Annotated in this window: 100 protein-coding genes and 1 tRNA gene (2 of these 101 running past the window's edge); 61 read left to right on the top strand and 40 right to left on the bottom strand. The window is 40.6% G+C overall.

Annotated elements, in window-relative coordinates; all coding sequences use genetic code 11:
- Positions 1 to 195, bottom strand: the 5' end (the start) of a protein-coding gene (locus ACO6S2_RS08860; RefSeq protein WP_422362138.1) for a DUF2911 domain-containing protein. It extends 888 nt beyond the left edge of the window; the window shows 195 of its 1,083 coding nt (coding positions 1-195); its start codon is at positions 193 to 195; the stop codon falls past the left edge of the window.
- 205 nt (positions 196 to 400) lie between these two features.
- Here ACO6S2_RS08860 and ACO6S2_RS08865 point away from each other — a divergent pair, with 205 nt between their 5' ends.
- From ACO6S2_RS08865 to ACO6S2_RS08910, 10 genes are all read left to right on the top strand, one after another.
- Positions 401 to 1,456 carry a sensor histidine kinase gene (locus ACO6S2_RS08865; RefSeq protein WP_422362139.1) on the top strand — a complete coding sequence of 352 codons (1,056 nt, stop codon included), beginning with the start codon at positions 401 to 403 and terminating at the stop codon, positions 1,454 to 1,456.
- Positions 1,443 to 2,165, top strand: a complete 723-nt coding sequence (locus ACO6S2_RS08870; RefSeq protein WP_422362140.1) for a LytR/AlgR family response regulator transcription factor — start codon at positions 1,443 to 1,445, stop codon at positions 2,163 to 2,165. The genes ACO6S2_RS08865 and ACO6S2_RS08870 overlap by 14 nt, the downstream gene beginning before the upstream one ends.
- A gap of 36 nt (positions 2,166 to 2,201) precedes the next feature.
- Entirely contained in the window at positions 2,202 to 3,269 is a 1,068-nt protein-coding gene (locus ACO6S2_RS08875; RefSeq protein ID WP_422362141.1) for a DUF4421 family protein, read from the top strand.
- Between the two features lie 59 nt (positions 3,270 to 3,328).
- Positions 3,329 to 3,769 (top strand): IPExxxVDY family protein, encoded by a 441-nt coding sequence (locus ACO6S2_RS08880; protein WP_422362142.1) that lies wholly within the window; start codon positions 3,329 to 3,331, stop codon positions 3,767 to 3,769.
- Positions 3,770 to 3,785: 16 nt separating this feature from the next.
- Positions 3,786 to 5,207, top strand: a complete 1,422-nt coding sequence (gene pyk, locus ACO6S2_RS08885) for a pyruvate kinase (RefSeq protein WP_422362143.1) — start codon at positions 3,786 to 3,788, stop codon at positions 5,205 to 5,207.
- Positions 5,208 to 5,290: 83 nt separating this feature from the next.
- Positions 5,291 to 7,120 (top strand): hypothetical protein, encoded by a 1,830-nt coding sequence (locus ACO6S2_RS08890; protein WP_422362144.1) that lies wholly within the window; start codon positions 5,291 to 5,293, stop codon positions 7,118 to 7,120.
- Positions 7,104 to 8,399: a glutamate-1-semialdehyde 2,1-aminomutase gene (hemL, locus tag ACO6S2_RS08895; protein WP_422362145.1), complete on the top strand. Its 1,296-nt coding sequence runs from the start codon at positions 7,104 to 7,106 to the stop codon at positions 8,397 to 8,399. Before ACO6S2_RS08890 ends, hemL begins: the two co-directional genes overlap by 17 nt.
- The gene (priA, locus tag ACO6S2_RS08900; protein ID WP_422362146.1) at positions 8,400 to 10,925 is read left to right on the top strand and encodes a replication restart helicase PriA; all 2,526 of its coding nucleotides are present in this window, start codon (positions 8,400 to 8,402) and stop codon (positions 10,923 to 10,925) included.
- A gap of 190 nt (positions 10,926 to 11,115) precedes the next feature.
- The gene (locus ACO6S2_RS08905; RefSeq protein ID WP_422362147.1) at positions 11,116 to 15,321 is read left to right on the top strand and encodes a CHAT domain-containing protein; all 4,206 of its coding nucleotides are present in this window, start codon (positions 11,116 to 11,118) and stop codon (positions 15,319 to 15,321) included.
- A gap of 69 nt (positions 15,322 to 15,390) precedes the next feature.
- Positions 15,391 to 16,782: a M48 family metalloprotease gene (locus ACO6S2_RS08910; RefSeq protein WP_422362148.1), complete on the top strand. Its 1,392-nt coding sequence runs from the start codon at positions 15,391 to 15,393 to the stop codon at positions 16,780 to 16,782.
- Between the two features lie 62 nt (positions 16,783 to 16,844).
- Here ACO6S2_RS08910 and ACO6S2_RS08915 read toward each other — a convergent pair whose 3' ends face one another.
- Positions 16,845 to 17,381, bottom strand: a complete 537-nt coding sequence (locus ACO6S2_RS08915) for a hypothetical protein (RefSeq protein ID WP_422362149.1) — start codon at positions 17,379 to 17,381, stop codon at positions 16,845 to 16,847.
- Between the two features lie 76 nt (positions 17,382 to 17,457).
- Entirely contained in the window at positions 17,458 to 19,653 is a 2,196-nt protein-coding gene (gene katG / locus ACO6S2_RS08920; protein WP_422362150.1) for a catalase/peroxidase HPI, read from the bottom strand.
- Between the two features lie 103 nt (positions 19,654 to 19,756).
- Here katG and ACO6S2_RS08925 point away from each other — a divergent pair, with 103 nt between their 5' ends.
- Positions 19,757 to 20,686, top strand: a complete 930-nt coding sequence (locus ACO6S2_RS08925; RefSeq protein WP_422362151.1) for a LysR substrate-binding domain-containing protein — start codon at positions 19,757 to 19,759, stop codon at positions 20,684 to 20,686.
- A gap of 49 nt (positions 20,687 to 20,735) precedes the next feature.
- Entirely contained in the window at positions 20,736 to 21,053 is a 318-nt protein-coding gene (locus ACO6S2_RS08930) for a hypothetical protein (RefSeq protein WP_422362152.1), read from the top strand.
- A 26-nt stretch (positions 21,054 to 21,079) separates the two neighbouring features.
- Here ACO6S2_RS08930 and ACO6S2_RS08935 read toward each other — a convergent pair whose 3' ends face one another.
- From ACO6S2_RS08935 to queD, 7 genes are all read right to left on the bottom strand, one after another.
- Positions 21,080 to 21,976 (bottom strand): type IV pili methyl-accepting chemotaxis transducer N-terminal domain-containing protein, encoded by an 897-nt coding sequence (locus tag ACO6S2_RS08935; RefSeq protein ID WP_422362153.1) that lies wholly within the window; start codon positions 21,974 to 21,976, stop codon positions 21,080 to 21,082.
- Entirely contained in the window at positions 21,973 to 23,250 is a 1,278-nt protein-coding gene (locus ACO6S2_RS08940; protein WP_422362154.1) for an alginate export family protein, read from the bottom strand. Before ACO6S2_RS08940 ends, ACO6S2_RS08935 begins: the two co-directional genes overlap by 4 nt.
- Before the next feature lie 323 nt (positions 23,251 to 23,573).
- A complete protein-coding gene (locus ACO6S2_RS08945) occupies positions 23,574 to 25,067 on the bottom strand; it encodes an MFS transporter (protein WP_422362155.1) in 1,494 nt (497 codons plus the stop codon).
- A gap of 100 nt (positions 25,068 to 25,167) precedes the next feature.
- Entirely contained in the window at positions 25,168 to 25,875 is a 708-nt protein-coding gene (locus ACO6S2_RS08950; protein WP_422362156.1) for a Crp/Fnr family transcriptional regulator, read from the bottom strand.
- Positions 25,876 to 25,983: 108 nt separating this feature from the next.
- On the bottom strand, positions 25,984 to 26,223 hold the full coding sequence (locus ACO6S2_RS08955) for a ferredoxin (RefSeq protein WP_422362157.1): 240 nt from the start codon (positions 26,221 to 26,223) through the stop codon (positions 25,984 to 25,986).
- Position 26,224: 1 nt separating this feature from the next.
- Positions 26,225 to 27,466 carry a peptidase U32 family protein gene (locus ACO6S2_RS08960; RefSeq protein WP_422362158.1) on the bottom strand — a complete coding sequence of 414 codons (1,242 nt, stop codon included), beginning with the start codon at positions 27,464 to 27,466 and terminating at the stop codon, positions 26,225 to 26,227.
- 8 nt (positions 27,467 to 27,474) lie between these two features.
- The gene (gene queD / locus ACO6S2_RS08965; RefSeq protein WP_422362159.1) at positions 27,475 to 27,831 is read right to left on the bottom strand and encodes a 6-carboxytetrahydropterin synthase QueD; all 357 of its coding nucleotides are present in this window, start codon (positions 27,829 to 27,831) and stop codon (positions 27,475 to 27,477) included.
- Positions 27,832 to 28,058: 227 nt separating this feature from the next.
- On the opposite strand from queD, the gene ACO6S2_RS08970 reads away from it, so the two are divergent.
- Both ACO6S2_RS08970 and ACO6S2_RS08975 read left to right on the top strand, forming a co-directional pair.
- Entirely contained in the window at positions 28,059 to 28,535 is a 477-nt protein-coding gene (locus ACO6S2_RS08970) for a hypothetical protein (RefSeq protein ID WP_422362160.1), read from the top strand.
- 66 nt (positions 28,536 to 28,601) lie between these two features.
- Positions 28,602 to 29,321 (top strand): porin family protein, encoded by a 720-nt coding sequence (locus ACO6S2_RS08975; protein ID WP_422362161.1) that lies wholly within the window; start codon positions 28,602 to 28,604, stop codon positions 29,319 to 29,321.
- On the opposite strand, the gene ACO6S2_RS08980 is transcribed toward ACO6S2_RS08975, so the two are convergent.
- Complete coding sequence (locus tag ACO6S2_RS08980; RefSeq protein WP_422362162.1) at positions 29,299 to 30,204, bottom strand: LysR family transcriptional regulator; 906 nt, start codon at positions 30,202 to 30,204, stop codon at positions 29,299 to 29,301. The two genes, ACO6S2_RS08975 and ACO6S2_RS08980, sit on opposite strands and share 23 nt — an antisense overlap.
- Positions 30,205 to 30,316: 112 nt before the next feature.
- Between ACO6S2_RS08980 and ACO6S2_RS08985 the strand changes: the two genes are divergently transcribed.
- Together ACO6S2_RS08985 and ACO6S2_RS08990 are read left to right on the top strand one after the other, a co-directional pair.
- Entirely contained in the window at positions 30,317 to 31,066 is a 750-nt protein-coding gene (locus ACO6S2_RS08985) for an SDR family oxidoreductase (protein ID WP_422362163.1), read from the top strand.
- A gap of 238 nt (positions 31,067 to 31,304) precedes the next feature.
- Positions 31,305 to 31,859: a hypothetical protein gene (locus ACO6S2_RS08990; protein ID WP_422362164.1), complete on the top strand. Its 555-nt coding sequence runs from the start codon at positions 31,305 to 31,307 to the stop codon at positions 31,857 to 31,859.
- A 241-nt stretch (positions 31,860 to 32,100) separates the two neighbouring features.
- On the opposite strand, the gene ACO6S2_RS08995 is transcribed toward ACO6S2_RS08990, so the two are convergent.
- The 4 genes from ACO6S2_RS08995 to ACO6S2_RS09010 all read right to left on the bottom strand — a co-directional run bounded on the left by ACO6S2_RS08995 (position 32,101) and on the right by ACO6S2_RS09010 (position 37,515).
- Complete coding sequence (locus ACO6S2_RS08995; RefSeq protein WP_422362165.1) at positions 32,101 to 33,351, bottom strand: tetratricopeptide repeat protein; 1,251 nt, start codon at positions 33,349 to 33,351, stop codon at positions 32,101 to 32,103.
- A gap of 134 nt (positions 33,352 to 33,485) precedes the next feature.
- A complete protein-coding gene (locus ACO6S2_RS09000) occupies positions 33,486 to 34,238 on the bottom strand; it encodes a formylglycine-generating enzyme family protein (protein WP_422362166.1) in 753 nt (250 codons plus the stop codon).
- Positions 34,239 to 34,322: 84 nt separating this feature from the next.
- Positions 34,323 to 34,607 (bottom strand): DUF1801 domain-containing protein, encoded by a 285-nt coding sequence (locus tag ACO6S2_RS09005; RefSeq protein ID WP_422362167.1) that lies wholly within the window; start codon positions 34,605 to 34,607, stop codon positions 34,323 to 34,325.
- A 49-nt stretch (positions 34,608 to 34,656) separates the two neighbouring features.
- The gene (locus ACO6S2_RS09010) at positions 34,657 to 37,515 is read right to left on the bottom strand and encodes a PAS domain S-box protein (protein WP_422362168.1); all 2,859 of its coding nucleotides are present in this window, start codon (positions 37,513 to 37,515) and stop codon (positions 34,657 to 34,659) included.
- A 65-nt stretch (positions 37,516 to 37,580) separates the two neighbouring features.
- Here ACO6S2_RS09010 and ACO6S2_RS09015 point away from each other — a divergent pair, with 65 nt between their 5' ends.
- The gene (locus ACO6S2_RS09015) at positions 37,581 to 38,459 is read left to right on the top strand and encodes a DMT family transporter (RefSeq protein WP_422362169.1); all 879 of its coding nucleotides are present in this window, start codon (positions 37,581 to 37,583) and stop codon (positions 38,457 to 38,459) included.
- Between the two features lie 5 nt (positions 38,460 to 38,464).
- Here the strand turns inward: ACO6S2_RS09015 and ACO6S2_RS09020 are convergent, their stop codons facing one another.
- Together ACO6S2_RS09020 and ACO6S2_RS09025 are read right to left on the bottom strand one after the other, a co-directional pair.
- On the bottom strand, positions 38,465 to 39,199 hold the full coding sequence (locus tag ACO6S2_RS09020; protein WP_422362170.1) for a hypothetical protein: 735 nt from the start codon (positions 39,197 to 39,199) through the stop codon (positions 38,465 to 38,467).
- Between the two features lie 110 nt (positions 39,200 to 39,309).
- Complete coding sequence (locus ACO6S2_RS09025; protein ID WP_422362171.1) at positions 39,310 to 40,797, bottom strand: lipopolysaccharide biosynthesis protein; 1,488 nt, start codon at positions 40,795 to 40,797, stop codon at positions 39,310 to 39,312.
- Positions 40,798 to 40,906: 109 nt separating this feature from the next.
- On the opposite strand from ACO6S2_RS09025, the gene ACO6S2_RS09030 reads away from it, so the two are divergent.
- From ACO6S2_RS09030 to ACO6S2_RS09055, 6 genes are all read left to right on the top strand, one after another.
- Positions 40,907 to 42,604 (top strand): PHP domain-containing protein, encoded by a 1,698-nt coding sequence (locus tag ACO6S2_RS09030; RefSeq protein WP_422362172.1) that lies wholly within the window; start codon positions 40,907 to 40,909, stop codon positions 42,602 to 42,604.
- Positions 42,605 to 42,654: 50 nt separating this feature from the next.
- Positions 42,655 to 43,161: a SixA phosphatase family protein gene (locus ACO6S2_RS09035; protein WP_422362173.1), complete on the top strand. Its 507-nt coding sequence runs from the start codon at positions 42,655 to 42,657 to the stop codon at positions 43,159 to 43,161.
- Positions 43,162 to 43,270: 109 nt separating this feature from the next.
- Complete coding sequence (mgrA, locus tag ACO6S2_RS09040) at positions 43,271 to 44,263, top strand: L-glyceraldehyde 3-phosphate reductase (protein ID WP_422362174.1); 993 nt, start codon at positions 43,271 to 43,273, stop codon at positions 44,261 to 44,263.
- Positions 44,264 to 44,354: 91 nt separating this feature from the next.
- Positions 44,355 to 45,185, top strand: coding sequence for an alpha/beta fold hydrolase (locus tag ACO6S2_RS09045; protein ID WP_422362175.1), 831 nt, complete (start codon positions 44,355 to 44,357; stop codon positions 45,183 to 45,185).
- A gap of 3 nt (positions 45,186 to 45,188) precedes the next feature.
- The gene (locus ACO6S2_RS09050; protein ID WP_422362176.1) at positions 45,189 to 46,082 is read left to right on the top strand and encodes a 3-hydroxyacyl-CoA dehydrogenase; all 894 of its coding nucleotides are present in this window, start codon (positions 45,189 to 45,191) and stop codon (positions 46,080 to 46,082) included.
- A gap of 70 nt (positions 46,083 to 46,152) precedes the next feature.
- Positions 46,153 to 47,073: a transglutaminase domain-containing protein gene (locus ACO6S2_RS09055; protein ID WP_422362177.1), complete on the top strand. Its 921-nt coding sequence runs from the start codon at positions 46,153 to 46,155 to the stop codon at positions 47,071 to 47,073.
- A gap of 2 nt (positions 47,074 to 47,075) precedes the next feature.
- Here ACO6S2_RS09055 and ACO6S2_RS09060 read toward each other — a convergent pair whose 3' ends face one another.
- Together ACO6S2_RS09060 and ACO6S2_RS09065 are read right to left on the bottom strand one after the other, a co-directional pair.
- Positions 47,076 to 47,729, bottom strand: coding sequence for a TPM domain-containing protein (locus tag ACO6S2_RS09060; protein ID WP_422362178.1), 654 nt, complete (start codon positions 47,727 to 47,729; stop codon positions 47,076 to 47,078).
- 84 nt (positions 47,730 to 47,813) lie between these two features.
- Positions 47,814 to 48,695, bottom strand: coding sequence for a TPM domain-containing protein (locus tag ACO6S2_RS09065; RefSeq protein WP_422362179.1), 882 nt, complete (start codon positions 48,693 to 48,695; stop codon positions 47,814 to 47,816).
- A 42-nt stretch (positions 48,696 to 48,737) separates the two neighbouring features.
- Here ACO6S2_RS09065 and ACO6S2_RS09070 point away from each other — a divergent pair, with 42 nt between their 5' ends.
- The 3 genes from ACO6S2_RS09070 to ACO6S2_RS09080 all read left to right on the top strand — a co-directional run bounded on the left by ACO6S2_RS09070 (position 48,738) and on the right by ACO6S2_RS09080 (position 50,322).
- Positions 48,738 to 49,331 carry a LemA family protein gene (locus ACO6S2_RS09070; RefSeq protein ID WP_422362180.1) on the top strand — a complete coding sequence of 198 codons (594 nt, stop codon included), beginning with the start codon at positions 48,738 to 48,740 and terminating at the stop codon, positions 49,329 to 49,331.
- Positions 49,332 to 49,537: 206 nt separating this feature from the next.
- Positions 49,538 to 49,834, top strand: coding sequence for a thioredoxin (trxA, locus tag ACO6S2_RS09075; protein WP_422362181.1), 297 nt, complete (start codon positions 49,538 to 49,540; stop codon positions 49,832 to 49,834).
- Positions 49,831 to 50,322, top strand: coding sequence for a rhodanese-like domain-containing protein (locus ACO6S2_RS09080; RefSeq protein ID WP_422362182.1), 492 nt, complete (start codon positions 49,831 to 49,833; stop codon positions 50,320 to 50,322). The genes trxA and ACO6S2_RS09080 overlap by 4 nt, the downstream gene beginning before the upstream one ends.
- A gap of 88 nt (positions 50,323 to 50,410) precedes the next feature.
- Here ACO6S2_RS09080 and ACO6S2_RS09085 read toward each other — a convergent pair whose 3' ends face one another.
- From ACO6S2_RS09085 to ACO6S2_RS09095, 3 genes are all read right to left on the bottom strand, one after another.
- The gene (locus ACO6S2_RS09085) at positions 50,411 to 51,304 is read right to left on the bottom strand and encodes a hypothetical protein (RefSeq protein WP_422362183.1); all 894 of its coding nucleotides are present in this window, start codon (positions 51,302 to 51,304) and stop codon (positions 50,411 to 50,413) included.
- Positions 51,305 to 51,320: 16 nt separating this feature from the next.
- Positions 51,321 to 52,574, bottom strand: a complete 1,254-nt coding sequence (locus ACO6S2_RS09090) for a DcaP family trimeric outer membrane transporter (protein ID WP_422362184.1) — start codon at positions 52,572 to 52,574, stop codon at positions 51,321 to 51,323.
- 108 nt (positions 52,575 to 52,682) lie between these two features.
- Positions 52,683 to 54,239: a M20 family peptidase gene (locus ACO6S2_RS09095; protein ID WP_422362185.1), complete on the bottom strand. Its 1,557-nt coding sequence runs from the start codon at positions 54,237 to 54,239 to the stop codon at positions 52,683 to 52,685.
- Between the two features lie 282 nt (positions 54,240 to 54,521).
- Here ACO6S2_RS09095 and ACO6S2_RS09100 point away from each other — a divergent pair.
- Positions 54,522 to 54,593 (top strand) — tRNA-Arg (locus tag ACO6S2_RS09100).
- A gap of 7 nt (positions 54,594 to 54,600) precedes the next feature.
- Here ACO6S2_RS09100 and ACO6S2_RS09105 read toward each other — a convergent pair.
- Entirely contained in the window at positions 54,601 to 55,458 is an 858-nt protein-coding gene (locus ACO6S2_RS09105) for a helix-turn-helix domain-containing protein (protein ID WP_422362186.1), read from the bottom strand.
- Between the two features lie 261 nt (positions 55,459 to 55,719).
- On the opposite strand from ACO6S2_RS09105, the gene ACO6S2_RS09110 reads away from it, so the two are divergent.
- The 9 genes from ACO6S2_RS09110 (at position 55,720) to manA (ending at position 70,087) form a co-directional block, all read left to right on the top strand.
- Positions 55,720 to 58,815: a SusC/RagA family TonB-linked outer membrane protein gene (locus ACO6S2_RS09110; RefSeq protein ID WP_422362187.1), complete on the top strand. Its 3,096-nt coding sequence runs from the start codon at positions 55,720 to 55,722 to the stop codon at positions 58,813 to 58,815.
- 12 nt (positions 58,816 to 58,827) lie between these two features.
- Positions 58,828 to 60,330 (top strand): RagB/SusD family nutrient uptake outer membrane protein, encoded by a 1,503-nt coding sequence (locus ACO6S2_RS09115; RefSeq protein WP_422362188.1) that lies wholly within the window; start codon positions 58,828 to 58,830, stop codon positions 60,328 to 60,330.
- Positions 60,331 to 60,420: 90 nt separating this feature from the next.
- Positions 60,421 to 61,437 carry a hypothetical protein gene (locus tag ACO6S2_RS09120; protein WP_422362189.1) on the top strand — a complete coding sequence of 339 codons (1,017 nt, stop codon included), beginning with the start codon at positions 60,421 to 60,423 and terminating at the stop codon, positions 61,435 to 61,437.
- Positions 61,438 to 61,502: 65 nt separating this feature from the next.
- Positions 61,503 to 62,750: an MFS transporter gene (locus ACO6S2_RS09125; protein WP_422362190.1), complete on the top strand. Its 1,248-nt coding sequence runs from the start codon at positions 61,503 to 61,505 to the stop codon at positions 62,748 to 62,750.
- Positions 62,747 to 65,320, top strand: a complete 2,574-nt coding sequence (locus ACO6S2_RS09130) for a T9SS type A sorting domain-containing protein (protein WP_422362191.1) — start codon at positions 62,747 to 62,749, stop codon at positions 65,318 to 65,320. Before ACO6S2_RS09125 ends, ACO6S2_RS09130 begins: the two co-directional genes overlap by 4 nt.
- 237 nt (positions 65,321 to 65,557) lie before the next feature.
- On the top strand, positions 65,558 to 66,763 hold the full coding sequence (locus ACO6S2_RS09135; RefSeq protein ID WP_422362192.1) for an endo-1,3-alpha-glucanase family glycosylhydrolase: 1,206 nt from the start codon (positions 65,558 to 65,560) through the stop codon (positions 66,761 to 66,763).
- 259 nt (positions 66,764 to 67,022) lie between these two features.
- Positions 67,023 to 67,601: a sugar transferase gene (locus tag ACO6S2_RS09140; protein WP_422362193.1), complete on the top strand. Its 579-nt coding sequence runs from the start codon at positions 67,023 to 67,025 to the stop codon at positions 67,599 to 67,601.
- Positions 67,602 to 67,654: 53 nt separating this feature from the next.
- Positions 67,655 to 68,791 carry a DegT/DnrJ/EryC1/StrS family aminotransferase gene (locus tag ACO6S2_RS09145; protein WP_422362194.1) on the top strand — a complete coding sequence of 379 codons (1,137 nt, stop codon included), beginning with the start codon at positions 67,655 to 67,657 and terminating at the stop codon, positions 68,789 to 68,791.
- A 99-nt stretch (positions 68,792 to 68,890) separates the two neighbouring features.
- On the top strand, positions 68,891 to 70,087 hold the full coding sequence (manA, locus tag ACO6S2_RS09150; RefSeq protein ID WP_422362195.1) for a mannose-6-phosphate isomerase, class I: 1,197 nt from the start codon (positions 68,891 to 68,893) through the stop codon (positions 70,085 to 70,087).
- Between the two features lie 46 nt (positions 70,088 to 70,133).
- On the opposite strand, the gene ACO6S2_RS09155 is transcribed toward manA, so the two are convergent.
- The 4 genes from ACO6S2_RS09155 to ACO6S2_RS09170 all read right to left on the bottom strand — a co-directional run bounded on the left by ACO6S2_RS09155 (position 70,134) and on the right by ACO6S2_RS09170 (position 77,286).
- Entirely contained in the window at positions 70,134 to 73,364 is a 3,231-nt protein-coding gene (locus ACO6S2_RS09155; protein WP_422362196.1) for a M43 family zinc metalloprotease, read from the bottom strand.
- A 191-nt stretch (positions 73,365 to 73,555) separates the two neighbouring features.
- Entirely contained in the window at positions 73,556 to 74,815 is a 1,260-nt protein-coding gene (locus tag ACO6S2_RS09160; RefSeq protein WP_422362197.1) for a cation:proton antiporter, read from the bottom strand.
- A gap of 123 nt (positions 74,816 to 74,938) precedes the next feature.
- Positions 74,939 to 75,568: a response regulator gene (locus ACO6S2_RS09165; protein ID WP_422362198.1), complete on the bottom strand. Its 630-nt coding sequence runs from the start codon at positions 75,566 to 75,568 to the stop codon at positions 74,939 to 74,941.
- Positions 75,565 to 77,286 carry an ATP-binding protein gene (locus ACO6S2_RS09170; RefSeq protein ID WP_422362199.1) on the bottom strand — a complete coding sequence of 574 codons (1,722 nt, stop codon included), beginning with the start codon at positions 77,284 to 77,286 and terminating at the stop codon, positions 75,565 to 75,567. Before ACO6S2_RS09170 ends, ACO6S2_RS09165 begins: the two co-directional genes overlap by 4 nt.
- Before the next feature lie 127 nt (positions 77,287 to 77,413).
- Here ACO6S2_RS09170 and ACO6S2_RS09175 point away from each other — a divergent pair, with 127 nt between their 5' ends.
- Positions 77,414 to 77,941 (top strand): PH domain-containing protein, encoded by a 528-nt coding sequence (locus ACO6S2_RS09175; RefSeq protein ID WP_422362200.1) that lies wholly within the window; start codon positions 77,414 to 77,416, stop codon positions 77,939 to 77,941.
- Positions 77,942 to 78,028: 87 nt separating this feature from the next.
- On the top strand, positions 78,029 to 79,153 hold the full coding sequence (locus tag ACO6S2_RS09180; RefSeq protein WP_422362201.1) for a hypothetical protein: 1,125 nt from the start codon (positions 78,029 to 78,031) through the stop codon (positions 79,151 to 79,153).
- A 38-nt stretch (positions 79,154 to 79,191) separates the two neighbouring features.
- Here the strand turns inward: ACO6S2_RS09180 and ACO6S2_RS09185 are convergent, their stop codons facing one another.
- A complete protein-coding gene (locus tag ACO6S2_RS09185) occupies positions 79,192 to 81,351 on the bottom strand; it encodes a transglycosylase domain-containing protein (protein ID WP_422362202.1) in 2,160 nt (719 codons plus the stop codon).
- Between the two features lie 186 nt (positions 81,352 to 81,537).
- Here ACO6S2_RS09185 and ACO6S2_RS09190 point away from each other — a divergent pair, with 186 nt between their 5' ends.
- Positions 81,538 to 82,419: an arsenite methyltransferase gene (locus ACO6S2_RS09190; RefSeq protein ID WP_422362203.1), complete on the top strand. Its 882-nt coding sequence runs from the start codon at positions 81,538 to 81,540 to the stop codon at positions 82,417 to 82,419.
- Positions 82,420 to 82,898: 479 nt separating this feature from the next.
- Here the strand turns inward: ACO6S2_RS09190 and ACO6S2_RS09195 are convergent, their stop codons facing one another.
- Positions 82,899 to 85,187, bottom strand: coding sequence for an FdhF/YdeP family oxidoreductase (locus ACO6S2_RS09195; protein ID WP_422362204.1), 2,289 nt, complete (start codon positions 85,185 to 85,187; stop codon positions 82,899 to 82,901).
- A 96-nt stretch (positions 85,188 to 85,283) separates the two neighbouring features.
- On the opposite strand from ACO6S2_RS09195, the gene ACO6S2_RS09200 reads away from it, so the two are divergent.
- From ACO6S2_RS09200 to ACO6S2_RS09240, 9 genes are all read left to right on the top strand, one after another.
- On the top strand, positions 85,284 to 85,940 hold the full coding sequence (locus tag ACO6S2_RS09200) for a LysE family translocator (protein ID WP_422362205.1): 657 nt from the start codon (positions 85,284 to 85,286) through the stop codon (positions 85,938 to 85,940).
- 5 nt (positions 85,941 to 85,945) lie between these two features.
- Entirely contained in the window at positions 85,946 to 86,758 is an 813-nt protein-coding gene (locus tag ACO6S2_RS09205) for a hypothetical protein (RefSeq protein WP_422362206.1), read from the top strand.
- 73 nt (positions 86,759 to 86,831) lie between these two features.
- Positions 86,832 to 87,488 carry a hypothetical protein gene (locus tag ACO6S2_RS09210; RefSeq protein WP_422362207.1) on the top strand — a complete coding sequence of 219 codons (657 nt, stop codon included), beginning with the start codon at positions 86,832 to 86,834 and terminating at the stop codon, positions 87,486 to 87,488.
- Positions 87,485 to 88,330 (top strand): TolB family protein, encoded by an 846-nt coding sequence (locus tag ACO6S2_RS09215; RefSeq protein ID WP_422362208.1) that lies wholly within the window; start codon positions 87,485 to 87,487, stop codon positions 88,328 to 88,330. Before ACO6S2_RS09210 ends, ACO6S2_RS09215 begins: the two co-directional genes overlap by 4 nt.
- Positions 88,331 to 88,431: 101 nt before the next feature.
- A complete protein-coding gene (locus tag ACO6S2_RS09220) occupies positions 88,432 to 88,665 on the top strand; it encodes a thioredoxin family protein (RefSeq protein WP_422362209.1) in 234 nt (77 codons plus the stop codon).
- Positions 88,666 to 88,711: 46 nt separating this feature from the next.
- The gene (locus ACO6S2_RS09225; RefSeq protein ID WP_422362210.1) at positions 88,712 to 89,440 is read left to right on the top strand and encodes a hypothetical protein; all 729 of its coding nucleotides are present in this window, start codon (positions 88,712 to 88,714) and stop codon (positions 89,438 to 89,440) included.
- Entirely contained in the window at positions 89,440 to 89,703 is a 264-nt protein-coding gene (locus ACO6S2_RS09230) for a DUF2024 family protein (RefSeq protein WP_422362211.1), read from the top strand. The genes ACO6S2_RS09225 and ACO6S2_RS09230 overlap by 1 nt, the downstream gene beginning before the upstream one ends.
- 70 nt (positions 89,704 to 89,773) lie before the next feature.
- Positions 89,774 to 90,382, top strand: coding sequence for a MarR family winged helix-turn-helix transcriptional regulator (locus ACO6S2_RS09235; RefSeq protein WP_422362212.1), 609 nt, complete (start codon positions 89,774 to 89,776; stop codon positions 90,380 to 90,382).
- 3 nt (positions 90,383 to 90,385) lie between these two features.
- Positions 90,386 to 90,952 carry a pentapeptide repeat-containing protein gene (locus ACO6S2_RS09240; protein WP_422362213.1) on the top strand — a complete coding sequence of 189 codons (567 nt, stop codon included), beginning with the start codon at positions 90,386 to 90,388 and terminating at the stop codon, positions 90,950 to 90,952.
- On the opposite strand, the gene ACO6S2_RS09245 is transcribed toward ACO6S2_RS09240, so the two are convergent.
- The 3 genes from ACO6S2_RS09245 to ACO6S2_RS09255 all read right to left on the bottom strand — a co-directional run bounded on the left by ACO6S2_RS09245 (position 90,949) and on the right by ACO6S2_RS09255 (position 93,218).
- Positions 90,949 to 91,605, bottom strand: a complete 657-nt coding sequence (locus tag ACO6S2_RS09245) for a DUF4159 domain-containing protein (RefSeq protein ID WP_422362214.1) — start codon at positions 91,603 to 91,605, stop codon at positions 90,949 to 90,951. The two genes, ACO6S2_RS09240 and ACO6S2_RS09245, sit on opposite strands and share 4 nt — an antisense overlap.
- Positions 91,606 to 91,614: 9 nt before the next feature.
- A complete protein-coding gene (locus ACO6S2_RS09250; protein ID WP_422362215.1) occupies positions 91,615 to 92,517 on the bottom strand; it encodes a DUF6089 family protein in 903 nt (300 codons plus the stop codon).
- An 86-nt stretch (positions 92,518 to 92,603) separates the two neighbouring features.
- Complete coding sequence (locus ACO6S2_RS09255) at positions 92,604 to 93,218, bottom strand: class I SAM-dependent methyltransferase (RefSeq protein WP_422362216.1); 615 nt, start codon at positions 93,216 to 93,218, stop codon at positions 92,604 to 92,606.
- Between the two features lie 141 nt (positions 93,219 to 93,359).
- Here ACO6S2_RS09255 and ACO6S2_RS09260 point away from each other — a divergent pair, with 141 nt between their 5' ends.
- Positions 93,360 to 95,975 (top strand): hypothetical protein, encoded by a 2,616-nt coding sequence (locus ACO6S2_RS09260; RefSeq protein WP_422362217.1) that lies wholly within the window; start codon positions 93,360 to 93,362, stop codon positions 95,973 to 95,975.
- On the opposite strand, the gene ACO6S2_RS09265 is transcribed toward ACO6S2_RS09260, so the two are convergent.
- Positions 95,972 to 97,315: a serine hydrolase domain-containing protein gene (locus ACO6S2_RS09265; protein ID WP_422362218.1), complete on the bottom strand. Its 1,344-nt coding sequence runs from the start codon at positions 97,313 to 97,315 to the stop codon at positions 95,972 to 95,974. The genes ACO6S2_RS09260 and ACO6S2_RS09265 overlap by 4 nt on opposite strands.
- A gap of 148 nt (positions 97,316 to 97,463) precedes the next feature.
- Here ACO6S2_RS09265 and ACO6S2_RS09270 point away from each other — a divergent pair, with 148 nt between their 5' ends.
- Both ACO6S2_RS09270 and ACO6S2_RS09275 read left to right on the top strand, forming a co-directional pair.
- Positions 97,464 to 98,105 carry a sulfotransferase domain-containing protein gene (locus ACO6S2_RS09270; protein WP_422362219.1) on the top strand — a complete coding sequence of 214 codons (642 nt, stop codon included), beginning with the start codon at positions 97,464 to 97,466 and terminating at the stop codon, positions 98,103 to 98,105.
- Positions 98,106 to 98,190: 85 nt separating this feature from the next.
- On the top strand, positions 98,191 to 99,075 hold the full coding sequence (locus ACO6S2_RS09275) for an MBL fold metallo-hydrolase (protein WP_422362220.1): 885 nt from the start codon (positions 98,191 to 98,193) through the stop codon (positions 99,073 to 99,075).
- On the opposite strand, the gene ACO6S2_RS09280 is transcribed toward ACO6S2_RS09275, so the two are convergent.
- Positions 99,063 to 99,305 carry a hypothetical protein gene (locus ACO6S2_RS09280; RefSeq protein ID WP_422362221.1) on the bottom strand — a complete coding sequence of 81 codons (243 nt, stop codon included), beginning with the start codon at positions 99,303 to 99,305 and terminating at the stop codon, positions 99,063 to 99,065. The genes ACO6S2_RS09275 and ACO6S2_RS09280 overlap by 13 nt on opposite strands.
- 91 nt (positions 99,306 to 99,396) lie before the next feature.
- On the opposite strand from ACO6S2_RS09280, the gene ACO6S2_RS09285 reads away from it, so the two are divergent.
- Complete coding sequence (locus tag ACO6S2_RS09285; RefSeq protein ID WP_422362222.1) at positions 99,397 to 99,990, top strand: HAD family hydrolase; 594 nt, start codon at positions 99,397 to 99,399, stop codon at positions 99,988 to 99,990.
- Between the two features lie 4 nt (positions 99,991 to 99,994).
- Here ACO6S2_RS09285 and ACO6S2_RS09290 read toward each other — a convergent pair whose 3' ends face one another.
- Positions 99,995 to 100,240, bottom strand: coding sequence for a hypothetical protein (locus ACO6S2_RS09290; RefSeq protein WP_422362223.1), 246 nt, complete (start codon positions 100,238 to 100,240; stop codon positions 99,995 to 99,997).
- 260 nt (positions 100,241 to 100,500) lie between these two features.
- Between ACO6S2_RS09290 and ACO6S2_RS09295 the strand changes: the two genes are divergently transcribed.
- Together ACO6S2_RS09295 and ACO6S2_RS09300 are read left to right on the top strand one after the other, a co-directional pair.
- On the top strand, positions 100,501 to 102,147 hold the full coding sequence (locus ACO6S2_RS09295; RefSeq protein WP_422362224.1) for a dipeptidyl-peptidase 3 family protein: 1,647 nt from the start codon (positions 100,501 to 100,503) through the stop codon (positions 102,145 to 102,147).
- Positions 102,148 to 102,227: 80 nt separating this feature from the next.
- Positions 102,228 to 103,109, top strand: coding sequence for an alpha/beta fold hydrolase (locus tag ACO6S2_RS09300; protein ID WP_422362225.1), 882 nt, complete (start codon positions 102,228 to 102,230; stop codon positions 103,107 to 103,109).
- Positions 103,110 to 103,455: 346 nt separating this feature from the next.
- On the opposite strand, the gene ACO6S2_RS09305 is transcribed toward ACO6S2_RS09300, so the two are convergent.
- The 5 genes from ACO6S2_RS09305 to ACO6S2_RS09325 form a co-directional block, all read right to left on the bottom strand.
- Positions 103,456 to 104,733, bottom strand: coding sequence for an MFS transporter (locus tag ACO6S2_RS09305; RefSeq protein ID WP_422362226.1), 1,278 nt, complete (start codon positions 104,731 to 104,733; stop codon positions 103,456 to 103,458).
- A gap of 44 nt (positions 104,734 to 104,777) precedes the next feature.
- Entirely contained in the window at positions 104,778 to 106,535 is a 1,758-nt protein-coding gene (locus ACO6S2_RS09310) for an arylsulfatase (RefSeq protein WP_422362227.1), read from the bottom strand.
- Between the two features lie 153 nt (positions 106,536 to 106,688).
- Positions 106,689 to 107,081: a hypothetical protein gene (locus ACO6S2_RS09315; RefSeq protein WP_422362228.1), complete on the bottom strand. Its 393-nt coding sequence runs from the start codon at positions 107,079 to 107,081 to the stop codon at positions 106,689 to 106,691.
- A gap of 1 nt (position 107,082) precedes the next feature.
- Complete coding sequence (locus tag ACO6S2_RS09320; RefSeq protein WP_422362229.1) at positions 107,083 to 108,576, bottom strand: helix-turn-helix domain-containing protein; 1,494 nt, start codon at positions 108,574 to 108,576, stop codon at positions 107,083 to 107,085.
- 74 nt (positions 108,577 to 108,650) lie between these two features.
- Positions 108,651 to 109,364 carry a hypothetical protein gene (locus tag ACO6S2_RS09325; RefSeq protein WP_422362230.1) on the bottom strand — a complete coding sequence of 238 codons (714 nt, stop codon included), beginning with the start codon at positions 109,362 to 109,364 and terminating at the stop codon, positions 108,651 to 108,653.
- Positions 109,365 to 109,456: 92 nt separating this feature from the next.
- Between ACO6S2_RS09325 and ACO6S2_RS09330 the strand changes: the two genes are divergently transcribed.
- The 7 genes from ACO6S2_RS09330 to ACO6S2_RS09360 form a co-directional block, all read left to right on the top strand.
- Entirely contained in the window at positions 109,457 to 110,113 is a 657-nt protein-coding gene (locus ACO6S2_RS09330; protein WP_422362231.1) for an NUDIX hydrolase, read from the top strand.
- Entirely contained in the window at positions 110,110 to 111,360 is a 1,251-nt protein-coding gene (locus ACO6S2_RS09335) for a DUF819 domain-containing protein (protein WP_422362232.1), read from the top strand. Before ACO6S2_RS09330 ends, ACO6S2_RS09335 begins: the two co-directional genes overlap by 4 nt.
- 96 nt (positions 111,361 to 111,456) lie before the next feature.
- Positions 111,457 to 112,206 carry a hypothetical protein gene (locus ACO6S2_RS09340; protein WP_422362233.1) on the top strand — a complete coding sequence of 250 codons (750 nt, stop codon included), beginning with the start codon at positions 111,457 to 111,459 and terminating at the stop codon, positions 112,204 to 112,206.
- Between the two features lie 3 nt (positions 112,207 to 112,209).
- Positions 112,210 to 112,749, top strand: coding sequence for a YceI family protein (locus ACO6S2_RS09345; protein WP_422362234.1), 540 nt, complete (start codon positions 112,210 to 112,212; stop codon positions 112,747 to 112,749).
- 4 nt (positions 112,750 to 112,753) lie between these two features.
- On the top strand, positions 112,754 to 113,626 hold the full coding sequence (locus ACO6S2_RS09350; protein ID WP_422362235.1) for a DUF5777 family beta-barrel protein: 873 nt from the start codon (positions 112,754 to 112,756) through the stop codon (positions 113,624 to 113,626).
- A gap of 76 nt (positions 113,627 to 113,702) precedes the next feature.
- A complete protein-coding gene (locus ACO6S2_RS09355) occupies positions 113,703 to 114,725 on the top strand; it encodes a zinc-binding dehydrogenase (protein WP_422362236.1) in 1,023 nt (340 codons plus the stop codon).
- A protein-coding gene (locus tag ACO6S2_RS09360; RefSeq protein ID WP_422362237.1) for a type III pantothenate kinase crosses the window boundary here: on the top strand, positions 114,722 to 115,343 show its 5' portion. The gene runs 140 nt beyond the window's last position; only the first 622 of its 762 coding nucleotides appear in the window; it begins with the start codon at positions 114,722 to 114,724; its stop codon lies off the right edge, out of view. Before ACO6S2_RS09355 ends, ACO6S2_RS09360 begins: the two co-directional genes overlap by 4 nt.

The following is a 115,343-nucleotide window of genomic DNA, read 5'->3' on the forward strand; positions in this document are numbered from 1 at the left end:
CATGGGAACGACCCCATTCCATATGTCACGTCCTTTTACAGCAGGTGTGTAATAGTTGATGGTTATGTCGGTTACGCCCAGACGCTGAGTTTCTGACACTTTGGGACTTGCCTGAGGCATATCTAATGAATGGTACTGCCCAAATGATAGTGTTGCAATCCCTAGCATTAAGCTGGATAATATAAGTTTCTTCATGATTTTGAGTTTTTAATACCAAAGTAAAGTTTGTTTTGATCCAAAAGTGGCCTTGCGATACAATCGTCAGATTGGGCAAGAAGAGATACACTTTTATGTCTGGCAATGGAGTTGGTAGCAATGAATGGTGCGTTTGTCCTAATAGATTAGTTTTTCAGGTGAGAAGGTGAAGGTGGGCAATGCTTGTGACCTAAATTCTTCATCTTTGCCTATAGAATCTATGCAAGAATTTAAGAAAGAATGGGCCTGGCATGTATTGTTTTGGTTAGGTTATTTACTGATCAAAATATTCATTGTAGAGTTTTTTAGAGAAGACTTTGGTGTAGTGCTGTTGGTAGAACTGATCAGTTTGCCGCTCAAAATGTTTCTGGTTTATGTTTTGATCTTTTTGCTTATTCCAAGGTATTTGCTCAATAAGCACTATTTAGAGTTTGCGGCTTGGTTGGTGATTTTGGTAGTCTTCGCTGCTTTTGCTCGCAGAGTTATGGATATCTATATCACCTACCCGATTAGTATGCTTTACTTTGATAAAGCTGATTTTTGGGATTTAGGCACTGCATTTCGAAATCTTGTATTTGTTTACCCTGTAGTAGGTTTGGGTACAGCCATTTACCTAATGTCGCATTGGATTAAGGATTACCAAATGCGTACACAGTTGCAGCAAGAAAAACTCCAGGCAGAACTAAAGTATCTAAAGGCGCAGGTTCATCCACATTTTCTATTTAACACCATCAATAATATTTATTCTTTGTCATTGGATCAGTCGCCAAAAACTTCCCAGGCCCTATTGGAGTTGTCAGATCTGCTGAGCTACATGCTATATGAATGCAATGTGGACAGAATCTCTCTAAAGAAAGAAATCGAACTCATTGAAAATTATATCAACTTAGAAAGACTACGTTATAGCGATCGATTGGAACTTCAGTTTAAAGTAAAGGGCGATTTGGATACGGTGAAGGTAGCTCCATTGATTCTGCTTCCATTTGTGGATAATTGCTTTAAGCATGGAGCAGGGGATAGTATTGCTGAATGTTTTGTCCATTTCAATCTAAAAGTTGAAAATCAAAAAATGCTTTTAGAATTAAGAAACAGTGTTGCCGAAGTTTCGGCAGATCCAGGTGGAAAATCTGGAATAGGTTTATCCAATGTGAAAAAGAGATTGGAGAGGGAATATCCCGGGCAATATCAACTGAGTATCAATCAAACTGATGAAACCTTTGAGGTGAAACTGACTATTGATTTAGAAGATGAAAAAGCTTAATTGTATCATAGTAGATGACGAGCCGCTTGCGGCCAAAGTTCTGGAGAAATATGTTCAGCGGCTAGACCATCTGAGTTTGGTTGGTACAGCAGAAAATGCGGTGCAGGCATTCAACCTGATAAATACCGAACGAGTCGATTTGATGTTTTTGGATATAAAAATGCCGCAAATTACTGGTATTGATTTTATGAAATCGCTCAACAACCCTCCGGCAGTTATTTTCACCACAGCGTATCGTGATTTTGCCCTAGAAGGTTTTGAAATGTCAGCAATCGATTACTTACTCAAACCCATTTCATTTGAAAGATTCATGAAGGCGATAGGGAAGATGAGTAATTCTAGTAACAACGAACTAATAACGATCAACGAAATCAGTAGCCAAGCTATAACAAGAGATTACATTTTTGTTCGTGAGGACAAACGGATGAAGAAGGTGATGTTGATAGATATCTTGTTTATAGAAAGTATCAAGGACTATGTTAAGATCATTACCCTAAATGGAACCGTATTGACCTATCTGAAAATGAATTATCTGGAGGAAAATCTACCGGACAACCAATTTGTCAGAGTTCACAAATCGTTTATTGTACGCATAGAAGCTATTCAAGGCTACTCAGCTACCGAGGCCGAAGTAGGAGATGTTGTTATTCCCATTGGCAGACACTACAAACAGAAAGTACATGAGGTTTTGAACGATTTAATTCTCTAATAGTCGAAGCTTAACTTTTTTTGAATATTTTAGATTATGAAATATTTGATGCTGTTAGGCCTTCTGACTTTGGTGCATGTGCTTCGTGCCCAATCAGATATTGAAGATAAGTACGAGCATAAGCAGGACACCAATTATATCGCATCTTATACTTCAGAATTGGATTTAACTACACGTTTTTACAATTCAGTAAAATTTTCAAGATATGTGCTTAGGGACAGCAGATACGAGGAGCGCCTTAGGTATGCTTCGAATGAAAATTTGATCATTGGTGTCGGAGTTAGCTATCGAAGAGCGACATTCAATCTGGGACTCAATTTCCCTTTTGTAAATAGCTGGGATGAAAAGGATAAAGGTAAAACCAAATATTTGGATGCGCAGATCCATTACTATTTAGACAAATTTGTTTTTGATGCTTGGTTGAGTACCTACAAAGGCTATTATTTGACCAATCCACACGAAACAACGACTCAAGATGAAATGGATTCTTCTTTTCCTATTCGACCAGAGATTAGAAATACCAACTTTAGTTTTAATCTCGTCAGAATTTTTAACAGTGAAAAGTTCTCCTTTCGGTCCGCATTTGCACAAGACGAATGGCAGAAAAAAAGTGCGGGATCATTTTTGTTGGGAATGGAATACAACATGATGTTTTCCAAAGGAGATAGCTCATTTATACCATTCAATACAAAAGAAACGGATTTTTTTGACGGATATGAGATCAATAAAAACGCAATCGTCAATTTGGGCGTAAGCGGGGGCTACGGACATACCTTTGTTGTAGCTCAGCATTTTTATTTTTCAATAGTTGCTACAGTTGCATTTGGAGGTTCGTTCACCGCCTTGGAATCATATGATGATACACAGGAGGATATTGATGGTTTGACATTTAATGTTAATTACTCCACAAAAGTTGGACTAGGTTATAATAGTGAGACATTTCAAGTAGGTCTGGCTACTGTGCAAACTTTTATGACAAACCATACGCCGTTGGATCACTCTAAAATCACAGAAAACCCGGGAAACGTACGAATAAACTTAATCAAGCGATTTGTACTGAATAAGCCAATTAGGCTACCTATTCTTAATAAAATACTGGATTAGTGCTAATAGTTGCAATGAAAGTTTGAATTCATTGAAAATGTTGTCAATTTTGACCTTCAATGAGCCGATCAGTGAAGAAGCTAAAACTAAAAGCAGATTATAGCTATGATTTTCATCTGATAGGTATCATTTCTCAATCCAAAGACTATACAGTTTCGTGGGCTATCAACAAAGCGCTAGGCATTGGATTGAGTAAAGAGTCAGATCTTGAAGTGGATTTGAAAAATGCTGAAAAATTAATTGTTTCAAACTTCGTTTTTGAAAATGACTTTCGGCGTTTTACTCTTCTGGCTAACAAGGTTTTGACTGAGACTGCAATGACCCAAAAACTATTTGTTCCGTCTCTGGGAACTTTTGATTTTTTACTGAAGATAGAAGAGTTTGAAGAAACCTCCGATTTGGAAATGCTCTTCTCAGCGCTTAGACGGTCTGAAAAGATCGATTCTATCGTGAAGTTGGATGTGAATAAAATCAAGGAAAAAGAGAGTTTTTTATTCTAAACAAACACACATATTGATGCAATCGAAACGGGCGAAAATCATTGCCACACTGGGTCCGGCAAGTGAGGAAAAGGAAGTTATCATACAATTGATTGAGGCTGGGGCGGATGTCTTTCGACTCAATTTCTCTCATGGTACACATGATGATCACTTACAAAGGATCAACATGATCAATGAAATTAACGAGGAGTTAGGAACTAATATTTGTACGCTACAAGATCTTCAGGGGCCGAAGATCAGAATTGGGCAAATGGAAAATGGAGAAGCTGAGATTGTACCTGGGCAGCAGTTAATCATTAGTACCGAAGATGTGATGGGTACTAGCGACAAGGTGAGTACTACCTATAAACCATTAGCAACTGATGTTGTACCAGGAGATTTGATTTTAGTAGACGATGGAAAGTTGCAGCTTAAAGTGACTTCTTCAGATGGCAAGGACGTGAAGACTGAAGTAGTACATGGCGGTATGTTGAAGTCTAGGAAAGGTATTAACCTGCCAAACACAGCAATTTCTGCACCCTCATTAACTGAAAAGGATCGCGAGGATTTAGAATTTGGTTTGCAGCATGACGTACAATGGGTGGCACTCTCTTTTGTAAGAAATGCCAAAGACATTCATGAATTAAGAGATATTATCGACGCTAGGGGCAAGCAAACTAAAATTATTGCCAAGATAGAGAAGCCTGAGGCAGTGGCAGACATAGACGAAATTATCGAGGCGACGGATGCCATTATGGTGGCAAGAGGAGATTTGGGTGTTGAGGTGTTGATGGAAGACGTACCGATGATTCAGAAAAGAATTACCAGTAAGTGTAACAAACTTGGTAAACCAGTCATAATCGCTACTCAGATGCTGGAGAGCATGATAGACAATCCAAGGCCAACTAGGGCAGAGGCCAACGATGTGGCCAATTCTATTTTAGATGGTGCCGATACGGTCATGCTATCTGCCGAGTCGGCTTCAGGAAGTTTTCCTGTTGAATCCGTTCAGGCGATGGCCAATTGTATTTCTGCAGTGGAAGAAAGAGCCAGCGTCGTTTTTAATAAGTTTTGGGAAGATAATCAAAGCGCAACCGCTAAAAACGATATGCTTGTCAAGTCTGCCTGTCAGCTCAGTAAGTCTGTTGGAGCCAAGGCAATTATCGGTATGACCAAGTCAGGATATACCGCCTTCAGTTTAGCGAAAAACAGGCCAGAAGCTGATATTTATATATTCACCAGCGACAAGCATTTGCTCAAAACTGTCAATTTGATCTGGGGAGTAAAAGGCTTTTACTATGACAAGCAGAAGCCAATTGATGAAACATTCGACGAGGTACTGGAGATATTGAAAGGCAAGGGTTTGGTTGAAGCAGGTGATGTGTATATCAATACTGCTTCGATGCCACTGCACTGGCAAGAAAGAACTAATATGATGAAACTGGATGTGGTAAAATAATTACCACATTCATAGATTCAGATACCCAAATTTTATAGTTTTAAGCCCTCATTTATTGATTTCTTTTATCAAATAAAACCGGCTTGTTACGACTATTAAAATTCGCCCTATTTTGTCCGTTAATTGTGCTTCTTGCTTCGCAAGCAAAGGCTCAGGATGATCAGTCAGATTTCTTAAAGGCAAAGCAATATTTCTCAGAGGAGAATTACACGTTTGCTATGGATTATTTCCGCCGATTGGCGGGCAACAATCAAACGCATGCCTTCAAAGATTATGCAGCTTATTATTATGGGTTGTCTGCCTATCGCAATGGAGATACCACAAATGCCAAGGCCATGTGGCTGCAGATGGACGAGCGCAACAATGATTGGAAACAAATCAAAGAGGTTCGTCATTTTCTAGCAGAGATTTATTTTGCTGAAAAGAATTACGAGCGAGGTGCATATTTTGCGAAAAAATCAGGTTTGGATGATTCCAAAGCTTTGATGAAGGAAAACTTGGTCGAAGTCGATAGTTTGCCGATCCTTCAACAATTAACTGAACAGTTTCCAGATGACGAAATCATAGCGAAAGTAACTGCTGGCAAAATCAATGATCAGCAGATGTCAGATAGAGACTTTCAATTACTCAATAGGCTAGTTAACCAATTTGATTTGGATAAGTCAACTTATGGTTTGCCGGAAATAGGTGAGAGCGAGATGAAAGAGTCCTACAATGTCGCAGTTTTGCTTCCATTCATGTTTGAAGATCTGAGCTACACCGCACGAATTGAAAGGAATAAATTTGTAATGGAATTGTATGCTGGTATGTTGATGGCTACAGACTCATTGAACTTGGAGGACAAATACCTGAACGTTTTTCCTTACGATACCAAACGAAACACAGAAATCACTGAAGCCATATTTGATCAACCAGAGATGCAATCCATGGATTTGATTGTCGGGCCGCTTTTTCCAGGACCCTCTAAAGTGGCTAATAATTTTAGTTTTGAGAACCAGATCAATATGATCAATCCACTCATTTCTAATTCTGAATCCATTCAAAACAATCCATTTGCATTCTTGTTTAAAGCAGACACTGAGACTCAGGCTTTGGTTGCTGCTCAGTTAGCTATTGATAGCCTGACGAACAAGTATGCGATGATATTTTATGAGAACAATGAAAGGGACTCATTGAGCGCTTATACTTATAGTCAACGCATCCAGGAAGCTGGATTTGAAGTGTTGATCAACGCTGCAGTAGTGGATACTACAGTACGTCAGGCTTATGACTTACTAACCGAAAAATATGAGGTGGGTTATTCGGAAGATCAGGTAGATTCTGTTACGGCCATGATTTTGCCAGGTGAAGAGCGATTCATTAAAGAAAGAAAATCTAGCATTACTAAAGACAGTATAGAGTACTACGAAGAATTTTTCACGTTGGCGCCAGACAGTATAGGGCATATCTATGTGGCTTCATCCAAAGCTTTGTTCGCTTCAAATTTTATTAGTGCATTGTCAATTCGTGCAGATAGTACGGTTCTCATTGGACGTGGTAATTGGAAGGAGTTTCCTACGCTAACTTTGGAAGAAATGGAAAGGTTGGGTATTTATTTTATAGATCCAGAATATGTGGACTTGAGCAACCCAACTTTTAAGAATTTCCGAAAGTCATATTTGAAGAGCTATAAAACCGAACCATCTTTCAATGCCATCATTGGCTACGAGATGATGTATTATGTGGGCAACATGCTGAAAGAATATGGGCACTATTTTCAAAAAGGAAACCCTGATGTCGGATTTGTAAAAGGGCAGTTGCTTCAGGGAACTGAGTTCAATTTCAGAAATAGTAATCAATACGTGCCTATTACGATATTATCAGATTCAAAACAAAAAGTAGTTAATCCAAAGAGTAATGGACAAAACCAATAGTCTCAGAAGTTTTAAGTTAGCACAGAGCCATATACCAGGTGGAGTAAATTCTCCAGTACGGGCATTTAAGGCCGTGGGAGGAGAGCCTATTTTTATGAAGTCTGCTAAAGGTGCTTATATGCACGATGTAGATGGGAATAAATACATTGATCTGATTAACTCTTGGGGACCTATGATCCTAGGGCACGGAAAACAGCAGATTGAACGTGCAGTAATTGACGCAGTGAAAAAATCCCTTTCCTTTGGTACACCTACGACTTCGGAAATTGAAATGGCTGATTTAATAGCCAATATGATGCCTAGCATTGAGAAGGTGAGAATGGTGAATTCAGGCACCGAAGCGACTATGTCTGCGATAAGATTAGCCCGGGGATTTACTAAAAGAGATAAGATTATAAAATTTGAGGGCTGCTATCATGGACATGGCGATTCATTCTTGATAGCAGCAGGAAGTGGAGCCGCAACTATGGGCGAACCCGACAGCCCTGGAGTAACTAAAGGAACAGCTCAAGATACCATTACTGTGCCTTTCAATGATTTGGAAAAGGTGCAAGAAGTGGTGATGGAAAATCCCAATCAAATTGCAGCGATTATACTCGAACCAATTGGTGGAAATATGGGGTGTGTGCCACCCGTTACTGGATATTTAGAAGGGTTGAGAACACTTTGCGACGAAAATGATATTGTACTCATTTTCGATGAGGTGATGACGGGATTCAGAATATCCAAAGCAGGCGCACAGCAATATTATGGGGTAAAACCAGATTTGACTACCCTCGGAAAAATCATTGGAGGAGGGATGCCGGTTGGAGCTTACGGTGGAAGAGCAGATATCATGAGTATGGTGTCTCCAAGTGGGCCGGTTTATCAGGCAGGTACACTCTCTGGAAATCCAGTAGCCATGGCCGCTGGATTGGCGATGTTAAAGTATTTAAATGAAAATACTGAAATCTACACGCGTTTAGAAACCATGACTGAATACATCGTGCAGGGAATTAAATTGAATGTATTGAAGTTAGGATTGAAATACACAGTGAATTCGGTGGGATCGATGTTCAGTCTGTTTTTTACAGATGAAAAGGTGATCGATTTCGAAGGTGCAAAAAAGTCTGATCTCAATATGTTCGGTAAGTACTTTAATTCGATGTTGGAAAAAGGCATTTATCTGGCGCCTTCTCAATTCGAAACTTTGTTTGTGTCATCGGCTATTGATGAGATAGAAGCAGATTTGATTATTCAGGCCAACTACGATTCTTTGAAGGAGATTCACAAGCGGTAATTGTCTCAGTTAGAACTAAATAGTGAGCTTGACGAAAATTTCGAAGAACGAATCACCTACTTCGCAGATGTGATTCTGCCTATTCCTCTTCCAGGAACCTACACTTACCGTATTCCCAAAAACCTTGAAGAGCATATTGAGCGAGGCAGTCGGGTAGTCGTTCAGTTTGGCAAGAAGAAAATACTAACTGGTGTAGTTAAAGAGGTACATCAGACTGTTCCAAAGGTCTGTGAAGCTAAATATGTCTTAGATAGTTTGGATCACGCACCTGTGGTGAATTCATATCAACTGGATTTTTTTGCATGGTTGGCACAATACTACATGTGTACCATTGGTGAAGTACTCAATGCAGCCATGCCAAGTGGACTTAAGCTTACTAGCGAGTCTTTAATTCAACTTAACCCGGAGTCGGATGTTTTTCGACCTGAAGTGGAGTATTCAGAAAAGGAATTAACGATTTTAAACGCCCTCAGGGGTAGCGATCGTTTGAGCTTTGACCAAGCGTCTGATGTACTCGGTATAAAAATGATTCATCCGGTACTTAAGTCGCTGTTGCAAAAGGAAAGTATTCTTTTGTTTGAACAAGTCAAGGACAAGTTCAAACCCAAAACAGTCAAAACCATTAGGTTGAGTGATCAGTTTTTGGAAGATGAGTCAGCCATGCAGTTGCTGTTTGAGCAACTTGAAAAGAAGCAAAAACAACAAGCCATTCTACTCAAATATTTGAGCTTAACCCGAATAGATGAGGGGGAGGCAGAAGACAAAGAAGTATTAAAATCTAGTTTGTTGACTGGAGACCTTTCCGCTTCTTCATTAAAGACACTGGTGAAAAATGAGATTTTTGTTGAAAATGAAAGGGTCATCTCAAGACTGGATGAAATAGATGGTGAACTACAAGAAAATCATTCACTTTCACCTGAACAGGCAAAAGCAAGGTCAGCTACTCTTGAGGCTTTTATAAAAAATAAACCTGTGCTTTTGCATGGAGTAACGGGTAGTGGAAAGACAGAGATTTATATCAATCTTATACAGGATGCCTTGGAGAACGGAGGCCAGGTGCTTTATCTACTTCCTGAAATAGCTTTAACTACTCAGATTGTTTCCAGACTACACAAAGTGTTCGGAAGTGTACTAGGTGTGTACCATTCGAAATATTCAGATAACGAAAGAGTTGAGATTTGGAATGGGGTAAATCAAGGCAAAATCAATTTGGTTGCTGGTGTTCGATCCTCTGTTTTTCTACCTTTTGATAATCTAAGTCTCATTATTGTTGATGAGGAGCATGAGTCTTCCTTCAAGCAATATGAACCAGCCCCTCGCTATCATGCGCGTGACGCAGCTATTTGGTTAGCCCATTTGCATCAGGCGAATGTACTAATGGGGACAGCTACACCTTCCATAGATAGCTACCAAAATGCATTAGATGGAAAGTATGAATTAGTGGAGCTCGGCCAGCGATTTGGAGAAGGCAAGTTGCCTGAATTCGAACTAGCAAATATTCTCACTTCTCGCAAGAGTAAAAGAATGAAAGGAGACTTTACTCCAGAGTTATTGGAAGGCATCAAGGTAGCCTTAGAGAAGAAGGAGCAGGTTATTGTATTCCAAAATCGAAGGGGGTACTCGCCATATTTGATATGTAACGACTGCAACCATGTGCCTAAATGCCAAAGCTGTGATGTGAGTTTGACCTATCATATGCATAACAATGTGTTGATTTGCCATTACTGTGGTCATAAAGAATCTGTGCCAGCCATTTGTGATGCTTGTGGCTCAACTGCAATCAGAACGGTGGGATTTGGTACGGAGAAATTGGAGGAGGATTTGAAACTGTTGTTTCCGGAAGCACATATCCAGCGGATGGATCAAGATACCACACGTAGTAAGTACAGCTATCAGCATATCATTGATCGCTTCGAACGTGGAGAGACAGATATTTTGGTAGGTACCCAAATGTTGAGCAAGGGGTTGGACTTTGATAAGGTTTCGTTGGTTGGTGTTTTTGACTACGATCGAATAGTACATTTTCCTGACTTCAGATCTCACGAACGTGCCTTCCAACTCATCACACAAGTGAGTGGTCGAGCAGGACGAAAAGATGATAAAGGAAAGGTTATTTTGCAGACGGGAGAGCCTGATGAACCCCTGCTGTATAAAATTAGAACAGGAGATTATAAATCTTTCTTTCAAGCAGAAATCCTGGAGAGACAAAACTTTCAATATCCTCCATTCTACAGGTTGATCAAGGTCATTCTGAAGCATAAAGAGAAGAACGTACTCCAGGCCGCTTCTAAGCAGTATGCGAGTCGTTTGATTGGAGAATTAGGACGGCAGCGAGTATTGGGCCCCCAGCAGCCAGTAATTTCAAGAATTCGAAATTTGTATATTGAAGAGATTTATATCAAAATCGAAAAAAAGAAAATAAGCATCAATAAGGTTAAGGAACTAGTATATAAATTGGGCTTAGAGGTCAAACAGCATAAAGACTATAAAATGTTAAGGCTTTATTTCGATGTAGATCCTGTATAGCTTGTGTCTGATTATTGGTAATTTGACTTGTCTTCTTGGTAATTCATCGAATATGCTTGTTTTGAGTGTGAATTCACCATTTTATGAGAGAAGGGTTGAATAAAAATTATTTAATTTTATACATAGACCAGATAGAAAGATGTGTGGGTTTATACTTAAACCTGCAGAAAACTAATCGAACATGAAACAAATGAAGCAAATATCCCTATTTCTATTACTCCTGTCTTTTTCTTCTGCCTATGGGCAGACCAAATATGATAAGAAGCTTGAAAAGGCTGCTGATCTGTATGAGTTGGGTAACTACTCAAGTGCAAGAGGTGAAATTGAAAAAATAAAAAAACAAACCACCAAAAAAATAGGTGGTGTCAATGAGTTCTTACCAATTGCCAGAATCAAAGAAGCAAAGTATGATGTGGCTCTAGGTATATTGGGTGGTGTTCACCAATCAGTAAGTGAAGGCCTTGAAATGAGCGAGGTGGTAAACGGAGCAGATTCCGAAGTTCATGCTCTTTTGCTCAAAGAATCAACTGAAGTAATGATTCTCTACGGTGATTTTTTGCAGGCTAGCGAGTACTTGGAAAAAGCGAGACCGATCTTGGAAGTAGCAGAGATGGATGAAAATTTGGCTGCATCGATTGCCGTACTGGATGCTCAAATCAAAGTTGGTAGAGGATATTACAGTGATGCCATAGAGTTGATTGATAGTAAAATGGACTTCTATCAAGGACGTGCTCTATTGGATGATGATGTAAAAAAATATGTAAAAAGAGAACGAAAGAGAGAGTTTGCTCGCATGATGATGTTCAAAGGAGATGCCTATCGTAAAATGGGTAACTACCTAAGCGCAGATTCTTCCTTTGTTTATGCTGATCGTTGGATTCAAAAAAATCTTGGTAAAGCTGATATCCTTTATAGTGAAAATCAGTATTTGAATACACTTCTGTTAGAAGAGAATGGATTGGAAATTGGGGCCGTCGTGGATTTGTATGAAAAAGCCTATGTCAATACGATAAGAAAGTACTTGCCGTCTCATTATGTGACGGTGCAAATCAGAGAGCGCTTAATCAAGAGTTATATCAAGAATGGCAACAAGGCCAAATTGAATAATCACATTACAGAATTTAAAAAAGTCATTAAACAAAACTATGACAAGAATAGTCTTAACAGTGTGATGCTCGAGACCATCGATTATGATGTGCTTCTTGGAGGAAAGGATGTTGGGTTAGAGAATGAGGTGGCTGAAATCCTAGGGGCAGAGTCTGTCATTCCTAAATATCACCATAAGCGAATCGACATGCTGGAGTTTGCAAATAGTGTGGCGGTGATCAACGGAAGACATGAGAATTCTTACGAGTACCTGACAAAGATTTTGGAAATAAAAAAGGAGCTCTATGGTGAGGAATCTCCGGAGTACAATTTATCTAAGGTAAGACTGGCCAATTACTACGTTGACTTTACAGAAAAATTTGATGAAGCATTAGAAATTTACAAAACCAGCTGGGATCAGATTGTAAAAAAAGAAATTCACGAAGGCCATTTGGATTACGTAGATATTTTAGATCATCAGGCAGTATTCTATGAGGAAAATGACCAATATGCAAAAGCCTCTGAAATTCTTGATGTAGCACTTGAGGCTTCAAGAAGGAAGTATGATAATGAAGATATGGAGTATGCGATCGAATTGGATAAAATCGCTAATCTTCAGTTTAAAATTGGGTTATACAGTGAGGCAGAGGAGAATATAGAAGAAGCGATAAGAATATTAGAAAAAGTTGACAAAGAACTAGCAGGAGGCTATTATGCGCAGTCTTTAATTACCCAAGCTACTTTGTTTGCTATTAAAGGGGAGTACGATGAGGCCGAAGACAATATCAATAAGTCGGAAAGACTTCAAAAGTCCGGTGTGCGAACAGTGGAAACCTCTGGAATTGAGATTGAAGATGAGCTCGCAGAAGTGTATGTAGATATTGGAAGATACAGAGATGCTGAAAAGCTTATAGAAAAGGATCTAAAGAAAAAAGAAGACAGATTTGGCGCCACAAGCAGGCACCTCAATGATCCTCTAATTTTGAAAGCAAGGCTAAAAATGATCCTTGGTGATTATACACTGGCTGAACAAATTGCCACTAGAGCGTTTAATATCACCAATGAGATTTTTGGAGAGGAGTCTTCTAAGATTACGCCAAGTTTAGTGACACTCGCGAAAATAAACACCACTATTGGTGACTATGATGCTGCAGAAACACTATTGGAGCAAGTAATAGAAATTCGAGAAAAACAGTTTGGACGAGATCATATTGATGTGGCCCGAGCCATATCAGATTTGGCTTTGGTGCGCTTCTATAATAACGCTCCAACCATTGAGGTAGAGGATTTGTTCTTAAGGGCCGAGAAAATCATTGGCAAAAAATTGGGAGGGTCAAACCCGCACTATGCAGAGGTGTTGAAGAACTTAGCAATCGTTTATGTCGCTGAAAGAAGATTTGACGAAGCGTTCGTTTATTTGGAAGATGCGGCTAATATCTGGGATAGACGTATCGGTCGCAGAAACAACATTAATGCCGCCACGATCAATATTCTAAGAGGAGATATCTACTATAATCAGAAACAATACGATGAAGCCGAAGGCTATTACGGAAAAGCCAAGAGTTTATATGAGAGCTTCTTTAGCAAGTCTCATCCAGAATATGTGAAGGTACTTTCTAAAATGAGTAAGACCTACTTTATGCAAGGCGACATCAAGAGATCTCAAGAGTCGATTGAAGAAGTGCTACAGAATTATGCGGTATTCATTAAAGAGTTTTTTCCTTCTTTATCAGAGAGAGAAAAAGCGAAATTTTGGAATACAATTAAGCAAGACTATGAGTTCTACAATACTATTGTGATCAATTACAATAAGAAAAACACTGATCTTGTAGGTACGCTCTATAATAATGCACTTCTTACCAAGGCACTGTTGCTTAGTTCTTCTATTAAAATTAGACAACGAATATTGTCTTCTGGGGATGAAGCCTTGATTTCAACCTATAGGGAATGGGAAGCTAAAAAAGAAACGCTTACCCAAGTGTTATCAATGAGTTCAGATCAGCTGGCACAGGCTGGAATAGATGGTAATGTATTGCAGGTAGAGGTGGAGGACCTTGAGAAGCAGCTGAGTCAACAGTCCGAAGATTTTAGTTCAGGTTTTGAATCTAGAGTAGTGACTTGGGAAGACGTTCAAAAGTCACTCAACCCAAATGAAGTAGCTCTAGAGATGGTAAGGTTCCGTGTATTTGATCACGGGTTTTCTAAAGATTCGATCATGTATGCGGTAATGTACGTGAAAAATGAAAAGAAAAGTACTCCCGGGTTGATCCTACTAAAGAACGGTAAGGACATGGAATCCAAATACTTGAAACTTTATAGAAATAGTATCAAGTTTAGAATTGAAGATCAGAAGTCCTATGATAATTTCTGGAGGCCTATTCAGGATGTAATTGGTAACCCTGGCAGAATCTATGTGTCGGCCGATGGAGTTTACAATCAGCTAAACCTGGAAGCTATTAAGCTTGAAGATGGTAGCTATGTATTGGATCGATCAAATATTGTATTAGTAAGTAATACAAAAGATTTGTTCTATGATAAAATCACAACTAATGTAGTGCAAGAGGCTAATACAGCTGAGATGTTTGGTAACCCAACATATTACGTCTCCTCAAAACCTGGGAGTTGGACAGGTCGCGCAACTACCAGAGGAGGTAACCCTGATGTGATCGGACAATTGCCAGGTACTGAAAAGGAAGTGACTGAGCTCAAGGACTTGTTGAGAAGAGATGGGTGGGTCACCACTGATCATAAAGAAAAGAAAGCCACGGAGGAAGCCATAAAGGCAATGGACAATCCAAAAATTTTCCATATAGCAACGCATGGTTTCTTTCAACCGGATGCTGATTTGAGTGCTGAAGATATTGCTATGAATGAAAACCTAGCTGCGCAAAACCCTCTATTGAAAACAGGCTTGCTCATGAGTGGGGCGGGAGATATTTTGAATGAGACAACATCCAACTTTAATTTGGATGATGGTATTCTTACAGCTTATGAGGCTATGAATTTAAATCTCGATAAGACAGATTTAGTCGTGCTCTCAGCCTGTGAGACCGGTTTGGGTGAGATTCAGGCTGGTGAGGGTGTATATGGTCTACAAAGAGCCTTCTTGGTAGCTGGAGCACGCACCATCATTATGAGTTTGTTTAAGGTTTCCGATGAAGCTACTCAAAAACTTATGGTTAAGTTTTATTCGAAGTGGCTGGCTACAGGAGATAAAAGGGCTTCATTTATCGAGGCCAAACAAGAAATCCGAGATGAATATAAAGACCCTATATTCTGGGGGCCTTTTATTATGATTGGGCTGGATTAATTAGTGAAAACAAGAAAACTAATGATAGCTTCGCCAGTTGATAGGCGAAGCTTTTTTATGCGTACATACATGAATTTTTATACGTTGCTCTTGTTATTTTTTTTCGTGGCGCAATTTGGTCTTGCTCAGTCACCAGTCCCTGAAAGGAGAAAATTGAGCTCCGGAGCATCCACTCGGATGATCAATGAATATTTGGGACACAAGGCTTATCAAAACACGAATAAGAAAAAATATGAATACAATTTACCTTATTATAAGAAGGTGGAAGATGGGATGGTGAAGCTGATTCGAAAGGGACAATTTTATGATGACCCTTCTTTGAGTAGCTATGTCTATGGTATTAAAAATAAATTGACAAGCCATTATGAATTAAAAAATGAATTTATTCATGTCGTGGTGGACAAGAGCTCCGTGGTCAATGCCAAAGCGCTCGGTAGGTGTTCGATCATTTTGAACAATGGACTACTGGCCACCATCGATAGTGAAGAGCAATTGGCATTTATACTTAGTCACGAAATTGCTCATTTGGAGTTGGATCATATTTATCAAAAATTGATCTTGATAGATCAGGACAAACTTAAATCAGACATTAAGAGGATTGTGACTACAGATGCAAAATTGGAAGATATGGAGTCTTTGAAAAAGGAAATTTACAGTTTTGCATCTTTTAGTCGAAAGAAGGAGCGAGAAGCGGATTCACTTGGTTACCTTATTTATTCCAATGCTTACAATAGTAAAGAAGCACCATTAGAAGCTTTGGTCAAAATCGATGTTTCGAATCCCAAACACCAGCAGCTTGGGCTTCGCCTTTTTAAACCTTTTCATTCCAAAGCAGCCCCATTTAATGAAGCCTTACTCAGAGAAGATTTAGATATTTTTGATAAAGAGAAAAATAAAGTTCTTTTTCTGGATGTCGATTCTATTATCTCTCACCCTGAGATGCCAGTACGTTTAGCAAAACTTTCGGATCAAATATCCAAACATGCCAAGAAGGAGGCCGTCCAGCAAACGAGACTGACTCGTTTGAACAAGACGTCGGCATATGAAGTGGTTGAGGCGAGTATGATGACAAATTCGTATACCAAGGCGCTCTATTCGGCATTGAAGCTCAAGTATCAATTTCCTGATGATAAAATGACATCAACGCTGATCGCTCGGGTGATGATTAAAATACATGACGATAAAAGAGATGGATTGTTTGATATGAGCTTTTCAAGGTATACGGTTGGTTACTCCTCAGATCTCAAACTGGTTCATAATTTCATACGAAATACTTCCTACCAGGATCTTGCAGGCCTGACTTATAACATGCTAGGAATGTCTAGGAATTTTGATCAAGGAGAAGCTGAACATTATAGGCTATTGGCCTCCATTTGCAAGCGAATGAGTAAGGATAATGAGGTGTCAAAAATTCGCTATATACATCAGGATAGATTTGGTAAGGTTTTACAACTAGATTAAAAAAATGAGGCTGTCAATAAGGTGTCTATCTACGACTATCTTGGCTTGTTGGCTGAGGTTAATTAATTCGCATGCGTTTCGCTATTGATAATGTACATGGCCAGCGAGAACGTATCTTCCGTAAGTGTTGGTTTTACTGCAATGTTGGAGTCTAGAAGAGCTTCTCTTTTGATTGAGGGGTGTTTCATCAGGTGCTGATCAATACCCGCTACGATCAGAGTAATAGGATTGTGCTGGTCATCGTTAAATGTTTGGCAGAATGTTCTTTGATACAACCGATAAAAGTGCCATGTTAAGGATAGTTTATTGATAGATAGGAAGTAATTAGAAAATGAAGCTTCTCGTCCTGTAAATGTGGCAATACCATTATCCGGCGATTGCCGTAATTCGACCTTACCATAAAGGGCCCACAGCTTTAATATGGCTTCGTTTTGAGCCTTTTCAGCACTATAAAACAAGTCCGATCGGAACTTAGTTGATACAATCATCACCCGACCTGAAGTAACTGTTCTCATCAGAGACTTGAAGTCAGAAGTACACTCTTCTTCCAAATAGAAGTGTTTTGCACTTGGACCAGTAATTGAGATCAGGTGTATCATTTTTTAGTGTCTCAGTAGAGAAAAGTAAGCGTGCTATTTTATTAACACGCTATACTCCATCTTAATATATGTATGACTATTTTAGATCAAATCGATCCAAATTCATAACCTTATCCCAGGCAGCCACGAAGTCCTTCAAGAACTTCTCTTGAGCATCCGAAGACCCATAAACTTCTGCTATGGCCCTTAACTCGGTGTTTGATCCAAATATCAAATCAGTTCTGGTTCCAGTCCATAGTACCTTACCAGTCTTTCGGTTACGTCCTTCGAATACCTCTTGTGCATCAGAAGTGGCTTTCCAGGTAGTACTTAAATCAAGGAGATTAATGAAAAAGTCGTTGGTTAATTTACCAGGCTGTTGGGTAAATACGCCATGCTGCGATTGATCGAAATTCGTTTGCAGTACGCGCATACCGCCGATGAGTACTGCCATTTCCGGAGCTGTTAAAGTAAGGAGCTGTGCTTTATCCACTAGCATCTCCTCGGCAGATACCGTATAACCGTCTTTCTTGTAATTTCTGAACCCATCCGCTTTAGGTTCTAAAGCTGCGAAGGAATCTACGTCGGTTTGTTCCTCAGAGGCATCTGTACGCCCAGGGGCGAACGGTACTGAAATATTATACCCAGCACCCTTTGCAGCTTGCTCAAGTCCAACGCAGCCACCTAGTACAATAAGATCTGCCAGTGAAACCTCCTTGCCAAATTCTTCTTTGATACTTTCCAGCTTTTCAAGGACTTTGGTTAGCTGAGCAGGGTTGTTGACTTTCCAATCTTTTTGAGGTGCCAATCGAATACGAGCACCATTGGCACCCCCTCTCATATCAGACCCTCTGAATGTGGATGCGGAGGCCCATGCCGTGGTGACTAGTTCTGATACAGACAGGCCCGAAGAAATAATCTTTGCTTTCAAGTCGGAAGTATCTTGGTTATTGATCAATGCATGTGAGACTGCTGGAATAGGGTCTTGCCAAATCATTTCCTCTGATGGTACTTCTGAGCCCAGATATCTTGCGATTGGTCCCATGTCTCTATGCGTAAGTTTAAACCAAGCTCTGGCAAAGGCGTCTGCAAACTCTTCTGGATTCTCATGAAACCTTCTTGAAATGGGTTCGTAAACTGGATCCATTTTTAATGCCATATCAGCGGTGGTCATCATGAGTGCTTGAGCTTTTGAAGAATCTCCCGCAGCAGGTGCCATTTTTGCATTTGAGGCCGCAGTTGGTGTCCATTGATGAGCTCCAGCTGGACTCTTGGTGAGCTCCCATTCATAACCAAACAATACATCGAAGTATTCATTATTCCATTGCGTCGGACTAGGAGTCCAGGCACCTTCTATACCACTTGTGATGGCATTGTCCCCGTGTCCACTTCCAAAGGTGTTTTTCCACCCCATGCTTTGTTCCTCAATCGCTGCACCAGCAGGTTCTCTGCCTACATACTTTTCAGGGTCGGCAGCACCATGCGCTTTGCCAAAAGTATGCCCACCTGCTACTAGGGCAACGGTTTCTTCGTCATTCATGGCCATGCGGCCAAAGGTTTCCTTTATATCTAGAGCAGACTTCAAGGGATCAGGATTTCCATTTGGACCTTCAGGGTTGACATAAATCAATCCCATTTGAACGGCACCTAAAGGGTTTTCCAATTGATCACGATCACCGTGATATCTTTTGTCTCCGAGCCATTCGGTCTCTGCACCCCAGTAGATGTCTTCTTCTGGCTGCCAGACGTCTGCTCGACCTCCGGCAAAACCAAATGTTTTAAACCCCATAGACTCCAAGGCACAATTGCCAGCTAGTATCATCAAGTCTGCCCAGGAAATTTGCTTGCCATACTTCTGTTTGATGGGCCAAAGTAGCAAACGAGCTTTGTCAAGATTGCCATTATCGGGCCAGCTATTCAATGGAGCAAAGCGTTGTGTGCCAGTACCAGCTCCACCTCGTCCATCGGAGATACGGTAGGTGCCAGCACTATGCCAAGCCATACGAATAAATAATGGACCATAATGTCCGTAATCTGCCGGCCACCAATCTTGAGAGTCTGTCATTAAATCATATAAGTCTTTTTTTATAGCACTTAGATCAAGTTTTTTGAACTCCTCAGCATAGCTGAAACTTTCTCCCATAGGGTCTGAAAGATTTGAGTTTTGTCTAAGAATATTGAGCTTTAACATGTTTGGCCACCAATCCAGATTTGATGTTCCACCTCCTGCGGTTTGATTCAGCTGTCCGCCATGAAAGGGACATTTGCCTGCACCATTGCTATTGTTTTCCATTTTTATAAATTTATTATTTTCGAATTCAATGTTCTTTAAATCTGGTCAATTAAAAGATATTATTCAAATCAATAATTATTATACTTGTATAATATAAATTTATATGACGTTACAGCAATTTGAATATATCGTAGCGCTGGATGAGTACAGGCACTATGTAAGTGCAGCTGAACATTGTTATGTGTCTCAGCCTAATTTGACCATGCAGGTCAAAAAACTTGAGGACGAGATAGGAGTTAGGATTTTTGATAGGGACAAAAAACCACTTCAGCCTACAAAAATCGGAAAGGAGATTATCCTAAGGGCTAGACAAATCTTGAGAGAATCTAAACAACTCAAGGAATTCGTTACGCATGAAAAAGAGTCATTGGAAGGTGAATTTACTGTCGGGATAATACCTACATTGGCTCCTTATCTATTGCCCCTGTTTTTGCCTGATTTTATTCGAGAGAATCCTAAAGTTCATTTGAAAATAAGGGAGCTGCAGACCAGTCAGATTATCTCACAACTAGAAAACGGGATAATTGATATTGGTATTTTGGTGACTCCTCTTGAGGAGTCTTCCATAAGAGAAATTCCCATATTCTATGAGCCATTTTTGCTCTACTTACCCGAAAATCACCGCTTCCTGGAAGAAAAGCTTATGCTCGCTGATGATCTTGACCCCAGTGAGGTATTGGTCTTGGATGAAGGGCATTGTTTTAGGGAACAGGCGCTTTCAATTTGTAGCGATGCCAAACATGGATCTTCTATTGGGTTCGAATACCAAAGTGGTTCTATTGAGGCTTTGAAAAGTCTTGTGAAGCGGGGCGTAGGATATACTTTGGTGCCTGAACTCTCTATTAATAGTGATAAAGAAGATATACATGTCCGTAGGTTTTCTGCGCCGGAGCCAGTGAGAGAAGTGAGTATAGTAGTGCACAATAGTTATATTAAAGAATCCGTAATTGATCGTTTGAAATCTTCAATACAAAAAAATGTACCAGATCAATTATTGAATAAGCAGGAAGTGGTCAGTTTAGATTGGAAGTAATTTGTAGGTTGATATTTTATGCGAGATTTTGTAATTTAATCTCATGTCGATGGATCCTAAAGCATTATATGAACAACTAGTCGCTACTAATTCAAATTTTGAATTGAAAGGGAAAAATATGTTGTTCACTTCAGCCAATGGCCATATGTTTTCTCAGTTAAATAAAGCAGGTGAAATTGGCATTCGGTTATCGAAGGAAGACGGTGAGAAATTTATTGTGGAGCATAAATCATCTTTGTTTAGGTCCTATGGTGCAGTGATGAAGGGGTATGTGGTAGTGCCCGAATCGATGTTAGATGATATGAATTTGGCTGCAAAATATCTTCAGCAGAGTTATGAGTTTGTGCTTTCTTTACCACCCAAGTAATCTATATTAGATAGTTTGAATTGGCTTCAACTTCCTTCGGGTGAAGCAGTTTTCTTTATTTGTTGCATTTCTTTTTCGAGCTGATCAATTTTCTCATCGAATTCGTTTTTGGTTTGCCGGATGCGCTTGCGTAAATTGTTGTTGAATGTTGAAAGTGCTGCAATTTTTTCGTTGGCCTCTGCTAACGTGTCGTTAGCTAGTTCTTTCTCCTGATGAGTTTGTCTTAACACGGAAATAGATTGCTGTACATAATCATTGAACTCCGAAATGACATGATCTTTTCGTTTTGAAGTCTTAATCATTGGGCGGAATATGAAAAATGCTTCCAGCACTATCAGGAGTATAGTGCCTGCCAAAAGGTAGTATTCAGATGTTGACAGTTTCTCCACTTTAGCTGAAGCCATTCTGTCATAGTCAAAAGTGATATCATTCATCAATTTCAGAAAACCTTCTTCATTATCAGAAACCACCTGAATTGCTTCCTCCATTTGTGCCGGTACTGTTCCAGACTTAATATGAGCGTAATTGAATTGACTTATCTTGTCAACGGCCTCATTGATAGAGAGGAAGTAAGGTTGTATTTGATTAAACAATCTCTCCAAAAATATAGACTTATTCATTTCACTTACATCCAATAGCTCACTGCCATATTTGAGTGCCTGATGAGAGGTCGTCCAAAGTTTTGCTGCATCCGTTAATTCAGACTTCGCACGATTGAATTCTTCTTTCGTTTTGGTCAAAGGGAGCTTCAACGCGGCTTTTGTGATCTTTTGGCTAAGCATTCGTTGTCTTCCCGAAATATTGATGATTCGGGAATCCGTTTTGCTATCAGATATGGTGCGCTGTATGAGTATCTGGCTGGCTACTACGGCTAGCGTCAGAACTCCCAAAAACATTAGATATTGAAATGTTATTCTTTTCATATGAACTTAGGTTTGATAATGAGCTGTGCCCAAACCCAATTGTTGAGAGATTTTGAATTGCCGGTGTTTTTTATGAGATCCATGCTGTCAGTGGCAAACATTTGAGAATAACCTATTTTGAAGGTTCCAATTTTTCGCATTGGGGTCACATATACCAAATCAAATTCTGTTCCTAGTGATGCGCTGGCTTCTGTGGTACCGTCTGATTCAAAGAATTTGCTGGCTCCTAGAAATTGATGTACATGGCCAAGCAAGGCTCCTTTTCCTAATTTAAATTTAGTCTTTAAGTAGAAGTCTTGAAGCCCGACATTGTTGTGACCATTACCTACATAGAAGTAATCCATAAATCCGTAAAATGCGTGATTAGTACCAAATAGCGGGCTAAATACGGTTGTTTTCGAAGATTCAGTGTCTTGACCAGACAGGTGATCATATCCGAAAGTCAATGGCGTCGCATTAGTTTTTAGAGTAGCCGATACAGAAAACATGTAAGCACTCAAATCAGAAGTAGCTATTTTACCTCCTTGATAAAAGAATTCTCCATTCAATTTCACATTTCCAACTTTCTTCATTCCCATCAAGCCATAGGTCTGTCGATTAGCCACAGAGTCTTCTAGTCCATACTGTCTGGCGTCATTTATCAAATAGGCAGAGATGCTTCCGTTTTCATATTTTTTGTTGAGGTAGGCGTATTCCATATGTTTATAGTTTCCTGTAGGGTGATAGGGACCGTTGCCAGTGAAGGACGGATAGTACGTTCCTGTTAGTCTTACGGGTTCTGCCCCGGTAGCTGGATTTTGATTGAAGGCCACTCCGGCATGCACTTTGAGACCCAGGGTGTCTTCATACATAAGAAGTAAGGCGTCATGTCTTAATCCCTGCATGGCCCACTCTAAACCTCCAAACATTCGTTGGTTGTCATAAGAAATCATTTGACGACCAAATTTTAAAGAAAAATTATCGGACATATAGTAACGTGCCCAGGCGTCAGCAATTCCAAATGAACCACTGTAGTCTTTGTCTACAATGCCATCAGCTCCCCACATTCTAACATCCTGAAGTGTAACTTTGATCTCGTATTCATCTGATGCGTAATTAGCATAGAGTCTCGTTCTTTGCTCTGTAAACAGTGCTGGGTCTTGCCCTTCCATTATTGGTTTCTTAAAGCCATTTCTAAATTCTGATCTAGCGTTGATCTCTGCGGATAAGGAGAATTGGGCATATGAGGTAGCCGAAATTAAAATGATGCTCAGCGATAAGAGTAGATTCTTCATGATAAAGTTTGTTTGATTATGATTTCTATAACCAATTCATTGTTGGCTATTACGTAATTTGATAATGCAAACCTACTTCTGTGTTCTTGAGCAAGAAATGATTTGTGACAGCTCTTTTTTCATTTTTTGTCAGGTTTTTAACCTGCGATATAGCAACTATTGGCCTTGGTGCGACTAAAACTAGGTAGTTTGCATGAATGGACTAAGTATTCTTCAATGGCTTCCCGTTTACCAATTAATGAAGATACAGTTTTCAATTTCACTATTATGAAGACCTGATCTACTTAGATGCTTTATTTATGAAATTCTTGAATGTACTCGGTTTAGTTATTTGCTACTTCAAAGTTCTCCTTCAAATTAGGAGAAGCTTCGTCGCTCATTTTCTGTACGATGCTGTGCATCCAGCCAAGACAAACCACTGACAGTCCGAGCATGAGTAGCCAGCAGCTCGACCACAATCCTGTGCCTGTCAATAAGTATCCAAAAATAATAGGGCAGATAAATCCTCCTAGTCCTCCTAATACACCGACCATGCCTCCGACTACACCAACTTCATTAGGGAAGTAATCAGGGATGTGCTTGTAGACGGCCGCCTTGCCAATACCCCAAATAGAACCTAGTAGAATGGCTAGGATAGAAAATATCCAAGGGTTGGCCTGGAAGTAAATATGAGTAATGCCTTCAGCGAGCAACTGTTTTTTTGTCACTTTGTCTCCGACTGAAACTATCGGCTCCTGCCAGGTTTCTTTGATGGGCCAAAAATGAAATTCGTTTTCAGCATTTTCAAGTTTGGCAGTTCTAGCAATGATGGGGTAGGGTTGATTGTTGATGGTGATGAAATCCGTACTAATGGCTGTAATAGTGCCACTTTGTGCAGCTGAAAGCCCCTTGCCAGCAGAGTAGATGTCCATGCGCGGAAGAAGCAAGGCAAGTGAAATTATCATGCTGCCGCCTAAGACTCTGTACATAACAGCTCTTGCACCAAACTTATCTGAAAGCCAACCACCAAATGCTCTGATTACGCCAGAAGGTATGCTAAAACATGATGCTAAGATACCGGCTGTGGCCAAATCAAATCCATACACATTGGTGTAGTAGGGTACGAGCCAGCCTGCGAATGCCACAAAGCAGCCGAACACTAGGAAGTAGTACAAGCCAAATCTCCACACGCGAACACTCTTCAAAGGTTTGAGTAATACCGGAATGTTACGTGCCTCTCCATCAGGCTTTTTGTTGGTGGTTGAAAGGAAGAATATAATCGCCATCAATACGAGACAACCTGTGTAGATAAGTGGCATTTGTCGCCAGCCCTCTAGGTTCGTTTTTCCATCAGTGAGAATGTCGAGTATTTTTGGTCCCACGAGTGTCGTAATTGCAGCTCCTGCGTTGCCAGCACCAAAAATACCGAGTGCTGTTCCTTGCTTTTCTTTTGGGAACCAAACGGAGCTAAAGGCAATACCTATTGCGAAGCTAGTACCTGCGAGCCCAAATCCGAGGCTGCAAAGCGCATACGACCAAAAACCATCCGCATAAGAAAGTAGGACGAGTGGAATAGCACAAATGAGTAATAGTCCGGTAAAAACAGGCTTGCCACCGAATTTGTCCGTGAGGATACCTGCAGGTAATCTGAAAATGGCTCCTGTCAATACTGGAATACCTAATAGCCAACCAATTTCTACTGCAGTCCAATCGAATACTTGATTATCAACCAAGAAGGTGACTAAGATGCCGTTGAGCATCCATGCACCAAAGCAAATGGTGAAGGCCAGAGTGTTTATGAATAATGTCTTGTTGGCTTGACGTGCTTGAAATCCCATGACTATTATAAATACGTAGTAATACGTACAAAGTAAGTGCGAAAAAACTTCGGATAGTATGGTTATTTACAAAGTCAAACCTGCGATATCGCAGGTTTTATTAGCTGTCCAGAAAGAAATTGTGCTCTGAAATCTCTCTTTTTAGTAATTCGATATCGATGATACCCAGCTTTTTCCCTGAAGCTCTTAACAGTTTCTCTTTTTTGAGGGCTGAAATCACACGGATCACCTGCTCGTCTGTAGTGCCAGCAAAGTCTGCAATTTCCTTTCTAGAGAGCTGAATATTGAGGTAGTCATCGCTTTGTCCGAATTTTCTATGAATGTATAGGACGGCATCGATCACTTTTTCCCGCACGGTCATTTGTGCAAATTTTTTGACCTTAGTTTCACTTCTGTTTAGCTCATCTGCATAAAACAGCATAAAATCATATGTTAGGTTAGGGGCATGGTGAAGCATGTCTTGCATGAGTTCATTCGGAAAATTGCACAATACGGTGTCTTCTAGTGCAACTGCATTAATCTGATAAGACTCTCCGATGCCAAATCCTCTGTGTCCAATGATTTCACCGTCTTTAGCAAATCGCACGATTTGTTCCCTGCCTTGAAACCCTGTTTTAGCTACTTTGGCCTTCCCTTTATTGATGAAATAGAGTCCATGAACGGGGGCTCCTTCCAGTATAAACTGCTGGCCTTTTTTGCACTGAATTGTATGTTTTTTGCTCAAGTATTGCTCAACATCTTTGTCGTGACTATTCTTCTTGATAATACAGTCTTGATTGGTACAGGTAATGCAAACTGCTCCTTCCATGATTATTAATTTACGTAAAATTACGTAAAATTACATGTAAACTACGTAAATCACAAAAGGCAGTAAGGTATTCGCCTATGAACTGTAGAAGACTATGAGGAGAAAAGGTTAAGGGTTGGGCAGTTTGCCATCGATCTTGATGATGTTCACCGGACAGCTAATAGCAGCTCTTTTGTTTTCTTCCAGTTCTACTTCATGAATATCGGCGTGGAAGATGCCTTTGTTGGCTTTACCTCCAACTAATGTGCATTTCCCATCTTTTTTGGAGATGCGCCAGCGGTCCGGTGCGATCTCCACACAGGCATTGCACCCAATGCATCGGTCACGATAATGGGTGATTTTGTGCATGTTAGGCTGGAACTACTTTATAAAGTTTGTCAGAAGGGCGAATGGTCTCTTCGATCTTGATAGAAAAACTGTCACCCTTTTTTACTTTGTCAACTGCAGCATCAGCTACCCGCATTTCTTCTACGGTCGCTTTCACAATTCCTGTAGTAGGTCCTGTGATCATAATCTCATCACCTTTCTCTAGTGCATGAGTTTCCATGAGGAATTCTCCCACACCGAGTTTGTTGAAGTATTTTACACCTTTGCCAAGGAATATTTTCTTAGTTGTGGCTTTGGATCCATGAACTTCACTCCATTCGCCCATTTTTCGCCCCAAGTAATATCCATCCCAGAATCCGCGGTTGTAGACTCTTTCCAGCTCGGTCTTCCAGTGTTCAAATTTATCAGAGGTGTAAGTGCCTTCATTGATGGCATCTCCGGCATCTCTATAGCACTTGGTGGTAGTGTAGACATAGTCGGCAGCTCTGCCTCGACCTTCTATTTTGAATACAGAAACACCCGCTTCTACTACCTTGTCCATAAAGTCGATAGTACACAAGTCAGCGGCACTCATGATGTATTCATTGTCAATTTTAAGCTCGTTGCCTTGTTCGTCCTTGACGGTATATTCTCTTCTACAGTTTTGTACACAGGCGCCTCTGTTGGCAGAAGCCATGTCAGAATGTAAACTCAAGTAACATTTACCCGAAACGGCCATGCATAAAGCTCCATGAGCAAATACCTCAATTCTGACCAATTCACCTGCAGGGCCCGTAATGTTTCTTTTCTTTATTTCTCGCGTAATGTCTGCTACTTGCATCAGACTGAGTTCTCTGGCCATTACCATTACATCGGCATACATGGCATAGAACTCCACCGTTTCTATATTGCTTATATTGGCCTGAGTAGAGATGTGAACTGGAAAGCCAATCTTTTTAGCGTAGTTCATTACGGAATGATCGGAAGCAATGATGGCCGAAATACCACTTTCTTTGGCTGCATCTACGATGGATCGCATTAAATTCATGTCATGATCATACATCACTGTGTTGAGGGTGATATAAGACTTCATGTTATTCTCCGTACAGATTTCGGCAATCTTTCTGAGGTCGTCCAGTGTAAAGTTGTTAGACGAACGGGCACGCATGTTCAATTGCTCTACGCCGAAATAGATAGAGTTTGCTCCACCTTTGATGGCTGCATGTAAACTCTCGTAAGAGCCCGCAGGTGCCATGATTTCAATATCGTGATTTTTTGCTTCCATTGTCGTCTTTATTTTCCTTCGTAAATGGCTCCGGAGGTTGGAGTTTCATTCAATTCTAACTTACTCAAAAGTGGCAACTTAGGTTGTATCTGCTCCCAGATCCACACTACAATTCGTTCAGCTGTTGGGTTTTCTAGCCCCTTAATATCATTCAATAATTGATGGTCAATTTGCTCAATCACAGGTTTAACCACGTCTTTCAATTCCTTGAAATCCATTACCCACTGTAATTCAGTATCCAAATCACCTTCCAAATAAACAGTCAGATGATAGGTATGACCATGCATATTTTTGCACTTATGTCCTTCCGGTACGTTAGGGAGGAAATGAGCTGAATCAAATGCGAACTTCTTGTAAATAACCATCTTACCTGCTGTTTAATCCGCGAAGTTAGGTGATTTTCACTCAACCTTGAAAATGAATCAATAAAATCATGGTAAGGAACGGACTTCTGTGGCTTTAGCGTGCATTGGTGGGGAATTTATTTCTCATATTTAGACTTACCTGATGTAGAATCGATACCATAGGCCAGTGAGGTGATATTCTATTGTTTGGAATGAAAATGGTACTTATTGCAATAAAAGGTAAAGCCATGAAACATTCATTCGTAAACAGACTAGATATAATTGCAGCCAGATATCCAGCAAAACAGCTCAATCATTCTCTGAAGTTGACTTCTAAGATTAAGCTTTTTAAGCGAAAGCTGTCGAGCGGTCACGACGTTAGTATTTTTCAGAAAAGGGGCAATGGTCTTAAAACCATCATGGACAAAACGGGAAGACTGAATGATTTGTCTGGCCTTTATGTGATATCTTCTTCTACTGGAGAACCCTTGATTTTAAGCTCTTCTAAAAAAGTACTTACAGATATTCAAAAGCTGACCAGAGCAAAAAGGGTAAAAGACAAAGCTGTGTTAGAGAAAGTGGCGAACTACTATGGATTCTCCAATTATAAGATGGGACGTGAGTTGCTCTTGGCTATGAAAGTCAATTGGTTGGAAATCACAGATAAAACATTTCGCCTCATGCTTCGAAGGGCTATGCTAGCTGAAGTGAAATTTACCCTTTAATACTGATCATAGTGGCAGTGAAAGGATTTGATTGCTTATTTTTAGAGCTCGATCAAATTGTTTCAAATGAAAAAGTGTGTTCTATTATTTTGTTTAGTTGTTGGTTTTTCTTTTTCAGCTCAGTCTCAGGTACTAATATCCCTGTTACTCGGAGATAAATTGAACTCTGATAAATTGGAGTTTGGATTGATCGGTGGATTCTCATCAGCTAATCAATCGGGTGTGGATGGAAGTAGTCATTTTGGTGCCTTGCATTTAGGTTTTTACTTTGATTTCATTTTAAGTGAAAAATGGGTGTTTAACCCCTCTGTAAACGTTATTTCCGCCTCGGGAATGGAGTATACCAACCTAGATCCAGCAATAACCGGTATATCAGGCTTGGATAATGTACTGGTGGGTGCAGATGCTAGGCTAAAAGTAGAATATTTTCAGGTGCCATTACTAATGAAGTATAACGTTACTCCCAAGATACATTTGATGTTAGGGCCGCAGGTGGCCTTGCGGCATAAGGCATCTACTTTCTACCACTATGATTTAAATGGAAATGATGTGGTCTATCGAGAAGACGAAAGAGACAATTACAAACGACTGGATGCCGGATTTACTAGTGGTGTTGGATATAAGTTGAAGCCAGGTGGTATGAATCTAGGAGTACGCTACTATCAAGGGTTGGTTGATGTGCGAAAAAACAATTTAGGTGACGCCAACAGGAATCGAAGTTGGTACGTGTACTGTACGATTCCGATAGGCAAGGGAAAAGCCGTTAAGAGCGAACAGGTTGATTAAGTTGTTTTAAAATATTCAATAGTCTATCCGTTTCGTCTTTTTTTGATTTTTTCTTGTTCGCAATCAAATACAAGTCGCGATAGTTTACTTTTTTCAACTCACAGGTTTGTAAGGTGCCTTCGTTTACAAAGTGTTGAGCCACGTTGTCGAAGGCAATGGATAACCCATATCCTCTGGTTTGTTGATATAAAGCTTCATACTCGTTGGGTACCACATAGTTGGGAACAATGGCAGGTCTTTTCTTATCAAACACATTGAGCCAATAAATTTTTATAAAGCTAGAGTTGTGATCGTGAGCATACCATTTGTGGTGAGCTAGCCATTCCTCGGCCATACGATGGCTTTTCTTATATAGTTTTTCTAATTCACTGAAATCAATATCTGGAGTACCAACAAGAACTACATTTTGAGGTGTCAAATGATGACAGAACGTATCATAAGTATTTTGTTTTTCTGGCACTATGGCATAAAGCAAATTGCCTTCTTCTACGTCTCTAATAAGTTGCTGTTTGGTGCTGAAGGTAAGGTGAACGTATTCACCAAGACCTAAAATATTTTGGCAAAATGTGGTTTTGTAGAGATGGGGTGAGACACCAATAGTTAATATGTTTTTAAGATTAGAGTCGGGTTTAATGATTTTATGCTCTACATCTTCCAGTGCCTCAATGGAGCCTGAGATCATGGTGTTCAGCATCTGGCCTACTTCGGTTTCTTTTACTCCTTTGGACTTTCGCTCGAATAGTTTTTTCCCCATACGAGACTCCAAAGCAGATATCTGTTGACTTACGGTGGGTTGACTGACCATGAGCATCTCAGCTGCCTTGCTCAGTGATTTGGTTTTGTATACGGCGCGAAAAGTTCGGAGCCATTCCAGGTTGATCATGTTATAAATATTTTAATATCACGAATACAATTTTACGATAAAAATTTATATCCGGTTTCTGTTCAACTCCGTTTCCTAGCCTACAACTTTTAAAAACTAAAACAATAATCAGATGTCAGAAGTAAAAATTAATCCAGAAGGAAAGGTAGCATTAGTAAGTGGTGGCAACAGAGGAATCGGAAAAGCAATCGTAGTGGAGTTGCTCGAAAGAGGAGCAAAGAAGGTCTATGCTGGAGCGAGAAATCCTGAAACTTTGGTGGTTCTAAAAGAAAAATATGGTGACCAATTGGTGCCGTTGAAATTAGATGTGACGGACGAAACATCAATTGCAGAAGCGGTAAAGATGGCCACAGATGTGGAAATATTAATCAATAATGCAGGTGTCTTGAAATTCGACAGCTTATTGGGGAATGAGGCTGTGGCCAACTTAACAGATCAGCTAGCTGTAAATGTGCATGGTGTGATCAGCTTGACGAATGCTTTTGTAGATGGATTGAAGCAGAAAGAAACGGCAGCTATTGCAGTAGTATCTTCTTTGGCTGGACTAGCGAATATGCCGGTGATTGGTACTTATTCAGTAACTAAAGCTGCCGTGCATAGTGTAACGCAAGGGTACAGAGCAGAATTGGCGGAGAGCAACATTCTGGTATCAGGTGTTTATCCTGGGGCGATCGACACAGACATGACCAAGGATATGGAAATGGGTAAGGACACACCTGAAAATGTAGCTAAGGCTGTAGTGGATGGTTTAATTGCCGGACACGAAGATATCTATCCAGATGTGATGTCTGAGCAACTAGGTGCTGGCTATGGTACAAGTCCAAAAACTATTGAAAGAGAATTTGCCAAGTTTATTGGCTAAAAGGCGAGTAGTTTGAGTCCGATTCCGATAGCTATCGGGATCGGGAGGTTTTGAAACCCTGACGGATTCCGTCAGGGTTTTTTGTTTTATTGCTTTGGCAGTCTTATATATATATGGTCTAGGTGTAGATACAATCTACTTCTTTGGTTTTAGTCTGGATGGAATCATATTGAGGTATTCTAAATCTAGTAGGAGAAACAATATTTTTGTCAAATGGAAGCGAAAGCTTATTAAGAAAATGAGATACTTTATTCTATTATTTGTTTTATTAGTTATTTCATGTAGAGAAAATGCGCAAACGGATGATCCAGTCTTACCTGATGGGTTTATGGTAGAACTAGTAGATGAAGAACTCAAAAGTATAGTCAAAGGTTATATAAAGCAAAATGAGATTGATCCTGAATTCACCTACATTTCGCTAAATATATTTTCGATTGGAGGCAGAGAGGTTGTTTACCTGAGTCATGAAAGGGAGTTGTATTTTGAAATTAGTGGGTATCCAAGTTTTTTATCATCGGTAGATGACCACTTAATATTTATATATACAAGTGGAGCAAGATATTTGAGAACTGATATTTTTCAAGCAATTAAAAAGTATTCTGAACTATTTAATATTACATATTCTCATGAAGAAAACATGATTTATCATCCTGAAGTATGGAAACTTACAAGATGTCCTGGAAGTGCTTTTTTTATAGATAAGGGAGCACCAACATTAAGAAGAGATTATGTCCCTTGTGGGTATCAGTATAACTCAAAATTGAACAGGTTGGATTCGATGACGATGGAATAATGTCCAACCAGCTCACTTTTGTAAAGTGTGTTGATTTACACTTAAGTATAGAATGAAAAAAAGAGGAGACTTGGTGTAGATTGTACCTCTCTGTCTTAGGTTAAGCGCAGTGATCCTAAGGCCTAAATTAGGACAGGGCGTCCGCCCGATCGTCCTTGTATTGCAGAATCATCAACTTATCTATCTTGGGTGAAACATTTCCAAAGTTTTAAACTTTGGAAATGTTAGTTAGCCATTTTTTCTACTGAACCGGCCGCCTAGCTATTACTACTTCTTCTTTGAACCAACAATCCACAATTACGGACTGTCCCAGTTCGTAGCTGTTGAAATGAATCTCCTCCATGGTCGGAAATTGTGCTTCAGCCAGAGCCATGTTTTTTTTATCTTTAGCTATTTTGAACTTGTCATAGGCGGCGATGAAAACTGCCCTTCGAGCTACAATGTCTTTATCACCCACACACTCACTGAAACTCGACATGTACAAGTTGCCAATTAGCTTGTAAGCCTCTATATTATTGTTTTTGGCGATTGCCTTTTTTGCATATTGATAAGCATCTTGTTTCTTTTCTTTGAGTGTCATGGTTTTGGCCAGCTCCATATACACGTCGCCTTCCTGATCTGAAGATGTGGCTTGCTGCAAAGCGATACCCAGGTACCGTTGTGCATCGCTGAGCCTACGGTCGATGGTGGCTTTTTTCGCGGCATACATGGCTAATTTGTAATCGGGATCGGTGTCTAGCACTACACTTATTGCCTCTTGTGCCTTATTATTTACTTCGCAGTCCATTCTAAAAATCATATTGAGATAGCGCTTAGCTTGTGCTGGTTCCGTCAGTGATTGACCATAGATTTCCTCTACCTTTTCACAATTCAAATCTATTGCTTGAAGCAGCATCTGGTCTATTTTTTCTAGGTAGCCCTTGGCGTCTCCCTGCTCTCTAATTTGAGTGGCTATCCGGTCATAATTACTCAGTACCAATGTTTCATCCACAGGTTGTTTGTATTTCTTTGTGCGGCGCATCACATCGAAGTAGGCTAGCATGTTGGATTGTGATACGCCACCCATGTTTTCATCAAACCTTACTTGAAACAAGGAAGCTAAGCTGTCGTATTTTGCAGGATATTTGATCCAATATCTATAGATGGAAGAGAGAAATTGGTTTTGCACCTGATCATTTTTTCCATAGATGGAAAAACGATTCTGATAGAGGTCAAGCGCTTTTTGCTGATAGATTTTTATAGAATCCTGCGCTTTGGTTCCCTTCATCAGGTATTCATACACTTTCACGCCTTTGATGTAGTATTTTTCTCCTTCTTCTGGGCTGTTAGCAATGATATACTCTAGATTGGTCTGAGCTTTTTTCCAATCTTTGAGGTAGTAGTAATCTTGAAACATCAGTTTGCAATCTTCAAGAGAGGGTTGGTGCGTTTGACTGAAGGTATTAAATGAGATAAGAAAGGCTACGGCGAGGGTTGAAATCCACTTTGTCATTTGAGTTTTATTTTGGTTTTGTATCAGTGTTGCAATAACTGTGCTAAAGCTATAAATATCTTGTTAGGATACTTTTAAGGCATTATTATCAAATGAAGTGTCCGTTTTTGTTACAGAGTTTGTTTGACTAGCGTTCAATCATGGACGAGTCTAAAGCCTACGAAAAAGGCATTTTGATTAGGGAATCCGGATTGCCTGTCTGCAGACCTGCTGTGCCGAATTCTGCCTGTATATTGTCCGCCACGTTGAACTCTTCTGGTTCCATTTTTTGGTCCCTTTGGGTCGAAGTTGTAGGTACTTACATCTTCAGTAAACCAGTCTTGACACATTTCTAGAATATGGCCGTGCATGTCATACAGTCCCCAAGCGTTTGGCTCTTTACTGGCTACTGGATGAGTAGTGCGTCCGGAGTTGCCCGAGTGCCAGGTCATCACATCTCTGTCGCCGGCATAGGCGCCAGTGCTACCTGCTCTACAGGCATATTCCCATTCTGCTTCGTAAGGGAGACGAAATTGAGCACCTTGTTTGTTTAATTTCTTAATAAACTTTTGAGTATCATCCCAACTGACTGATTCTATAGGGTGATTGGGGCTTTTGATTTTGCCGGGATTGTCGCCCATCACGGATTCCCAAACGGCTTGGGTTGTTTCTGTTTTAGCGATCCAAAAACCTTTAGTGAGAGTCACTTGATGTTGTTTTTCGCGACTCGGATTCCGTTCGGATTCAGATTCAGGACTACCCATTAGGAATTGGCCTGCAGCAATCCATACCATCTCTATGGAGTAGGTGTCGTTGATTTCAAATTTTTTGCTTTCACCATGAGTCTGAGCATACCCGATCATTTGGATGATAAGTAGAAATGTTGGAGTAACTAAAAACTTTTTCATGACCATTTTTTATGCAATGATGTAACTTCCTTGAGACAGGGGCAATTGAAATGTGACCAGCTGTGAGAAGAGTGGTAAAAAGAGTTAGTAGTACGCTTTGGCCAAAGTCAGTACTTCGTTGATAGTCCGAAAATCAATATCCACTGTGGGGTCGACAGGTAAAATTTTCATTCGCTTTCGGTCTCCTTGCTGCAGAGCAGAATGGTCAATTTGATGTCCTTCTACAATCAATAGATAGGGATGTCCAGATTTTTTATCTGTCCATAGGTAGCTGAACGGCTTGTCCAGATAGAGGTAACAAGGCATGCCGTATTTCTTCGTTTCTTTGATGGAAGGATCAAATTGAAGCACCAAATCTCGAAGTGCCAATAAACAGCCTTTTAAAGGTTCCGGTTTATTCAAGTAAAATGAAGACAGATCAGGATGCATGCACTAATTCTGGAAAAAATAGTTTAAAAGTGGTTCCGCTGTTCAGTTGACTCTGAACTTCGATTTGACCACCCATGGCTTCCAATTGCCTTTTGGTCATGAACAAGCCCAAACCCTGTCCATCAGAGGTGTCATGTAGACGAGTGCCTAATTTAAACATCTTCTCACTGTACTTATCCAGATCGATACCGAGTCCACAGTCTTTGATGAATACGGAGGTGCCGGATTCTTCCTGATTGGCATAAATTTCCAGCAGTTTAGATTGATCTGTGATGCCATACTTGAGTGCATTAGTAATCAGATTATGAAAAATGCTATCCAAATAGGCCGGAAATGCCTTGATTTTATGTGATTCTTCAATGTTTACTTTTAAGTCAACATCTTTTCGTTTTATGATTTGGTTGGTCAATTTCAACACTCTTTGAACGGCCTCAGATAAACTACAATCAATTTTTTGTAACTCACTATGTTCATTTTCAAAATTGATCAACTCATTTATATTTGAAATGGAATTGTCCAGTTTTTGAGTGGTTATCTTGAGCATATCCAAATAGCCTTCACTTTCTGGAACCACGCGGATCATTTCAGAAAGGCCAATTAAATTGGCCACCGAAGCTCGTATATTATGAGAAGTGATGTAAGAAAACTCCTTAAGCCGTTGATTTTGATCTTTCGTGGTAGACAACAATTTCTGCAGCTCCTTTTCCTTTTCAGATCTCATTTGTATGTTCACCAACATATCTGAGTATAGCTTTAATATGGCTATTTCCTTCTCAGAGTACATTTTTTTTGTTGTAACTGAGTCGAAGCCTACAAACCCAATACAGTTATCACGATGCATGAGAGGAACAGTAAGCAAACTTTTTATCTCCTGCTCCAGTAGTATTTCTTTTGAGCCACTTTCTTCCATTTTCATGGTGTCAGGAATGTAGATAAAGTCTCCTTCGAAATGTGGGTTGACCATCTCTGCTACTTCATTCATGGGAAGATTTTGTGTTTCTTCCATTACACTTCGGATTCCTGATGCACACCATTCGAAAGTATTACTAATGGTTCGATTGATGTAGTCAAATTCAAATAAGTATGAGCGATCAGCTTGAACAAACTCTCCTATCTCTTTGAGTGATTTTTGTATGGCTTCATCTACGTCAGCCAGTGGCGTATTGATATATTTGGAAGAGATGCGCATCAGCAGGTTTTGAAGTTCATTTTGTGCCTCAAGTCTTTTTTTCGTTCTGATTTGATCTGAAATATCTCTGATGCTGGCTTGAATAAATACATCATCCTCAGTGTCTATTCGAGACAGAGCAACTGATGCATGGAAAGTTTCTCCGGTGTATTTTTTGTATTCCCACTCAAACGAATTGGAGCCCTTATCAAGAGCCATTTGCATGACTTCCTCAGCTTTTTGAGGGGATGGCGTGCCATCCGGTTGAAATTCGGGCCAGATGACATGAGGAGGTGTGTTTTTACAGGTCTCTAAGCTATTTGCATTGAAAAGTTTGACGACGGCTTGATTTCCAGTCACAAACTCACCTGAAGACTTAAGAATAATGATGGCATCATTAGAGTCTTCGAATAACGCCTGATACCTCATTTGATTTTCTCGAACCTCTTTTTCAGCTTTTTTCAGGTCGGTGATATCTCTAATAAAAGCAACTATGCAATCCACATTGTCCCATTGCATAAAGGAGTAGATAGCTTGTCCCAAAAATTTTGATTGATCTTTTCGAACGAATTCTACCTCAATAGTCTTGCTTGTTTTTTCATGTTTACTTCCTCTTAAAGCTTTTAGCACTAGATCGTGATCTTCTGGCGCATGAACTAGAGTAGGAGAAAGTTTTGTCATTTCATCCTGTGTGTAGCCAATCATTTTTTGTATGGCAGGATTAGCGTATAAAAAAGTACCTTCCTCATATCCCGCCACTAAAATTCCTTCACTTACACCCTCAAAAATGTTTTGAAACTTAGTTTCATTAAGAATTCTCTCCCTTTCTATTTTTTTTGATTCAGTAATATCTCGTACAGTGGCTTGTAAAAATTGCCGATCGCTAAAATCAACGCGAGTAAGTAATACCGTAGCAGGGAAATCCTCACCAGTCATTCTCCTATGGGTCCACTCAAAGTAGTGAGAGCCCTGTGTCATGGCAGTTTCTATCATCCGTTTTGCCTTAACCGCGGAAGGCTCACCGTCTGGTTGGGTTTCTGGTGATACTTGCCATGGCCCTATGGAGGTCCACTCATCCATGTCCTTTACCTTGAACATATCAAGAATAGTATTATTCCCCGTAGTAAACTTCCAGGTTGGAGGCTCAAGGGTCATGATAGCATCTTTAGAAGTCACGAAAAGCCGCCTGTACATTTCATTGGCATGCAACCGCTCTTCTTCCTTTGTCTTTTTATCAGTTATATCAACGACTAGTGCGGAAATACCATAGATTTTATCGTTGGATAGTAAAGGGGCATACATTAGGTCGAAATGTCTCAACCGTCCTCCAAACTCAAAAGGACGCGTTACGGTAAAACGTTCGCCATTTAGTGCACGGTCAAAATGTTTTCTCGCTAATGATTTAGATTCAGCACCCGCAAAGAAATCGAGAATATTGTCACCCGTTTTTGCTTCTACTCCATACATTTTCTGAAGAAGTTCCCGACCGCTTTTGTTGATAGAAAGTATCCGATAGGAGGTATCGAGGGAAATAACGATCAAGGTATCGTAGCCATCAAGTATTTGCTCCTGAATATTCATTTTAGCTGGTATGGTGATTAGGCCGTTTAAATATACGATATCAAGAGGTCTGGCACAAGCGATTTTTCTTTCGTTCTTGAAACTATTACCATCACTCATCACCTTGATTAGGATTATTCATCTCGTACATTTGTTTAGCTTGCGCTTATTCGAGAACATTGATCATGAATAAGAATATTTGGCTGTTTATTATCCCTGCTTTGATCTGGGGGTCTACTTGGTTTACTATCAAGTTTCAACTAGGAGTAGTGGATCCATTGGTTTCTGTAGTTTACAGATATCTACTGGCTGGCATCATCATGATTATTTTTTGTATAGCCACTCGAAGAAGAATGAACTTCTCTATTCGGGAACACGCTTTTATGGCCCTACAAGGTTTTTTGCTGTTTGGAGTGAACTACTGGTTAGTTTATGAAGCTGAGGTTTATCTGGCCAGTGGGTTGATTGCCGTGGCTTATTCGACATTAGTTTTTTTGAATTCTATGTTCGGTTCCTTGTTTCTCAATAGGCCAATCAATCGCCAGATATTAATGGCCGCTTTGTTAGGACTTGTAGGGACCATTCTGATATTTGGAAATGAATTCCTGGGGCTCACATTTTCAAAAGAAACCATTGTCGGTACGATTATCACGGCGGTTTCTGTAATCATAGCATCATTAGGAAACATTACCTCAGCTAGGAATTCGGCTAATAACATTCCAGTCATCCAGGCCAATGCATACGGTATGTTGTATGGAGGGATCTGGATGGGACTGTTAGCACTTATTCTTGACAGACCTTTTACCTTCGATCCATCCTGGAGCTATATAATTTCCCTGGTCTATCTGACTATTTTTGGTTCGATAGTAGCTTTTGGAACTTATCTGACTTTGATAAGTAGAGTAGGTGCTGATAAGGCGGCATATGCCCTGGTGATTATTCCCGTTATAGCTGTTGGGATCTCCTACCTTTTTGAAAGTTATCAAATGACTGTTTATGCAGCTATAGGTGTAGTTCTAATTTTGGTCGGAAATGTTTTGGCCATTCAACAGAAAAAAGCTTAGTACAGTTATTTAATTTGAATGGCATCGCACGTCCCTACGAATGGTACACCCGTTTGCTCAAATGCATAAGTGATAAGTCCCACGTACACTTCGCTTTCATAAGTGGGAGGGGTGCCGGGCAAGTCTCCGGTTTCATTATACAGCAACCAATTATCTCCTGCGGCATTCAGATTAGGTAATTGCCAGTAAACAGTTATTGTTCGATCCTCATTTCCTACAATCCTAATATCAGCCCGTCCATCTGGGATGGTGTTAGCCCCAATGTCATTTACACTAGAATTGCCCTCATTTGTGTTTTTGCCTTCAATGGTAAATCCCGTTGGACCTCTGTGACCCACAACTACGTGGCTCGAACTCGGAGTTGACAGGTCGAGGACGTGTACTTGTACACCGCAAAAATTATAAGGATCATTATTACTGCTTGGGGCCACCTGTGAATCCTCTTGCGTACCAATTCCAATGTTTCTGGCGATGAACTCAAATGGGAATATTAGTTTCTTGGCATCGAGTCGACCCTGATCTTCATGATAGTGTAGTGTCGTATTATTGGTGTTAGAAGTGAGATTAGCATGATAACGACCATTTTGTCTTTTCACATCGGGAAGAGCCGAAGCATTGTTAGTCACATAATCAATAAGATCACCATTACCTTCAAAATCATCAGACAACTCATTTAAGTCTTCAGAGACTCCCTGATATGGATTGATATCTGAATCATCGTTTTCGCATGCAAAAGCCATTAATAGAAAGCTTAGAGTAAGAAGTAGGTTTGTTTTTTTCATACGGGTGTAACGAGAATTTTTTACTTGGTATTTAGTGAAAAACCGCGTTTTCGATGAATATACTCGAATTATCGACTTGAAATCTTATTCATCAGATGAATAAGACCGTCATTAATTTCCTTTGAAATTTTAAAGACATACACAGCGCCACAGTAGAGCACACCAACAGCTATAGACCGTACAGCCAAATCCACCAATGGACTATCTAGTTTAGGGAACGATATTCCGATAGATAACACGACAATTCCGATCAGCAGTAAAACTCCATTTTTCCATGTAAATGGAACAAAACCAAATTTCTTTTTGATGAAGATCATTTTGATCAACCCAAAGCAAAACAATGCAAGCATGGAAGCAAAGGCTGCTCCCGATATACCAAAAGCTGGAATCAAGACCAGGTTGAGGGCAATCATGAGAATGGCCAAAATGGCAATGGTCACCACATTGAATTTGTAATACTTAGACATAGAAATAATTGGGCTACTATTGGCAAAAGCCATCTCCATTACTTTGGAGAACCCTATGAAATAAACGACGTACTTTCCTTGGACAAACTCTTCACCATTCGACATGAGAGCAAATACATTGTCCAAATTGCACACCAGGCCAATAAAAAGTAGTCCCCCTACCACCATTTGATTGATAGAGGTTTGCTTGTAGATTTTTTCTACTGTGGTGATATTTTGGTTCTCCAACGAGTCAGAAATTAATGGCGTAGTAATTTGCACAATTACACGCCTAGACAATTCTATCATCACCGCGAAATAAAATACTGTAGAATAAATACCGTTTGCGCTCAGACCAAGTTCAGAAGATATCATGACTTGATCTATGTTGAGTACAATGTTTGCGCTGCCAGCTCCAATCATCACAAATAAAGAATACGTGGCAAGTCGTTTGATCAGTGGTTTGTCTATTAGGTCCAACTTTAGGCTAAACTTGAGTTCGCCTAGGGAATAGGTGTAAGCCAGTAGCATGATGAGCATGATAGCGTACATTAGGATCAGGCCGTAGGTCAACTGATGAAATGATATGACTTGAAGAAAATAAAGTGACACACCAATGGAGTACATAATTCTCAATGCTACTTCCTTGATGATATTTTGAGCAATAGTCTTTAAAAAAAGCCTACTGTAAACTTCGTACAGCGCATGCAGTGACAAAAAAAGTATAAGAACTATGACCACAATAAAATACTCTGTCAGCTGTGGAGAATTGGTACTGAAGTAGGATTTGATGGGTTCATCAAAAAAATAAAAAACTGTGCAGGTAATAGCGAATCCAATAAATACAACTAGCACACAAAAGGTGATGAGCTGGGTCAGTCCATGCGGTTTTTTCTTCAATTCCGGAGCAAATTTTTGAAGAGTACTTGCGATCCCTAGTTGAGAAAAAGAGGTGATCAAAAAAGCTGTGGAGGGTATCACCCTGATTAAACCAATCTGCTCTGTAGATAAGAATATAGGAAAGAGAACAATGGTATTTATAAAGCCAATAGCCGCACCTATATAGGTGAATAGGGCTGAAATACTACTTTGTTTGATAACTACTCCCAATCGATTTTTGAGCTATGGTTCGCCGCAATGATAACTTATAAAGGGTAATTTGGTATTTAATTCTAATGCAATTTGTAAGTTTATATTTCAATTCTAAAATAAGACTATCGTGACGAACGCAGAAATAAAATCGAAGCTTAAGCTTGCTTCTAAGTTGATGGAACTTCATGGAGACAACCCTTTTAAAATACGAGGGTATCAAACGGCGGCAGATACCATTAGTGATTTAGAAGTAGAGATGAGTACGATGTCCATAGATGATATTCCAAAAATTGACGGTATTGGTAAGGGCATGGCAGCAAATGTTACACAGTTGTTGGAAAGGGGATCGTTCGATGGGATGGACCAACTGATGGAGGATACTCCTGAAGGAGTTGTTGAAATGTTCAAAATATCTGGCTTTGGCCCAAAGAAAATTGCCGTTTTGTGGAAAGAGGGAGGGGCAGAGTCTATGGATGATCTTTTGAGGCTGTGTCAACAGGGGAAAGTATCCAAACTAAAGGGGTTTGCTGAAAAGTCTCAAGAGACCTTGATGAATGCCATTGAGTTTGCAATTAGCTGTAGAGGTTTTGAACGGTACGCCAATGTGGAACCATTCATGATCAATATCTTGGCTGAGTTTGAAAAGTACAAGTCCATACTTCTCTTTTCAGAAACTGGAGAACTGCGTCGTCGAATGGAAGTGATTGGATGTCTTGAGTTTTTAGTGGCCTCCGAAAATTTTGAGTCTACCCGTCTAATGATCAATGGAATAAATGGATTTTCTGAAAACGAAAAATTGTCCGGTCCTTATACCTGGAGCGGTTATTATCAAAACTGCCCCATTCCCGTAAAAATAAGATTTTGTAATACTGATGGTTTTTATAATACACTGGTAGAAACAACGGCGAATCCCAAGCATCTAAATGCTTCGATTGATAGCGATAAAAATTTAAAGCAGGTGGTGAGGGAAAAGGCGTATACATCAGAAGAAGCTATCTATGAAGCTGCGGGCTTGTCTCCAATGGTCCCTGAATTGAGAGAAGGAGAATTTGAAATCGAACTGGCCAAGCAAAATAAACTTCCCAAGTTGGTGGAAATGGAGGACCTGAAAGGTATCCTTCACAATCATTCCACCTATAGCGATGGCAGACATACACTTCGACAAATGGCGGAGCATTGCAAATCACTTGGGTACGAATATCTGGGTATTTCTGATCATAGCCATACCGCGGTGTATGCTAATGGACTCAAAGACTTTCAAGTAAAGGCACAACAAGAAGAAATTAAGAAACTCAATGAAGAACTAGCACCTTTTAAAGTCTTTTCAGGAATTGAATCTGATATATTAAATGATGGTTCCCTGGATTATCCTGACGATATACTGGCTAGTTTTGATTTTATTGTGGCATCTGTTCATTCAGGTTTGAATATGGATATAACTAAGGCAACCAATAGGCTATTGACTGCTATCCATAATCCATATACCACAATTCTTGGGCATATGACAGGCCGGTTGATCTTAGAAAGAGAAGGCTACCCAGTAGATCACAAAGCGGTGATTGACGCTTGCGCGGAAAAAGGTGTGGTCATAGAAATCAATGCCAGTCCATACCGACTCGACATAGATTGGAGATGGGTACACTATGCATTGGAGAAAGGGGTGATGCTCAGTATTAATCCAGATGCTCATAAAATGGAAGGGTACAAGGATATGTACTATGGGTTGCTGGCTGGTCGAAAAGGAGGGCTGACTAAGGATATGTGCTTGAATGCGATGAATTTGGAAGAGATTTCTGGCTATTTTATGAAAAGAAAATCGAAATGATCTCATAGCTCAGAGTTCAAAACCCTGAACTATCAATATGCGAAATCACCATGAAAACCCTTTACCTCGTCCGTCACGCTAAGTCCAGCTGGAAAGACTCCAGTTTGAAAGACCGCGATCGTCCATTGAACAAACGAGGTAAAAGGGATGCTCCCCGTATGGCCGAATATCTGCGGCAAAGGATCGGGTCTCCCGATGTTTTTATCAGCAGTCCATCGAGAAGGACACAAGATACTGCCGCATATTTCTTGGAGGCTTTTGGACGCCTGAAAGGAGAATTAGAAATGGAAGAAGATTTGTATCATGGAGATGAACAAGATATTGAAACTGTCATGCAGTCCATCAACAATAGTCATGAATCGACCATGCTGTTTATTCACAATCCTGGTATTACAGACTATGTGAATGAGCTGACAGGAGAGGATATTTTTAATATCCCTACATGCGGAGTTGTTGGCATTCAATTGGATACACAAGATTGGAAACGAATCCATCGATGTCAGAAAAAAAAGCTTTTTTATTACTATCCTAAAGGATTAGATTTACGTACCCAATAACGCGCAACGTTACCATTCCCAAAACTACATGTGATTTCAGATTAGATTCCTTCATGAAAAAAGGTAACTGTTTCTGAATGATTAATATTTCTAACACAAAAAAGAATTTATGGCTTATCAAGCAGCAGCAGAGCGGTACGATACGATGAAATATCGTAGATGTGGAAAATCAGGACTTTTATTACCAGCTATTTCTTTAGGGTTATGGCACAATTTCGGTCATGTCGATGAGTATGATAATGGATGTAAAATGGTTCAATACGCCTTTGACCGTGGCATCACTCACTTTGATTTAGCGAATAATTACGGGCCGCCTCCAGGGTCTGCAGAAGAGAACTTTGGAAAAATGCTCAAGCAAGATTTGATGCCCTATAGAGATGAAATGGTGATTTCCACCAAGGCGGGCTACCACATGTGGGAAGGCCCATATGGAGAATGGGGAAGTAGGAAATACATCCTGTCCAGCCTTGATCAATCGCTCAAAAGAATGGGATTGGACTATGTGGATATATTCTATCATCACCGACCAGATCCCAACACACCTATCGAAGAGTCTGCTTTGGCATTGGATCATGCAGTAAAGCAAGGGAAGGCATTGTATGTAGGGGTTTCCAACTACCAACCAGAACAAACTGAGGAAATAGCCAAAATATTCAAGGAACTGAGAACGCCATTTATCATTCATCAGCCAAGATATTCGATGTTTGATCGATGGGTGGAAGATGGTTTGTTGGATACCTTAGAGTCAAATGGTATAGGAAGTATTGTCTTCTCTCCATTGGCTCAGGGGCTGTTGACTAATAAGTATTTAAAAGGTATTCCTAAAGATTCCAGAGCGGCTAAAGATTGGGGATTCTTAAAAAGTGATCATGTCACAGAAGAGAAAATCAATAAGGTTTTAGCGCTTCAAAAAATCGCAGAATCCCGAGGTCAGGAAATTTCTCAACTAGCCATTGCTTGGTTGTTGAGACATGACGTAGTAACCTCGGTGCTCATTGGAGCTAGTAGTGTGGGGCAACTCAAGCAAAACCTGGTTAGCATTGAAAAGATTGACTTTAGTCCTCAAGAGTTGGACGAAATAGAGAAGGTTTTAAAAGGTTAAAAGAAAGGAGGTGAGTTCACCTCCTTTTTTGTTTTCAAAGGGGAATGGATTAATATTAATGTAAGGCACGATAAACTTCAATCCCGTTAAAATGAAAAACCAACTGTTGGCACTTTTACTTTTTGGATGTTCTGTATTTACTGTTCAGGCGCAAAATCCTACCATTCCCTATGGAGATAACCCGGAAGTTGGTAAGTATGCCGAAGTAAACGGCATCAAAGTCTATTATGAAATTTATGGAGAAGGCGAACCTTTACTTCTCATCCATGGCAATGGGGGCTCCATAAAGTCCAGTACACCTAAAATAGATTATTACAAAGACAAGTACAAGGTCATAGCCATGGATAGCCGGGCTCATGGAAAAACCAAAGATATTGGGGATAGCTTGACCTATGAGCAAATGACAGCCGATGTCAATGACGTATTAGATCAGCTCAATATCGATTCCTGTCTTATATGGGGTCAGAGCGATGGTGGAATTATTGGATTAAAATTAGCAATTGACTACCCGGATAAGGTGAAGAGGTTGGCTGTGTTTGGCGCCAATTTGAGACCAGATTCTACAGCAGTCGATGATGACAATGCGACTTTTGTGAAGAACATGATTGCCAATGAAACAGATGATTATAAATTGAGACTTTTTGGACTGCTTGTTAATCAACCACAAATTCCAGTTTCAGACTTAGCAAAAATTACAGCACCGGTTTTGGTTATGACAGGAGACCGAGATGTGATTAGGTTAGAACATTCGTTGGAAGTATTTTATAACATTAAAAAATCCAACTTGTTTGTGATGCCTGGAGCTACGCACTTTGGATCCTACGAAAAACCTGAGTTGTTTTTCAAAGTCTTGGATAACTTTTTTACCCAACCATTCACTACCACATCTACATATGATATTATTAAGAACATTAAGTTTTGAGCCGTGGGTGTAAAAAAAGTAATGATCGCTGGAGCAGGAACTTTAGGTTCTCAAATTGCTTGGCAAACTGCTTTTAAAGGATTCGAAGTAGTAGTGTATGACGCTTTTGAAAAAGGCATAGAGGCCAGTAGAATATTTCATCAGCAATATGCTTCCATTTTTCTGAAATCATTAGGGGCAAGTGAAGATCAGGTTCGGAATACGCATGCCCGACTGTCCTATACTACAGACTTGAAGGAGGCGGTTTCATCCGTAGATTTTATCAGCGAGTCGGTACCTGAAAATCAAGAAATCAAACGTGCGTTTTATAAAGAACTTTCGAAAGTGGTGGCTGACGAGGTTGTCATTACTTCCAATTCTTCTACTTTGCTACCCAGTGATTTTGTGAGTGCAGTTGATAAGCCCGAAAGGTTCTTGGCACTGCATTTTGCTAACATGATTTGGACTTTCAATGTAGCCGAAGTGATGACTCATCCTGGCACTGACTCAAAGGTGAAGGAAGAAGCGATTGCTTTCGCCAAGGCCATAGGTATGGTACCGATAGTACTCAACAAAGAACAGAACGGCTATGTGCTCAATTCTATCTTAGGACCCATGCTTACCGCCGCTCTGGATTTGGTTGAGCAGGGAGTGGTCGATTTTCAAGAAGTAGATCGGACCTGGATGATTTCGGGTAATCCTCGAGGTCCATTCATGATTATGGACATGATTGGACTTGAAACCATGTACAACGTGATGATGCACTGGGGTGAAGTTCAAAATGACAAGCAGAAACTAGCGAACGCTGAATACCTGAAAACCAATTACCTCGATAAGGGAAAACTAGGAATAAAAACCAAAGGAGGTTTTTACGATTATCCCAATCCCGCTTTTAAAGACCCTGAGTTTTTGTTGTAGTGACTAGATTTGTTAGTTTTTAGCTTAATTCTAATTAAGTAAAATGCCTTTTACATTAAATTTTATAGTTGTGAGATATTTTCTTGTAATCAGCATGATTATTCTATTCGGATCTGGGAATGCTCAATCCAATATGTTTTATGGAATCATTCCTGATAGCACGGATCATTCGTATGAAGCGCTATTAAATTTTGTTGAGCATCAATATGAAGAAAAGGAAGATATAGCTAAGTTCTTTTATTATTGGATGGCAAGCAATATATCGTATAATCAGAATGAGGCTAACGGAGTTATAGATTCATCTACAAGCTCGCAAATTAAAACTCCATTAGAGGTGTTTGATTCTAAAACTGCAGTTTGCTCAGGGTATTCCTCTCTCTATAAACTTTTTCTCAATGAATTTGATATTGAATGTGAAGTAGTGAATGGATATGCTAAACGCAAACAGGGGGTGATAGATCGTTCTGGAATGCTTGTGAATCATAGTTGGAATGCCGTCCAACTAGATGGGAAGTGGTTTTTGGTTGATCCTACTTGGGCTAGCCCGATTGGTGACGAACCAACAATTTCGGAGTATTATTTTAAAACACCACCTACGCTGTTTCTTTTCAATCATTTCCCTGAAATACCCTATTGGCAATTGAATGATAATCCTCTGTCGATCGAAGAATTTAAGAGTTTGCCGGAAGTTAATGCCTCATATTTTGAACTTGGATTCGATGATATCTTACCAAAATTTGAAGTTTATGATGATCGATTTCGATTAACTATTGGAGCTTCAAGCCAATGGAAACCAGTTCTGTTGAAGAGTAGTTTGGGTAAAAAATATGAACCACTACGATATCGTAGAAAAAGAAAAAAAGGAACCTTTGAATTCGACTTTTCCCTTGATGAGATTAACTCCAATGTGGTAAGGTTGGATGCAACCAAGCAGTTGGATTACAATACTTCCGTTACACAAACTCAACTAATGGCCTTCGTTATTCACTAACTTTACTCCTCAATCCGCATGTCATCAGACAATTCATTGTCTGGTTTTACCACATTTACAAAATCATTAGCGAGAAGCAATTCTTCACATTTCTTGATGGCATTCGCAATACCTTTAGCCGGATGATTGGCTTTGATTCCCTGAATGACCAAACCTAATACCTCGTTCCAGTCTTCTTGTTGGATTTTAGCATTGATGCCTGAATCTCCTAAGACTTGCACTTGATGTTCTAATTCGCTGATGTAGATCAGAATACCTATTCTGTCGGTGGTGTTGAAAATTTCTTCTTGCAAGAAAATGTCTCTGGCTTTGGTTAATACTCGATGAGAAACGATAGCATCCGGTGTGAAAGAAACCCTGAGTGAGTGTAGAAAATAGGGGATGGTAAAACCTAGCGCTGTAGTGCCGATACCGATAAGGCAAGTAAACATAATGCCTATGGAAGCAGGAAGTAGCCATAGATAAGATAGAGTCGCCACGAGTGCCAAAAACAAAACGCCAAACAAACCACCAAGCTTCCAGCAGGCCATGAGGTAGCTGTCGCTTTCACGCGCAAAATAGACCACCATTTCGCCAGCCGTTTTTTGCTCTAGTTCTTGTACTGCTTCTTTGACCAGTTTTTTATCCGCTTCCGAAAATTCAAATTTCTTTCTCATATCTCTAATGGCTCAATGCCAATTATTCATTAATCACAATCTACTTTTTACTATGCATTATTCACTCTTAGCTATTCTCTCAATCTACCATCCCCCAGAAGCACCACCGCCACCGAAGCCGCCACCTCCGCCAGAGAAACCGCCAAATCCTCCGCCACCCGAAGAAAAGCCACCTCCAGAGCCACCATAGTACCCACCGCCGTAGTATCCTCCACCGCCTCGGCCACCAGTAGAATTACTGAAAAGAACAAACAAGGAAACGATGAATGAGAATATTCCCATAACCACATTGGCCATGACCCATGCCAACAGCACAGCGATCACCAAAGCCACAACGAATTTCATAGAAGACTTTTTGATCAGTGCTTTGATTACGCTAAGAATAATCAACCCAAACACTATCAATCCTATTGAGAAGTTCTTGGCTGAGCCTTGAGGTCTGTAGTTTTTCTTAGTCACTGCAGGCAAATCTTCTCCATTGATCAAATCCATGACTGCATCCAGTCCTTTGTTGATACCCGTGGCAAACTGTCCATGTCTGAATTCGGGGGTGATAATATTTTCAATGATACGCTTGGCATAAATATCGGGAATAGCTCCTTCTAGTCCGTACCCCACGTCAATGCGAAGCTTACGATCGTTCATAGCCACTACCATGAGTACACCATCATCTACACCTCCACGACCAATTTTCCATTTTTCGGCTACGCGAATGCTGAATTGCTCGATCTCTTCAGGCTTAGTAGACGAGAGGATGAGCACAGCAATCTGACTGCCTTTTGCTTCTTCAAAGCGTCGAAGTTTATCTTCCAGATAATCCAGATCATTACTAGTGATGGTCTGTGTCAGGTCCGTTACCCGCTGTTTAAGTTCGGGTATAGCCACATAGTCTTGCGCAAGTGTAATATTGCTTAAGAATATGAAACAAATAAGGACAAAAAGAGTTGGAGTATTCTTGATTTTCATTCCAGCTAAAGTAGTACATTTGAATTTTAACCAAGTAAGAAGATGAGTAAAAAGACATTAATAATATTAGGCGTACTAGCCGTAGTAGTAATTTGGATGTATAGTTCCGTAACCGGAAAATACAACAACATGGTAACCATGGACGAAGGTGTAACTGCACAATGGGCCAATGTAGAAACTCAGTACCAGCGAAGAGCGGATTTGATTCCGAATTTGGTAAGCACGGTGAAAGGGTATGCTGCTCACGAAAAGGAAACCTTAGAAGCCGTAGTACAAGCCAGAGCCAAAGCGACCAGCACCACTATCGATGCTGGCAACTTGAATGCTGCTTCTATCCAGCAATTTCAAGAGGCGCAAAGTGGACTTTCTTCTGCGCTGTCGAGATTGTTAGTAACTGTAGAGAAATATCCAGACTTAAAGGCGAATCAAAACTTCCTTGAGCTTCAGGCGCAATTGGAAGGCACGGAAAATAGAATCGCTGTAGAACGTAGAAGATTCAACGAAGCGGTACAAGGCTACAATACCTACGTTCGAAAATTCCCAAACACCATATATGCAGGTTGGTTCGGTTTCGAAAAGAAAACTGGCTTTGCCGCTCAGGAGGGAAGCGAAAATGCCCCTAAGGTGGAGTTTTAGAATCAGTGATTAAAGAGGAAGTCTCATATTTGATCGTCATTACGAACGGAGCGGGACGCGAAGTCTGAAGCAATCTTAAGCAAATTTACCAGAGCGATGTTGAGATCACTTCGTTGCACTGGTGATGACGTTTACTATTTACGTTTGAGACAGTTTCTTTAGTTATAAAAACTGAACTCCATTCCCTTTGAATTTGTTAAAAGATCATGGCAACATTCTCAGATATTATCAATTCAGATCAGCCCGTACTGGTGGATTTCTATGCCGACTGGTGTGGGCCTTGTCAGCAAATGGCACCTGTGCTTTCAGAACTCAAAAGTGAGGTCAAAGGTAAAGCCCAGGTGATCAAAGTGGACGTGGATAAAAATCAAAAAGCCTCTCAGGTTTATCAGATCCGTTCTATTCCTACTATGATCTTGTTTAAGAAAGGGCAGATCCTGTGGAGGCACTCAGGTACTTCTACCAAAGAGCAACTCAAATCGGTTATCGAATCGCATCAATGATACGTTTGTTGTTTGTCATATTATTGATTCCATCATTTGGCCATGCCCAAGACGATATGAAAAAGAAAGCCTTTTATACACTGATAAATTCATTGATTAGCCACTCGGTAACTGAAGTAAAAGCCGATGAAGTCGAAAGCACAGACGTTGTTTGGCTCGATGCCCGTGAGCAGAAGGAATACGATGTAAGTAGGATAGAAGGAGCTCAGTTTGTTGGGTACGATAACTTCAAACTCAAATCAGTAAGTCAGATAGATAAAGATGCAGAAATCATCGTCTATTGCTCCATTGGCTATCGAAGCGAGAAGATTGCTGAGAAGCTTGAAAAGGCTGGTTTCACTAATGTAAAAAACCTCTACGGCGGCATATTCGATTGGTGTAATTCCGGCAAGGAAGTAGTGGACGAAGAAGGAAATCCCACCAAAAAAGTGCATGGCTACGGCCGCACGTGGGGCGTCTGGCTCAATGATGCCGAGACCGTTTACTGAAAAATAAAGGTCTCGACATGTGTTAATTATCAAATACTAAAATTCATTTCACCCTATTATCATCCTCTGGATAATGGCTTCCTTATCCTTACCAAGGCAACGGAACTACCGGCGCTATGGTAAACCTTATTTGATGAGCAGGGCCGAAGGCATCTGGCGAAGCAATATAATACCAGTATTGCATCCCTAGTCGAAGAGGCATTTTACCAGCTTTGAGTACTTTTTGTGCTCCAGTTCCGAGGGGGAAAGTAAACTTATTCCCATCTGTTCCATTATGGTTGTAAGCATAGGTAGGAGTAGCATTGATTTGCCATCCGTTCTTTAAGTTGATGGTATAAAAATACTGGCCGGCTGTAATGTTGGCACTAGCAGGATCTTCAGCAGAAAGCCATATATCATCAGGAAGTACCGTAGATGTGGAAGCATCTGGATCGCTCGGATCGCCCAGTCCCCATGCCTGACTTAAGATTAATCCAACAGCTCCAAAATTGGTCAATTTGGCAACCATGAACTCAGGGCCAAGTGTGACTTGGCTTGCTCTCAAAGCATCATCAGAGGCTGTAGGAAAACCTCCAAAAACACCTACCAGTGTAATCCACTTCGAAGGCCAGGTTTTACCCACCGCGATATCTGCGCTGATATTTCCAAAACCTGCTTTCTTTTCGAAACCGCTAGCTCCCAAAACTGGCTGAGAAAGGTACACGGGGATGAGTGGTCTTACATAGAGATTTAATCCATCTGACAAAGGGATGGGCAAGGAAGGTTGGAAATTGAATACCATTCCAGTCTGACCCGCATCATTGATGTCGCCATTGTACCTGATAAAATCGATGGGTACGAGCATCTGTCCCAAAGTGGCATTAGGGTTGGCCAATTGTTTGGCCATTTCAGCTGCACTTGATTCGGAACCTTCATCTTGTGCAAGCACTGAGTGAGTAAAGGACAAGGTGAAAAAGAGTAAAAGAATATTTTTCGTCTTCATGAGAATATGTTAGTCGTTAAAATTGAAACTTGGCCATGGCTTGAATTCTACTTGCATTTCCATAGGCGTCATTAGAAGTTCTTTGCGCTCCCCATATATATTCGGTAGCTACAGAGAAGTTGTTGTCAAAGATATAAACAAGATTTAAGTGGCCTATACCACCTCTTTTTAGGGCAAAAGGAGCCCTTGTGTCAGGGGCGTCCAACCAGCCGTAAGCATAGTTGAAGTTAGACTCTAATTTAGGCGTCCACCGGTGCATAAATCCCGTCATGATGGACATAGCCGGCATAGGTTCTAACTCGCCTTGGGCATTTAATACGGCGTTGGCATTGCTACCAGCAAAAGCAATAATATTTTCTCCGCTAGCGTTGCCATAGCTGAAGTTATAAGTGAAGTAATTGTTTTTGCCAAGATACTGTCTTCCTGCTACTACAAAATCATATTGTAAGGTTTGGTCGAAGGGGCCACCTGGGCCTCCGTCCCAACGTAACTCTGCGAAACTAGAGCCTAAAAACAATACACCGGTTTTCCATCGGTAATCCATCCTCAGAGCCAATAAGGGCAATTGAACAGAAGCCTTGCCAGGCAAATTATTCGGATTTTCAATTCCTAAAAATGGTTGGTACTCAAGCCCGGCTGCGACTTTTATTTTATCGGAGAGTTGCTTTTGATATCTTACCTGAATTGACCTTCCACCGAATAATGCATCTCCAGCAGCAAAGTCAATCATATAGGCCATTGATTCCAAGAATGAAATAGTCGTCCAGGTCTGACCAATGATAAAATCTCCTGCTGTGATATAAGAATGCCTAATTCTGAAGCGATTATCGTCAGTGAAAAAATCGCCTTCAAAAAATAGTTGCAGCGGTATTTTGTCCTCATTCGAACGTCGTACATCTATATTGATACGTGTTTCCTTTACCAAAAAATAGGTATAGCCTTCATCACCATATTCGGGCTGTCCCTCAACGGGTATAGAAGACATGAGAAATTGACTTTTATCCCTTGTGCCATCAAAATCGTATAAAAAGTCTGATTTCAAGTAGCCACCGATTTTCATCCTTAGATCACTGCCGAACATAGGCCATGATCCAGGAAAATCATCATTGACCAGGCGTTCTCTTGCCGTACGCAATACGCTTTCCTTCAGATCCTGACTGGGAATCACTAATTGATGGGTAATCGAATCTGTCAAAGCAGCTTCCTGAGCCAACAAAGTAGTCGGTGCCAGAGCAAACAACAACAATAAAAGTTTGTAATAGTTTTTCATATCAATATTCTAAAGCCAGAGCTGATAATTCCATTTCTGATATTACCCAGAATTTGTCATAAGCCCCTTATCATGTCGGGGCTTATGCTAAAAGCTTAATTTTATTGATTATAGCTCTTCCAAATTATCAAAAATCTGATAAAAGAAGCCGATAGACTTGGCATACTCTGAAACCAATATACGCTCATTCACGCCGTGGAACCCTTTGAACTCTTCTGTGTTTTCTAATTGAATAGCTGTAATGGTATATACATCTGGCGCAAAGTCTCTTGCTTGGAAATGTTTAGAATCTGAACCACCTACTACGAAGAATGGTGATACAATTAAATCATTGCCGTAGATCTGGCGAATGGTCTTTTCGAGCATATTATAAGCGGCATTACCTACTTCTGCGATGTTTGTGGCAGGCGTAGAAGCCGAAATGTCTCTAATCTCAATTCGGTCATCTTGAACAGCATTTTTTATATGTGCAATAAGTACCTCAGGAGTATCGCCTGGCATAGGTCTGAAGTTTACTACAGCAGTTGCCGATGGTGGTAGTACATTATCTTTAATACCGGCATTGAACATAGTTACAGCGATCGTGGTATGAAGCATGGCTCTTGTCACTTCGTTGCCGGCCATGGCTTCTATAAATTTCTGCTCATTCTCCGTCAACTCATCATCCTTGCCAAAGGCCACGGCCGCATAAAGTGGCTGCATGGCTTCATCCAGCTCAGGTCCCATATAACGGTATTGCGAGCGAACTGCAGGGTGTATTTTGTAAGGAAATGGTGCCGCCTCCAGTTTGGTAATGGCTTCGGCTAAAATGCCAATATTGGATTCTTCTGGAGGCATGGCAGAGTGTCCTCCAATGCCATTGATAGCCAATTCCAGACTGATAAACCCTTTTTGAGCTATGCCAATAAGAGCGGTATTGTCTTTTATACCGGGAAAAATACCTGGTGTTAGTGGTGCTGATTCGTCCATGACATAGGCAAATCGCTCTATACCACGTGCTTCCAATACATCAGCAATTACTTTTGCACCTTCCGATCCTCCTACTTCTTCATCTTGTCCAAATACGAAATACAACGTGCGAGAAGGCTGCCAGCCGTCTTTTAATTTCATCTCCGCTGCTTCAAGAATGGCATGAACCTGGTTTTTGTCATCCAAAACCCCACGTCCCCAAATGTATCCATCAGCCACAGTCCCTGCAAAAGGATCTTGTGTCCACTGATCTCGAGACTCATCCGGTACAGGTACTACATCCTGATGCGCATAAAATAATGCGGGTTCTAAACTAGGATCTTTACCCTCCCAGGTATAAAGCAAACTGTAAGGGCGAGGATCGCCATGCAGTTCTTTTTTTAGCGTTTTGTGCACGAGTGGGTAAGACTCCTCCAAAAATTTATGATAATCTTCAAAAGCTTTGGTGTCGAAGTCGTTTCTGTCTTGGTTAGAAATAGTTGGGAATGTAACGGCCTTAGAAAGTCTCTCTATTGCGGCATCCAGATCAACTTCTATAGAAATCTGTTCTATATCTGTCATTTGCATAGAAGTGAATTCTTCAGGAATTTCAGCTATAGGTGCGGCTTCTTTCTTTTCATTACTGCAGGCTTGGAGTACTATGATGGCCATAAACCCGAACATAGGAGTTAGGTAGGTGTTGATCGTTTTTTTCATCTTAATATTATTTAAACTCTTGAATGGAAAATGAATGCTAAAAGTTTAGAATTAAAACTAAACATAAATTTCTAAATGTGTGTTTTGACTATATTAACTTTTAAGAAATATGCTCAAAGTCATTTTTAGCTTACTTACTAAGAGGTTTTAGATTGTAAAATTCAATTTTCAAAAAATCAATACATTTGTCTATCTGGCCTCGTAGTTCAATGGATAGAATAGGCTACGCGCCCCGGGCGTTTCCTAAACTTAAATGAAATTAAAGCTGCAGGTAAGATTAATGGCCCCTTAGTTCAATGGATAGAATAGAAGTTTCCTAAACTTTAGATCCAGGTTCGATTCCTGGAGGGGCTACTATTTTCTAAGCCATTTTTACGCTAAATTTTTGACGATAGGCTCTTGGGGTTAAGAGCTTCGATTTTTTGAAGAGTCGGTTGAAGTTCGAAGCGTTGTTAAATCCTGACTTTGAGTGAATAATAGAAATAGGCGTATCAGATTCGATTAGCAATTGGCTGGCCTTCTTGATTCTGATGTCTAGTAGGTATTCAGTAAAAGACCGATACGTGTAGCGTTTGAAATAATGGCTAAATGCAGAAGCTGACATACTCACCACGTCGGCAACTTCTTCCATGGTTATCTTCCTATTGAAGTTTTGCCCAATGTAGTTGCATACTTTTTCAATACGGTTGTCTACCGAGTTTTCGAAATCAGAAAAGTAGGGTATGCTCGAATGAGCCAGACGATAGTCAGACTCGGACATGGTATGAAGCAACTCAAGAAAAGCGATAAACCCATGAAATCCTTGCAAGTCTATAAGTCCTAATATTTTTTCTTTGATCGTTGAGAAGTTGATTGGATTGAGTACAACCCCCTTTCTCGAGTCATTGAGCAATTTGGCAATCGACTGCATCCCTTCTTTGTTGAGTAGGTTCAACTCAAACAACTCATTCGAAAACTGAATGGTAATTACACGTACCCCCTTTTCCTTTTCACTTCGCCAAGCATGAAGAAGGTTGGGGCCTACTAGTGCAATATCATTGTTTCTAAAATCTTCTTTTAAGTCACCAATGATTCGGGTTCCATCAGTATGCAATACCACATTAATTTCGTATTCGGGATGGAAATGTATTGGGTAATCAAATTTGGCATCAAAATGATTTTGAATGGTGAAACACGAGTTGTCACCGATCGGTGGGAGCTCTCTTTTAAGTCTTTTCATGTATCTTTTAAATCCTAACCACAGAACAATACCAAAATTTTATAACCTACCTAAGGATTTCTATTATCAAATCCTCATCGTTTCTTTAAAGTATTAATTTTTGACGTAAAAGTACCAATTGAAGGGAGTTGTACCAAGTAGATTTGCTATGTATTCGATTAAATACGACTCAAACAAAACACGAAGCTGTAGGAAGGCCGGTAACCCTGTAGCTTCTATGCCTAACCTTAGTAAAGGCATACAAGCATTAAAGCATGATATATGAAACAAATATTACTGATTAATAAAATTAACATTTTAATGTTTCTCTTGCTCATAAGCAACCAGTCTTTTGGGCAGGATGCTGCAAGTCGAGATATTTCGGGGCAGGTTATCACAGAGGATGGATCATCACTGGTGGGCGCACATGTGCAAGTTTCAGATACTAATATAGGAACTGTGACTGACGTAGATGGGAGGTTTAGACTTACTATTCCTGAGACAGCTACTACAATTACTTTCTCAATGATAGGATTTGAAAAGCAGCAGCTGGACGCAAAGTCTTCATCGGTATTTAATGTGACCTTAAAGGAAGACACAGATGTGTTATCAGAGGTCATAGTCATTGGTTATGGCACACAGAAGAGAAGTGATTTGACTGGGTCAGTTTCGTCTATTTCAGGTTCTAGTTTTGAAAATCAACCGATTGTCAGAGCCGATCATATACTTGCTGGTCGGGCAGCAGGTGTTCAGGTAGCTGCGAATTCTGGTGCACCTGGAGGAAACACAAAAATTAGGATCAGGGGAGCCAATTCGATTACCGGAAACAACCAGCCGTTGATAGTAATAGATGGTGTGATAGGAGCGGATATGCAAATGATCAATCCAAGCGACATTCAGTCTATGGAAGTGCTCAAGGATGCCTCAGCGACAGCCATTTATGGATCTAGAGGAGCTAACGGAGTGGTGTTGATTACTACCAAATCAGGTAATTCCGGACGAACATTGGTGCAATTCCATTCTTTTTACAGTGTATCGACCCTTCCAAAAGAGATAGATTATTTGTCAGCAGGCCAATTTGCCGAATTGTACAATGAGTACGACAGAGAGATATATTATGATCCGGCCTTTCCTTATCAATCACCTTTTTCGGATGATGAAATTGAAGGTTTCTATACAAATGGAGGAACAGATTGGCAAGATGAGCTTTTCAGAACGGCCCATGCACAAAACTACGAGCTGTCCGTGCAGGGAGGGAACGACAATGTCTCCTATTATCTGTCAGCCTCTTATCTCGATCAGGAGGGTATCCTGATCAATACCGGGTACGAACGTTACAATCTTAAATCCAAGATTGATATAGAATTGTCTGAAAAATGGGACCTCAGCCTCAATATTCTAGGAAGTAGACAAAAGGGAAGAAACAATAATGATGTAGGGTCGCAGTACGGAGCCATAGGAAGAATGCCACAATGGGTTGCAACAGAAGCTGTTTGGGACGACAATAATGAATTTTACAACAATACGCCATCCTACGGTGCTGTAACTGGGAACCCTGTTGGGCTTCAAATGACACAAAATTCAGACGTGGTTACAGATAATTATATTCCATCGGGTGTTTTGACCTACACTATTATTCCGGATTTGAGTGTGAAGCTTTCCGGTGCTGTAGACATTAGAAGTACTACACACAGCTATTTCAATGATAACTATTTGCTCGAAGGGCCTGGTGGAATTACCAGAGCAGGAGTCAATACCTTTAGAAAAACCCGTAGCCAATACAGCGCTATTGCGAATTACAAAAAATCCTTTGGACAGCATGCTTTTACGTTAACAGGAATTTATGAAGGTACTTCGTTCAAGGACGAAGGTTCTTATGCTGAAGCCAGTGACCTTAATTCACCTACTTTGGGTTATTATAATCTAGCTCTCAGTGGAACACAGCGTGCCTCGTCTTATTATTATGACGAGTACCTGAGTTCAGTGGCTTTCAGACTTCATTATTCCTTAGCAGGCAAATACATGCTTACGGCTACGGTGAGAAGAGATGGGTCTTCAAAATTTGTTGGAGATAATCAGTACAGTGTTTTTCCCTCAGCCGCACTAGCATGGCATTTGGGAGATGAAAATTTTGTGCGGGATTTGGATGTTTTTAGTACACTAAAACTACGGGCAAGTTACGGACTCACTGGTAATCAAGGTGTAGGATCGTACGCTACCTTACCATACTTCGTTCAGAACCCTACGGTTGATTACTCACCAGGAGGGCCATTCGCTGAAAGTGTAACTGGGCTAGGTATTGGATCTCCGGGTAATTCTGCACTCAAGTGGGAAACTACAAAGCAGTTTGATGCAGGAATAGAGATGGGGTTTTGGTCTGATAGAGTACAGTTGGAGTTTGATTACTATTCCAAGACTACAAGCGATTTGCTTCTCAATTATCAACTACCGTTTTATGCCGGTAATGGAACAATTGTCTCCAATATTGGTGAAGTATCCAACCGTGGAGTTGAGGTTGTTTTGAGCACGACGCCGATCAATAAGTCTTGGTTGCAATGGGACCTATCAGTCAACTTATCAATTAACAAAAATGAAGTGATCGACCTGGGAGAGGAAACGGAAATATTCCCTACAACCAGATATGCCGATGCTGATGCACCTCTTAATATCATAAAGGAAGGTGAGTCGTTGGGTACCTTTTATGGATACAAGTACGAGGGGGTGTGGACCAGTGCAGAACGAGATCAGGCAGCATTGTATGGAAATGTCCCAGGAGATGCTAAGTACAACGACTTAAATGGTGATAACCTGATAGATTCAGAGGACCTACAGGTGTTGGGAAGTGCACAACCTGATTTTATTTATGGATTTAGTAATACATTCAAAATCAAGAATTTTGACGTGAGCATCTTGATGCAAGGTGTAAAAGGAGGACAGGTTTATAATGGGATGTATCAAAAGTCTGTAGGCTTGTTTGGTCAGAGTCAGGCATTTACCAGCCCAGATCACTACGACCGATGGACGCCGACTGATGAAAACTCTGATGTTCCAGCTTTTAGTACAAGCTCACAACTTTTCTCTAACAGCAGTCGATGGCTGCAGGATGCTAGCTATCTGAGACTGAGAAACGTGACTGTTGCCTATAACATCCCAACCACAAATTCGAGTGGTTTCTTGTCAGCATTCTCTCGACTGCAGGTGTATGTGAGCGCTGATAATATTTGGACGTTAACAGATTATACGGGATATGATCCGGAAGCTTCGTCTGCAGGTAATACTGTAGGAGGAGGGTCGAACACTGATGTTGATCAAAATATAGATACAGGCGCTTACCCAAGCCCTAAAACATTCATTGCAGGTTTAAAAATTGGTTTCTAAAATTCAGAGCACATGAAAAATTATATGCAAATATTTACTTACTACATTCTTTTTATTGGTCTGTGTTTTGTGATCGGATCCTGCACTGAGCTGGAAGAAAATTCTTACGGCAGGCTCAATGATCCCGAGGTAGCCTACAAAGACATTTCAAATCTTAACGCTACGGCCATTGCGATGTATGCGGCTATCAGAGGAGATGGAAGTTGGGCTGAAGGTTTTGCCACAAGTCAATATATGACGACCATGTATGGAGCAGATGATTTAACAACAATCGCAGGCGGAAACAAAGAGCCTTTTCGAGAGTTTGATTCGTTTAGCAAATCTGCTAGCAACATTTGGATGTCCAACTTGTACAAAGGTTGCTATCGCGCCATCCTTAATGCGAATGCTGTGATTGGATATGCTGTTCATACACAAGCTGAGCAATCCGATGTAGATAATTTGGTAGGTCAGGCTTATTTTATTCGTGCTTTGAGTTATTTCTACTTGGTACGAAGTTGGGGATCTATACCTATGTACACTACACCGGACGCTCCTTTAGACCTTGGTCTGTCAGAAGTGAGTGAAGTATATGATCAAATCATTCTGGATTTAGAAGAGGCTGAAATTTTGCTACCAAATACTCAGGCAGAAGTAGGCCGACCTAAAAAAGGTGCAGCCAAAGCATTATTGGCTAAAGTGCTTCTTACCAAGGCCGGTTGGCCACTGAAGGATCAGGCGTCTTATGCTTTGGCAGCTAGTAAAGCTAAGGAGGTGATCGATCAGAAAGGGACCTGGGGCTATGATTTGCTGCCAAGCTATGATATGATCTGGAAACGAGAAAATGACAATAGTGAAGAGTCAGTGTTTTCTATTCAATATGATAGAAATACAGGAGACGGCGCTCATGCCAATCACCTGATTGGTACGGCTTCAATGCCTAAAGAAGAAAATGGCTGGGAAGACTTCTTCTGTGAGTTAACTTTCTACAACGAGTTTCCGGCGGGGCCAAGAAAAGATGCTACGTTTCATACCGTATTTCATACATCGGACGGTGGAACTGTCAATTTTGAAGACAGCGATGCGCGTCATCCATACTATGCGAAGTTTCGGGATGGTGCAGTGGATGAAGCAGAACCTTGGGTAAACAATTTTCATACCGCGGCTGCTTACGCGCTCATCCGATACGCCGATGTACTATTGACCTTTGCGGAGGCTAAAGCGCAAGCCACAGGTGTAGATGCTGAGGCTTATGATGCGGTCAACCAGGTACGAAATCGAGCAGGTCTGCCTGATTTAGCTACAGGACTAAGTACTGCAGATTTTGTGGACTCAGTCATTGCCGAAAGGGGATGGGAATTGGCCGGAGAAGGACAGCGATGGTATGATCTATTGAGAACGGAAAAAGTTCAGGAGGTGATCAATAAACGAGACGCAACGGAAGCAGTAAAGATTATAGGATCAGTTAATTCAGATAATTTTTATGCGCCAATTCCTGAAGCGGAAGTATTGAAAAACCCAAACCTAGCCAAATAATTTAGACCTACATCTGAGCATCATTGGACACCTAATACATAGAGTGTGCAGGAGGAGTAGTGTCAAATCAAAAGAAACTAAAAACAGAATATGTCAGTAATGATCGAAAAATATGAAAAAAACCCCATCATTATTCCAGGTGGTGAAGATTTTAGAAAAGTAGTCACATTCAACCCTGGAGCGGTATATGACAAGGGTAAATTTCTACTTTATGATCGTGCCGCTGCTACCTTGAGTCCTTTTAGGACAGCTATCGGTTTGTTCGAAAGTAAGGATGGAAAGAACTTCACCCCAGTTGGAGATCAACCGGTTTTTACTTCAGAGATGCTCGGGTATCCGGAAGGAAGTGTGCAAGATGCTCGGGTCGTAAAAATCGACGATACCTTTTACATGAACTATGCTTTCCAGCCCTATGGGTTTGATTGTTTTCCGACTGGAGAAGGTGTTCCGTTTTATGATACATCAAAATACAAGAATTGGGAAAAATGTGAGTATCCAATGATTACCAGATCTGGATTGGCTACTTCAAAAGATGGTCTCAATTGGGAGCATTTATGTTTTACCTCACCAGAGAATATAGACGATCGAGATCATGCCTTGTTTCCAGAAAAAATCAATGGCAAATTCTGCTTGCTTAGAAGACCAATGGACTTTGTAGGAGGAGACTATGGTACGAGTCAGCCTGGTATGTGGATTACGTTTTCTGATGATTTAATGGACTGGAGTAAGCCTGTATTGTTAGCCACAGCTAAAGAGGCGTGGGAAGGCGGGAAAATTGGAGCAGCTTGCAATCCAATTAAAACCAGTCGTGGTTGGTTGGTGCTATATCACGGGGTAGACGAGAATATTGTCTATCGTGTAGGAGGAATGATCTTGGACCTTGAAGATCCAACTAAAGTCATTGCCAGAAGTACTAACCATATCATGGAGCCAACTGAGTATTATGAGAAATGTGGTTTGGTGATACCCAATGTGGTGTTTCCAACCAGTATAGTTGAAAAGGATGGTATTGGGTATATCTACTATGGATGTTGCGATACCAGCATTGGATTGGCCACAGTCAAGGTGGACGATCTGGTTGACCATCTTTTTGACAATAAAGGTTAATTATTATTAGACCGGTCGGTTGGGCACTGTCGATCGGTCTTTATTGCAGCAAAAACGAGAAAAATATGATTCAGAAGATAAAAGGAGAAATCCGATATTTTAATGAGATGCCGAGGGATATGCGCATTTTGTTGATGACCAACATGATTTATGCACTTGTGCTTCCTGTCATAGAAATTTTCGTGAGTGCCTACATCATGAGGAGTTTGGATAGTTCCAGCGCTGTGATTCTGTATCAACTCACAGTTTTTACCGGCATTCCAATCACCTTTGTACTCAACGGTTATCTGCTGAGGAAATTTAGCGTCAAAGGCTTGTACAGTTTAGGGATGATGCTAAGTGGTATATCGATTTCTGCCATGATGTTTCTCAAGGATATCACCTTTGTAGAAGTAGGTGTCTCAGGATTGCTTATGGGTATTTCTTATGGTTTCTTTTGGTCAAATCGCGATTTTCTGGCCATTGAAACCACCGAGGATAATAATAGAAACTACTACTATGGATTAGAGACTTTTTTCTACACCATCACGGGCATCGCAGTCCCGGCGGTCATAGGCTTTCTTTTTGTACTCACTTCCAATTATCAATTTTTTGAAGGCGATCCTACCGCAGTATATCGGGTGATTACCGTTGCGGTATTTCTGCTAACAGTGCTTTCGAGTATTGTAATTCATCGAGGAACCTTTAAGAATCCTAAGGTGGATCGGATTCTCTATTTCAGCTTTGATAAACTGTGGAGGAAGCTGTTGGTGCTTTCATCTCTCAAGGGGCTGACTCAAGGATACCTTGTTACCGTGCCAGCTATTTTGATCTTAAGGCTGGTAGGGGATGAAGGAACCTTGTCATCTGTGCAAAGTGTGAGTGGAATTATTACCGCCATTGTATTGTACGTCTTGGGCAGGGTAAGCAAACCGAAGCATCGTATTTATATATTTTCTTTAGGCTATGTCATCTTTTTTATTGGAGCATTGACGCATGGCCTTTTATTTTCATCTTTAGGAGTTATAGTGTTTATCATGTGTAAGGTACTTTATCAGCCCTTGCATGATATTGCTTATTTCCCCATTCAGATGAAAGTGATCAACTACCTGAGTGATTTGACGAAGCGGAGTGAATTCTCCTATATAGTCAATCACGAGTTCGGTCTATATGTGGGAAGATTCCTAGGCCTTTCCCTGTTTATCGTTCTCGATTATTACATATCCGAATCTTTTGCGATTCGCTATTCGCTCGTGGTCATTGGTATCATTCAAATGTTATCTATTCCATTAGCTAGAAAAATTATTCAAGAATCTAAACATGAAAAAGCATGAAAAAAGCACTACACATAAGTCTATTTTTATTTTCGTTGGTTTTCAGTTTTCTGCCGGTTCGGGCCAGTGAACCAGTGGTTGAAAATAATAACAAAGTCTATATGCACTATATGGGCTGGTTTGGAAAAACAAGTACAGGCAACCATTGGGCGGATGGAACGACGAGAGAGCCGCTCATTGGTTACTACGATTCACAGTCTTGGGCCACGCACCTCTATCAAATCTTGCTATCCAAAGCATGTGGGGTAGATGGACTGGTGGTTAATGTAAGAACTGAATATGACGAAAACAGTTTGAAAGCGGTTTTACCTTCGCTCAAGAGGATTACCGATATTGACAATACTTTCGATTATAAGGTAGCCGTAAGTTATGATGATCAGGACATGACCCAAGAAGCGGTTGAAACTGAGCTGACAACCTTGAAAGATGATATTATTGCTTCCACAGATAACTATTTATACAAAGATGGAGAGCCAGTAATTTTTGTTTGGGATTACGCTGGGTTTCTTACTTCGGATAATTATCGAACGGCAGTTTCAACTGTTTTTACGGAAGGTGCCCCAATTCTTTTAAGAAATGAAATTGATTTCGATGCTACAGTAGGGTCAATAAATTCATTTTATCCATGGGTGCAAGGCTATGCTGAAGATGGCTCAGAGTGGGGTGAAGGTTATCTAAACTGGTATTACAATACCATTGCTGATAAAATTACTGCTGATGAAGTGGACTTTTCTACAGGGGGAGTTTGGCCAGGTTTTGACGACCGTGATGTCAGCTGGGGTCAGAATAGATGGATAGACAGAGACGGTGGTGCTACTTATGAAAGTGTATGGGATATTGTGCATGCCAAATCCGTTGATTGGGTAATTCTTCAAACTTGGAATGATTGGAACGAAGGGACGGAATTGGAGCCGAGTATAGAACATGGATTTACCTATGTAAACAAAACGGCTACCAACATCGCTGAGTTTAAGGGCACAACATCTACCCTGGATGATGATCTGCTGTCTGCCTCTACCAAGGTGTATGAAGCTGCGACACTCATAGAGTCTGAGGATCGCGATTATGACCTTTACTATCCGGTTTTGGAAAATGCCATTCAGTACTTTATTGACAACGATGGAGCTGCCGCAATCACTGAACTAGATAAGATAATTGATGATGCACTGGCTCCAGAGCCTGTAGAACCAGTACAAAATGATGATACCAAGCGGGTGTACATGCACTATTTGGGATGGTTTAGTGAGGGCAAAGATGGCAACCATTGGAAGGATGGTTCAGCGCAAGAGCCAATAATAGGACATTACAATTCTCAAAGTTGGTCTACACATCTCTACCATATTCTACTTTCATCTGCTGTAGGAGTAGATGGGATGGTAGTTAACGTAAGAACCGAATATGACGAAGAATCATTGAAAAAAGTGCTGCCGTCTTTGCAGCGAATTGTAGATGTTAAATCTGATTTCGATTATACCATAGCCGTAAGCTACGATGATCAAGACATGACAAAAGCTTCGGTAGAGGAAGAGCTGACCACACTCAAAAATGATATCATAGCAAAAACAGATAATTATATGTACAAAAATGATGAGCCTGTCATTTTTGTGTGGAACTATGATGGTTTTTTAACTTCTGACGACTACAGAGATGCTGTATCTACAGTATTTACCGAGGACGCGCCTATACTCTTAAGAAACGAAATAGATTTTGATGCCAGCAAAGAGGCCATAGAATCTTATTATCCATGGGTCCAAGGTTTTGATGCTGAGGGTGCCATTTGGGGGGAAGACTACTTGGACTGGTATTACCGTACTTTGAAGATAAGAGAGGATATTGTATTTGCGACAGGTGCTGTATGGCCTGGATTTGATGATCGAAAAGCGAGCTGGGGTCAAGACCGGTGGATAGATAGAGCTGATGGAGAAACTTATCAGAAAACCTGGGATCTGGTGCATGATTTCAGTGATGACGTTCCGCTCAACTGGATCATACTTGAAACCTGGAATGATTGGAATGAAGGAACTGAGTTGGAGCCAAGTAAAGAGCACGGCTTCACCTACATGACTAAGACAGCCGAAAATATCGCAACTTTCAAGGATACTGAAATTGTGGTCAATGACGATTTATACTCGGCTTCTACCAAGATTTATCAAGCGGCTCAGCTTATTGAGACCGAGGCAAGGGATTACGACGTGTATTACCCAAAGTTAGAACAAGCCATTGCCAAATTTGTTGAAAAGGATGCCGCAGGATCTATTGAATTGTCCAATGAGATTATCAATCAGGGAACTACCTTAGGCGGAATTGAAGGGATTGTTGAAGTTGGGTTCGATGTGTATCCAAATCCAGCGACCAGCACAACAAATTTGAGTTTGTCACTTACAAAGCCTGAGCAAGTTTCTATTCAGGTGTTCAATACAGGAGGAGAGCTGATCAATCAAATAGTTGATGAAAAATTGAGCAAGGGTTCTCATCAGTTTCAGTGGGAAGCAAATGGACGCTCCGGGCTGTATATTATTCAGGTAGAGACCATTTCTCAGGTTACCTATAGAAAGGTTATTATCAAGTAAAAAGGACTAACTACTTAGGTTTGATTTAGGCTTCTGTTTTTACTTTACTATTTAATGGGTGGTGTGATAGTTTTGGGTTAAATAAGTTACACTAGTAAATTTTAAACAGGAAAGTGGAAGTGCTATACCAATTCACAACAACAACAAAACAACCTGAAGGGTATCATGCCGTGAGGGTCAGTGGATAGGACTATCATAAAGATTTAGATCGACCTAAGTAGTTTTAATTTTCAAAGTATGAAAGTATACAATTGTATTGGATTCGTTTTCCTGGCATTTTGGGTAATATCCTGTCAATCAAAACAAAATGAGATTGTTAAAGGGGTACCTGAAGTCTTGATTCACTATATGAGTTGGTATGGTGATGAAGGTGCTGGTGAAGATTCCCTAAGACATTGGCAGTTTGGACATGCCAATACTCCGACCATTGGATTATACGATTCTCACAATAAGTCAACTTTATATTACCACCTTTTGTTAGCCAAAAGTGCTGGCATAGACGGGGTGGTAGTAAACGTGAAGGACGAATACGATCGGATGGGAATGGAGCGCGTCCTGTTGGCCATAAAGGAGTTAGATAGCTTGAATGAAGGTGCTTTTGATTTCAAATTTGCAGTGAGTTTTGATGATCAGGGCTTTGATTTGGAGGCACCATTGGATACCACTTTATTTAAATTGACACAGTTCAAAGCAAACTACATCGATGGGAATAAACATTACCTTAGATACGGCAATAAGCCAGTTTTCTATTCATTTGATTATCCAAACAAGTTTATTACGGCCAAGGGATTAGACCAGTCTTTAGATTCTGTTTTTGGCAAAGATCAATCAATATTGATATGGAATACCTTCGGTGAAGGTGAAAACACACAAGATTACGTAGATGCATTTTACCCTTGGGTTCAGCCTGGAGGTGAATGGATGGAGGATGGCTCGAATTGGGGCAAACCCTATTTGGAATATTTTTATAAACAAATCAATCAATTTGAAAATAAACCTTATTCATTTAGTGGAGGGGGCGTATGGCCAGGATTTGATGATAGAAAAAATACTTCATGGGGAGGCGATAGACTCATATCTCGAAGCGGTGGAGCTACCTATGATTCTACATGGAATTATATCCATAAGTATCAAGGAGAGGTACCCATGAAGTATGTTATGGTCGAAACCTGGAACGACTGGAATGAAGGAACGGAGATAGAACCAAGTGTAGAATATGGATTTCAAAACTTAGTTCAGACCGAATCTAATATTTTGAAACTCAAAGGAGAAGAGAGGAGTGGTGATACATTTAAGTACGAAGTTGCCGTTTCTATCTACAAAGTGCTGAAGCTGATGGAGAACAAAACGGAAATGGATGACAAGAGCGTAAACCAGGCTATTAAGCAATTTTTAAATCGGGAGTATGAGGAAGCCAACAAAATTATTCAAGAGGCTCTTTGAATGTTTAGTTGGTAGTCGAGATTTAATGTCCAAATGAATAATAAAAAGAGTACTCTTTACGACAGACTATTTATTCAGACCCAATGCGCTAAGCAATACTTCAAATCATTTGATAAAATTGATTTAGATCTCAAATAGAAAACATAGGTTTGTTTAAGTTTTATTGCAAGTGGGAGCTGAGAGTTAAAGCAGGGCACACCAGTGATGAAATTTTTAGGGAATCTTGTTTCTGAGAATGTATAGAAGGTTTGGTAAACGAATGATCGACTTAATGCTAGGGCTTGTTTTGCTCATGCTGTTCCTTCCGGTCATTATTGTCTTGTTTATGGTATTGCTTATCCCTACCAATTTTCGCCCGTTTTTTGTGCAAGTCAGGCCTGGGATACATGGTCAGTTTATTAAACTTGTAAAATTTCGAACCATGAATGACAATAAAAGTGTTGATGGTTCTCTATTGCCTGATCAGGAGAGAATATTTGTTTTGGGAAGATATATCAGGATTTTCTCACTTGACGAATTGCCCCAGATTATACATGTAGTACTTGGACAAATGAGTTTGGTAGGCCCTCGTCCGCTATTAGTAGAATATCTGCCACTGTATAATGAAACTCAGTCGCGTAGACATGAAATGAGACCGGGCATGACTGGTTGGGCACAAATAAACGGGAGAAATGAAATTTCTTGGCAAAAAAGATTCGATTTGGATGTATGGTATGTGGATAATGTTTCTTTCTGGTTGGATTCTAAAATTTTTATTTTGACCTTGATTAGAGTATTAAGCAGACAAGGGGTCTCTCCAAAGTCTACCGTGACCATGCAAAAGTTTAAAGGCAACTGATAGGCACAGGCACGGTAAGGATATCTTAGTAAAGCAACGTCTTGACCAATATTATGAAAAACCGAATTTATTTGTCCTCGCCTCATATGGGAGGAGAAGAGCAAAAATTTGTTCAAGAAGCTTTTGATTCTAATTGGGTGGCTCCATTAGGGCCCCATGTTGATGGGTTTGAAAGAGATATTTGTAACTATACTGGCAGTCCCTACGGTGCAGTGTTATCGTCTGGTACGAGTGCGCTGCATTTAGCGTTAATTCTATTGGGCGTGCAGCAAGGTGATGAAGTACTGGCTTCTACATTTACTTTTTCCGCAACTATTCATCCCATTTTGTACCAAAATGCCAAACCAATCTTGGTTGAAAGTGAATCTGATACCTGGAATATGTCACCACATTTTTTGGAGCAAGCCATAAAAGATCGGATTAAGACAGGAAAAAGGCCTAAGGCAATCATAATTGTTCATTTGTATGGAATGCCAGCGAAGATGGATGAATTGATGTCCATTGCTAGAAAATATGAAATACCCGTAATAGAAGATGCAGCCGAGGCACTGGGTAGTAAATACAAGGGACGGATGCTGGGTACTTTAGGTGATATGGGGATTTTTTCATTCAACGGGAACAAAATCATTACCACTTCAGGGGGAGGTGCCTTAATATCTAAAAACAAATCGTGGATCGATCAAGCGGTTTTTTTAGCAACACAAGCAAGAGATCAAGCACCACACTATGAGCACACACAAGTTGGATACAACTATCGTCTGAGTAATATTTCGGCAGGGATTGGGAGAGGACAAATGAAAGTGCTCGAAGAGAGAGTGAAGAAGAGGAGAAAAGTGAATGAATTTTACCGTTTACAATTGGGAGAGAGAGCTGGCCTATCATTTTTAACAGAGCCAGGAGAGGTATATCATTCCAATTACTGGTTGACTACACTCTTGGTTGACTCCGAACAACTAAACGGACTGACTCGTGATGAAATTTGTAGGGCGCTTGAAGAAGAAAATATTGAGGCCAGACCCTTATGGAAACCAATGCACCTACAACCTGTCTTTAAAGGCTATCCATATTATGGTGATAGGTATTCAGATTTGCTTTTTGAAAAAGGGCTTTGTCTACCATCTGGCAGTAATCTGACACAGTCTGACTTGGAGCGTGTAGTAAGAGGGATAGAGCAGGCGTGTCTGTTTTGAAAAAAATATTGACTGATCCGCAAGTTGACTGCGCCTGCTACTAAAAATTGAATTTACTTTACTCACTGAAAATATTTGAGTTTTATTTATTAATTGACAATGCCAAAATTATTCTCAATACAAGGGAAAGTCCAAAATTATGCCTGGGGCGGAAATTGTTACATCCCCGACCTTTTAAGTATTAGCGCTAAGGAAAAACCTTATGCTGAATACTGGTTAGGTGCACATGTTAATGCACCTGCGGTTTTGACCAGTACAAATACAAGCCTGAGTGAATTTATTCAGGACTGTCCTAAAGAAATTTTAGGAGCTAAAATAGAATCAAAGTTCGGCAGATTGCCATTTCTGTTTAAGGTTTTGGATGTGAATGATATGCTTTCTATTCAGGTACATCCGACTAAAGTAGAGGCGGAAATAGGGTTTGCCAAAGAGAATGAATTAAAAATTCCAATCACTGCTCCACATAGAAACTATAAAGACGATAACCACAAGCCTGAGATCATGGTGGCACTCAGCGAGTTCTGGTTATTGCATGGTTTCTTGCCTGAGGCTAAACTCAAAGAGATACTTACAAATACTGTAGAGCTAAAGAGACTTGTTTCAACTTTTGAAAAAGATGGATACAAAGGCTTATATCAATCGGTAATGGAAGAATCTGAAAAGGGAACAGAAAATACGCTAAGACCATTGATTGAAAGAGTATTGCCGTTGTATGAATCTGGCAAATTGGACAAAGCTTCACCTGATTATTGGGCGGCTAAGGCCTATAAAACTTTCTGTCAAGATGGGAAGCTGGACAAAGGCATTTATTCAATCTACTTTTTCAATATTATTAAAGTAAATCCTGGAGAGGCTGTTTTTCAGGATGCTGGAATTCCACATGCCTACATGGAAGGGCAAAATATGGAACTCATGGCAAATTCTGACAATGTACTCAGAGGGGGGCTCACACCAAAGCATGTCGATGTACCGGAGTTGCTCAAGCACGTCGCCTTCGAAGAGACGCATCCAAATATTATGAAGGGTGAATTACAGGCAGATGGAAAGGAAAAGATTTACAAGAGTCCGGCACCAGATTTTGAGCTAAGTAAAATTGAGTTAACCACTGGAGATGTTTATAGTCACTTATCTGGAACGGCTGAAATTCTTATTGTACTAGACGGAGAGGTCACTATGATTGAATCGAATAAGGAACTTCGTCGAGCAAGAGGAGAATCAGTGTTTATTGCAGCGGAGGCTCAATATGAAATTAAAGCCGCGAGTAACGCAGTTTTATATAAGGCAACAGCTCCCTAAAGATATCAAGAAAGGAAAGCCGATAATGCCGGCTTTCCTATTTGACTTATTGATCCGATTTAACCACGCGAAAGGCTTGACGCAGTTGATCAGTTTTGATTTGGAGAACATAGAATCCACCTTCCAGGTTTGCTCCTAGATTTAATCTACTTTCTCTCGAAGAAATCAATTCATGAAACTTAATAGCACCAGTGAGATCAAATAATGTGACTTCCACTTCTTCGGCCACGAAATCCGTTAGATCCAGTTGAATGAAATCCTTGAACGGGTTAGGATAGATTTTCACACTCCCATAGACACCTTGCGGTTCAGTTGGTCCTGCGGCACCTCCTATGACTTGGATAGCATAATCTTCTACTTCACTAAAGTATTCATCTCCACAAGCATTTACAGTGCCTCCATATAACGCCCTTACGCGAAGCCTTGTAGAACCATTAGTGGCAGAAACTGGTACGTTGAAGTTGGCACTGTAGCTTCCTCCGGTTCCAGAGCCAGATAGCACTTCTTCATTCGCATCGTCGAAGTCACCATCCTGATTCCAGTCGATCCAGGCTTTGGCAGCAGTGCCGCTCCACGTTGTGTGAGGGGTCACTGTGATGGACGTGGATTGGCCACCCGATAGCGTTGTGCTTTGTGAAGTGAAATCCGAATATCCGCCAGATACATACGTAGTACTATTATCAATAGCTCCTATTTCCACTCTTTTGATATATTGACCGCTAGGTGCGCCGTTGTTTACGGTGCAATAGTCTGCTGGAGGATTGGTGGTGTCATCACTGATACTAACCGTATAATCTTCTACCTCAGCATCACCTTGATCTCCGCAGAAAGTTGGTGCAGAGTTGTATTTCATAGAAACGCGCATTCGTGTGCTTCCTATCAAAGCTGAGCCAGGAGGGGTGATATACCCATTTACGGTAGAGTTTGAAGCCGAACCAGCATCAAAGGCCAATTCACCAGCATCTTCAAAGTCACCATCTTGATTGTAATCAATCCAGACTCTGAAATATTCGTTGTAAGCTGAACCGGAGAATCCAGGAGTTAAAGAGATTGAATGACTCTGACTCTTGGTTATCGAAACGGTTTGATTAGTAAAATCCGAGTAAGTCTGTGCATCTGATGAATTTGAAAAATTATCCACCGATACATTGGCGATCCACTCGTAGGAAACTCTATTACCAGCAGATGCGCAATATTCCGGATTGTTAGATCCATTTACGGTAATATAATTTGATTGAGTAATCAAATCACTCCCGCTGGCATTTGATACTTCCAGGGTTACTTCATAGACACCTGCAGTAGGGTAGGTTACTTCAGGGGATTGATCCGTACTGGTTGCAGGAGACCCTCCTTCAAATGTCCAGTTCCAGTTTGTTGGAGAATTTGTGGATTCATCAGAGAAGGTAACCGACTCACCTTCAATAACGGTAGTAACTGAAGCAGAAAATGCCGCTACCGGCGGGTTTCCTGAGTTGCCAGTGGTCTGTCCTGCATTGATCGTGCCTGAAGGGTCCTCATTGTAGGCATAGTCGTGAATAGTAAATGAATCACCATTGGCTGAAACAGTAACTCTGAACCACCCATGAATATTCAAACCTTGATTGTTCGTGACTTGGAAGCCAATATATCCTGAAGTGCCGTCCCATACGGTGTATTCGCTGGAGCGCAAATCATGTTCATCTGGATAAGCACCACCGGCCACCCAGTTGGATGATGCACTGATTGGATCTCCAGCGTTCAACTTCGAAAGGTTTCGTGTAGTTCCTTCACAAATCATTGATTTAGTGTAGGTTTCTAATCTAAGCTTTCCGTTGTCGTACCAAACACCAAAGTCATGTCCTCCGGTGTTAATCGTAAAATGAGTCCATGTGGAGGAAGCACTGGCTGATACATCTGCCATGTCCTCATATACAATTTGATAAGGGTCGATAAATTGGATAGCCATGGTAAGTGTAGGACTGAACAAACTACCGGCACCACCGGAAATAGCAGGGTTCAAAAAGGTAACTGAAAGATCGGTGAGGCTGTTGGCTTCGCTGTGACTGTTTGCTGAACCGGTAAGGGTGAAAGTGGCTGAAGTGCTATTACTAACATCAATAGAAATACTCAGGCCGGCTGGTAGATTAGCTGTTGTATAGTGTACGCCTTCTGTTAGGGTACCAGTGGTAGCAAAGGAAGCTCCGTTTTCTGCTGTAATATTAGCTTGAGCGTTTACAGTACCATTGTTGCTTGACTCTTCTTGAAACGAAGTGGACGATAAAAGTAGGTGAGCACCTATGCCGTCTACACCTGTAGCTGCCAGATTAGAAGGTTGCCATAGGGGCTGGCGGGAAGAGTGACCCAGTGCCGCTTCCATTCGGGCTACCTGACCTTGGGTGAACATTCTGTAGCACTCCGAATAATCCATAAAATTCTCACCGTTGGCAGGACCGGCACCCGAACAGGTTTCTATCGTGTAGTTGCACGTTCCAGCATTAGAAGTGGTGGATGGTGTATCGTTTACATTGTCTCCCGGAGCGGCACAGCCGTTGTCAAAAGTATGTGCCAGATTGAGGTAGTGACCAAACTCATGGGTCAATACTCTTCTAAAATTCTCACTGGTATTGGTGCCTAAATATCTGCCGTTGTATACCACACGTGCCAGATTGTTGTCTGTCATCCACTGATCGGGATACCAGGCTACGCCGGAGTTGTTAGTCGAACCGTCATCATATAAGTCCAGCATGATGTAGATGTTCATGTATTTGTTGTTGTCCCAGGCGTATTGCTGGATTTGACTGTCATAGCCGCCTCCATTGCCGAAGCCTGAGCGTACTGGATTCCAGGTAATACCTGTCGTTGCGTTTCCGTTGGGATCAATTTTTGCCAAAGCAAAGTCAATATCCAATGTGGCTTTTCTACCACTGAAATAGGCGGAAACATCACCGTAGTCATTGTTCAGGCCATTGAAGTCTTCATTGGTCTTTTGCAATGCATCTTCGATAATGGCCTGCGTAACGGAAGACCCCAGGAAATCCGTTCCGAAAACATGAAAGACCACTGGTATGGTATACGAGGTGGCAGCTGTTCGCTGATTCGACTGTTGTTTACTGAAAAATTTGGTTAGTTGGTTGAACTCCTGAGCCCTTTGTTGAGCGTCAGGTCTGGCTCGATAGAGCTCTTCCATAGCCTTGGAAGTACCACAGCCGATGCCTTCGGGCTGTTGTGCCATCAAGGAGGACTGGTTGAAAATAATTGATCCTATAAGGACCATCATAAAGAATAAAATACCTCTCATAGATTTGTTGGTTAATGAAAAAAAGTTTTTACAAACCGTAAATTCTATGCTATCTGAGGTAGTATCAAGTAATAAATTAACGACTGCTAATAGAATCTTAGCAGAATGGTATAAAATTCCGTATATGAATTAAATGTTGAAGTAAAATTTTGATTTTCAAGTGCAAAACAAAGAATGTTTTGAGCTTGATGTTATCTGCCTTGCAGTTGTTGATTTTGATAAGATCTCACCACATGGCCTAGGGTGAATCCCTGGTAGATTACTGAGCAAACTACCACCACATAAGTCATGGTAACTATGATCTCCTGACCCGGAAATCCAGACAGCGATAATGACACCGCTACAGGCAATCCTCCTCGCAGAGCACCCCAGGAAAGTACGGAGACAGTTCCCTTATCGAAAGCATGGCTTGACGATAATAATTTGATAGGAAGGAATACACTAACCCAACGGGCAAACAATACGATATTCAAAGCAAAAAAGCCAGCAGCAAAAAAGTCTAATCTTAATGGAATCACCAGCATTTCAAATCCAATGAGAACGAAAAGCATGGCCGCTAAAGATTCTTCCATCAATTGCCAAAATTTAAACACGTAGTAGCCTACTGCGCTTTCCCCGTCTGTACTTTTTTCTGAGTTTCTAATCACCAAGCCGGACATTACTGCTACCAGCATGGAGGATACATTGAAATAATTGGCAGTGTAAGAGCCAACCATCACAAGTGCCATGGTGATCAATACTTCGACCTGTGCCTCATCATTATCTATGTACTTCAGAGCCTGATAACCCAACCATCCAAAAAACAAACCGACAATAAGTCCACCACCCAATTCTCTAAGCATTACCCAGATAGAACTACCAATGCTCAGACTACCGGAAACCTCTTGTTCTCTAAATAAACTCACAAAAAATAGTGCCAAAACGATGGCGATACCACCATTGAGCAATGCTTCTCCAGAAATTTTATTTTCCAACTCAGTGGACAACTTATGCCTATGAATAATCTTGGTAATAGCCACCGGGTCTGTGGAGGAAATGAGTGCGCCAAACACCAAACTGCCGAGATAGCTCAATTCAATGTTCATGAAATCGAGCAAATAATAAATCAAAGTGCCTATTACAAAGGTGGAAATAAGTACTCCAAAAAATGCCAATACAATGACAGGGATCAACTGATCGCCCAGTTTGCCAAAATCTATGTTAAGCGCTCCGGCAAAAAGCATAACACTTAAAACAAACCGTACGAGTACGTCTTCCATATCATAGGCCTTGACCTGTTCGGCTAAGTGATACTCAGGAAAAACCATCCCAAAAATTAGAACGATAAAGGAGAGTAATAGGGCCAAAATACTTAGTCCAATGGACGAAGGAAGTTTCAGGTAAAAGGTGTTGATAAAAATGAATAAACCTGAGAAAAATATGAGTACGGCAATAATGTCGAATATGTGCATAGGTCATTTTTTAAAGGAAATTAGCCACAATACGGGCAATTTCAAGGCACTAAGTTACTTGTTTCACGTTTAGTACGGTCTCTGCAAATTTTTGTATTCTACCCTCAGTATAAATACGGAGACTCAAATGAGTTTCAAGTGGGCAGCTTTTTTGATTAATTCAGCTGTATTCTGCACGCTAAGCTTTTTCATCATGTTTACGCGATGAGTATCTACCGTTCTGGCACTTACAAATAGCTGATCAGCGATTTCCTTGGTTGTGCGTCCTTCAGACACCAATTCGAGTACCTCCATTTCACGGTCAGAGAGCTTCTTGTGTGATTCACCTTCGAGCGCCATATTGCCAATCATGAGTTCTGAAATCTCGCTGTTGAAATATTTCTTACCCAAAGCTACGGCCTCTATCGCTGCAATGAGTTCGTTTTCATCGGCGTTTTTGATCAAGTAGCCAAAGGCACCGTTGCGAACGGCCTTTACTACGTATTGCCCTTCTGCGTGCATGGTGAGCACGATAAATTTTGATTCGGGGTATTTGTCTCTTGCTGTTTTTATCGCATCCAAACCATTGGTCTCAGGCATAGAAATATCCATAAGCACGACATGGGGAGCGGATTTATCCATCAGCTCGAACAGTTCACTGGCAGAAGCTGCTTCGCCAATAATATCCAGCGATTCATTTTTAGAAAGTAAGGCGATGATGCCCTCTCGAAACAACTGATGGTCGTCGGCTACAATGATTTTGATTTTACTCATTCGATTGGTATTTCAATTTCTAAAGTGGTTCCGGTAGGTTGGCTGTCAATATCTAAGGTTCCGTTGGCTAACTTAACTCTTTCTTTCATATTACGGAGTCCGTTGCCATTCGTGCTTTTTTTCGGGTCAAACCCAATACCATTGTCGGACACAAAGAAACTTACTCTATTGTCAAAAGCCGTGATTGACAGTTTTATTTCCTTAGCCTTCGAATGTTTGATGGCATTGTTGATGGATTCTTGAGCTACGCGATAAAGAGTGATTTGGATCGAATCGTCTATTTTGGCCTCACTGGGCATATCATTTTTGTATCGAATTTTGATGTCCGAGCTCTTATTGATCTGATCCACCAAATTTCCAATCGCTTCACCAGCGCCAAAGTCGGCGAGTACGCTTGGCATGAGATTGTTGGACATCCGGCGTACTTCTTTGATGGTTTCGTCAATATGATTGAGAATGTTCTTTTTCGTGGGGACAGAAAGGTTTGTCGACTGGATGCTCATTTTCATGGTGGTGAGCATGGGACCCAATCCGTCATGCATTTCTTTCGAAAGCCTGGAACGTTCACCTTCTTCTCCGTTCAGGATGGATCTTTGATTTTCCACCAGTAGACGCTGCTCGTTTTCATGATACTCCTGAAGTTTTTCTTTCATTTGCATAAGTGCCTGTCCCAGTTTGTCATCCTCACTAAGCAGTTGATAGGAAGCATCAAAATTTCCAGCTCCTATTTTACCGGCAAATACTATGGTTTCATTCAGGGCATTTACCAGTTTGTTCAAAGCGTCGAACATGTGTCCGATTTCATCATCACGACTCTGAGGTGATTTAATGGGATCCAGAATGCCCTTGGACATATCCGTCAGTTTTTGCTCCATTTCTACGATGGGGCTTACCATTTTTTTAGACAAATAATAGGAGCCAATCAGGACCGCAAAGATGATCACCAGAATCATGATCATGAGATTGTTTTTCAATTCCTCTAGTGGAAAAAGAGCTTCCTGATGGTTGATCTCAGTGAGAATGACCCACTTCAGTCCACTCAACTCTATTTTTTCATAACTACTAAATACTTGGGTGCCACGGTAGTCGTAGATCAAATCTTCACCGGGTTCATTGTTCAGTGCTCTCAGTACGCCGTCAGATTTTACAGTTACGTTTTTTGGACTGTCTCTCAAAAAACGGGATTTAGTTCTCAATTTAAAATCACTTCCCACAATATAGGATTCACCAGTCTGCCCCAGCCCGGTACGTTCGAGCAGAATGCCTTGTATCTCCGATTCTTCGGCCAAAGCAATCAAAAAACCGCCTTGAATCTGAGTGATGAACCCAATGGTGATTTCATGTGATGGATTGTGTTGGGTGAGGTCGAACAAAGTGATTCTATCACTAACGCCACCAAGCATGGTTCTTATGGGGTAGCCCAATAGCGAATCCGGCACAGTAGCATAGATGCCTTCGTGAAAAAAAAGCGGTGAAGGTTCGGTATTATCTGGATTTTTTGAGCGAAGTCGGAAAGCTTCATATCGCTCGTTTAGCTCTTTTCTGATCTTTACAATTTTCAACTGTTTCACCGAGGAGAGCTGTAAGAGCACCCTTTCCTTCAGGGCAGAGTCAAACTGGACATAAAACAAATAGGAGATAAATGCTGAGACGACCAGTAGCAACCCGATCATGGTCAGGGCAAGCTTATTGCCAATATTGAGTCGATGAAACAGCATAGTACAATGATAGGGGTTCTTTTTGGATCAAAGAAAAGAAGGGTTTTAGTAATATCCAATACGTATTTACTGCAACGGGCCGTCGAATATTTTATATCTTTCCTAAAATTCATCACTAGAATCCAATATGACGAAACCTACAGAACCCATACTCATAGCGGCCTTCAGTCCCAAAATAAAACTGTACACGTTGCTCACGGTTTCCTTTTTCATGACCCTCTCTGTTTTTGGTATCGTCTTGTTACCCATATGGTTTTTAGGCTTGGGCCAATACATCAGTCGGAGGTATTATGAGAGTCTGAGTTGCTCACTGACGGCCCATCATTTGCAATTCAAAAAAGGAGTGATGTTCAAAGTGGAGAAAACCATTCCGCTCGAGAATATTCAGGACCTGACATTCATAGAAAACCCCATATTGAAGTTCCTTCAACTCAAAATCCTAAAGATAGAAACCGCCAGTCAGGGCAACCCCATGAAAAGCGATATGCAGCTAGTAGGCATCATAGAAGCTGATAATTTTAAAAATTCAGTCCTCGCCCAGCGAGAAAAATTATCTAGGAGAACCTCTAGTGATGGCAACAAGGATGATTCAAGTGAGGTGGTGGATTTACTGAGGGATATTAAGGATATCCTTACTGATATTAGGAATAAGTAATGCGTACTTTGAGATAGGTTATTCCTAGTTTTGAGAAATATACACATTATGTGTGACATTCATTTGTCACCATCAATTATCTTCAAAATGCCAAAAAACTTCTTAATATTAATCTCTCTAGTAGTCTTTGGATGTAACCGCAAACATGATGCAATAGAAGGAAGAGTTTGGTATCCTGTAAAGATCGAAAGCAACTACTACCCTTCAGCCTTAGGATTGTACGCTTTTGAATTTGGCAGTGATTCAACGTTAACCAAATACACGCTTGGAACTCAACATAAGGTTTCATCAACTCTTAGTAGAACTGAAGATGAGATAACTTTCAATATAGAACAAGATTCTATCACCGTAACCTACACAGTTTCAGGTAGCAATCTTATCATCAATTTCGACTCAGCGACGACTGTTTATTATTCCGATTCTTTCTACTTAAATAATACTGACTTAACAGAAAAACTAGATCAAATATTAGTTTCCAAGTCATGGCAACTTAACAACGACTTAATTGAATTTCATGAGTCGCTGGATAAGGGTTACATAAAGTTTGAATTGCATGATGAACTATTAGATGCCACTTTTCATTTTAAGAATAGCAACTATTACATTGATCATGAAGTTTTTGCATGGGGAACGAACTACTTTAAAGGACTGAATTTCTTGGTATTTGGCAACACAATCGGAGACATTGAAAATCAATTTTTTATTATCGAATCTGTCACGGACTCCTTGATAAGTGGATATAAGTTTGATAAAGAAGGGCAACAGCAGATGGTTCAATTATTTGCAATGGATAATCAAAATCTAAAACCAGCAATAATTGGTAGCTGGAACATAAGTTCATTTGAAGAGATTTCTAGTGACTTGAATGAGCTTTGGGACACTTTTGGAACTCAGAAGGGGATCAATGTTTCCGATCTTGACAATATGAACCTCTCATTCAAATTCAATTCCGACAGCAGTTTTCATTTTTTATCAGGAAACAAAGTTATCTCTATGGGTAAATGGCATTTTGACATTTCAGGAAATGTTATTTACCTGATAGCTGAAAATGAAGATCAAGAAGGCATGAGTTACCGAACTACATATTTAAGCGTAATTTCTTTGAATGATCACGAGCTAGTCGTGTATAAGAAGGAAGATATTATACAAGCAAAGCGAGGAGGATTCCAACGTAAAGAGTTCATTGAAACGTATAAAAAAGGTGATAATTGATATTTTCACCCTTGTTGGTGTTGTCACCAACAAGCTTTTTATTTCTTCTTCTTAAAAATATCCCAGAAGCGTTTTTTCTTCTTTTTGGGTTCTTCTTCGGCCTTGTCAGTTTCTTCGTCTTCCAGACCAGTATCTCTATTTTTTTTGAGCTTCTTTCGGAATGTCTTCTGTAGGAAGTTGTCTTCCTGATAAAGCTCACAGTTTAAGTCATTGGCAAAAGGGAAGGAGCTGTGCATCTTCGGCACGAGTTCAGGGTCAGCTTTTACTTTCTGGTAAAACTTCGACCAGATCGGCAGGGCCATGTTGGCGCCCTGACCGTCTTTGATGCTGCTGAAGTGTAAGCCCGGGTTGTCTGCGCCTACCCACACGACGCCCAGCCAGTTGGGCGTATAGCCTACAAACCAGCCGTCAGCGTGGTTTTGTGTGGTGCCTGTCTTGCCAGCGATGGAACCTTGCAGTCCGTACCATCCGCGTAGCCTTCGTGCCGTGCCTTGGTTGGCTACAGACTGCATCATGTTGGTGATTTGTTGGGCGACCTGCTCGGAGACCACTTGTTCTGATGCTTCTAGTTTGTTGGTAAAGATCACCTGCCCCTCAGCATCTTCTATTCGGGTAATGATGACTTGTCCATGTTGCCAGCCTGAGTTGGCGAATGGCGTATAGAGTTTGGTGATTTCCTGCACGGACATATTGGCTACACCTAAGGCGATGGAAGGCACTTCTGGTAAAGCACTTGTGGCTCCCAACTTTTCAGCAAATGCAATTACATTTTCAATACCCGATTCCATCAGCAGCTGTACACTGATGGTATTGATCGAGTGGGTCAATCCTCCGAGTAAGGAATAACTGCCCGAGTAGTCGCCGTCAGAGTTTTGAGGTGTCCAGCTGTCGTATTGGGTATATTCGATTTGTCGATTCGGTATAAAATCGCAGGGGGCATAACCATCCTCCAGAGCCTTGGCATAGACCACCGGCTTGAATACTGATCCTACTTGCCTTTCGGATAAAATATGATCATACTGAGAGGTCTTGAAATCTCGTCCACCTACCCAAGCCAGCACATGGCCATTGTGAGGGTCAGTCACTAAGAATCCAGACTGAAGAGTAGCATCAATTTTTTTAGACCATTTGCCTTGCTGCTTCAGGTCGGTATCAAAAGATTTTTGTAAGCGATCCAAATGGGCGACTACAGCTTCCTGAGCATATTGCTGCATTCGAGAATCTATCGTAGTATAAATTTTTAAACCATCTGTATCGAGATTGTAACTTTCGCCATCTTCATTCGGATTTTCGTCTAGCCACTTTTGGATGCGCTGCCTGAGGTGCTGGGTAAGGTGTTGGGCCGAATGTGCTTCGTTGATGTTTCGATGGTAATCAATCTCAAGCGGTAGCTCCTTGAGCTCAGTTGCCTGTTCGGAGGTCAGATAACCTGCTTTCTCCATTTGTCCCAACACCACATTTCTTCTGGTTTTGGAGCGTTCAGGATTAAGTCTGGGATTGTAGGAGTGAGGAGCCTTGAGCATTCCGATGAGCACGGCTGCTTGTTCGGTCTTGACCTCAGCTGGAGAGCTAGAAAAGAAACGCTCGCAGGCGGTTTTGATCCCATAAGTATCTTCTCCGAAGGATACGGTGTTGAGATACAGCTCAAGAATTTCATCTTTGCTATAAACCTCGTTGAGTTTGTTGGCGATGGCTGCTTCTCTGGCTTTCACCGCGGGCATGGTCAGCCACCCGTAGTCTTTTCGACCAAATACATTTTTTACGAGTTGCTGACTGATGGTACTACCACCTCCGGCATTTTGTCCTAGGATAATCGACTTCACCAACACGCGCAGCATGCCCTGATGGTCCACCCCTCGATGTTCGTAGAACCGAGAATCTTCGGTAGCCACAAGTGCATGTACCAGATTTGGAGAAATATCATCCAGCTTAACTTCAGATCTGTTTTCCAGAAAATATCGACCGATCAACTGGTCATCCTGACTGTAGACTTCAGAAGCCTGGGAATTGATCAGGTTCTCCAAATCATCATTACTCGGCATAGGGCCAAATACGCCCGAGTGCACGGCACTAAAGAACAGAATAAAGAGCACCAATCCAAAGGCCAGAAGTCTTAACGACCAATTGATCAATAGGCTCAGTGTACTAGCTTGATCTTTCTTTTTACGATTTGATTTCTTTCCTTTTTTACTTGTCATGCGCTGGTAAATCGAATGCAATATTCTTGAAATATTTGATCAAATGGTAGCCTCATGAAAATATCTTCCGACCTAGTATGAAGCAACGTATCAAATCATGATTGTTGTCATTTTTTAAAAAGAAATTTGAGAAGTTGGTAATCCTTTCATTCGCTTTATCGTATTTTTACAATAAATATAAATGACATGAGCACATCTGAAGAATTAAAACAAATCGTAAAGGATAAATATGCAAAGATAGCCACCCAAGAAACGGCGGTTAATGCATCCTCCTGCTGTGGGGCTACTGCATCCTCTGGAGAGGTTTACAATATCATGACCGATGATTACAGTGAGATGGAAGGATATGAGGCCGATGCTGATTTGGCACTGGGCTGCGGACTACCCACGGCCTTTGCCAATATTCAAAAAGGCGATACGGTGATAGATCTCGGATCAGGTGCTGGCAATGATTGTTTCATCGCTAGACATGAAACAGGAGAGACGGGAAAAGTTATTGGAGTAGACTTTACTGAGCCTATGATCGAAAAGGCTAGAATGAATGCAGATAAACTGGGCTACAACAATGTAGAGTTTCGCTACGACGACATTGAAAAGATGCCAGTAGCTGAAAATACTGCGGATGTGATAGTGAGTAACTGTGTCTTGAATTTAGTTCCAAATAAGAAGAATGTCATTGCTGAGATTTTCCGTGTACTCAAGCCTGGTGGTCACTTCAGTATATCTGATATAGTGTTGGTAGGTGAATTACCAGAGGCTCTTCAGCACGATGCGGAAATGTATGCCGGCTGTGTGTCAGGTGCCATACAGAAAGACGAGTACCTAGGCTATATCAAGAATCAGGGGTTCTCTAATGTCACGATTCAAAAGGAAAAGGCCATTGATATTCCTAACGATATCCTGTCTAAATATTTGAATGAAGACGAGTTAGCTCAGTTTAGATCAGGCACCACAGGCATCTTTAGTGTGACAGTTTACGCAGAGAAACCAGGCGCAAAGTCGGACAAGCCAAGAGTAAAACTTTCGGAGTTGCAAAACAGCTGCGAACCTGGAAGTGGCTGTTGCTAATATTTCAGACGTTTGTCGGAGACAACTCCAACAAAGGTGAAAAGCATTGCTAGCTTTTCCCAAAGGTCCTAACTGTTGGATAACTCTGTAATTCTGAGGAAAAGTGAAAGTTTTATGATTCAGCGGCATTATTCATTTTAGATTTTTGAACTTTAAAATCAGATAAGAAACAAAAAGTGTTTGAGCCCTCGTTGGAGTGAAATTCATTGGGAATATTGATCTGGGCGAGTTTCTTTTGTTTCCTGATTTGGAGGTTCAAAAAGCGTAAAAAAATGAATACAGCCTAGATTTTTGACGGTTCGCCGCCGCGACTACTTTTCATCAATGGAAAAGTAGTGCCTGCCGGCGAGGCAAAGGCATGTTAAACGCACATTAAACGCATATAGTTTGTGACACTCGCTTTGGATCGATAGATCTAATAGATACAAAACAATATTGGTCTATTAAGCTATCATCCCCCCCAACTTTAAAGACTGATCCTAACTGTTCACACTCACCTCAATAAACTTCGAAGCAGGCGTATTACTTTCTTTCGCCACATGATCGATAGGAACAAGCACATTCGTTTCTGGAAAGTAAGCACCTAAGCAGCCTTTGGCTATGTCGTATTGGATCACTTTGAAGTTTCGGGCTTCACGAGTTTCTTTTCCGTAATGGCCAGTCAGGTGAACCACCTGTTCCTTTTCGAATCCATGCTTTTGCATGTCTTTAGGATTCATGAGTAGCACTCTTCGTTCATTGTGGATTCCACGATAACGATCATGCATGCCATAAATCGTAGTGTTGAATTGATCATGAGAGCGAATTGTCATCAAAACAAAATGATTAGGGTCGATCGTATTTTTGGGCAATGGGTTGATGGTGAATAGAGCCTTTTGGGATTCGGTGTTGAACTCACCATTTCGAGCGCCATTGGGTAAATAAAATCCTCCTTTTATTCGCACTTTTTTATTGTAGTCCTCAAACCCGGGAATAACGGCTGTAATATGATATCTGATGTGATCATAGTTCGAAATCATACGATTCCAGTCTGTTTGAGTATTGGATAGCGAAGTCTTGGCTAATCCAGCAACAATCGCAGGTTCACTTTTTAAGTATGGAGAGGCTGGCTCAAAACTGCCCTCACTCTTTTGCACCACCCCCATGGAGTTTTCAGTAGTAATAAATTGAGGTTTTCCATTTTGAAAGTCTTTCTCAGATCGAGAAAGGCAAGGCAGGATAATGGCCTCTTCACCTGTGACCAAATGGGATCGGTTAAGTTTGGTGGAAATTTGAACAGTCAGGTCACACTTTTGTATGGCTTCACCTGTAAATTGACTGTCAGGGGTAGCAGAGATGAAATTGCCCCCCATACCAATGAAAACTTTCACTTGACCTTCGTGCATCGCACGGATGGTTTCTACCGTGTCGAAACCGTGCGCTCTGGGACTATTGATTTTAAATTCTTCGTCAAGTTTAGCCAGGAACGCTTCTTTTGGCTTTTCCCAAATGCCCATGGTTCGGTCACCTTGGACATTGCTATGTCCACGTACCGGGCAGGTACCAGCACCTGGCTTTCCGATACTGCCTTTGAGTAAGAGGATATTGACTATCTCCTGCACGTTTTGCACCCCATTCTCATGTTGGGTAAGTCCCATGGCCCAGCAGAAGATGATTTTCTTTTTGGCGATTAGTAAGTCTGCAAATTTTCGAACTTCCGTATCAGTAAGTCCACTTTCTGTCACACAGGTTCCAAAGTCAGCTTCATGCAAATGCTGAATCAAAGCCTGATAGTTATCGCATTTTCTTTCTATAAATTCATGGTCAAACACGGTATCTGGACGGTCTTCTTCGGCTTTGAGCATCAAGAGCAAAGCGGCCTTGAGTAAGGCAACGTCACCGTTGATTTTCACTTGCAGGTACAAGTCCTCTAGCTTAGTACCACCTTTCAATATTTTTAATGGATTCTGAGGATCAATAAATACATTGGTGCCAGCTTCGTGTATGGGGTTTACAGACACTATGGAACCACCGTTCTGTTTGCACTTTTCAAGTGCTGCTAGCATCCGTGGGTGATTGGTGCCAGGGTTTTGCCCAATGACTACAACCAACTCAGATTGATGAATGTCTTCTAAGGTCACGGAGCCTTTACCGATACCCAAAGTTTTACTGAGTCCCGTACCGCTGGATTCGTGGCACATGTTGGAGCAGTCAGGTAGATTATTGGTGCCATATTCTCTCGCAAGCAGTTGGTACATAAAGGCCGCTTCGTTGCTGGTTCGTCCGGAGGTGTAAAAGGCTGCTTGATTTGGATTTTCAAGTGATTGCAGCTTGCTGCCTATTTTAGTGAAAGCTTCTTCCCAAGAGATGGGTACATAATGCGAGCTGTCTTTGGCCAGGTAGAAAGGTTCAGTTATTCGTCCGGATTTGCCAACGTGATAGTCATCCCAATGACTAATTTCTTCTACACTATGACTTTTGAAAAAGTCTGCATCTACGCGTTTTTTAGTGGCTTCTTCAGCGATGGCCTTCGCACCATTTTCGCAGTATTCGCCAAGTGCAGAACGCTCCTTATCTGGATCAGGCCAGGCACAACCCGGACAATCAAATCCACCATGCTGATTCATCTTGTTCAGCACCTTAAGTCCATCAATTAATCCAATCTCCTCACTGATGTGTTTCATCGCGGAGGTGACTGCAGGAAGCCCTACAGAACTTTCCGGGGCCTGTCTATATTTGAGCTTAGAAAATTCTTCCGGAGGAACAATCGCAACCTTTCTTGTTTTCATAAGTTTGAAGTTAAACGAAAGTGAAGGGAAAGTAAAGCACATTTGATTCACTTTGAATTTCCTCATTTATATTTATCCATATCGAACTTAAATCACATGATCTTACCGAGTCCTGAAAACATCCTTTTATTTATTGCTGCTGCCACTATACTTATTGTGGTGCCTGGTCCTGCATTGCTTTATATTTTGACGAAAAGTATCGAGCAAGGGTACAAAGCTGGTTTGGCTTCTGTGCTTGGAGTTGGAGTTGGGGCGATGGTTCATGTAATGGCTGCCGCAGTGGGTATATCTGCTTTGTTGGTAGCTTCGGCCACTGCCTTCTCTATACTCAAGTACGGAGGGGCTGCTTATCTCATCTATTTGGGAGTCAAGAAACTTACAGATAAAACCGCACCTGTCGCACCCGTAGACAATGAAAGAAAGTCATTGAGCAAGATCTTCTATGAAGGTATTGTAGTCAATACGTTAAGCCCAAAATCCGCCATTTTCTTCTTTGCCTTTTTACCTCAGTTTATTAATGCAGACAAGGGAGGAACCACATCTCAGATATTGTTTTTAGGCTTGGTGTTTTTAGTGATTGCCTTTGTAAGCGATATGTGCTATGTATTACTATCTGGCAAGCTGGTGAAGTATTTTAGAACAAGCACCAAGTTTGCCAGCATCCAAAAATACTTGAGTGGATCGATCTATATTGTATTGGGACTTTTGACTTTTATGGTGAATAAGCCGACAAGTTTTGGAGGTTCGAAGTAAGAAGATTGAATAAAGATTTATCACAATTGCTTAAAAAAGTGACTCAGGTTGTAGTGTTTATTGTGTTAACCGCAATAACACAAATTGGAGGTGTTGTGTTTTGTATTTCTATTTATTTATACCGCAAATACGATATCAGAACTGGTTGGAAAAAAGTAGTGTTGGCGATGTTATCTTATTTGGCAGCAACTTTTATTATTGTTCCTGTTTTAGCTTCATTATGCGGAAGGGAAAAAGTAATTCATTCTGATAGAATCAAGCCAACATCTTATTTTACTGTTTTATCAAATCGTAATTATGTCAAACCAGAGTTAAATCAACTTCTGGCTTCTGCTGAAAAGAAACTTGTAGGAAGCACAATTGAGTTGAGGTATCTTGATGCGAATTTTCCATTTTTTGATGGGTTTCCTCTTTTACCTCATTTAAGTCATAATGATGGTAAAAAGCTTGATTTAAGTCTGGTATATGAAACGCTGAATGGACAAATCGTAAATGAGAAAAAATCCATCAGTGGATATGGCGTTTTTGAGGAACCAATGGATAACGAGTACAATCAGAGTGAGATGTGTCTAAGTAAAGGCTATTTTCAATATGATTACCCAAAGTATCTGACTTTTGGAAAAATTAATTCCACTTTAAATTTTTCCCATATTGGGACTAAAAAAATCATAGATGCGTTGTTAGCTGATCATGATTTGGAGAAACTCTTTATTGAACCTCATTTAAAAAGAAGATTGAGTCTGAATGATCAAAGAGTGAGATTTCACGGATGTGGAGCAGTCAGACACGATGATCACATCCATATTCAAATCAAATAGACCAACCATCCCATAATTCACGGTTTGTCACATTCAAACAAACAAATCATACCTCATTTAGTAAACTAGTGGTATGAAAACAATAATCTATACGCTGATGATATTCCTGATGGGAGGGAATGTTATGGCACAACCTGAATTGATTACCACTAAAACAGAATCTGGAAAAAAAGTCCAGTTTATTCTGCACTTGCCTAAATCGTACGATGCCTCTAAGGAATACCCAGTGGTCATCGGGCCGTCCGAGTTGGAAAATTTAGAAGGGTCTTACTATTGGAAGGATTTTAAGTCTAACGATTCTTGGATATTGATCGACGCACCTATTTACCTTGGAACAGGGCAGAAGCAGGCTGTAATAGCAATTCGGAGTTACCTGCAAAAAAACTATAGCATAGAAGGAGATAAGTTTCATGCGGTTTGTTTCAGTGCCAATAGTTCACCAGTATTTAAGTTGGTAATGGCGGCACCAGAACTCTTTCATAGCGTAACGGGAATGCCCGCTAGTGTATCTGCTTCAGAGGAGAATTTCAAAAAACTGAAGGATGTGAAAGTTCAACTGCTGGTAGGAGCAGATGACGGCTATTGGGTCAGAAGTAGCCAATCATTGCAGTCCAAGTTTGAAAAGCTTGGCGTTGAGTCTAATTTGGAAATTTTTCCCGGAATAGGACATTTTTTATTGAATGTTAAAGGCCAGCCACTCATGGATCGACTAAACCTTTTGAGACCATGAAAAGGATAGTCATTCTTCTGTTGGTTACTGCGCAATCAGTTTTTGCTCAGGATTATGAAATCCTGTTTACCAAACAAGTAAATAACAACGACAATATCCATTCAATCAACCAAGATGGGCGACTAAAGCAAATCACTAATCACCCGAGGAAGGATAGTAGTCCGGTGATGTCTCCAGACGGGGAGTATATGGTTTTTACTTCCGAACGTAAAGGGTGGTGGAAAATTTGGTTGATGAATTTGGAATCAGGAGAATTCAAACAATTGACAGATGCGAGTAGCGCAGAATATAGCCCTTCCTGGTCTCCTGATGGGAATCAAATCGTATTTGTATCTAGCAGAAATGGTGGATCAGAAATTTACACGATGACCAGAAATGGTAATGCCATCAAACAAATATCCACAGGACGAAACAACACGATGCCATCCTGGGCATCTAATGGTCGTATATATTACTCGAGTCAGGTAAACGGCGTTTATCAAATCATGAGTGCAAAACCTGACGGCTCTGATACTCAGCAATTGACAACTGGAAAAGGAGACAAACTTATGCCCCAATTATCACCAGATCAGCGTATGATGCTCTACTATGGCAATCTTCATGGTAATATGGAAATCTATAAAATGGAGCTGGCGTCTGGTCAAGCGATTAGGCTGACTAACAATCCGCTTATGGATATTAGAGCCAGATGGTCTCCGGATGGGTCGCTCATTGTTTTCGAGCGAGGCAACAAGCGCAATAATCAGCAAATCTATTTGATGCGTGCTGATGGATCTGAGCAAAAACCACTTACTAGATCCGGTTATAATTATGCCCCTTCGTTTGCCGTCAAGGTGGATTAATCAATTTTTTTAAAAATATTTTCATTTTAGCTTGTTTATAATAAGGAATCCTTACTATAATTGCATTGACGATATTGTCAAACACAAAAACATGAGTAATTATGAGTAAATCAGTTTTTTATCACGCAGGTTGTCCAGTATGTGTAAGTGTTGAGCAGGAGATTTTAGGTTTAATTGACGCTAACGCAGTTGAAGTCGTTCACCTTGGTGAAGACAAAGGGAAAGTAAGTACAGCAGAAGAAGCAGGTGTTCAGTCCGTGCCAGCCTTGGTTACACCATCTGGCAATGTATTGCATATCAACTTTGGTGCTTCACTCGATGATTTGAAGGCTTAATATTTTTTTGGTTTAAAAAGTTAGGAATCCTTATTAAAATAATGTTATGAAATATATAATTATGTTCACATTGATGTTTTTATCGATCACGGTAGGGGCATGCGAAGAATCTCAGGATATAAAGCCTGATGATCAAAATCTATTGATCAAGTCTGTTCAAGTCACCAATTTGGAAAGGTTTGGAATCAATGTTTGGGAAATAGAAGTAGAGGGAGCAGCAGGTGTGTCAGTTCCTACAGCTGCCGGTCAGCTTGATGGAGCTCCGGTGTTGGGTTATGTTTTTCCTACAAACCTAAAGCCTACTGATGTGGGCTTTTCGTCTACAGAAGGAATCGTGGCTATGGCACTTACCGCTCATCCGGATTTTGATGACACCCCTTTATGGGATGAAAACAATGATCAGGTGTATGATAATGATGGAGTGGAGTGGCACGCCCATTGGGTGGTACTTGTTGAGGATGATCGTGTAGGCGGCGGATTGGCTGTAAAACAGTTTGATACTGCTGATTCTGAGGTGGTACTTCCTCCTACCAATCCAGGCATGCCTATGTACATGGATTCACCAGGTTTTCAAGTAGTCACAGATGGGGCGTTTATCCGAGTCATTGTTCCGATGTATCGAATGAATAACCAATCGTCGTTTAGTTATGATGGAGTGACGGCTTATATGCAAGTGAATACTTCTTTGAGTGACAAACCGATGCTGGGTGTATATGAGGTGTACAGTGTAGCTAGTGGAGATTTGTCTCTTCCGTATCAGGTAAATAAAGAGTAATGGATATAGCTGTTTGGGATACCTATGTAAATCGCACAGATGGTCTGTTGATGCATTTTGACATTCTAGTTTCAACGGAAGTGCAGAAGAGTGATCAAATCCTTGAATACGCCAATCAGTTTTTGGCAAGCAAGGAGTTGGATGTAGAAAATGTGGAGATAAGGAAGTGTGAGTTCTGTCACATTGAAAGAGCGACTGACGAGACGGTTCGAGCTATTGAGGGAAAAGGCTTTGATATCATAGAGTTTGAAAATTGTGCCTAAGCCTTGGCTTACTAATTAGGAATACTAACTTTGTCTGGTGGGTATCATGCTCACCGGACAATTTTATGTTATGAAAAAGAGTGCATTTGACACGGAATCGCAGCAGCAAAATCTCACAAGTAAGGTGGTCGTGGGATTGGAGCGCATTTCAGAAGTTTTCAAAACGCTTTTATGGGATCAATCAAAGGCCACTGGATTAAGCCCTATTCAAATTCAGATCATCGTATTTGTCGCTTATCATAAACCAGACCTTTGCAAGGTGAGCTATCTGGCACAGGAGTTTAATGTAACCAAGCCCACCGTAAGTGATGCAGTTAGAGTATTGTTGCTCAAAGGGCTTATAGAAAAGAAAGACGCCGGTGGTGACAGTAGAAGTTATATTATTGGACTTACCACGAATGGAAAACAGATACTAGAGGGAATAGAGCAGTTTGCCGCTCCAATAGGGATAGAATTGGAGAAATTGGAAAGCGCACAATTGGCGAACATTTATCAGTCGTTGTCGAATTTGATTTTTCAGCTGAATCAATCAGGAATTCTTAGTGTACAGCGCACCTGTTTTTCTTGTCAATTCTATGAAAAAAAAGGGCATCAGGATTATTGCAATTTCCTTAATCAACCGCTTGCTAGTGAGGAGATCAGGATTGATTGTCCGGAATATGAATCAAAAAACTCCTAATGGATGGAATCTTTCTACGACCAAACCTTTGAAAGTTTAGACTTTTCTGAAAGTGGATTTGAAAATGGCGAATACGAAAGCTGCTTTTTTAAAAACTGCCTATTTTCTGATGTCAATTTGTCTCATCGAGTATTTATGGATTGTGACTTTGAAGATTGCGATTTCTCAGGAGTGAAGTTAGGAGATACGGCATTCAAGGACGTACGATTTAAGGGGTGCAAACTACAAGGCGTGGATTTCTCCTCATGCAATCCCTTTTTGTTAGAAATGAATTTTGAGAAATGTTTGATGAATTTAGCTTCTTTTTATCAGCTCAAATTGAAAGGAACATTTTTCAACGATTGTAGTCTCGAAGAAGCGGATTTTGTTGAGACAGATTTGAGTGAATCAAAGTTCACGTCGTGCAATTTAACCAAAGCCCAATTTGAGCATACCAATCTAGAAAAGGTAGATTTCCGAACCGCTCTTCATTTCTCTATTAACCCGCACAACAATAAGGTCACGAAAGCCAGGTTCTCAAGAGAAGGCTTGATTGGTTTGCTGGATCAGTTTGATATTAGGGTGGATTAAAAATTCATAAAAGCATAAGACAAAATATTGGCGCCCATTTTTAGGGCTTCTTGTCGCTTACTTTCTGTGTCGTTGTAAATCGACTGATCCTCCCATCCATTGCCTAAATCGGATTCATAGGAATAGTAGCATACTAAACGTCCTTTATAAATTAGTCCAAAACCTTGCGGAGGTTTGCCATCGTGTTCATGAATTTTTGGGAGTCCGTTTTTGAACTTGAATTTCTGATCATAAATGGGGTGGTTGAATGGTAGTTCCACAAATTCTAATTCTGGAAATACCTTCTTCATTTCCAGACGAATGAATTGATCCATGCCATAATTGTCATCGATGTGAAGAAATCCACCAGCGATCAGATAATTACGAAGATTTTCGGCTTGTCTGGAATTGAAAACCACATTGCCGTGACCTGTAAGATAAATGTAGGGATAAAGAAAAATATCCGGGCTCCCTACCTCAACCACTTCATCTACCTTGTCCAAATCCATTCTCAGGTGTCTGTTACAAAACGATGCGAGGTTGGGGAGTGCTGTTTTGTTGGCGTACCAATCTCCACCACCATCGTATTTGAGTTTGGCTAGTTTTATTTTGTCTTGACTGAAGGAGCCGAAGGAAATTAGCAGGCTAAAATATAGAAGTATGTACTTGATCATTTAGCGTTCCTATTTCTTGTCGTAAGCAGAAGGTTTACCTAAAATTTTCTCTTTTCTTTGACGACCATTCTTGGCTCTAAAAAGATCCTGAGGAAGGTATAATTCCAAATTGACGTTGATTAAAAAATAACCATCGTTTTTCTTATTACCTCTTTGGGCGCCTGGTACAATGGCATCGTAAGCTTCCTCGTTTATTTCTGGGACTTCGTTTTTCCTATTACTTAGAGAGGCCTCAATGGTTCCGTCTTCAAAGGGACCCGCATAGTTGCCATATACATCATCCAGATGGCCTGAGAATGTAAATCGATAACCCAAGTCAAGCGATAAATTGAGAAACTCATTGAGCGCTGCTTTTACACCTAAGTTCACAGGGATGATCCAGGCTGATTTACCATAGGATTCGGTTTCGGTTCCAATATCTCTTAGGTCGTAGGTGGTGGTTACGTCGTTGATGTCTGTAAAATCTGCTTTTGGATTGTAATACGTTTTTCCGAAACCCGCTGCTATGTAAGGTTCGTAGGTCCTTCTTTTGTGGTATTTGCCTCTGTATTTCAAGAAATAATAAACGCCTTCAACCTGCCACTCATAATTAGTAGAATGAAAGGATAGATTCCTCTGTCTATTGAAGGAACTGTCGGCAGCGTTTTCATCTGTACCTTCCAATTTATATCTCGAAAATTGAACCCTAGCGCCTATTCGAGTAAGCAGTCTGGCTTCTACCCCAAAGTTCATGTGCGAAAGGCCTTCCGAAAAAGGATTGCCATTGGTTAGGTCTCCCATGTATCCAGTCCAACCCGTGCCCGCATAGATCGAAAAGTATCGATCATGCAATTGCCAGCCCAAAAAACTTTGTGCCTGACCTATCCATGTGATCATTGAAAGGAAAGAAAATAGAATTATTTTTTTAATCATAGATACCTGTGCAACGAGGTAAATTTAATGTAATCAATGAAAAGATAACGGACAGAAGGAAGCATTATGCTACAATTGTCAAATTTCTATTGTTCCTTTTTAAGAACTAGCGTAGTCATGCACCTTTGGTTTTCTACAATCACTGTTTTGACAGGCTCCACTTTGGAGTAGTTATGATCAGCGATAATTGTTGAGACCATGTTTTCAGTAAGTAAGAATCTTTGACTGCCATCCGGTAGGTTATATCTTCCATTAGACAAACTCTCATGACCATGAAGTCCTATGTTGGAAGCCATACGAATGAAAAGTGTGCCATCTGCACTCAGCACTCTACTTAATTCTTCAAGCATTTGCCAAAAATGATCTTCCGACTGAGCAAAATGTAAAACAGCCGAACAAATAACATAATCAAACTCATGGTTATCAAATGATAGTTTGGACAACTCGCCCACTTGAAATCGGTCTTTCGAATAATGAGCATAATTGGACCCAATGACAAACTGTAGCATACGGATGGCGTTCTCATTTTGGTCAATACCGTGAACATCAAACCCATTATTTAAGAAATAAATAAGGTTTCTTCCCTCACCGCATCCAGCATCCAGCATTTTTGCATCCGAATTAATATTTCCCTTTAGGACTTGATCCAAGAGGTATAAATCAATATTTCCTAAGTATTTATTGAGTTGTGATGTAGTCATGTTGCAAAATGAACGTTGTGGTAGTAATGGCGAATTTATGTCATAAACTCTAATTTCGAAGTGAGTTCTATGTTTGAACTAATAGCTCATTGAGAGTAATTGTTTAGCCGTGTCAGAGACAATTTGTATTTTAGCGACTAAATGAAACAAAGACCCATTTTCTTCATTATTATATGCTGTTTCGCCTTGATATCTCATTCTGTCTTGGCTGAAAAGACGAAGCAGGCTCTACGTGCTTACGATAAAGGTGATTATGAAAAGGTGGAAGATATACTCATCAAGTCAATGAAGGATGATAGCTTGAATCCTGCGACAGAGTATGTGTGGGCGCTACTTTATTCCAATGAAAACTACCCTAAGTATCACTTAGATACGGCTCATTTTTATATTGAATATGCCTGTGAACATATCAGACTACAAAATGAAGATCATTTAGATGAGCTTGAAGATGCTGATCTATTCGAATATGATCTAAAAAACAAAAAAATAGCCATTGACAGTATGGCTTTTGTTGCTGCGAACAGCAAGGGAGATATAGCTGCTTATGAGCATTTTATTGATATTTATGAAGGAGCTGCAGATTTTGAACAAGCAGTAGCGAAGCGTAATCAGTTAGTTTTTTCAAAGGTAGAATCTGCACATACCTGGCAAGCATATGCTAGCTTTCTAGAAGAATACCCAAATGCAACCCAAGCAGCCAAAGCGCAAATTCAGTATGATAAATTGATATTCGAAGACAAGACGAGCTCGGGAAAAACGGAAGATCTTGAGAAATTTCTACTTGAAGAGCCTCGGACCCCTTATCGCCATTCTATTGAACGGAAAATTTTTGAAGATTATGTTGGCGAACTGGATGCCGATCGGATAATTGATTTTCTTAGGAAGTATGATAATCCAGTCCTTTCACTTCGGGCGCAGAGCATGCTTTACCATTTGGAAAGAACGAATTTTTCCTCCTTGGTTCAAAAGATAGGTGTCAAATCCAATTTTATGGATTCAGTTCATCAGTTGGAGAGATTGAATAACCAAGCCCTTTACTTTGCACATAGAAGGGGAGGATTTGGTTTTCTTAGTCTAGATGGTGAAACCTTTCTTGAGCATTCATACTTGAAAGTAGATGCCAAATATAGATGCGGAAATATATTAGATGAATTACTGTCAGTAGAATTGACTGACAGCAAACAACTAGTTAACCGAAAGGGTGAGGTAGTCTTTAAAGGGTTTGATGGTCAGGCACAAGATCTTGGCAGTGGTTTGCTGGTTGTTGAGGAAGAAGGTAAAGTTGGGCTGATTCATAAGTCCGGTTTTAGGTTAATAGATGCAGTCTATGACGATCTGGCGCTTTTAGAAAATAGTTTATTGTCCTTTGAACTGAACGGTAAACTTGGTGTGATGTCAGTTACAGGCAGAAGATACATCCGACCAGAATTTGATGAAATTTATACGAAGGGTCCTTTTTGGATATTTAGGCAAGGTGAAAATTTTGGTGTTTCCAACCTTAAACAAGTAAAAGATATTGATTCATTCAATTTGAACTTACCTTTCGAGGAGGTCGAGTTGATTAACGACAAATACATTATCGGCTTTCTAGAGGACAGTGAAGTCCTGTTGAATGATCAATTGGAAGTGATAACTCCAGAGGCCACTCAAAGGATAAATACGAAGCACGAAACCTGGGTGATTGAACTACTGGATGGTTACACAACTTTTGATCCGGGACTGGGAGAGCTTTCTGCAAATATTTATCAGGATGTACATCAAAATGATGAATGGCTAGGCTTGACAAGAAATGGTAAATGGTTCGTTTATAATAAAAACATCCATGATGAGCCAATCATTGGGGTGGATTCACTAAAACTATTAGGTGAGGACATTGCCATCGTATTCAGGGGTAAAGATGGTTTGGCTATATTTCCCAACAAGGAGGTAGTTGAGATAACAGAAGGTCAGTATCTCAAATCAATTGGGCCAAAAATAAAAACGGATATACACTTTCTTGTTGTCAAGGAGGGAGGCGAAAATATTTTGTATAAAAATGGATTGGAGCAGTTTAGACTTGCTTGCGATGAGCTTGGATACATTTCGGATAGCGCCTTTTATGTAAAGAAAAACAATAAGTACGGAGCTGTAGGCTTGGATGGCCGTCTGATTATGCGTATTCGATACGACGCGATTAGTGAAGCGGAGAACGAGGTAGCTCCTGTTTTGTATAATGGGAAATTTGGTGCTTACAATTTTAGAGACCGTGTGTTGCTTAGGTTGGATTACCTAGAGAAAATCAAACCTTATAATAAGGAAATGTTCATTGTTAACGAAGATGGCGAATACGGTCTCTTGGATAACTTGAATGAACTGCGAGTGGAACCCGAATTTGAGCAGATAGAATATTGGTCAGACTCAAGTTTTTTAGGGCTGAAAGATGGGTATTGGAATATTGTTAACATGTCGAATGGTACCAGAACGTTAGCAGATATCAAGTATTATGAATTCATAAAAAATACACCAATTGAAAAAATTCTCCTTATTCGGAAAGAAGAAGGGTATGGCGTATTTCATAGTGCTAAAGGGTTAATTATACCTACGGTTTTTCACGACGTGATGAATTTAGGAGGTGAGGAAACCCAGTTGTACTTTACTGAAACGGCGGTCTCCGAAGCAGATATATATGTAGTAGTTTACTATGATACAAACGGAAATAAATTATTCTCAGAAGCTTATCGTGAGGATATCTATGATAAATTGGTTTGTGAGGATTAGTAGTCTTTTTCTACTGCTTCAATTATTTTTCCATACCATTCGTTGAAGTCAAAATCTCCTCGTTTGTACGTGACACCCAGGCGAACAATAACTAAATCCATTGAAGGAATAATCATGATGCGCTGACTGTGGAAACCGTTCATGCTATAAGCATCAAGCGGTACTTTAGAAAAACGACCGCCACTATTGATCCAAAAATGACCACCGTAAAGTTGATCTGACCCATTGGCTGGTTCTTGAATAAATGAAATCCATTCTGGTGATATGATTTGTTCGCCTTCCCAAGTACCATTCTGTAAATAAAGCTGTCCTATCTTAGCCCAATCTCTGGCCGTAGCCCACGCATAGGACGAACCCACAAATTCTCCGGTGGCGTCTGTTTCTATTCTCATACTGTACATACCCAATCGCCCGAAAAGACTGTCGTACGGGAATTTGAGATAATCTTTATGCGAAGTGAAAAATCTCTTCATTTGGCTGGATAGGATGTTACTTGTTCCAGAAGAATAGTTCCAAACCGAGCCTGGCTTAAATTCAGCAGGTACGCTTTGGGCGTATTGACCAATGGCATCGCTATTGAACAACATGGTGACGGCATCACTTAGGTCTGCATAGTCTTCTTTCCATCTCAGGCCACTATTCATTTGTAACAGGTGTTTCCAGGTGATTTGAGACCTGTCGTCATTTTGCCATTCGGCAATACCAGTTCTGTCATCGATATCTAATAAGCCATTGTCGTACAAAATCCCAAATAGTGTAGAGGTCAAACTTTTAGTCATTGACCAACCTAGTAGAGGAGTTTTTTTATCTACTTCGGGTGCGTATTGCTCTCCGATGAGTTGCCCGTTGTGTAGTACCACCACGGCTCGTGTGTTTTTTGTGGGAAAATTAGGGTCGGTTTCAATAAAGGCGTTATTAATGGCTTTGGCTAATGAGGGAGTGGTAGGAGCCGTTCTTTGCTTAAACCAATGGGTTAAAGTATCATGTTTTTGTCTGTGTAGCTCAAAATTTGCCGTATAAGCGTCTTCAGGACTTAACTCTGTCAAAAGTGCACATCCGAGCCCTTCTCTATACACTGCAGTTTTTGGATGAAGTCCAAAGAGGGAAGCTGTGGCTGTTTTTTCTTTTTTGTCAATTTTGAACTTGACTAGCTGAAGTGGTTTGAAATTCAACTCTTTGTTGTAGATCGTTTCTTCGTCCATATTAGCAATGAAAGTGCATGAACAGGCAATTTTTGCTGTATAGCCGGACATGATAACCAATTTTGGATAATAGGTGATTACCCCTGCAATAAATCCACAACATACTATGGCAATAAAGATCCACTTGACTATTTTCATTTTACTTTGCTTATATGGCTTTAATCAACGTTTGTCATTAACTACTAACTTAGCATGACTGGTCAATATTATGAAGTGCTTGGGGGAGAATCGTCAAAACTTAACATAAAGGAGTTTGTTCGCGAATAGAATTTATTGGAAAACACAAATGGTACTTAAAAGAAAGTGGTTATTGGAAAAGTGGCCATTCGGCCATAATAATGACTTTCAACGTTTCGTAATTCTTTGTCATCCACGGACTGGATCCACTTGGTTGCATACCCTGCTAAATTCCAATACGCGAGTCATGTCCTATGGTGAGATTCTTACCGAAAAAAAAAGCATGACAAAACTAGAGGAAGCGATTTGGTCTGATCATCACTCCTTTATTCAGGCCGTCGGCTGCAAAATTTTCTATGAACAACTAGGTGATGAGCAATTTTGTCATGTATTGGGTGAAATAGCTTCTAATCCAAATATCAAGATAATTGATCTCAGTCGAAAGGATTCTCGAGCTGCGTTTTCATCGCTAAAAATTGCCAAGAAATCTGGCACTTGGAGTAGCACCCGAAACAATCAAAATAAGGGGAACTCAGTGTTTATTGCGGAAAAAGAATCTGATTCATACACTGAGAATTTAGAGTTGAATAGAGCCAGGGTACTGCATGAACTTAAGTTTCATGAGGTGTTTTCCTTGAGCTACGAAGATCTTGTTAGAAACGAGGGGCGAGAAATGGATAGAGTTCAAAACTTCCTCAATGTGACTCCAGTTTCTTTATTCTCGTTACTTCGAAAACAGGCTGATGTATGACATTTCCATTGGATGAGCACATTTACTACCGAACAACTTTAATGAAATTCGTATATTACACATCTTCGAAACATTGACCGACCAAATGATTTTAAGACCTAACTACATAGTCTTCTTTATAGTATTACTCGTTTTAGGATGTGGCACTGACCATGACCCTGTTTCTACTCCTGACCCGGTAGAGGACTGGTATACAATTTCATCTATAGATAGCCAAACCTGGGCCATACAAGAACCAAAAAGCTCTCAAGCTAATGTAAGTTATTTGATTGCTGGATCTGATCGGGCAATTATGTTTGATTCAGGGACTGGCGAAAATAAAGGTCAAGACGGTAGTAAAATGATGTACAAAGTACAGGAGCTTACCCAATTACCCGTTACGCTCTTACTTTCTCATTTTCATTTTGATCATAATCATAATGTGGCCGAATTTGATGAGATAGCGCTTCCCAACTTATCTTTTCTTAAAGATGGTATAGGAGAAGGCGATGTATATGACTTTAGTGAGGCCGAGTTGTTTGTAGGCTCAAGGCCGGCCACAATCACCGTAGGTGAATGGCTGCCATTAGAAAAGGATATTGATTTAGGAGAAAGAAATATTCAAATAGTGAATCTTCCTGGGCACACCAGGGAATCTGTGGTTATTGTGGATCACAATGAAAAAAGAGCCTTTACTGGAGATTTCTTATATAGCGGTGCTTTATTCGCCTTCGATGCAAGTGATTTGAGAGTTTATTTGAGGAGTATGGAGAAATTTCTTACAATTATTGATGAAAGCTATACGCTCTACGGAGCGCACGGAAGTCCGAAAGTGTCTTATCAGTATTTACTTAATTCGAAGGGTTTATTGGATTGTATAGTAAATGGAGACTGTTATACAGAAACTATTACTACCGTATTTGGTAAAAACGCTACAATCTATTTTTCTAAAACCGACGGCACGGCATTTTATCTGGTTCATTCAGATTGAGCCATCCATTTATCGCATCGGCAATCGTTCCAGTCATCCAAAAAGGCTTTATATTCTTTTAAGAATGATTCAATTGAAGAAATTCCGCGTACTACCTTTTTACCTTCATGAAGTTCAGGCTCTTCTAGGGACTTCTCTATTGTGATTTTGTGCGCTGCACACCATTCTTCTAGTTTAGCCTTCCATATCAACTCTTCTGGATATTTAGTAGTAATTCTGAGATCTAGCATGTTTTGTGAATAAGACCGTTTAATAATAAGCCAACAACCTGAGATTGTTTGTTGTTCCTTATCCCATTACGTTTGCGGCAAAAATAAACTAATGAAGACTATTGATATTCCAATTCCCCCAGAAGCTAAAGGGCTAATATTTGACCTTGATGGGACCATACTAGATTCTATGCCACTTCATCATGATGGATACAATCACGCACTGGCTCCCCATGGAATTGAGTATCCAAAAGAGATTTTCGAAAGTAGAGGAGGGATTCCAACAAAGGATACTATGAGGTTGATTGAGGCAGATTACCAAATTAAAAACTTTGATATTAATCGAGCACTTGAGATGAAACGAATATTTGTGGAAAGTAATCTGGATAAGATTCAGCTGATCAATCCCGTATTTGAAATTATCAAAAACTATCAGAAAAGACTTCCCATGGCAGTAGGGACGGGAAGTAATAGGAAAGTAGTAAATGAGCTTTTTGACAGATTCAAGCTTTCAAAATATATAACGCATGTAGTAACTGCAACAGAGGTCTCCTATTACAAGCCACATCCGGAAACATTTCTGAAATGTGCAGAGTTAATGGGAATAGAACCTGAAGATTGTGTAGTATTTGAAGACGGGAAACCAGGCATGCAAGCAGCTGAAACCGCAGGTATGAAGGTTGTAGATGTGACTAAATACTTATAATGTATTAAGAGGTGGTCTTTTTGCCTTTGTTTTTTCCATCTACCCACTTACCGTCTTTCACTTGACCCAAGTAGTTCACAATTTTGCTTTTTTCGTATTGCTTAGTGGCAAATTCTATTTCGGCCATGCTATTTCTGCGCAATTTAATTGCCGAGCTAGACCCTTTAGTTCTTAATTCAATGTAGTATCCTTCTTTCAATGCTACCGGTTTGGTTGCCGGTCTTCCTTTTTGCTTTTGCTCCATCGCCATACTTAATATTTCTAGTTTACATCTCTAATCAACGTGAATTGCTGATTATTAGTTTCTTTATGGAATATAACCCGATTTTTCTAATTATCTAGGTTTTGTACAATTCATTTCCATTTGTTAAGCAAAAAACGTACCTAAAAGGCAGTTTCGTTTGAGATTAAACGATTTAATTCTTGGATTAGTTCAAATTAGTCCTCATCTGCTTTTTAATTTACTCCAGCCATTTGCTATCTTCACCATCCACTAAAACCAATACCCAAATGAAAAATTTTAGTATCAGTCTGGCTTTAGGCCTCGCCCTTTTCTCTTGTTCTCAGAAAGAAACGCCAGAGGAAACCCCATCAATAGATATGTCAGAGCGAGTAAATGAATACGCAGAATATACGTTAACAGCCGATCTAGGACATTTATCCGATAATCAACGTCAAATGATTCCCATTCTCATAGAGGTGTCTAAGATAATGGACGATCTATTTTGGAAGGAAGCTTATGGAGACAAAAGTGCTTTGCTGAATAGTTTGCCAGATGAAGCGACTAAACAGTTTGCTACCATAAATTATGGTCCATGGGACAGATTGAGAGCCGATGAACCTTTTGTACAAGGAATGGGTGAAAAACCGGCCGGAGCGCAGTATTATCCTGCCGATATGACAAAAGAGGAGTTTGAAGCGTTCGATGATGCGAAAAAAACAAGCCTTTATACATTGATTCGAAGAAATGAGGCTGGTGAATTGTATACCGTTCCATTCAATGAAGCGTTTGCAGAGGAAGTAAAAGAGGCAGCCCATTTGCTTAGACAAGCTGCTGATCTAGCTGATGACGAAGATTTTAGTATTTACTTGAGCCTAAGAGCAGATGCTCTGTTGTCTGATGACTACCTAGCCAGTGACTTAGAATGGATGGATATGAAATCTAATATGATTGATTTTGTAGTAGGTCCGATAGAGAACTATGAAGACAAGTTGTACAACTACAAAGCTGCTCATGAGGCCTATGTGCTGATAAAAGATATGGAATGGAGTGAGCGTTTGACGAAGTTCGTTTCATTTCTGCCCGAATTGCAGGAGAACCTTCCTGTAGCCGATGAGTACAAGCAAGAATCTCCGGGAACAGATTCGGATTTGAATGCTTATGACGTCATCTATTATGCTGGTGATTGTAATTCTGGCGGAAAAACAATTGCGATCAACCTTCCTAATGATGAAAGAGTTCAGCTAGAAAAAGGGACACGTAGATTACAACTGAAAAATGCAATGCGGGCAAAGTTCGACAAGATCATGGTGCCCATCAATAACCTACTGATCCATGAGTCTCAAAGAAAGCATGTGACATTCGATGCTTTTTTCGCTAATACCATGTTTCATGAAGTGGCTCATGGATTAGGAATTAAGAATACCATTAATGGTAGTGGTACAGTAAGGCAAGCGCTCAAAGAGCATGGTTCTGCATTAGAAGAAGGGAAAGCAGATATTCTTGGTTTATACATGGTGACACAATTGCAGGAGAAGGGTGAAATAGAAGGAGAGTTGATGGACTACTACACCACTTTCTTAGCAGGTATTTTTAGATCTGTTCGGTTTGGTGCAAGCAGTGCACATGGTAAGGCTAATATGATTCGATTCAACTACTTTAAGGAGCAAAACGCCTTCAGCTACAATCCGGAAAATGGAACCTACAAAGTGAATTTTGAAGAGTTTCAAGCTGCTATGAATTCTCTGTCAGGAGTGATCTTGAAATTGCAAGGAGATGGAGATTATGCAGGAGTAGATGTGCTATTCAAAGAAAAAGGGATTGTTGGACCTGAATTGCAGAAAGATCTGGATCGAGTAGGTGAAGCTGGGATTCCAAGAGACATTGTCTTCAAACAAGGTGTCGAGGTATTGGGTCTGCAATCCGACAATAGCTGAGCAACTAGGTAATAGCATTGAAATTACAAGTTTGGCCCGTTTGACCGACGGGCCTTTTTCAATAATCTAAACTTTAAATAATGAAACTCATTTCAAGTTTACTTTTTGTCACATGGTGTTTAGTCGCGTGTAATTCCAACAAAACAAACCAGAACCAAAATACTAATCAAGTGCTCAAGACCGATCAATCAGAAATTAGTTACAACATCTCGGGTGAAGGAGAAGTCACTTTGCTATTTGTTCATGGATGGAACATCAATAAATCGTATTGGGACCAACAGCAAGCCAAGTTTCATGAAAATTATCAAATTGTAGCCATAGACCTACCTGGTTTTGGTGGCTCTAAAAATCTGAAGCCAACGTATGCTATTGACTCCTATGCGAATGATATCAAAGCATTGATCAATCACCTTGAATTGGATAAAGTAGTCTTGATAGGACATTCGATGGGCGGTAGAATTATTTTGGAAGCTGCACAAGACAATGAAAGCGTCATTGCTTTGGTAGGTGTAGATAACTACAAAGAAGTTCAACAAAAGTTGAATGATGAGTTAAAGGCCGAAGCTGATGGTTTTGTAGAATGGCTCAGAGCTGACTTTGCTAACAATTCAGCAGTTTATGTGGACCAGTACTTGATTTTTGAAGGAACGGATAGCTTGGTGAGAAAGAGAATTGTGAAAGACTATAAAATGGCTAATCCAGAGGCCTCTATTCCTGCTATTCAAACTTATTTGGATTATCCCTATTCCGAACAAGAGCGATTAACGAATTTGAATGTGCCACTTTTTTTGATATCCAGTGATATGTCGCCGGTCGATACCGTTGGTTTGAAAAGTACGGGATTGGATTTTAGAGTTTTTGAAATGAGCCAAACCGGTCATTTTCCTATGGTGGAGCAGCCTAAACAGTTCAACGAATTCTTAGCGTTTGCTTTGAAAGATTTTAAACAGAAAATAAATTAAAAAAGAGCTCTAGTTAGCTCTTTTTTAATTTTGATACACCCTTGCTTATTTGTGTTGTGAATAGAGGTGTTGACACAATTTTTTAGTTGGTACTCGGATATTAATGCACCGCTCTGGCTCTTCTGAATCTCCTCTCCATGACCTGCAACCACATTCTTTACAAGCTCCGGATCCATGATTTTCTGCAAGTAAGGGCTGCCTATCTGACGAGCTGCATCCATACATAATTAAAATGGCAAATAGGATTTTGATCGTTTTCATAATATCTGGGGTTAAGGTTTAATTGTAATATTTTATGAAATTAGATCAATATCCGTGATGGGTCAATACCTGAATTATGGTATTCTTATTCAGTAGAGGGTTTGATTGATATGAATTTTTTAGTGGCAATCCAACCAATAAAGGAAAAGACTGCCAGCAGTAAAAAGACAAATTGATGTCCCAAGACTCCAGGATAGTTATCTAAGAAATACCCCATCAATGGCCCCATGAAAATGTCTGGAGTGAAACCTATGACAGATATAAGGCCAATTGAAGTTCCTGAAAGTGCTAATGGAATGTGAGCTTCTTGAACCAGTGAAAAGTACAAACCACGCACGGCATATACCCCTAGACAACTGGATATGATCATCAAGAGATAATAGAAGGGTGTATCGGCCGGTAGCCAGCCACTACCGATAATTAACCCACTGATCATCATGATACCAAACCCCCAGGAGATGACTTTAGAGGATTGACCTATTCGATCTGCCAAAAAACCAGCGACGATGGCAGCGATCATACGCATCCAAAGGGCCAAGGCGCCTACTTGAGCGGAGGCTACATCGGAGAACCCCAGAATGTCGCTCGCCAGTAGCGAAAAGTCATCAGTCACTTTGTAGCCTACATAGGCGCAGACAATGATTATAGCCTGATACCAAATGACTTGTTTTCCCATGACCAGTTTTAGTTCACGCCAGGTGATTCGTTTGGTGGTTGGATTGGAACTGGGAGTGGAGTTTTTGAAGAAAATGGCAATTAGGATACCGACCAAAATCACCCATCCGGAAAAGAAAAACACCACCTGTCGAAAAGCATATTGTTGCTCGGTCAAGCTAGGTGATTCATGATCTGGAAGGTAAAAGGCCAAAATACCCACGGCTATAGTGCCTACGAGTGCAGCCATCAGTCCACGGCCTCCTTCGAGTAAACCGAAGGCTCTGGCTTGAAAATCTTCACCGCCAATGATACGGGTAGCCTTGAGTAGCGCTGCCCAAAAAAGCAAAATCGTAGTTAATCCCCAAAAAGCATAGAGCCAGGAAAGTTCTGCATAAGAACTGATGAAATTCATGACTATACCTCCTAGGCCCGTAACAGTAAGTGCAGTCGCAAGTAAGGTACCTGGTGAGAATCGATCCGCTAATGGCCCACCAAAAAAGTAGGAGACCATGGCAATAACTCCGTAGGCAGAAAACAGTGTACCGAGCTCCAGATTGGTGATTTCAAAAACTGCCAGAAATGTCGGTCTAAAAACACGAGCCAAAACAAAGGGCAAAAAGAAAATAGATTCACCCGCCAAGATCAATAGCAGCAGCTGAAATATCCGCTTAGAACGCTTCGGCTTGTTAGAGTGATGATCATGCATTACGTATGGTAGGCAATAGTATTTACCACTTGCATAAACTGAAATTAATGAGAAACCCCTCTTTTTGCATTTTTAACAAGTTGTTTAAGTACATCGTAGTCTTCTGGAACAGGTACTACGCCATTTTCTTTTTCGTACGTTTTGTAAGCTGATTTTAACTCTTCAACCAATTCAGGCATTTTCGTAACAAGATTGGACATTTCAGAAGGATCATTTACAATATCATAGAGTTCCCATTCTCCGGTTCCCTTCGTTTTAGGATTGATAACCAATTTGTAATTGCCTTTGAATACTGCGCTACTGCCTGCCAGTTCATAACCAATTATTTCATCTTCTGCATGTACAGATTCTGTTTTTCCATTTAGTGAGCTCCACATACTTGTTCCGGTAATTGGATAGATCTCTTTTCCGTTGTAAGTATTGCCGCTACCATCTATTCCTGCAATTTCAAGTATGGTTGGAACGATGTCTTTGACGAAACCAAATTCGCTTGTTACTTTTCCGGCCTCCAGCGATTTTGGATACCACGCAATGAATGGTACTCTAATGCCTCCTTCAGTTGAAAAAGTCTTGTAAAAACTGTTTGGCGTGTTTGCTGTGGCAGCCCAACCTGGTCCATAGTCAGCAAATGAACCCTTTTGTCCCATGGCAGAATAATCGCCACTATAATCTTCTATAGTTACGTAGTCATAATTCTCTTTATACCACACATCAAAGCCCGACTTAGTTGGTAGTTGATTGGGGTCAGCGCCATTGTCTGCTAGAAAAATGATAACCGTATTATCGTATTCTCCAATCTCTTTCAAATAGTTCAACAGGCGACCAATATTGTAATCCATGTTGTCAACCATCCCCGCATAGGTCTGCATTCTTCTCGCATTGAATTTTTTCTCCTCATCTGATAGTGATTCCCAATCCGAAATCTTCCAATCTGGTTCAATAGTAGCAGCATTGTCAAAATTGAGACTAACATCTTTAGAAACAATGCCAAGCTCTTTTTGTCTTTCCAATCGCTTCATTCTTAGTTCTTTCCAGCCGGCATCATAGACGCCATTATACTTGTCAATGTATGATTTTGGTGCCTGATGAGGGTAGTGCACCGCCTGAAAAGATACATAAGCAAAAAATGGTTTCCCCTCTTGCCTATCAGAACCAATATAATTCATCATTTTGTCAGTGTAATAGTTGGAAGAATAATAGTCTTCTGTTGGTAAACTCACTTGCTTGTCGTCTTCGAAATAATGAACTGCATCATACATTGGTGCATATGGTTGCTCTACCCAATTGTCAGCACCACTTTCCATAAGAGCAAAAGATCGCTCAAAACCTTTTGCGTAGGGAATGGTCGTTTCTGAGTGTCCCAAGTGCCACTTTCCAACCATATAAGTGTTGTATCCGCCATCTTTCATTCGGGTTGCAACAGAAACAACATCATCGTTCAAATAACCTTCATAGCCAGGTTGACCAAATTGATTGTCAGCTTGAATTTCAGTCATGTTGCCAAGGCCGGCTCTATGATTATCTACTCCTGTCATAAGCATTGTTCTCGTGGGTGAACAAGCAGCCCCTACGTGAAAGTTGGTGAATTGAACTCCTTCCTTGGCCAATTGATCTACGTTTGGTGTTTGTATCTCGCTTCCGTATACACCAATATCACCATAACCCATATCATCTGCTAGCAGGATTAAGACATTTGGTTTTTTATTTTGGATTGTTTTGGACTCTTCCTTTTGTTGTGGAGGTTGACATCCAGTTACTATTAACATTCCGATAACTCCAAGCATTATAAAGTGTCTCTTCATGGCCGTGTATTGTTAGTTTAGGATTTTCAAATTTTTATTCATGTGGTCAACGTCACGGCTTGAATTGTACTTAGCGAACGTTGACTTAGTTTCAAATACAATATAACCAATTCTGTGATTTGATTCGAAAAAGGGTCCACACGAAGGCCGTTGTTAACCTCCTATCATTAACAAATATCCAATCACCGCCAATACAATCCACCCAGGATGCCTGCCCTTGGTGCCAACTAAAACCAGGCCAGAGGATAAGAACATAGCATACATAGATGATTCAAAAATGAAAGTTGCAAGTGAGGAGTTTGTATCACTTGGGTCACCGGAAATCTGGATAAGTATAGCACCGATACACCAGCCAAATACCGAAGCCAAATGCCAGGTAGCCCACAAGATGCGCAGGTGTCGCTCTTTGAGGTCTGGACTCGACAGACTCGGAACAAGCCATCCCTTCTTTCTTTTGTTTTTAAAAATCAAAAACTCACCCAAAAAAGAGTGGATAAGTCCTAGAATGAAACATAGGATTCCGGCGGTTAGGAAGTAGAGGTTCATCTTATTTAGGATTAAAGCTTTCTAAGACTTGTTTTCTTTCTTCCTCCTTTTTAAGGCGCTCGTAGACATAGGGAGGAGAAGCCCTGACTTTACAGTTTTGTGCCATGCAGCGCTCGCAGGTGTCATTCACGAGCTGGGTCTTGATGGCTGTGTCTCCCAGAAATTTAATTGTGCTACGCACCTTTTCATCCAGTTTGATACCCAAGGCCAAGCTGTTGTTCATTCCTTTGGTCGGGGTGAAGGGTTTAGCAAGAGACAGCAATAAAAATTCTTCTCCCGTATCGATGTAGCGAGCGATCTGTGCCCCGCCGATGATTTCACCGGGTTTGGTCTTGTGAATTTCTTCCAATTCGTCCAGCATGGTGATAAACTTCCACCGCCTACAAAAATGCTCTTGTAGCGTGGTGCCTCGCGGTTGATTGGTTCTGGATAGGTGCATTTCCTTGCCTAGATGATAGTGATCCGTACCAGGCCGATGATTGAATTTAAAGAAGAACAATTCATGGAAACCGAAGTACTCGGGTAATAAATTGGTCATGCGCTGTAGCACCATCTCTGGTGTGGTATTGTAGTGGCGCATGGTGTCGATGAGTATGTTTTGATTCCATTGTTCACTGGAGAAAAAGTCCTGTAAATCCTGAAGGAAATTATTCCTGTTTATTAAAACCGAGGAGGCGAAATAGGAAGCCTTGAAGTCATTCAATACCTGATCGAAATTATCGATTTTCACCCAAGGGGTAGCAGTGTTTCTTTGCTTGAACTTCAGGTAATTGAACCCTACTTCTTTGGCCAGATAGAAAGCTCGTTGTCTTTGGCTCAGTTCGCTATTAAGTACGAGTTTCTTTCTGCGCTTCTCCTGGATCATCAAACTTCGCAAGTCGCTCAGTGAGGAGTGCTCTGTGAAGTCGTTGTTTACCAGCTTGTAGTTGTATTTTTCGGTCAGGTAGTCTTCAAACTCTGACTCAGGAATGTACTTACCAGCCAGTAGTCTCACCTCTTCTGAAAACTGTTCTGCTGCTTCTTCTATCTCTGGGAAGAAGTTTTCATGAATTTCCTGATAGGAACGTAATACGGAGAAGTAGAAGGTCTCCACACGTACATCATAGTTTCGACTTACCTCCAAGAGCGTACCAATAAATGCATTGAGTTTGGATGGGGCGTTGGATAACAAATCCAAAAGCCTAGACAACTCCAGTCCAAACAAATCCAGCGGAAGCTCCGAGAGAATGCCAGAATGCAAAAGTCGCGAGACTGGTGCTAATTTTTTGTTGAGTACCTCAGATTTAAGCTCCGTCGGTTTCACCTTTAGGGCGTCTGCCAATGCGATGAGTTTTTCTGACTTGGGATATTTTTTACCTTTTTCAATCTCATTTAAATAAGAAACAGAAATACCTGAAAGATCTGATAGTTGTTGAAGCGATAGCGAATGGTTTTGCCTCAATTGCTTCAGCTTGATTCCAAAAATGAGTTTGACGTATTCTTTATTCAATGCCATAATGAATCATCAAAATAAGCAGAAATTTCAGTCTCTGCCATCTCTCAAATTGATTTTCAATAAAATAGAGAGAATTACCTGAGTTCTTCGCTTTTGGCCAGCAGTTTCATCAAACTCACCAGGTGAGCGAATAAGACGGCGGGAACTACAAATCCTGGTAACCAAATAAATGGAAAGTGGAACACTGCAATATTGGGCTGGTCTAATGCAAATGTTTGAAATGGAGTAGGTGCAGCCAAGATAGCGTGTGCCACAATATTGACCAATAATCCAAGGGTGATGAAATTCCATAGAATAGCGCCAATACGACTTTTACTTCTTAGGCCTACCATAAAGATGGCTACGAAAGGAGCGGATACGCCAGAGAGAATATCATAATTGATACCCTCGAAAGTAAGCAGGTATGGCACCAGCTGACTACCTGCGAGCCACCATAACACAATTTCAATGGGAACCCGGACAATGTGAAGGTAGGTAAGTGTAGTTATGGGTATTCGCATCAAAAAGGCACGTGATCTTTTGATGGACAGAAGAACCACAATGGCTATAATCGGAGGTGGAAGCACATAAAATAGCTTAGGTGGCATAGCTTCAAAGTCGAGAAAAAAATCGTAAAGTGCCAAAAGAGCAATTAAAAATAGCCAGACCATAATAAAGGTCGAAGCAACGATGGCATTGTTGTTGGATTTGGATTTTTGGGCTAGTTTGATACCATAATAAAGGAACCCAAAGGTGGCAGCGACTGTGGCTAGAAATACGCCACTGACGTAGGAGGGAAGTTCACTCATAAGGTTTTTAATGATGTAGAACTAAGTTAATAATTATCTTGATATGTTTGTCAGTCCGCAATTATTTTTTGAATTGGATAAATACCTAAAAGTTGATTGATAGTAGTAACTGGCAGACATTTGTAGAATTACTGAAAACGGCTCTGAAGACCGAGCCTTTGGGTATGAAGGCGCAGAAGGAGATGGCTCCGTTACCTGATGTCTCGCAACGGTTCGATAGAGAAAGCGCCAAAAAAGCACGTCAGAGCGCAGTGATGATTTTACTCTATCAGGAACAAGATAAAATCAAGTTTCCACTGATTGTAAGGCCACAATACCCAGGAGTGCATAGTGGCCAGATTGCGCTGCCTGGTGGTAAATATGAAGACGACGACAGTGACTTGATTTATACCGCACTTCGTGAAACCCAAGAAGAGGTAGGGGTGGATATCAATGAGGTCGAAGTGATCGGCCAATTGTCAGAACTTTATGTGCCACCCAGCAATTTCAATATCTTACCTGTGATCGGTTTATTATCAAAAGCTCCTCAGTTCATTTTAGAAGAAAAAGAAGTGGAGGAATTGGTCACTGCGGATATCAATGTTTTGAACGACAAATCAAAAAGAAAACAAAAGCAAATGACTTTCTACAGTGGACTCAATGTGGATGTACCTTATTTTGATATTGAAGAAAAGGTAGTTTGGGGAGCTACGGCTATGATCCTGAGTGAATTTGCAACCATTATAAACAACATAAACATTAAGAAATGAATGAATCTACCGCTTTGATCACCAATGATGCCGTGGTCTTTGGACTCCTAATGGTTTTGTTAGGGATTGTTTTTAAGACCAATGCTTCTTCTCATCCTTTTTGGAAAAAATTCTATGGCATCTTTCCTTCTGTGTTGGTATGCTATTTCCTACCGTCAGTATTCAACTCATTGGGCATTATTGACGGAAATAATTCAAAATTATATTTTGTTGCTTCCAGATATATGCTACCAGCAGCCTTGGTATTACTCACGCTGAGCACGAATTTCAAAGAGATTAAGAAATTAGGTTCCAAAGCCATTATCATGTTTCTCACGGGTACAATGGGTATAGTGATTGGGGGACCGATTGCGTTGCTTGTGATGGGATGGATTGCTCCTGATGTGATTGGGGCAAGTGCCGAAGATGTATGGCGTGGTATGACCACTGTGGCTGGAAGTTGGATTGGAGGAAGTGCCAATCAGGCGGCCATGAAGGAAGTTTTTGAGGTAGGGGATGTGATCTTCTCGAAAATGGTAACTGTTGACATTCTTGTGGCCAATGTTTGGATGGCCGTTATTTTGATTGGTGCAGGAAAGTCTAAAATGGTTGATAAAATGTTTAAGGCTGATGCCTCGGCCATAGATGAAGTGAAAACCAGAATAGAAGAGTATAGCGCAAGTATAGCCAAGATGCCCACACTCACTGATTTTATGACCATTCTGGCGATTGGCTCCGGAGCTACTGGAATTGCTCATTTGCTCAGTGATATCATAGCGCCCTATTTAGCAGCAAACTACCCAGAATTGGCTACTTATAGTTTGACTAGTGGATTCTTTTGGATTGTTGTAATTGCCACAGCCATCGGACTGAGCCTTTCTTTTACCAAATATAGAAACCTGGAAGGCGTAGGTTCTACTCGAGTAGGCAGTGCATTCATTTATGTCATTATTGCCACTATTGGTATGCACATGGACGTCATGGCCATTTTTGAATCTCCAGGACTTTTCTTGGTAGGTATCATTTGGATGCTAGTACATGTAATTTTACTGTTAGGCGTAGCAAAGTTGATCAGAGCGCCATTCTTTTTTGTGGCGGTGGGAAGTCAGGCTAACGTAGGAGGAGCGGCTTCTGCTCCCGTGGTAGCAGCGGCGTTTCATCCATCACTCGCGCCGGTAGGTGTTTTGTTGGCGGTATTGGGGTATACCTTGGGTACTTATGCGGCCTATCTATGTGGTCTATTGATGCAGGCAGCTTCGATAAATTAAAACTTACTAAATCCAGATAAAAACTTTACCTCGTAGATACGTGTATGTACATGTATTGACTGTTATATGCTTATGAGAATTGGAATTTTGACATTAATGTTAGCGGTACTTTTAGCTTGTTCGGACAATCAAGAGGTGGATTGCAACCTGTCTGATTTGGAGTTGACTGTTTCGGGTAATGAAAATGCAGATTGCAACGAAGGGGCTACCATAACCCTGGAAGCCAGTGGAGGTGAAGGACCTTATTTGTATCGGTTCGATGGTTCACCGTTTCAAGATTTGACCGAGTTTAATGGGGTATCACTAGGCGGACCTTTTCTGGCTGAAGTGAAGGATGCCAATGGTTGTGAGGTTTTATTGGAAGTAATAGTCTCTGGTGATGAAAATACAGTGTCTTTTACCACAGTTACAGCTACGGCTGGATGTGGTTCGGCTAATGGGTCAATAGATATTGCCGCTTCTGGTGGAGATGGTAGTTATCAATATCGATTTGAAAATGGTGATTTCGGGTCTGATACTTCATTTTCCGGATTGGAATCAGGAACCTACCAGGTAAGTGTAAAAGATGGAACCGGGTGTATCAATGTGAAAGGCATAAAGGTGCTTTCTGGAATCAGTTATGAAAACAGCGTGGAGCCCATTATTATAGGAAGCTGTGCCACTACGGGTTGTCATGTGAGTGGAACGGGAAGGGTAAACCTTACGGTGTTTGATAATGTAAAATCAAACGCTGAATCAATAAAATCCAGAGTTGTCAGCGGCAATATGCCCAAAGACGATGTGCTGACTGATACAGAAATCGAGGCTATTGTATGTTGGGTCGATGATGGCGGATTAAACAATTGAGTTATGAAAAAATCAACCATAGTATTTATTTTCCTCGTTTTTGGATTTTCAACTTTTGCTCAGAAGTATGTGAGTGATCAAAGTCGGGTGTATTTCTATTCCAGTGCCCCAGTTGAAGATATTGAAGCAGTGAACAAACAATCTAAAAGCGCTATGGATTTGTCCAATGGGGGGTTTGCCTTCTCCATCCCGAGCAATCAATTTCAGTTCAAAAAGTCACTGATGCAAGAGCATTTCAATGAGAATTATATGGAATCGGAAAAGTACCCCAAAGCTACTTTTACTGGCAAGGTGAAAGACTGGGAGTCATTTGAAGGAGAGCGGCAAGTAGTGGCCTCCGGTGATTTGACCATCCATGGAGTAACTAAAAATGTTGATATTCCCGCGCAACTCACTATTCTGCAAAATGAGTTGATCGTAGACAGCGTGTTTCCTGTGGCTTTAGCTGAATATAAAATTAAAATTCCCAAAGCGCTGTTTTACAACATCGCTGATACTGTCGAAGTAACCGTTCACTTCGAATACAAACCTTTAACCGAATAAACTTATGAGACGCATAACAGTTTTTTTTCTATTCTGCTCATTTTCCGTGGTTGCCCAAGATGACCTCATGTCATTGTTGGATGATGGAGAAAAAAATCAGGAGGTAGAGGCCACTTTTAAAAGCACAAGATTGATCAGTGGTCAGACCACTGAGATGCGTTCTGCTGGTATACTGGATTTTGTTATTTCTCATCGATTTGGTACAGTCAATCAGGGCATAGAACAGTTTTATGGTTTGGATGATTCTCAAATTCGATTGGGATTAGATTATGGTATCACCGACCGACTGAATGTTGGGATTGGCCGTTCGTCTTATCAAAAAATTGTAGATGGTTCCCTGAAGTATAAAATATTGATTCAGCGGACAGGAGAGAAGTCTGTACCCGTTTCTTTAGTGGCATTCACAAGTTTGGCTATTAAGACTGGTGATGGGGCATTTACAGATCCCACTATTGATCATCCCTTCAGTGATCGCCTATATTCTACGTTCCAGTTGTTGGTTTCACGAAAGATGAATACCAATTTGTCGCTACAGTTCATGCCGACTTTTATCCATAGAAATTTGGTGCCCTCAGGAGAATACCCCAATGATGTGATTGCCTTAGGAGTGGGTGGTCGGTACAAGATCAGCAAAAGAGTGGCCATCAATGCCGAATGGTTTCCTCAGATGACAGAGAAAGGACCGGAGGTTACCAATGCTTTATCATTTGGAGTAGACATTGAGACTGGCGGCCATGTCTTCCAAATCCATCTTACTAACTCGCGTTCCATGATTGAGCAGGGCTTCATCTCAGAAACCACCGGTAGCTGGGGAGATGGAGATATTCATATTGGATTTAATATCTCGAGGGTGTTTGATTTGAGCCCGAAAAAATAAATCTGTATGGTTTTAAAAACCTTACAGGTTTCATCATTTTTTCCTAATCTTTGACAATCATTAAAAGAATGTAATTATGGAAAGACAAGCCTATCGGATCGACAAAGTTGGTTCTACTTCAAATCTGAAATTAGTCACCGAGTCATTAGAAGAACCTCAAGCCAATGAGGTACAGGTAGAAGTACATGCCATAGGCCTGAATTTCGCTGATGTCTTCGCTATTCATGGGCTTTATAGTGCCACGCCGAAAGGTAGCTTTGTGCCTGGGTTAGAGTTTGCTGGGAAGATCACAAAAGCAGGAGCGGACGTGTCTGGTTTCAAAGAAGGTGATCGTGTTATGGGAGTGACCCGATTCGGAGGCTATGGCAGTCATCTCAATATTGATGACCGCCATATTGTATCGCTATCTGATGATTGGACTTATGAAGAAGGAGCAGCGTACTTGGTACAAGGTATGACAGCTTACTATGCTTTGGTGTTTCTAGGTGGCTTACAGAAAAATCAAAATGTACTGATTCACAGTGGTGCTGGAGGAGTCGGCATCATGGCTAATCGAATTGCCAAATGCTATGATGCATTTACGATTGGTACAATAGGTAGTGATAAAAAAATGAGTGTACTGGAAGCCGAAGGGTTTGACGCCAAGATCGTTCGCAGAAAAAACTTTGGAAAGGATTTAGAAGAAGCGCTAGATGGTCGTGAACTCGACCTTATTGTAGAGACCATTGGAGGAGAGATATTCAAGGCTGGCTACAATTTGTTGGCCCCTCAAGGCAGAATGGTGGTAGTAGGAGCTTCTCAGTTTGCTTCGCCGGGTTCCAAACCAAATTATTTAAAACTACTTTGGAAATTTCTCACAAGACCAAAGATAGACCCGCAGCAGATGATTCAGGAAAACCGTTCGGTGATGGGATTCAACTTGATTTGGTTATATGAAAAGGTGGATGTGATGGATGATTTATTGAAGGACATGGCAAAGCTTGATTTGGGCAAACCAATGGTTGGTCAGGTCTTCGAATTTGATCAACTCCATGATGCTATCAAGCTGTTTCAAAGTGGAAAATCGACAGGAAAAGTAGTAGTAAAAACAAAAGTATGACTATAGCTATTGATATAGGTAATACTGATGTAGTAGTCGGTTTTTATAATCAGGATTGGAAGCATATTTTTCGCGTCCCGAGTAATCTAGAAATGGAGGCTGCCGAATATGAAAAACGTTTGAGAGTCTTTCTATTGGAAGAAAATGTTCCTGTGCCTACGGTAAAACAAGTGATACTAAGTAGCGTGGTGCCTGATCTCACATCAGTCATATTGGAGGTCTTTAATAGCTTTTATGAGGGTATTATTCAGGTAGTTGATGGTGAGTTGCTCGGACGACTTAATCTAGGGGATATTGATCCTTATGAACTGGGCTCTGATTTGGCCGCCAATGCTATTGGAGCCTTCGAGCGATTCAAACAAGAGGTGATTGTGGTGGATTTTGGTACGGCTTTAACTTTCACTAGTGTAAGTAATAACGGCGAAATTTTAGGCGTGGCTATCGCTCCTGGAGTTCGTACTGCTATGAAGTCGTTGTCTTCAAATACGGCTCGTTTACCGGAGATTCCATTAGAAATTCCGACAAAAGTATTAGGAAATAATACCGTGGAAGCCTTACAGGCAGGGATTATGCAAGGATATGTGGGTATGGTGCGTCACATGGTCAATCAGGTGAAAG

This window comes from Reichenbachiella sp. (assembly GCF_965233835.1).
Taxonomy (GTDB): Bacteria; Bacteroidota; Bacteroidia; order Cytophagales; family Cyclobacteriaceae; genus Reichenbachiella.

What these genes read in the sequence shown, in the direction of transcription:
- ACO6S2_RS09275 (WP_422362220.1), top strand. Translation starts at nt 98,191, where the DNA reads ATGATTTTAAGACCTAACTACATAGTCTTCTTTATAGTATTACTCGTT.
- ACO6S2_RS08980 (WP_422362162.1), bottom strand. Translation starts at nt 30,204, where the DNA reads ATGATCAACCTGGAATGGCTCCGAACTTTTCGCGCCGTATACAAAACC.
- ACO6S2_RS09085 (WP_422362183.1), bottom strand. Translation starts at nt 51,304, where the DNA reads ATGAAGACGAAAAATATTCTTTTACTCTTTTTCACCTTGTCCTTTACT.
- ACO6S2_RS09280 (WP_422362221.1), bottom strand. Translation starts at nt 99,305, where the DNA reads ATGCTAGATCTCAGAATTACTACTAAATATCCAGAAGAGTTGATATGG.
- trxA (WP_422362181.1), top strand. Translation starts at nt 49,538, where the DNA reads ATGGCAACATTCTCAGATATTATCAATTCAGATCAGCCCGTACTGGTG.
- ACO6S2_RS09175 (WP_422362200.1), top strand. Translation starts at nt 77,414, where the DNA reads ATGACGAAACCTACAGAACCCATACTCATAGCGGCCTTCAGTCCCAAA.
- ACO6S2_RS09340 (WP_422362233.1), top strand. Translation starts at nt 111,457, where the DNA reads ATGTTAGCGGTACTTTTAGCTTGTTCGGACAATCAAGAGGTGGATTGC.
- katG (WP_422362150.1), bottom strand. Translation starts at nt 19,653, where the DNA reads ATGGAAAACAATAGCAATGGTGCAGGCAAATGTCCCTTTCATGGCGGA.
- ACO6S2_RS08995 (WP_422362165.1), bottom strand. Translation starts at nt 33,351, where the DNA reads ATGACAAAGTGGATTTCAACCCTCGCCGTAGCCTTTCTTATCTCATTT.
- ACO6S2_RS09215 (WP_422362208.1), top strand. Translation starts at nt 87,485, where the DNA reads ATGAAAAGGATAGTCATTCTTCTGTTGGTTACTGCGCAATCAGTTTTT.
- ACO6S2_RS09260 (WP_422362217.1), top strand. Translation starts at nt 93,360, where the DNA reads ATGAAACAAAGACCCATTTTCTTCATTATTATATGCTGTTTCGCCTTG.
- ACO6S2_RS08950 (WP_422362156.1), bottom strand. Translation starts at nt 25,875, where the DNA reads ATGGAAGGAGCAGTTTGCATTACCTGTACCAATCAAGACTGTATTATC.
- ACO6S2_RS09070 (WP_422362180.1), top strand. Translation starts at nt 48,738, where the DNA reads ATGAGTAAAAAGACATTAATAATATTAGGCGTACTAGCCGTAGTAGTA.
- ACO6S2_RS09065 (WP_422362179.1), bottom strand. Translation starts at nt 48,695, where the DNA reads ATGAAAATCAAGAATACTCCAACTCTTTTTGTCCTTATTTGTTTCATA.
- ACO6S2_RS09320 (WP_422362229.1), bottom strand. Translation starts at nt 108,576, where the DNA reads ATGGCATTGAATAAAGAATACGTCAAACTCATTTTTGGAATCAAGCTG.
- ACO6S2_RS09140 (WP_422362193.1), top strand. Translation starts at nt 67,023, where the DNA reads ATGATCGACTTAATGCTAGGGCTTGTTTTGCTCATGCTGTTCCTTCCG.
- ACO6S2_RS09285 (WP_422362222.1), top strand. Translation starts at nt 99,397, where the DNA reads ATGAAGACTATTGATATTCCAATTCCCCCAGAAGCTAAAGGGCTAATA.
- ACO6S2_RS08985 (WP_422362163.1), top strand. Translation starts at nt 30,317, where the DNA reads ATGTCAGAAGTAAAAATTAATCCAGAAGGAAAGGTAGCATTAGTAAGT.
- ACO6S2_RS09265 (WP_422362218.1), bottom strand. Translation starts at nt 97,315, where the DNA reads ATGAAAATAGTCAAGTGGATCTTTATTGCCATAGTATGTTGTGGATTT.
- ACO6S2_RS09195 (WP_422362204.1), bottom strand. Translation starts at nt 85,187, where the DNA reads ATGAAAACAAGAAAGGTTGCGATTGTTCCTCCGGAAGAATTTTCTAAG.
- ACO6S2_RS09245 (WP_422362214.1), bottom strand. Translation starts at nt 91,605, where the DNA reads ATGATCAAGTACATACTTCTATATTTTAGCCTGCTAATTTCCTTCGGC.
- ACO6S2_RS09300 (WP_422362225.1), top strand. Translation starts at nt 102,228, where the DNA reads ATGAAACTCATTTCAAGTTTACTTTTTGTCACATGGTGTTTAGTCGCG.
- ACO6S2_RS09210 (WP_422362207.1), top strand. Translation starts at nt 86,832, where the DNA reads ATGAAAACAATAATCTATACGCTGATGATATTCCTGATGGGAGGGAAT.
- ACO6S2_RS08955 (WP_422362157.1), bottom strand. Translation starts at nt 26,223, where the DNA reads ATGCACAAAATCACCCATTATCGTGACCGATGCATTGGGTGCAATGCC.
- ACO6S2_RS08915 (WP_422362149.1), bottom strand. Translation starts at nt 17,381, where the DNA reads ATGATACACCTGATCTCAATTACTGGTCCAAGTGCAAAACACTTCTAT.
- ACO6S2_RS09270 (WP_422362219.1), top strand. Translation starts at nt 97,464, where the DNA reads ATGGTACTTAAAAGAAAGTGGTTATTGGAAAAGTGGCCATTCGGCCAT.
- ACO6S2_RS09335 (WP_422362232.1), top strand. Translation starts at nt 110,110, where the DNA reads ATGAATGAATCTACCGCTTTGATCACCAATGATGCCGTGGTCTTTGGA.
- ACO6S2_RS09135 (WP_422362192.1), top strand. Translation starts at nt 65,558, where the DNA reads ATGAAAGTATACAATTGTATTGGATTCGTTTTCCTGGCATTTTGGGTA.
- ACO6S2_RS09095 (WP_422362185.1), bottom strand. Translation starts at nt 54,239, where the DNA reads ATGAAAAAAACGATCAACACCTACCTAACTCCTATGTTCGGGTTTATG.
- ACO6S2_RS09105 (WP_422362186.1), bottom strand. Translation starts at nt 55,458, where the DNA reads ATGAAAAGACTTAAAAGAGAGCTCCCACCGATCGGTGACAACTCGTGT.
- ACO6S2_RS08880 (WP_422362142.1), top strand. Translation starts at nt 3,329, where the DNA reads ATGAGCCGATCAGTGAAGAAGCTAAAACTAAAAGCAGATTATAGCTAT.
- ACO6S2_RS09255 (WP_422362216.1), bottom strand. Translation starts at nt 93,218, where the DNA reads ATGACTACATCACAACTCAATAAATACTTAGGAAATATTGATTTATAC.
- ACO6S2_RS09345 (WP_422362234.1), top strand. Translation starts at nt 112,210, where the DNA reads ATGAAAAAATCAACCATAGTATTTATTTTCCTCGTTTTTGGATTTTCA.
- ACO6S2_RS08940 (WP_422362154.1), bottom strand. Translation starts at nt 23,250, where the DNA reads ATGAAGAATCTACTCTTATCGCTGAGCATCATTTTAATTTCGGCTACC.
- ACO6S2_RS09115 (WP_422362188.1), top strand. Translation starts at nt 58,828, where the DNA reads ATGAAAAATTATATGCAAATATTTACTTACTACATTCTTTTTATTGGT.
- ACO6S2_RS08875 (WP_422362141.1), top strand. Translation starts at nt 2,202, where the DNA reads ATGAAATATTTGATGCTGTTAGGCCTTCTGACTTTGGTGCATGTGCTT.
- ACO6S2_RS09090 (WP_422362184.1), bottom strand. Translation starts at nt 52,574, where the DNA reads ATGAAAAACTATTACAAACTTTTATTGTTGTTGTTTGCTCTGGCACCG.
- ACO6S2_RS09080 (WP_422362182.1), top strand. Translation starts at nt 49,831, where the DNA reads ATGATACGTTTGTTGTTTGTCATATTATTGATTCCATCATTTGGCCAT.
- ACO6S2_RS08970 (WP_422362160.1), top strand. Translation starts at nt 28,059, where the DNA reads ATGAAACATTCATTCGTAAACAGACTAGATATAATTGCAGCCAGATAT.
- ACO6S2_RS09325 (WP_422362230.1), bottom strand. Translation starts at nt 109,364, where the DNA reads ATGAGTGAACTTCCCTCCTACGTCAGTGGCGTATTTCTAGCCACAGTC.
- ACO6S2_RS09035 (WP_422362173.1), top strand. Translation starts at nt 42,655, where the DNA reads ATGAAAACCCTTTACCTCGTCCGTCACGCTAAGTCCAGCTGGAAAGAC.
- ACO6S2_RS09160 (WP_422362197.1), bottom strand. Translation starts at nt 74,815, where the DNA reads ATGCACATATTCGACATTATTGCCGTACTCATATTTTTCTCAGGTTTA.
- ACO6S2_RS09110 (WP_422362187.1), top strand. Translation starts at nt 55,720, where the DNA reads ATGAAACAAATATTACTGATTAATAAAATTAACATTTTAATGTTTCTC.
- ACO6S2_RS09180 (WP_422362201.1), top strand. Translation starts at nt 78,029, where the DNA reads ATGCCAAAAAACTTCTTAATATTAATCTCTCTAGTAGTCTTTGGATGT.
- ACO6S2_RS09120 (WP_422362189.1), top strand. Translation starts at nt 60,421, where the DNA reads ATGTCAGTAATGATCGAAAAATATGAAAAAAACCCCATCATTATTCCA.
- ACO6S2_RS09310 (WP_422362227.1), bottom strand. Translation starts at nt 106,535, where the DNA reads ATGAAGAGACACTTTATAATGCTTGGAGTTATCGGAATGTTAATAGTA.
- ACO6S2_RS09250 (WP_422362215.1), bottom strand. Translation starts at nt 92,517, where the DNA reads ATGATTAAAAAAATAATTCTATTTTCTTTCCTTTCAATGATCACATGG.
- ACO6S2_RS09000 (WP_422362166.1), bottom strand. Translation starts at nt 34,238, where the DNA reads ATGAAAAAGTTTTTAGTTACTCCAACATTTCTACTTATCATCCAAATG.
- queD (WP_422362159.1), bottom strand. Translation starts at nt 27,831, where the DNA reads ATGGTTATTTACAAGAAGTTCGCATTTGATTCAGCTCATTTCCTCCCT.
- mgrA (WP_422362174.1), top strand. Translation starts at nt 43,271, where the DNA reads ATGGCTTATCAAGCAGCAGCAGAGCGGTACGATACGATGAAATATCGT.
- ACO6S2_RS09350 (WP_422362235.1), top strand. Translation starts at nt 112,754, where the DNA reads ATGAGACGCATAACAGTTTTTTTTCTATTCTGCTCATTTTCCGTGGTT.
- ACO6S2_RS09125 (WP_422362190.1), top strand. Translation starts at nt 61,503, where the DNA reads ATGATTCAGAAGATAAAAGGAGAAATCCGATATTTTAATGAGATGCCG.
- ACO6S2_RS09010 (WP_422362168.1), bottom strand. Translation starts at nt 37,515, where the DNA reads ATGAGTGATGGTAATAGTTTCAAGAACGAAAGAAAAATCGCTTGTGCC.
- ACO6S2_RS09045 (WP_422362175.1), top strand. Translation starts at nt 44,355, where the DNA reads ATGAAAAACCAACTGTTGGCACTTTTACTTTTTGGATGTTCTGTATTT.
- hemL (WP_422362145.1), top strand. Translation starts at nt 7,104, where the DNA reads ATGGACAAAACCAATAGTCTCAGAAGTTTTAAGTTAGCACAGAGCCAT.
- ACO6S2_RS08990 (WP_422362164.1), top strand. Translation starts at nt 31,305, where the DNA reads ATGAGATACTTTATTCTATTATTTGTTTTATTAGTTATTTCATGTAGA.
- ACO6S2_RS09130 (WP_422362191.1), top strand. Translation starts at nt 62,747, where the DNA reads ATGAAAAAAGCACTACACATAAGTCTATTTTTATTTTCGTTGGTTTTC.
- ACO6S2_RS09190 (WP_422362203.1), top strand. Translation starts at nt 81,538, where the DNA reads ATGAGCACATCTGAAGAATTAAAACAAATCGTAAAGGATAAATATGCA.
- ACO6S2_RS09185 (WP_422362202.1), bottom strand. Translation starts at nt 81,351, where the DNA reads ATGACAAGTAAAAAAGGAAAGAAATCAAATCGTAAAAAGAAAGATCAA.
- ACO6S2_RS09170 (WP_422362199.1), bottom strand. Translation starts at nt 77,286, where the DNA reads ATGCTGTTTCATCGACTCAATATTGGCAATAAGCTTGCCCTGACCATG.
- ACO6S2_RS08925 (WP_422362151.1), top strand. Translation starts at nt 19,757, where the DNA reads ATGACGTTACAGCAATTTGAATATATCGTAGCGCTGGATGAGTACAGG.
- ACO6S2_RS09295 (WP_422362224.1), top strand. Translation starts at nt 100,501, where the DNA reads ATGAAAAATTTTAGTATCAGTCTGGCTTTAGGCCTCGCCCTTTTCTCT.
- ACO6S2_RS08960 (WP_422362158.1), bottom strand. Translation starts at nt 27,466, where the DNA reads ATGGAAGCAAAAAATCACGATATTGAAATCATGGCACCTGCGGGCTCT.
- ACO6S2_RS09060 (WP_422362178.1), bottom strand. Translation starts at nt 47,729, where the DNA reads ATGAGAAAGAAATTTGAATTTTCGGAAGCGGATAAAAAACTGGTCAAA.
- ACO6S2_RS09155 (WP_422362196.1), bottom strand. Translation starts at nt 73,364, where the DNA reads ATGAGAGGTATTTTATTCTTTATGATGGTCCTTATAGGATCAATTATT.
- ACO6S2_RS08910 (WP_422362148.1), top strand. Translation starts at nt 15,391, where the DNA reads ATGAATTTTTATACGTTGCTCTTGTTATTTTTTTTCGTGGCGCAATTT.
- ACO6S2_RS09355 (WP_422362236.1), top strand. Translation starts at nt 113,703, where the DNA reads ATGGAAAGACAAGCCTATCGGATCGACAAAGTTGGTTCTACTTCAAAT.
- ACO6S2_RS08945 (WP_422362155.1), bottom strand. Translation starts at nt 25,067, where the DNA reads ATGGGATTTCAAGCACGTCAAGCCAACAAGACATTATTCATAAACACT.
- ACO6S2_RS09015 (WP_422362169.1), top strand. Translation starts at nt 37,581, where the DNA reads ATGAATAAGAATATTTGGCTGTTTATTATCCCTGCTTTGATCTGGGGG.
- ACO6S2_RS09165 (WP_422362198.1), bottom strand. Translation starts at nt 75,568, where the DNA reads ATGAGTAAAATCAAAATCATTGTAGCCGACGACCATCAGTTGTTTCGA.
- ACO6S2_RS09290 (WP_422362223.1), bottom strand. Translation starts at nt 100,240, where the DNA reads ATGGCGATGGAGCAAAAGCAAAAAGGAAGACCGGCAACCAAACCGGTA.
- ACO6S2_RS09200 (WP_422362205.1), top strand. Translation starts at nt 85,284, where the DNA reads ATGATCTTACCGAGTCCTGAAAACATCCTTTTATTTATTGCTGCTGCC.
- ACO6S2_RS09230 (WP_422362211.1), top strand. Translation starts at nt 89,440, where the DNA reads ATGGATATAGCTGTTTGGGATACCTATGTAAATCGCACAGATGGTCTG.
- ACO6S2_RS09235 (WP_422362212.1), top strand. Translation starts at nt 89,774, where the DNA reads ATGAAAAAGAGTGCATTTGACACGGAATCGCAGCAGCAAAATCTCACA.
- ACO6S2_RS09020 (WP_422362170.1), bottom strand. Translation starts at nt 39,199, where the DNA reads ATGGCTTTTGCATGCGAAAACGATGATTCAGATATCAATCCATATCAG.
- ACO6S2_RS09220 (WP_422362209.1), top strand. Translation starts at nt 88,432, where the DNA reads ATGAGTAAATCAGTTTTTTATCACGCAGGTTGTCCAGTATGTGTAAGT.
- ACO6S2_RS09225 (WP_422362210.1), top strand. Translation starts at nt 88,712, where the DNA reads ATGAAATATATAATTATGTTCACATTGATGTTTTTATCGATCACGGTA.
- ACO6S2_RS08975 (WP_422362161.1), top strand. Translation starts at nt 28,602, where the DNA reads ATGAAAAAGTGTGTTCTATTATTTTGTTTAGTTGTTGGTTTTTCTTTT.
- ACO6S2_RS09145 (WP_422362194.1), top strand. Translation starts at nt 67,655, where the DNA reads ATGAAAAACCGAATTTATTTGTCCTCGCCTCATATGGGAGGAGAAGAG.
- ACO6S2_RS08930 (WP_422362152.1), top strand. Translation starts at nt 20,736, where the DNA reads ATGGATCCTAAAGCATTATATGAACAACTAGTCGCTACTAATTCAAAT.
- ACO6S2_RS08905 (WP_422362147.1), top strand. Translation starts at nt 11,116, where the DNA reads ATGAAGCAAATATCCCTATTTCTATTACTCCTGTCTTTTTCTTCTGCC.
- pyk (WP_422362143.1), top strand. Translation starts at nt 3,786, where the DNA reads ATGCAATCGAAACGGGCGAAAATCATTGCCACACTGGGTCCGGCAAGT.
- manA (WP_422362195.1), top strand. Translation starts at nt 68,891, where the DNA reads ATGCCAAAATTATTCTCAATACAAGGGAAAGTCCAAAATTATGCCTGG.
- ACO6S2_RS09315 (WP_422362228.1), bottom strand. Translation starts at nt 107,081, where the DNA reads ATGAACCTCTACTTCCTAACCGCCGGAATCCTATGTTTCATTCTAGGA.
- ACO6S2_RS08870 (WP_422362140.1), top strand. Translation starts at nt 1,443, where the DNA reads ATGAAAAAGCTTAATTGTATCATAGTAGATGACGAGCCGCTTGCGGCC.
- ACO6S2_RS08935 (WP_422362153.1), bottom strand. Translation starts at nt 21,976, where the DNA reads ATGAAAAGAATAACATTTCAATATCTAATGTTTTTGGGAGTTCTGACG.
- ACO6S2_RS09240 (WP_422362213.1), top strand. Translation starts at nt 90,386, where the DNA reads ATGGAATCTTTCTACGACCAAACCTTTGAAAGTTTAGACTTTTCTGAA.
- ACO6S2_RS09305 (WP_422362226.1), bottom strand. Translation starts at nt 104,733, where the DNA reads ATGCATGATCATCACTCTAACAAGCCGAAGCGTTCTAAGCGGATATTT.